Genomic DNA, 115,343 nt, shown 5'->3' with positions numbered 1-115,343 from the left:
GTTGGTAAAGACTAAACCTTGCGGCGCATGCTGGGCATAAAATGCGCGCGTTTCATCATTCCATGCAATATTCGTGATGGCATGGGTACGCAAACACGGCACACCGTCGTTCATCGTCACCTCGCCGATGAAGCCATATTCGCTGGCTGTGAGCTGCAGTAAATCACTCAATACGGCTTCAAAAACAGCCCGAGGGTCCGCATCCACATCAAACCCAGTCTGAGCGCTCAGAATAGCCTCGATCAGTTCTCTATGCATTTTGCCTTCATATCTTCACCTAGTCAGGGGCAGCAAATGAATATCTACAGCGTAGCGCAGGCAGCGACTGCCTGCTCTGCCATGAGGTGTTCCTGTGGTTCTGTCGCATTCACTTCGCGATGGCGCACTTGGCCTGAGCCGAACCGCTACCGTTTTTAAACTAGACGCAACTTTCCCGTCAGTAAATAAGAACTGACTTTGTGCGGATAAAATCATCCGTTCTTTGCGGATCATATGCACTCGTTCAATGTCGGCGAACACACTCATCGCTGGATTAAAATTGAGAGCAGAGTCATGACTATCTCGGCACAATCCATCATTGCATTGCGTCAATGCCAATTGGACGACACGCGCGAGTAAATTTTCACAGTTGAACTCAGTATTTCTGATGTGCTATCAGAATTGCCTTAGCGCTTAATTATGGAAAATAGCCTTGAAAAAACATCTCATTGCTTGTGCTCTACTGCTTGCCGCATCTGGTTTCGCATTGGCTGCAACGAAAACCGAAAAACAAGTATCAAATATTGTTAATGACCTTATTGTTCCATTAATGAAAGAACAGACCATTCCGGGCATGGCGGTAGCGGTAATTTATCAGGGCCAACCTTACTACTTCGTCTGGGGGCTAGCCGATGTCGCAGGCAAACAGCCCGTCACTCAACAAACCTTATTCGAGCTAGGTTCGGTTAGTAAAACGTTCACCGGGGTACTGAGTGGCGATGCGATTGCCCGTCGAGAAATCAAGCTGAGCGAACCCGTGAGTAAATACGGGCCAGGACTATCGGGTCCGCAATGGGAAGGGATTAGTTTGCTACATCTGGCCACCTATACCGCCGGTGGCTTACCGCTACAGGTGCCAGAACATGTTACCGATGAAGCGTTGCTGCAGAATTTTTATCAAACTTGGCAGCCTCAGTGGGAACCAGGAACAAAGCGTCTCTATTCGAATGCCAGTATTGGTCTATTTGGCTCATTAGCGGTCAAACCGTCAGGAATGAGCTTTGAACAGGCGATGAACAAACGCGTGATCAGTCCATTGAAGTTAACCAATACTTGGATAAACGTACCGCAGCAAAAAGGAAAGCACTATGCTTGGGGTTATCGCGACGGTAAAGCGGTCCGTGTTTCTCCGGGAATGCTGGATGCTGAAGCCTATGGCGTGAAATCATCGATAGTGGATATGGCAAGGTGGGTACAGGTCAATATGACGCCTGCCGAAGTAAAAGATGAAACGCTGAGAATGGGAGTTATGCTTGCCCAGTCTCGTTACTGGCGGGTGGGTGACATGTATCAGGGTTTGGGCTGGGAGATGCTGAACTGGCCGGTGAATGCAAAAATGGTGGTCGAAGGTAGCGATAATAAAGTCGCACTCGCAGCGCTGAGTGTTTTTAAAGTTAGTCCCCCAGCGACACCCGTTAAAGCTTCATGGGTGCATAAAACCGGCTCAACGGGTGGGTTTGGTAGCTACGCAGCCTTTATTCCTGAAAAGAATCTAGGCATTGTGATGCTAGCGAATAAAAATTACCCTAATCCAGCCCGTGTGGAAACCGCGTATCGAATTCTTGAAGCGTTGCAATAAATACTTGCAGCTGCTTCAGGGGGCTTCAAATGGACTGTTCTGACAACTAGAACTCTCTAGGTTTTTATGGATGGCTAATTTGGGTAGGGTGCTGCCTCTCAGTGCTCGGCCAGCCTTACTCGACTTAAAAACCCTTGGGTGTCTGTACCCGACCCACTGCCGACACTCAATCATAGGCACCATGAGTGGCTGGTAATGGATGTGACGCTGCCACGTCTCGGCCAATCCGATTGAATGCCTTGTTAGGCGCTTTTGCAGACCTTATGGCACATAGACCATTTCAATATCAACTATGTAGCCATTTTTGCTTTCTGAAATCCGTGCACCAAGCACTAAATCACTACGCCCTTCACCGGCTGTCCATAAATCAATAAGTACGTCCCAGTGACCGCTCATACAAATGCATATTGAAGATTCCCATGTTTCATTAGGGAGCTGAATTAACTCTTCCCCGTAATCTTCGATGTACTCTTTAATGTGGTTGGCCGTCTCTTTAGAAACTGAAGCAACACCATCGATTTCACATGAAAGGGAATAGTCTTTTTTCACAAAGGCATCGACAATGCTGACAAAAATTGGACGCCAAACGGTAGGGATTGGAAGTTGATTTTCCTCATCTTTCTCTACAAAAATCTCAATTTCAGTCATGGTATTTTCTAACCTGTAATGCCGGCTAACGATTAAATTAACCTGATGGCCGCCGAACAACGTCCCAAGTGAGATGCCGCGTCTCGGCCAGTCCGGTTGAATGCCTTGTTAGGGTTTGGTGGTAAGAACTCGCATTGCCCATCCGATGTGAATGACTGGCTAGAGTTCATTTTCTTCCCAAATCTCTGGGTCGCTAGACCAGCCGAGTAGCATCTCTGCCCTTGAAGCTAGCATGGGAACCAACTCTTCATCACTTTCACCACTCCCAATGACAAAACTTGGATGCCTTTCCCCACGCGCCACGTATTGGGCTGCTTCTTTCCATAGTGAAGCAATGGCATGCATCGCTTCTCTTGGGTTTTTGGCATTGCTTGCTGAGATGTAGTCGTTTGGTAGGTCGAATAGCCCACCACCCGACTGAGTTAGGGGTTTTTAGGCTTTCAATAGCCCAAATAGAAACATACGGTGCAATATGCCAAGCAGGCTTCTCTCCAATTGTGCCGTGTACAATGCCTTCAAGATTTAAATAGTCCGCAACTTCATCGCGGCGTTCGGCAAGCCACTGTGCTTCAACTTCTGGTTCGTCGTAATCTGTCATTGAATGAACCCTAACGAATAAAATGGAGTTTTCCGTCCTGAGGCTACGGATAAAAATTTTGCACGAATAGGCGAAGAATTACTTCCGCTTCTGGCCGACTACCGTCAGCTGACAGGGTATTGTCGGCTGATGCCGTAGCTGACGCAAAAGTAAGTTGATCTATGTGGATGTAGAAGCATATCTGTGACCGCTAAGGCCGAACAGTCCTGGCACAAATCAAAAATAATGAAGGCCGCAACCTGATGGTTTGCGGCCTTCATTATGCCTAAGAGTCGAAATTGCAGGACTGATTTTGCGATCAGACTTTTCGGCAACGACATATAGTAGTAGTATAACAAGAACGAACGTTCTACAAGGCTAAGCCCTATGCATACAATTGAAGATGTCCAGTTTCGTCGGCTAGCTTTAGCTCGGCAAGGTCTTCAATCTAACGCAATATTCGGACAGGGCCTCAATGCGACACTCGCAGCTATTGAGCATCTTGGATATATCCAGATTGATACGATTTCTATGATCGAGCGAGCACATCATCATGTATTGTGGACTCGTGTTGCTGATTATCAGCCCATTTTTCTGAATCAGCTGGTTGAAAATCGCCAGATTTTTGAATATTGGTTTCATGCTGCAGCCTATTTGCCGATGCGGGATTACCGTTTTGCACTGCATCGAATGGCGGCAGTCAGAGACAGTACTTGGGCCTATTACCGTGATATCGACCACAAGATAATGAGTGAAATACTACTCAGGGTGCGCAATGAAGGACCATTGCGAATACGTGATTTAGAAAATACCAAAGGAAAAAGCGGCAGTTGGTGGAACTGGGGACCTGCCAAACGGGCAATGGAAAAATTGTTTCTACAGGGCGATTTGATGGTCTGCCAACGTATTGGAATGGAAAAAGTATATGATTTATCCGAGCGACAGTTGCCTTCTGGCTTAGATATGCGCCAACCTGATGTTGTTGATTACGCGGGTTATCTACTAAATAGCTACCTGCGCGCGCATAGCATCGTGACATTCGAGCAACTCACTCATCTGCACACAAATCCAGCGCTAAAAAAAACCATGCGCGAACTGGTAGCGAGCAAAATCGTGACCAATGAGATCCAGTCGCTTAATAACTCAGCAATTCCCAACGCTTATGTAGAAACGGACGCATTAACGCAAGCGCTACCTGCCGTTACTTGCGTACATCTTCTTTCTCCATTTGATAACGCGATCATCCACCGCAAACGCTTAAATCAGCTTTTTGGCTACGACTATAAATTAGAGTGCTATGTACCTGCGGGCAAACGAAAATATGGCTACTTTTGCCTTCCGATCCTGTATGGGGAGCAATTTGTCGGTCGCATGGATTGCAAAGCACACCGACAGCAACAGAGACTAGAAGTTATCAGTATACATCTTGAAGGTAAAATTGAAGATTGGGAAAATTTTGTAGCAACACTCCTAAAAAAACTTCAGCAATTTGCGCTATTTAATGGCTGTGTAAATCTCGACATATTTAATGTGAAAGGCGTTTTAGTTGCTCAACCCAGATAGTAACATGGCAGCTTAGGCCGAGGAACGGAAGCTCGAACTTGGTCCATGAGCGGCAGCTTTGGATGATGTTGCGCTGCATTTGGTACTGGCTGATGGTCGTGAAGTATTCTCGCCGTTGGTTTGGTTTCCAACATTACAAAATGCAAATCGTGCAGAGCGGGAAAATTGGCGCTTAATTGGCCGTGGTGTTGGGGTGCATTGACCAGACTTAGGCGAAGATATTTCTGTCCGCGATATTTTGAGGGCTTGATCTATTTTTTGTTTTGCCTTCTACCTCATTTTCAACTCGCACGTAAATTGTCATCCAAAGACATCCAAACAATTCCTAAGAAAGCGAACAAGTTTGTATGTACGTGGTGTATGTACTTGGTGAGAAAATAACGTAAAAACAAAAAATGGGTTACAGCCTTTAAGCTGTAACCCATTGATTTTATTGGTCGGAATAGCGGGATTCGAACTCGCGACCCCTTGCACCCCATGCAAGTGCGCTACCAGGCTGCGCCATATTCCGAGAGGCCGTATTTTAACTCAAACAAACTTACTGTTCAAGCCATGCCAGCAAATCCTCTAACTCATGGCGAACTTCGATCAAACTGACTTCACCACAACCAAAGTCGCCAACTTCAGCCATTGATACGCCCAATTGATTACGCGCTCCACTAATGGTAAATCCTTGCTCATAAAGCAAAGATCGAATTCGTCGAACTAGCAGCACCTCATGGTGCTGATAGTAGCGTCGATTACCACGCCGTTTCACCGGTTTAAGTTGCGTAAACTCTTGCTCCCAATACCGCAAAACATGTGGTTTTACACCACATAATTCGCTAACTTCACCAATGGTGAAGTAGCGTTTTGCTGGAATTGATGGCAGATCACTGGTTGGAATAACGCTGCTGGAGCTTTGCATAGTGGATTTCGACCATTCCCTTCAGCTTTTGACTTGCATGAAATGTAACCACGCGCCGCGCAGAAATTGGGATTTCCTCGCCGGTTTTAGGGTTACGTCCTGGACGTTGCGGTTTATCACGGAGTTGAAAATTGCCAAAGCCAGATAATTTAACAGTATCCCCTTCTGATAATGAAGCACGAACTTCATCAAAAAAAGATTCCACCATATCTTTGGCTTCGCGTTTATTCAAACCCACCTTGTCGAATAACATATCGGCAAGATCTGCTTTTGTCAGTGTTAATGTGCTTGTTTCGTACTGCATTATGCTCTCAAGATCGCGCCGCATTCCTCTGCCTTCTGGAGTAATTTTGCTACTGCTATATCGATTTCTTCGTCGGTTAAAGTTTTTAAAGTATCTTGCAGCATGATTTTGAATGCAAGACTCTTTTTGCCATCAGGCAACCCTTTACCGCGATAAACATCGAAAACTTCTACTGATGAAATAATAGGTAATTTTAAACTTTCAAATGCTAACAGCAAGGTACCTACTGCAAGGGACTCGTCCATTAACAAGGCCAAATCTCGACGTACGATTTGAAATTTAGCAATTGGTTCCGCTTGCAACTTCGCTACTTGCGTCAATGCTGCTACTGAAAGCTCAAAAACAACCGGCGCAAAGGCTAAGCCATACGACTGTACCCATTGCGGGTGCACTTCACCTAACACCCCAATGACTTCGCCATCCAACACCACTTCAGCTGAGCGGCCAGGGTGAAGCGCAGGATGATTCACTCGACGATATTGAGCAACCCGTGGTGCAAGTAGTGCTTCCACATCGGCTTTTATATCATAGAAATCAACACGTTCTTTCGCTACACCCCATTGCTCGGCAAAACGATGGCCCCATGCTAACGCAGCAATTCGTTCTGGTTGTTGATGTGCCGCAACGCCTTGAAAGACACGAGCAACTTCAAACAAACGAACTCGGTCTTGTTTTCGATTTAAATTGTGTTGCAAGCCTGCGACTAAACCACCAATCAGGGTTGAGCGCATCACGCTCATTTGGCTGGCAATAGGATTCATCAAGCGAATGGGTGCGCTATTTGCTGCAAAATCTGTTTCCCATTTTTCTTCCACAAAAGCGTAAGAAATGGTTTCTTGATAATTACGCGAAGCTAAAATCGATTTTAGAACATTCTTGCTACGGCGATCACCCGCTTGCGGCAACATGCTCATCCGCGCTAGCGATGGACTCACTGGAATATTGTCATACCCAAAAACACGCGCTACTTCTTCGATCAGATCTTCTTCGATTTCAATATCAAAGCGATACGATGGCGGCGTTACAGTAATCACGTCTGCAGACAATTCACATGCTAAACCAAGGCCTTGTAACATCGCCATAATTTCAGCAGCAGGCAAGCTAATGCCAAGCACTTTAGCCACACGGCTCACGCGCAATGCAACGGGTAGACGAGCTGGTAGCGTGGTTAATTGTTCCGTCACAGGGCCAACTTGACCGCCACAAATCTCGACAACCAATTGCGTAGCACGCTCCAGCGCTTCGCGTACATTGCCAAAATCAATACCACGTTCAAAACGGTGACTCGAATCCGAAGAAAAGCCAAAGCGACGGGCTTTACCTGCAATAACCTCAGGCGCAAAAAAAGCCGACTCTAAGAAAATATCTTGGGTGCTTTCCGTCACGCTCGATGCCAATCCGCCCATGATGCCGGCCAGAGCCAACACTTCATGATCATCGGCAATAACGAGCAAGTCGTCAGTCAGCATCAATTCTTTTTCATTTAGCAAGGTGATGGACTCACCCGCTTTAGCAAAACGCACTTGTACGCCACCTGACAACTTAGCCGCGTCAAACGCGTGCATTGGCTGACCAAGCTCTAGCAAAACGTAATTTGTAATATCCACAATCGCCGAGATCGAACGAATACCCGAACGCTCCAACCGTTGCTTCATCCAATCGGGTGTTGTCGCAGCCTGGTTGATACCTTGAATAAGACGGCCCGCATAACGAGGGCAAGCCGCTTCTGCGTTCAATGCAACAGCAATTGCAGCATCTGTACTCATCGCTGCCGTTTCAATTACAACAGGGCTTAAGCTTGACTTGGTTAATGCTGCGACTTCACGTGCAATACCACGAATCGATAAGCAATCTGTACGATTAGGGGTGAGCTTTAAGGTCAGCAAACGATCATCAAGCGCCAAATATTCACGAATCGACATACCCACTGGGGCATCGCTTGGCAGAACATATAAACCATCAATGTCCGAAGCAATACCCATCTCATCACCCGAGCACAGCATGCCCGATGACTCAATGCCGCGAACTTTGGCTTTTTTAATTTTAAAGTTGCCCGGCAATACCGCACCGATACGGGCACATGGCACTGTCAAACCAGCAGCGACATTGGGTGCGCCACAAACGATTTGCAGTGGCTCTGCTTCACCCACATTGACGCTACATACATTTAAACGATCGGCATCAGGATGCTTGGTTACACTCAGTACTTCAGCGACAAAAACATCGGAAAATGCCGGTGCTGCTGCTTCATTTTCTTCGACTTCCAAACCTGCCATCGTCAATAAATGCGCAAGTTCATCTGAATTGAGCGCTGGATTAACCCAGCTACGCAGCCATTGTTCTGAAAATTGCATGATTGATGCTCCGCTTATTTGAATTGGGACAAGAAAGACACGTCGTTTTCAAAAAACAACCGCAAATCATTCACGCCGTAGTACAGCATCGCAAATCGATCCAAACCAATGCCGAAAGCAAAACCGGTATATTTTTCGGAATCAATATTCACACTTTTTAAAACATTCGGATGCACCATGCCGCAACCGCCCACTTCCATCCAACCTTTCGACCATTTCACGTCGATTTCAGCTGATGGCTCTGTAAATGGAAAGAACGACGGACGGAAACGAACTTCCAGGTCATCACGCTCGAAAAAGCGACGTAAGAAGTCAACGATAACACTCTTTAAATCAGCAAATGAGACGCCCTCTTCCACCCACAAACCTTCCATTTGATGGAACATCGGCGAATGGGTTGCATCAGAGTCCACACGATAAACGCGGCCTGGCGCAATAATCTTAATCGGCGGCTCATTATCTAACATGTAGCGAACTTGAATCGGGCTCGTATGCGTGCGCAATACCAAAGGCTCGCCTTCACTTTCAATATAAAAAGTGTCCTGCATCGCGCGTGCAGGATGATTTTTTGGAATATTGAGTGCTTCGAAATTATGAAAATCATTTTCAATTTCGGGGCCATCTGCGACAGCAAAACCCATGCTACCGAACAAGGCCTCAATACGTTGCTGTACTAACGTGACTGGATGCAAGCCACCTTTAGCATGCCCACGACCGGGCAACGAGACATCCAAAGCTTCGGCTGCGAGTTGTGCTGCCAATTTTTCTGCAGCAATACCATCACGCTTCGTGTTCAAAGCGGCTTCAAAAGCTTGCTTGGTTTGATTGACTTGAGCGCCAAATGTTTTTTTTTCATCAGCAGGCATTGCGGCCAGCAGTTTCATCAAGGCGGTGATCTGACCTTGTTTTCCGATGTAATGCGCTTTGACAATTTCGAGTTCAACTGGATCATTTGTCGCATCAAGTGCGGCCAAACCAGCGTCAAGCAAGGCTTGCATATTTGCAACCATGTTTTAGGCCCGATAAGTAGTGAGGAGAGAAAAAGCTAAATTAAATAAGCGATGCAGCCCATTAAATTTAATTTTTTCACGAAAAAACAAGTGAATAAAAAAGGGAGGCTGAAAGCCTCCCTCATTACCGGCAGTACCGATTAAGCAGTCAGGCTTGCTTTAGCTTGTTCAACAAACGCAGCAAAAGCTGGCTTGTCAAAGATTGCCATGTCGGCCAAAACTTTACGGTCAACTTCAATACCGGCTTTTTTCAAGCCATTCATGAAGCGGCTGTATGCCAGACCACACTCACGGGAAGCAGCGTTGATACGTGCAATCCAGAGTTGACGGAACTGACGTTTTTTCTGACGACGGTCACGGTATGCATATTGACCTGCCTTCATTACCGCTTGTTTAGCGATACGATAGACATTTTTACGACGACCACGATAGCCTTTAGCCAGGGCTAAGACTTTCTTATGACGAGCTCGAGCGGTGACACCACGTTTAACGCGAGGCATATTTTATCTCCTAGGGTTAAGCGTAAGGCATCATTGCACGAACGGACTTCATATTGGTTGCATCAACCATAGAAGTGCCGCGCAATTGGCGCTTAGTTTTAGTCGTTTTCTTGGTCAAGATGTGGCGTTTGAAAGCGTGACTACGCTTAACACCACCACCGCCAAGTACTTTGAAGCGCTTTTTAGCACTACTCTTGGTTTTCATTTTAGGCATTACTTACTCCAACTAGCCTTAGCTCAAATGAGCTTATTAGATTAGGCAAAAGGGCGTCTACTGTTGCCAATAGAACTTAATACCCGTCACCCCACCGCGACTACCAGCCAATAACTACATTGGCTTTAACAGGTGTAGTCGCCAACCCGTTATACTTTTTTCTTAGGTCCAAGCATCATCACCATCTGGCGACCTTCTAGCTTAGGATATTGCTCAACTACCGCCAATTCAGCCAAGTCAGCTTCAACTCGTTTAAGTTGAGCCATACCAATTTCTTGGTGAGCCATTTCACGACCACGGAACCGTAAAGTAAATTTGCACTTATCGCCTTCATTTAAGAAGCGAATTGCACCACGCAATTTAACTTGGTAATCGTTTTCATCCGTGCTCGGGCGCAGTTTAATTTCTTTAACCTGTACCTGCTTTTGCTTGAGCTTGGCAGCGTGCTTTTTCTTAGCCTCTTCGTACCGGAATTTACCGTAATCCATTAATCGGCAAACCGGTGGCTGAGCATTTGGCGCGATCTCTACCAGATCTACCTCTGCCTCTTCAGCCAGTTGAAGGGCTTGATTCAGGGAGACGATACCAAGTTGTTCGCCTTCCACACCTTGCAAACGAATTTCACGCGCGGTGATTTCACCATTAATACGCGGGCCTTTATCTTGAGCAGCTATTGTTATTACTCCAAGTCATTCAAAAACAAAACCGTGCACCTGCAAGTGTTAAACCTTAGGCAAATCAGCTTTTACCAGCGCAACCAGCGCTTCCACTGTCATTTGCCCTAAGTCTTCACCACTGCGGTTACGCACGGCCACCAAACCTGCATCACGCTCCTTATCCCCTACGATGAGCTGATAAGGAAGACGTTGCAAGCTATGTTCGCGGATTTTATAGGTAATCTTCTCATTTCTCAAGTCCACTGATGCACGAAGTCCACTTTGATTCAATAAATCAGCAGTTTTTTGCGCATATTCACGTTGCGACTCAGAAATATTCATCACCACCAGCTGAACTGGGGCCAACCAAGCCGGAAATGCGCCCGCGTGGTTTTCAATCAAGATACCAATAAAACGCTCTAAAGAACCAAGTACTGCACGATGCAACATAATCGGGCGATGCTTAGCATTATCTTCGCCGACATATTCAGCGCCCAAACGCTCAGGTAAATTTGGGTCGATTTGCAAAGTACCACATTGCCACAATCGGCCCAAGCAATCCTTTAATGTAAATTCAATTTTAGGACCGTAAAATGCACCTTCACCAGGCAGATACTCAAAGGCCAAGCCTTTTGAGTCTAACGCTGCAGCCAAAGCCGCTTCTGCACGATCCCAAGATGCTTCAGTACCAATTCGTTTTTCAGGGCGAGTTGAAAGCTTGACCAAAATATCATCAAAGCCAAAGTCTGCATAAACTTCTTTGAGCAAATCAATAAATGCGGCCGCCTCTTGCTGAACCTGATCTTCAGTACAGAAGATATGTGCATCATCTTGCACAAAACCACGCACCCGCATAATGCCATGCAAAGAGCCTGAGGGTTCATTACGATGACAAGAACCAAACTCCGCGTAACGCAACGGCAAATCACGATACGAGCGTAAACCTTGATTAAAGACTTGTACGTGCCCTGGGCAATTCATCGGCTTAATCGCGTAGTCGCGCTTTTCAGACTCGGTAGTAAACATCCCGTCGTGATAGTTTTCCCAGTGCCCTGATTTTTCCCACAACGTGCGATCCATCACCATCGGCGTACGGATCTCCTGATAGCCATGGCGATTTAATTTGGCACGCATATATTGCTCAATAATCTGCCAAAGTGTCCAACCCTTAGGGTGCCAAAACACCATACCTGGCGCTTCATCTTGCATATGAAACAAATCAAGCAACTTACCTAACTTACGATGATCACGCTTCTCTGCCTCTTCGAGCATGTGGAGGTATTGCGCCAGATCTTCCTTCTTAGCAAAGGCGGTGCCATATACCCGTGTTAGCATTTCATTCTTACTATCGCCGCGCCAATAAGCACCGGCCACCTTCATTAGCTTAAATACTTTCAACTTGCCGGTTGACGGTACGTGAGGACCACGGCAAAGATCAGTAAAGTCGCCTTCACGATATAAGCTTAAAACTTGATCCGCAGGGATTGACTCAATAATTTCAGCTTTGTAATTTTCGCCAATGCCTTTGAAATAAGTAATCGCATCATCGCGACTTAACTCATAACGCTCAACTTGAATGTCTTTTTTGACCAACTCGGTCATTTTCTTTTCGATTGCAGCCAAATCATCCAATGTAAATGGACGTTCATAAGCAAAATCATAATAAAAACCGTTTTCAATCACCGGACCAATTGTGACCTGTGCGGTCGGATAGAGCTGCTTCACGGCGTAGGCCAACAAATGCGCAGTCGAGTGACGAATCACCTCCAGCCCTTCTGCATCTTTGTCCGTAATGATATGTAGTGATGCATCTTGCTCCATCACATAACGCGTATCAACCAACTGGCCATCCACCTTGCCAGCCAATGCTGCACGAGCCAAACCTGGGGAAATGCTATGTGCTACGTCATATACAGATACTGCCGCATCATATTGACGCACTGAACCATCGGGAAGTGTAATCGCTGGCATATTCATCGCCTAAATCAGTTGCTCGGTAAGCCGAGACAATATTTATTCAAAAAAAACCAAAAAAAAAGTGCGGCCTAGCCGCACTTTTATATCCAATCTACGTACGGCTACCCAATTATAAAACAGGGCGTCGTGGTAACGAATTGCATAGATTTGATCTCGAATTATTGGTAGGCACGATTGGATTCGAACCAACTACCTCTTCCATGTCAAGGAAGCGCTCTAACCAGATGAGCTACGCGCCTAAAGAAGCGACATAATAAATAGCATTTACCGTTTTGGCAAGCAAAGAACCATATTATTTATGACTAAATACCTGGTTTTCGCCAAAAATAACGCCAAACAAAACCCGGCCAAGCAAAAACCACAAACAGCGAAAAGGTACTCACATAAAACTGCCAATTTTGTGAGTGAACCGAGCTGATACGTGATTCTAAAAGATAAGCGACCCCAGCCAATAAGACATAAAAAACGCCAAGCTCTAATAGACGCCAGCCAAAGGATTTAGCCTCAGCCTTAATTTTCCAAAAAAAGAACAATTTTTCAGAGAAAAAAGGCAGGTTAGCTGCCAAAGCAGCCAACCCAACAATTAACAAAAAGTTTTGCATTACATTAGTATGGTAGCGAAGTAAATGATTGTGACACGGCATCTGAAAGTAAGTTCATCAGGCGATCAGGCATAAACCCAAGCACAAGAAGCAACAAACAATTGATCGATAACACAAGCTTTGCGTCACTACCTGCAACCAATGGCGACTGATCAACCGCATCATCAAAGTACATTACTTTAACAATACGCAGATAATAAAACGCACCAATCAGCGAAAACACTACCGCAATGACTGCCAATGGCACCAAGCCCATATTCACAACTACATTCAAGATGGCTAACTTAGCAAAGAAGCCCAAGAAAATAGGAATACCGGCCATAGAGAACATGGTAAACAACATCATTGCCGCAAACCATGGACTGCGCTGGTTTAAGCCTTTCAAGTCTTCGATCTGATCCGCTTCAAAGCCTTGTCGAGACAACAGCATAATGATACCAAACGCTGCAGCACTCATTAACACATAAGAAACAACATAGAAAAACGATGCTGAATAACCTGCAGGACTAGCCACCAACAGACCAAGCAAGACAAAGCCCATATGTGAAATAGTCGAATAGCCAAGCATTCGCTTGATATTGGTTTGAGAAATTGCCGTGATATTACCTAAGCCCATCGACAATACCGCCAACACCATCAACATGCCACGCCAATCTGGAGCAAAGCCTTCTAAAGCCTGCGCCAAAATACGCAAAGTAAACACAAACACGGCGGCTTTAGGTGCCGATGCAATCAGTTGAGTAATCGGCGTTGGCGCGCCCTGATAGACATCAGGAACCCACATATGAAATGGTACAGCACCAAATTTAAAGCCCAAGCCTGTAACAATAAATACGATACCAAAAACCGCCAACAAATTATTTGCTTGACCCGTCTGGATCGCATGCGACACAGCAAAAATATCGAGTGAACCGGTAGAACCATATAACATCGATACACCATACAACAGCATACCCGAAGCCAAAGCACCCAAAACGAAGTACTTCATCGCGGCTTCTGTCGAAGCAAATGATTCACGATTTAAAGCAACCAAGGCATACACCGACAAAGACATTAATTCCAGGCCAACATACAGAGCCAAGAAATTAACCGATGATGCCATCACCATCATTCCCAATAATGAGAACAAGGTGAGGGTAAATAATTCACCGCGAAACAAGCCACGCGCCATTGCATAGCTACGACCATAGATCAGCACTAAAGCTACACCTACAATCATTGCCAACTTTGCAAAATCTGCAATTGGATCAACTAAATACAAGCCATTAAATGCGAGACGCGAATGCGGCTCGTGCCCCATCAGCACCAAGGCAAAAGTAATCGCCAAAGTAGCCAAGGTCATTACATAAGTCAGATGCCGTTTGGCATCACTAATAAAAAGGTCAAGCAAAAGAATGGCGCACGTTGCACACAGAAGGAAAATTTCTGGTGCCGCCACCCATGCATTAAGACTGGTCCAGGTCATGGTTCTAGCCTATTTCTTATAATAAGGATTAATTAAGCTTGGTCTGTGAAGCTTGCCAAATCAGATCATTCACTGATTGGTGCATCACCTCGGTAAACGGCGCTGGATATAAACCCATTCCTAAAACGGCGATGGCTAACACCGCTAGAATTAAAAATTCACGTTTATTGACATCCTTAAGCTCAGCTACATTTTGATTTGCAACTTCGCCAAAAATCACGCGCTTATACATCCAAAGTGTGTAGGCCGCACCAAAAATCAGCGTGGTTGCACCTGCCAAGGCGTACCAGAAATTAACCTGAACAGCACCCAACACCACCATAAACTCGCCAACAAAGCCCGATGTTGCCGGCAAGCCAGAATTGGCCATTGCAAACAACATCATAAATGAGGCGAAAATTGGCATTTTATTAGCAACACCACCGTAATCGGCAATTTTTCGGCTATGTACGCGGTCGTACATCACACCAATACAGAAGAACATCGCCGCAGAAACAAAGCCGTGTGAAATCATCTGAACTAAAGCGCCTTCAACTGCCCAAGAGTTCAATTCACGACCAGTTAGTCCGCCAAACATAAAGAAGCCGAGCGTTACAAAACCCATATGAGAGATCGATGAGTAAGCAACCAACTTCTTCATATCAGTCTGAACCAAAGCCACCATACCGATGTATACGACTGCAACCAGTGATAGCGCAATCATTAGCCACGCATACTCACGCGAAGCATCAGGCAGAATCGGCAAGACAAATCGCAAGAAACCGTAAGCACCCAGTTTCAAAGTAATTGCGGCCAACACCATCGAACCGCCTGTTGGCGCCTCAACGTGAGCGTCTGGCAACCAAGTATGCACTGGCCACATTGGTACTTTCACCGCAAAGGCAAAAAAGAATGCGATCAACAGCATGGTTTGCGCGCCCATTGTCAACGGCAAGCGTTGGAATGCTGCAATCTCAAAACTACCGCCACTTTGATAGTACAGATAAATAAACGCAACCAAAGTCAACAAAGAGCCAAGCAAGGTATACAAGAAGAACTTAACCGACGCATACACACGACGAGCACCACCCCATACACCAATAATCAGGTACATCGGGATGAGCATGGCTTCAAAGAAGGCATAAAACAAAATGGCATCCATGGCCGCAAATGCGCCATTGATCAAACCAGACATGATCAAAAATGCAGCCATGTATTGCGCTACACGCTTTTGAATCACTTGCCAGCCAGCCAATACCACCAATAAAGTGGTAAAACTATTCAAAATCACAAACAGCATAGACAAACCATCTACGCCGAGGTGATAGTTAATATTCAAGCTTTCAACCCACGGCTTCATTTCCGTGAATTGCATACCGCCGTGAAACGTATCAAAGCCAGTGTAAAGCGGAATCGTAACCAAAAAAGAAACCAAAGCGCCCATCAGCGCCAGCCAGCGCGCTGCGGGAGCATTTTTATCGCTACCCGTAGCAAGCACAATCAAACCTGCCACAATGGGCAGCCAGATTGCAAGGCTGAGGAGATTACCCGTCATATTTAACCTACTTGTTATGTATTAAATCTGTCGTCATCAAAAAAGCGAAACAACACCAATCACTGCAAAGTGAGTACGCCACCCAACCACCAAGTCATCAGCAGCAAGGCGCCAATAATCATTGCAAAAGCGTAATGGTAAATGTATCCAGTTTGCAGGCGACGAATAAGACCTGAGAACACGCCAACAAGCTTAGCGGCCCCGTTCACCAACAGACCATCAATCAACAATGTATCACCCACTTTCCAGAGCACCGTACCCAGCGCGCGAGCACCTGCGGTAAACACATTGATGTACAAATGATCCATGTAATACTTTTCTTCAAGCAGTTTTCTAACGCCAATTGCAGTAAAGAATCGATCACATGCAGCAGGAAGTTGCGGTGCCTTCAAATAGAACAGCCAAGCAGTTGCAACACCAGCAAAAGCCAACCAAAATGGCAATGTGACAAACGCGTGAGTCGCCATACCCATCGCATCGTGCGCATGGTGAACCACCGCCTCCATGGCTGGGTGAGCCTCAAGATTAACCGTCAGCACATCTTTAAAGAAATCACCGGCTAACATCGGGCTAATTGCGATATATCCAACGATTACTGAAGGAATCGCGAGCAAAATCAACGGCAAGGTAACAACCCAAGGCGACTCGTGCGGCTTTTCATTCGGTCCCAAACCATGATGATGATCGTGATCATCGTGGGCATGATGTGCATCTTTCTTTTGCATCCACTGCTCTTTGCCGTGGAACACCAAAAAATACATCCGGAACGAATAAAATGCCGTAACAAACACGCCAGCAACGACAGCAAAATACGCAAATCCAGCACCAGGCAATTTAGAAGCTTCAACCGCAAGGATAATTGAGTCTTTTGAATAGAAGCCCGAGAAAAATGGCGTACCAATCAAAGCTAATGAGCCAATCAACGACGTGATCCAAGTGATCGGCATATATTTACGCAAGCCACCCATATTGCGGATATCTTGATCATGGTGCATACCCATAATCACTGAGCCCGCAGCAAGGAATAGCAAAGCCTTAAAGAAGGCGTGCGTCATTAAGTGCATTAACGCCACTGAGTACGCTGAAACACCCAAGGCCACCGTCATGTAACCCAACTGCGACAAAGTCGAATAAGCAACAACTCGCTTAATGTCGTTCTGGATAATCCCAAGGAAACCCATAAATAGCGCGGTAATTGCACCAATCACTAAAACGAAATTGAGTGCGGTATCTGACATCTCGAACAACGGAGACATCCGTGAAACCATAAAGATACCCGCAGTAACCATCGTTGCGGCATGGATCAGCGCTGAAATTGGTGTCGGGCCTTCCATTGAATCTGGCAACCAAACATGCAGCGGAAACTGCGCCGATTTACCCATTGCACCAATGAACAGCAAGATGCAAGTCACTGTCATCAATGACCATGGCGTACCAGCAAACAAACTAATCGTCGCATCTTTAAGCTCAGGCGCTTTTGCAAACACTTCGGCGTAATCCAGAGTCCCAAAATGAGCCAATACCAACCCGATCCCGAGCAAGAAACCTAAGTCACCCACACGATTAACCAAAAAGGCTTTCAAGTTTGCAAATGTTGCTGTTGGGCGTTTAAACCAAAAACCGATCAACAGATACGACACTAAGCCCACTGCTTCCCAGCCAAAAAACAGCTGCACAAAGTTATTACTCATTACGAGCATCAACATCGAGAAAGTAAACAATGAGATATAACTAAAAAAGCGCTGATAACCAGGGTCATCTTGCATATAGCCAATCGTGTAGATATGCACCATCAGCGACACAAAGGTAACTACACACATCATCATCGCGGTGAGATTATCAACTAAAAAGCCGATATTCAAATCCACGCCATTGACTGAAAGCCATGTGTAGAGATTGCCATTAAACGACTCGCCGCCATTGAGCAAATAATTTAAGGTGTACGCCGACAAAGCAAACGATGTTGCAACGCCTGCAATCGTTGCAATATGTGCCGCTCGACGGCCAATCGCCCAGCCAAAAAGACCAGCGATTAGCGAGCCCAATAATGGCGCTAGCGGTATAAGCAGATAAATCGATTTCATATCCATTGGTATTATTGTCCGATTCTATGTTGTCCGGTTTAACCCTTCAGGCTATCCAAATCTTCGACGTTAATCGACCGTAAATTACGGAAGAGCACCACCAAGATAGCGAGGCCAATAGCCGATTCGGCTGCAGCAACGGTTAGGATAAAGAAGACGAAAATCTGGCCACCGGTATCGCCTAAAAACTGCGAAAACGCGATGAAATTCATATTCACGGACAACAACATCAATTCGATTGCCATGAGCAATACGATTAGATTTTTGCGGTTCATGAAAATGCCAAACACGCTGATCGCAAACATAATTGCGCCCAGCACAAGGTAATGAGTCAGTGTAAGCACATATCCTCCCTAAACTCTTATCTAGGCCAATTAGGCTGCAGGTTGATCGGTAGACTGGGCATCACTTGCCGAATCTTTTGGCTCAGACGCCATTTTTACAATCCGTAAGCGATCGTCACGTTTTACACGAACTTGCTCACCCGGATTGATATACTTGGTGTTCTTACGCTTGCGTAATGTCAGAGCAATCGCTGCAATCATCCCAACCAACAACAACACTGCCGACAACTGGAACGGTAAGAAATACTGGGTATAAATTAACATGCCCAATGTTTCAGCTGATGCGGTGTTAAAGCTTGGTTCAAGCAAACGAGATTCATCAATTTGTGCTGCACGATGCGACAAAATCAGCACCATTTCAATCAACATAATGATTGCAACGGTACCTGCCACCGGTAGAAACTTCCAAAAGCTCTTGCGTAACGCTTCGAAGTTAATATCCAGCATCATCACCACAAACAAGAACAACACCATTACCGCACCGACATAAATCACAATCAGTGAAACAGCCAAAAACTCAGCTTTAATCAGCATCCACAATACGGCGCTATTAAAGAATGACAATACCAAATACAGCACGGCATGGACTGGATTCTTAGCTGTAATCACCCGAAATGCGGCAAAAATCAGCACTGCAGCAAAGATATAAAAAAGCGCTAAAGTCATATTTTATTCCTAGCGATACTTAGCATCAGCAGCTTTGCGTTCAGCGATTTCAGCTTCGTATTTATCACCGACTGCCAACAACATTGGCTTGGTGTAATACAAATCGCCACGTTTTTCACCGTGATATTCATAAATATGCGTTTCTACAATCGCATCAACCGGACAGGCTTCTTCACAAAAACCGCAAAAAATACACTTAGTCAGGTCAATATCATAACGGCTGGTACGACGAGTTTTATCGTCAGGACGCGCCTCTGATTCAATCGTAATCGCCATAGCCGGGCAAACCGCTTCACACAATTTGCAAGCAATACAACGCTCTTCGCCATTGGCGTAGCGGCGCTGGGCATGTAAGCCACGAAAACGCGGGCTATACGGTGTTTTTTCCTCAGGAAATTGCACTGTAATCTTCCGCTGGAAAAAGTGACGACCCGTTAATAACAAGCCCTTCACCAATTCAACCAGCAAGAAGGTTTTAAAGAAATATAAAATTTTATCCATGGCGTAAGTCCTTTTCCATTACCAGATCGACCAAGGGGTCTGCATCCAAGCACCCACCAAGACAATCCAAACCAAAGTTACTGGAATAAAGATCTTCCAACCTAGGCGCATTAATTGATCGTAACGATAGCGCGGAAATGTTGCGCGGAACCACAAGAAGCAGAACAGCAAGAATGCAACTTTCAACACCCACCACAGCGGGCTAGCCGCGCCAAGAACAGGAATTGACGCAGGGAATGGTGACAACCAACCACCCAAGAACATCACCGAAGCCATCGCTGAAATCAAAATCATATTGGCGTATTCAGCCAAGAAGAACAGCGCAAAACCCATGCCCGAATACTCAACCATGTGTCCAGCAACAATTTCAGACTCACCTTCAGTCACGTCAAATGGTGCACGGTTAGTTTCGGCAACACCGGCGATGAAGTACACAACAAACAGCGGTAACAGCGGGATCAAATTCCAAGACAAGATCGAGCCACCAGCCATACCTTGACCTTGCTGCTCAACAATTGCGGTGAGGTTCAAACTACCTGAAACCATAATCACGCCAACCAGCGCAAAACCCATTGCCAACTCGTAAGAGATCACTTGAGCAGCTGCACGCATACCACCCAAGAAAGCATATTTCGAATTAGACGCCCATCCTGCCAAGATCACACCGTAAACACCCATTGATGTAATGGCCATCACGTAGAGTAACCCCACGTTCACATCAGCCAATACATACCCAGGGTAAAACGGTACAACCGCCCATGCGCCTAGCGCAGGAACCAATACCATGATGGGTGCCAAGAAGAACAGCTTTTTATCCGCGGCACTTGGCGCAATAATTTCTTTTAACAATAGCTTAACGCCATCGGCAACCGGCTGTAGCAAACCGAAAGGACCAACCCGATTAGGGCCAATCCGAATTTGCATAAAACCAATTACTTTACGTTCTGCCAGCGTTAAATAAGCCACCGCCCCCATAATGGGCGCCACAATCAAAATAATCTTGAGTAGTGTCCAAACGACAAAAGCAATGTCATAACCCAAATAACTTTGTAGAAATTCCATGTTCTGCCCCCCTTAAGCCTTCAGCACTTCAACAGCGCCAACCATATCACCCAAATTACGAGTTAATGGATGCGAAGCAGCAACGCGAATTACATCGTCAAGTAAGCCATCATCGAGCGCCACCAACAATGTGGCACTACCCTGCTCTTGCTGAACAATGGCTTGACCATCAACAACCAAGCCCAATTTAGCCAGTGTCGTAGCATTAGCACGTAAAGTGCTGGCGAGCAAAGCGTCTTGAGTTGCTTGTAAACTTGGCGAACGACGAACGATGGAATCAACCTGATACAAAGGCACTTCGCCTAAGCGAACTAAACCCTGTGCAGATTGTGTACGCACAGCATGTGTACTCACAACGGCATTACTTAAACGTGGCGCAATTTCACCAGCCAAGGCTTCATCACGAATTTCTTCTGATGAGTTGTATTCAAAACCAGAGAATCCAAATAGATTGCCTAGCACTCGGAATACTTTCCACGCTGGACGCGTCTCGCCCAATGGCCGCACTACACCATTAAAGCTTTGTGCTTTACCTTCCATATTCACGAACGTACCTGATGTTTCGCTAAATGGAGAGATCGGCAAAATCACATCGGCATAATCCATTGCACAGCTTTGGAATGGTGACATTACAACCACCATCTCGGCATTTTTTGCTGCGGCCAAAGCATGAGCGCCGTTGTGTGCATCATATTCAGGCTCAACACCTAAAAATACATACGCTTTTTTCGCGTTTGCCAATGAACCAGCACCAAAAATATCCGCTCCGAGATCCGCACCCACTAATTGCGCACCAACACTGTTGGCAGCCATGGCCGGCACACCCAATGTCGCGCCAGTCAACACTGCTAACGCAGTGGCAGCAGCGTAAATTTCAGCATAACGCGCATTCGTTTGGGCGACATTACCCAATAAAATAGCGGTTTTGGCTTTACCATCAAAACTCAAAGCAATCGCACGTGCCGCATCAGAAACCAGCACATTCGACAAATCAACGCCATTCGGTACCGGCACTGATTTCAACTCAACAAATGCTTGAATAACTTGTAACAAGCCTTCCACCAGCTGGTCTGGACGCACAACAACTTCGCCAACTAGCTTGGTCAACATTTCATCTGAGTGTGGATTTACAGCGGATAGCTGCAAACCTTTTTTCACTGATTGACGTAAACGCTGAGCCAGTAATGGCTGCTCTTTACGCAATGTGGAGCCCACTAACAAAATGGCTTCATTTTGTGACAGCTCAAGCAATGACTGACCCAACCATTGAGCGCCTTGCGTTTTAAGCGAGAAATCAGCACTACGAGCAAATGCCTGTACCGACTCCACACCTAAACCTGCCATCACTTTACGCAGCGCAAATAACTCTTCAACCGTAGAGTTTGGCGACGCAACAGCGGCAACACTGTCTTTACCATGCTCAGCAATCACTTGCTTTAAACCATTCGCAACGTATTCAAGTGCAGTTTGCCAATCGGTTTCTTGCCAAACACCGCCTTGCTTGAGCATCGGCTTAGTGAGTCGCTCTTCAGAATTCAAAGCTTCGTATGAATAGCGATCGCGATCTGATAACCAGCATTCATTGATTGCTTCATTTTCCAACGGCAACACACGCATTACTTTGTTGTTCTTAACTTGTACGACCAAGTTAGAACCCAAACCATCGTGTGCACTCACCGATTTACGACGAGACAATTCCCACGTGCGCGCAGTGTAACGGAACGGCTTGCTTGTTAAAGCGCCAACCGGACACAAATCGATCACGTTGCCAGAAATCTCTGAATTCACCGTTTTGCCAATAAATGGCATTACTTCGGTAAATTCTCCGCGATTGGCCATGCCTAATTCTTGGAAGCCGGCGATTTCTTCAGTAAAGCGAACGCAACGGCTGCAATGAATACAGCGTGTCATATCCGTTGAAATCAAAGGTCCAAGATCTTTATTGGCAACGACACGCTTTTCTTCTGCGTATTCAGAACCAGTTTGGCCATAGCCAACAGCCAGATCTTGCAACTGACATTCGCCACCTTGATCACAAATTGGACAATCCAATGGGTGATTAATCAGCAAAAATTCCATTACCCCTTTCTGTGCGGTAACCGCTTGATCAGAATGGGTCCAAACTTTCATGCCATCAGTAACAGGTGTTGCACAGGCCGGCAAAGGCTTAGGTGCTTTTTCAACCTGAACTAGACACATACGGCAGCTTGCGGCAATTGAGAGTTTCTTGTGATAGCAAAAATGTGGAATGTGCACACCAATCGAATTGGCTGCGTCCATCACAGTGCTACCACCAGGGACTGTCAATTTTTTACCGTCGATTTCGATTTCCAACATGCTCGACTCGATTCAAAGGCAATAATTCAAAAGAAAACTCGACTAATTACAGACGACCCAATTACAAAGGCTTGGATGACTGAGATTGATTAATCAAATCCTCGAATTCATGGCGGAAGTGTTTCAACATTCCACGCACAGGGAAAACTGCAGCATCACCTAGCGCACAAATTGTGCGGCCAGCGATGTTATCACCAACACGCGATAGCAAATCGAGGTCTTCCATACGACCTTCGCCATGCGCGATACGATGCACCACACGATACAACCAGCCTGTACCTTCACGGCAAGGTGTGCATTGACCACATGATTCTTCGTGATAGAAGTAAGACAAGCGCTCTAATGCACTCACCATACTCACTGTTTCATCCATCACGATTACGGCGCCAGAACCCAACATTGAGCCGGCCTTAGCGATAGAATCGTAATCCATCGTACATTGCATCATGATGTCAGCAGGCAATACTGGCGCAGAAGAGCCACCAGGAATCACCGCTTTCAATTTTTTGCCATCACGCATGCCGCCACACATTTCTAATAATTCAGAAAATGGCGTGCCAAGTGGAATCTCATAATTACCCGGGCGGTTTACATGACCAGAAACCGAGAATAATTTAGTGCCACCGTTATTTGGTTTACCTAGCTCAAGGAATTTCTGGCCGCCTTCGCGGATAATGTACGGTACCGAGGCAAATGTTTCGGTGTTATTAATTGTTGTTGGCTTGCCATATAAACCATAAGAAGCAGGAAACGGTGGCTTAAAGCGCGGCTGTCCTTTTTTACCTTCCAATGATTCAAGCAATGCAGTTTCTTCACCACAGATATAGGCGCCATAACCATGATGCGCATGCAGCTGGAAACTAAAGTCAGAGCCTAAAATGTTATCGCCTAAAAAGCCTGCAGCACGTGCTTGCTCAAGTGCGACTTCAAAACGCTCATAGGCTTCAAAGATTTCGCCATGGATATAGTTATACCCAACAGAAATACCCATAGCGTAAGCACCAATAATCATGCCTTCAATCAGAGCATGTGGGTTATACACTTGAATATCGAGATCTTTAAAGGTACCAGGCTCACCTTCATCGGTATTGCATACCAAATATTTTTGTCCTGGAAAACTGCGCGGCATGAAAGACCACTTCAACCCAGTAGGGAAACCTGCACCGCCACGGCCGCGCAAGCCTGAAGTTTTCATTTCAGCAATGACTTCATCTTGAGTGATTTTGTCATTAATGATTTTTTTCAACGCCGCATAACCGCCACGCTTAACATATTCGTCAAGGTGCCAGCAATTTGGATCTTCAAATTCGACGCCCTCGAACACGACGCCTTTTACATAGACGGTCATTATTCGAGCTCCGCCAGTTTTTTATCAATGGCTTCTGGCGTCATGTGATTACACATGCTGTGGTTATTCACCAACATTACAGGTGCATAACCACAGGCCCCCATGCATTCACCTTCTTTTAAAGTGAACTTACCATCGGCAGTTGTTTCATTAAAACCAATACCCAACTTTTGTTTCAAATATTCAGCTGTGGTATAGCCACCCGACAAAGCACAGGGTAAATTTGTACAAACCGTAAGCTTGTACTTACCAACCGGCTTCATGTCGTACATATTATAAAAAGTCGCTACTTCATAAGCGGCAAGCGGTGCAATATTTAAATAAATCGCAATCGCTTCAACCAACTCATTCGATAAAGAGCGCTTTTCAACCTGAGCAATTCGTAAAGCGCCCATCACCGCAGAACGCGATTGTTCTGCTGGGTATTTAGCAACTTCACGATCAATTTGCTTAATTGAATCTACGGAAAGAAGATTGTGTAAAGACATTAGCGATCAATCTCCCCAAATACGATATCTTGTGTACCAATAATTGCCACCACGTCAGAGATCATATGTCCTCGTGACATTTCGTCTAAACCAGACAAATGTACATAACCAGGCGCTCTGATTTTCATTCGATATGGTTTATTTGCACCATCGGAAACCATGTAAATACCAAACTCACCTTTTGGATGCTCAATTGCGGCATACGCCTCACCTTCAGGCACATGCATACCTTCAGTGAACAATTTAAAGTGGTGAATCAAGTCTTCCATATTCGACTTCATTCCCTCGCGAGAAGGCGGTGCTACTTTATGGTTAGTGGTGATGACCGGACCTGGATTTTCTTTTAGCCACTGCACGCATTGCTTAATGATACGGTTTGATTGACGCATTTCTTCAACGCGAACCAAATAACGATCATAGCAATCACCGTTTTTGCCGACTGGAATATCAAAATCCATCTTGTCGTACACTTCATACGGTTGCTTCTTACGCAAATCCCACTCAACGCCAGAACCGCGCAACATCGCACCGGTAAAGCCCAACGCCAATGCACGCTCAGGCGAAACAACACCGATACCTACCGTACGTTGCTTCCAAATACGATTGTCTGTTAACAGAGTTTCGTACTCATCAACATATTTCGGGAATCGATTAGTAAAGTCTTCGATAAAATCAAGCAAGCTACCTTCGCGATTTGAATTCATACGCTTGATTGCTGCAGCATTGCGAATTTTAGACGCTTGATATTTTGGCATTTCATCTGGCAAGTCGCGATACACGCCACCTGGTCGATAATATGCTGCATGCATCCGAGCACCAGATACGGCCTCGTAGCAGTCCATCAAATCTTCACGCTCACGGAAAGCGTAAAGGAAAATAGTCATTGCGCCACAGTCAATACCATGCGCACCAATCCACAACAAATGATTCAAAATCCGCGTAATTTCGTCAAACATAACGCGAATATATTGAGCTCGAATTGGCACGTCTAAATTGAGTAGCTTCTCAATAGCCATACAGTAAGCATGCTCATTAGACATCATTGACACATAGTCAAGACGATCCATATAAGGCAATGACTGGATGTAAGTTTTACTTTCAGCTAATTTCTCAGTACCACGATGCAAGAGACCAATGTGCGGATCAGCACGCTCAACCACTTCACCATCTAACTCCAGCACCAAACGCAATACACCATGCGCTGCTGGATGTTGTGGACCAAAATTTAATGTGTAATTACGGATTTCAGCAGCCACCGTAGTTCTCCTCGCGGATAATGCGCGGTGTTATTTCACGCGGCTCGATGGTTACAGCTTGATAGATCACACGTGCCTGCTCTGCGTCATAACGCATTTCAACAAAGCCAGACAATGGGAAATCTTTTCGGAAGGGGTGTCCTACAAAGCCATAATCCGTCAACAAGCGTCGCAGATCTGGGTGGCCTTGATAAATGATTCCGTACAAGTCGAATGATTCGCGCTCAAACCAATTGATCGCAGGCCAAACATCCACCACGGAATTCACCATTGGAAAGGCATCATCAGTACAAAAAACTCTTACGCGTAAGCGCACATTGTATTTGTACGACAGCAAATGGTAAACCGTCGCAAAGCGAGCGCCCTCCCATACCCCATCTTTGTAGGTACTATAATCAATACCACAGGCATCAATTAATTGCTCAAATTGCAGTTGTGGATCATCACGCAGCAATAAAGCTACTTCAGACCACAAACTTGCTGGCACTTCTAGCGTCACTTCATCCAGCGCGGTTTTCAGCGAAGCAATTTTTGCCTCACCCAAAACAGCACGCAGACTACCCATGAGCGTTTCTAACTTATTCGCCACAGTTCACCTCACGAGCGCGCAATGGTATTGGTACGCTTAATCTTGTTTTGCAGCTGAATAATGCCGTACAAGAGCGCTTCAGCTGTCGGAGGACAGCCAGGAACATAAACATCAACCGGCACAATGCGATCACAACCACGCACAACAGAATATGAGTAGTGATAATAACCACCCCCATTGGCGCAGGACCCCATTGAAATAACCCAGCGCGGCTCTGGCATCTGATCGTAAACTTTACGTAAAGCAGGTGCCATTTTGTTGCATAAGGTTCCTGCCACAATCATTAAGTCCGATTGCCGTGGCGAAGGACGAAACACAACACCAAAGCGATCCAAGTCATAACGTGCAGCGCCCGCATGCATCATTTCAACAGCACAGCAGGCCAAACCAAATGTCATTGGCCACAACGAGCCCGTACGAGCACTATTGATGACCATATCCACCGTCGTGGTAACAAACCCTTTTTCTTGCGATTCCATTTGTCTCACTCCCACTCTAGAGCGCCCTTCATCCATTCGTAGACGAAGCCGACCACCAGAATGGCCAAGAAAATCATCATCGACAAAAAGCCGAACATTCCTAATTCTTTAAGCACAACGGCCCAAGGAACTAAAAATGCAACTTCCAAATCAAACAAGATAAACAAAATGGCCACCAAGTAATAACGCACATCAAACTGCATGCGCGCATCTTCGAATGCTTCAAAACCACATTCGTAAGGTGAGTTTTTTGCTGTATCTGGCCGAGCCGTTCCCAAAACCTTACTCACCCCGTAGCCCAGCACTAGTGGAACAACACCCACCAGTAAACCAACCAACAGAAAAAGCAGGATGGGGAAATAGTTTTGCAGCATGAAAATCCCCAGTTCAGAGTATTACAAAAAGACTAGACAGCTTATTGTTATTTTTATTACATAGAAACGCTGGGATTTCCCAGCGTATTTGAAGCACTAAGTCAGCAAACTCACAACATCAAAGTTGCCAAACTTAGTATATACCGACAAAACCACATGCAATGGCATGGATTTAGTCAGGAATTTTTTGCCCTTCAACTTGAGATGCGACTGCAGCAGGCTGAACTGTAGACATAATTGAGGCAGTTTGTTTTGGTGCGGTCAATAAAACCAAGGCCATCGACGTAACAAAAAAAACTGTTGCACAAATGCCAGTACTGCGGCTTAAAAAGTTAGCTGAGCCACTCGAACCAAACACACTACCGGCCGATCCGCTACCAAATGCAGCCCCCATATCAGCACCTTTGCCATGCTGCATCAATACCAACACAATGACAGCGATAGCAGAAATCACATTTACGGTAAGCACTAAACTGGTAATAAAGTCCATTATTTTCTCATTTCAAGAGCGACGTGAATTGTACCATCAGCGCGCCGCTTTGCAAATCTCTACAAATTCGAAGGCGGAGAGTGCTGCACCCCCCACCAACACCCCATCGACATGCTGCACAGCCAAAATTGACTCTGCATTATTCGACTTCACACTACCGCCATAGAGAACTTTAACTCGTTCATCTAATTGATTTTTAATCAATGCATGCATCGGTGAAATCTGCTCACTGGAGGCAACCATGCCACTACCTACAGCCCAAGATGGCTCGTATGCCACAGCATACAATCCAACTGGTAAATTTTGTAATACCTGTAACTGAGCCGCAACAACTTCTTCTGCGCGACCTTCACGTCGCTGCTCTGCGGACTCACCCACACAGTAAATCCCAAACAAGCCGGCATCTAGAGCAGCGCGCATTTTAACACCAGCTTGCTCTGTCGTCTCACCAAATAATCGCCGACGCTCAGAATGACCAACAATCACCATCTCACACCCGATATCAGCCAGCATACCCGACGACACCTCACCCGTATATGCCCCGATGTGATACTGGCTAACGTCCTGAGCGCCACACTGCACATGGGTATTGTGAAGAATCTGCCTTGCCAACATCACATACGGATATGGGACACAGACCCCCACATTGGCCTGTAGCTTAGCTTGGGCAATCTCCCCCAAAACCGACTTAACCTGACCAATACTGCCATGCAGCTTCCAATTACCCACCACCAGTTGCTTTGCCATATTTACTTTATCCCTATCAACAGTAGAAATGGTAACGTTCCCAACCAATCAACGTCAAACGCTAAAGCCTAAACCCGCCCACGTCATCAACCCCTTCCGCAGGCAAATCCTCCACCTTATCCATAAACTTTATTCGCCCATCCCCCGCATATGCTCAGCTTCGCAACAAAAACCAACGCTTTAAATAATAAAATCCTTCACAACACATCAGACATCGATTTTTGTAATAATTCGGAAACATTAAACGATTAGGATGCGACTTGTTCAATACATACACACTCAGACAAACCCAAGGGATTTAACTGATTATGACTTTAGTTCACAAAATGCTCGTTACCGCAGGTTTGACTGCCGGTCTTTTTAGCCAAGTAATTGCAGCAGACATTACTGGTGCAGGTGCAACCTTTCCGTACCCGCTCTATGCAAAATGGGCTGAGATGTACAAAGCAAAAACCGGCAACGGCATGAACTACCAATCTATCGGCTCAGGCGGTGGCATCAAACAAATTCAAGCAAAGACGGTTGATTTTGGCGCGACAGACATGCCACTCAAACCATCCGACCTAGATAAAGACGGTTTACTTCAATTCCCGACCGTACTGGGTGGCGTTGTTCCTGTTGTGAACATTCCGGGCATTACTCCTGGTCAATTAAAACTATCGGCAGCCTTGCTAAGTGATATTTACCTCGGCAAAGTAAAAAAATGGAATGATCCAGCTGTAGTCGCACTCAATCCTGGCGTTGCCCTGCCAGCACAAAACATTACAGTTGTACGCCGCTCCGACGGTTCTGGCACCACTTTCCTCTTCACGAACTATCTATCGCAAGTTTCACCAGAGTGGAAAGAAAAAGTTGGCTCAAATAGTTCAGTGCAATGGCCAGCAGGTGTGGGCGGCAAAGGGAATGAAGGCGTAGCCAACTACGTACAACGTATTAAAGGCGCTATCGGTTACGTTGAGTTTGTTTACGCCAAGCAAAACAAACTGTCACACACACAACTATCTAATAGCTCTGGTGCATTTGTTCAGCCTTCAGAACAGTCATTTAAAGCTGCCGCGGCCAGCGCCGACTGGAAAAACGCAACGGGCATGTTCCTTGTAACAACCAATGCACCAGGCAAAGATGCATGGCCTATTGCTAGCCCAACATTCATTTTGATGCACAAAAAACAAGACAAACCAACCCAAGGCGTAGAAGTACTTAAATTCTTCGACTGGGCTTATGGCGCGGACGCAGACAAAGTCGCGCTTGAACTGGACTACATTCCAATGCCAGACAATGTCGTTGCAATGATCAAGTCAAACTGGAAAACACAATTGAACGACGGAAAAAATCCAATCTGGAAATAATTTCCCCGATTGAATTGCGCAGAGATACAATTCGCGCGCAGAAAACAAGCACACTCCATAAGTAGTGTGCTTGTTAGTTTCTAAGTTTTGGAGGACCGGAGAATTACTGATGTCTAATATGTCGCAACGGATGAAAATACAACGACTGCAAGATGCATTCTTTGTTAATAGCACCCGTTTTTTTGCTTTCTTTGTGCTTGCTCTATTGAGCGGCATTATTATTTCTTTGCTCTATGGCGCCCTACCTAGCATCAAAGCCTTTGGTCTTGGCTTTATCTCTTCAAGCGACTGGAACCCTGTAACCGACCAATTTGGCGCCTGGCCTTCGATTCGAGGCACATTAATCTCCTCAGCAATTGCCTTGGTTGTTGCTGTACCGATCAGTTTTGGTATTGCCATTTTTCTAACCGAATTGTCTCCAGTATGGTTGCGTCGACCACTGGGCATTTGTATTGAATTACTCGCAGGTGTGCCATCAATTATTTACGGTATGTGGGGTCTTTTTGTATTTGCACCGCTATTTGCCGACCATGTCCAACCTTGGATTACCGAAGTCACCACCGGCGTACCGATTTTAGGTCCTTTGTTTGATGGCCCTCCAATGGGTATTGGCATGTTTACTGGCGGCTTAATCTTATCCATTATGGTCATCCCCTTTGTTACCTCGGTAATGCGTGATGTCTTTGAAGTCGTGCCACCGCTACTCAAAGAATCAGCATATGGCCTTGGCGGCACCACTTGGGAAGTCGTGTGGAATATCGTTGTGCCCTACACCAAAACCGGCATTATTGGCGGCATTATGCTTGGCCTCGGCCGCGCACTTGGCGAAACTATGGCAATTACGTTTGTGATTGGTAACTCAATGAATGATATGAATTCATTGTTCGACCCTGCCACGACCATTTCAGCCACGCTGGCCAATGAATTCACCGAAGCACATGGTGAGCTTTACACCTCGTCATTGATTGAACTGGGCCTATTACTGTTCTTCATTACCTTTGTCGTTTTGGTCCTTTCTAAACTGCTCCTCTTGCGCCTAAATCGCAATGAAGGCTCACATTCTTAAGGATCGGTCATGAATAATTTAAATCCTAACCTTTACCTACGTCGTCGCCTCGTTAACAACGTCAGCCTGATCCTCTCAATGATTGCCATGGCCTTTGGCTTGTTTTGGCTATTTTGGATTATGTATACCCTGTTTTCTAACGGGATTGCAGGCCTGACATTGCAAACATTTACCCAAACAACCCCTGCCCCAGGCAGCCAAGGTGGTTTAGCAAATGCGATTTTGGGTAGCTTGCAGATGTCCGCAGTGGGCGTATTGATTGGTACGCCAATCGGTATCTTGGCTGGCACCTATCTGGCCGAATTTGGTAACAAAGGCTGGTTAGCACCAACAACTCGTTTCATCAACGACATCTTGCTGTCTGCGCCATCGATTGTTATTGGCCTATTTGTATTTGAAATTTACGTCACGCAAGTGGGGCACTTTTCAGGCTGGGCTGGCTCATTTGCCTTGGCCATCTTGGTTATTCCAGTGGTACTTAGAACCACAGAAAACATGCTACTTTTAGTGCCTACCGCCATGCGCGAAGCGGCTTACGCCCTTGGTGCACCACAATGGAAAATGGTGTTGTTTGTTACATTAAAAGCCGCAAAATCAGGTGTGGCGACAGGCATTTTGCTGGCCATTGCTCGCATTTTGGGCGAAACCGCACCGCTGTTATTTACCGCACTGAACAACCAGTTCTACTCAAACATGAATCAACCCATGGCGAACTTACCCGTGGTTATTTTCCAATTTGCGATGAGTCCTTACGCAGAATGGCATCAATTAGCTTGGGCTGGCGCACTGTTAATTGGCCTGTTTGTTCTCGGCATGAATATTATTGCCCGCGTCATTCTTCGCCAACCGAAACAACACTAATTTAGACTTTGAACGGACAATCATTCATGAGCACTCAACATAAAGCTGGCTTGACAGTCAAAAATTTGAATTTTTACTACGGCAACTTTCACGCACTTAAAAACATCAATTTGGAAATTTTAGCCGGCAAAGTTACCGCATTTATTGGCCCCTCTGGCTGCGGCAAGTCGACCTTATTACGCACTTTCAATCGGATGTATGACCTGTATCCAAAATTGCGTGCCGAAGGTGAAATCATTCTCAATGGGCAAAATATTTTAGAATCTAGCGTTGACTTGAATATGCTGCGCGCCAAAGTCGGCATGGTTTTTCAAAAACCAACTCCATTTCCGATGTCGATTTATGACAACGTTGCATTCGGCGTTAAGCTCTATGAAACACTCAGCAAATCAGAAATGGATGATCGCATTGAATGGGCGCTCACTAAAGCCGCGCTGTGGAACGAAGTTAAAGACAAGCTTAAGCAATCAGGCCTTGGTCTTTCTGGCGGTCAGCAGCAACGTCTTTGCATCGCCCGTGCCGTTGCCGTAAAACCCGAGATTCTGTTGCTCGACGAACCGACTTCGGCACTGGACCCAATCTCAACTGCACACGTTGAAGAACTCATTCATGAGCTCAAAAAAGACTACACCATCGCCATTGTGACGCACAATATGCAGCAAGCTGCACGTATTTCTGATTACACGGCGTATATGTACTTGGGTGAAATGATCGAAATGGACGAAACCGATACGATCTTTACCGCACCAAAAGTAAAAGCGACTGAAGACTACATTACAGGTAAGTTTGGTTAAGTCATCATCCGTCATCAAAAAGGCCGCTTATGCGGCCTTTTTTGTTGGGTATATGGATACAGCGCTTTATAGACGAGGCCTATATGCAAATACCCATGTACTAAGCATGTATTTGTCATTTTAGTGTAACAGCAGCGACTTATGCTACGGACCCTCACGCCAGAACACCGAAGCCCGTTACATGAAGATTGCCACACAGCTTAAATACGTTAGCACTATCACCTTGGCCGCACTCATCACTGCGGCGCTCATCTGCAGTTGGAAGCTACACACCCTTAGATTGCATTTTTTAGAAAACCAACAAAAACAAACCAGTATTGCTCAACTCGCACAAATGAAATCAAGCATGCTCACACTGTCACGGCTCGACGTCATGGCGCCTGATGCTGAGCCACAATTACAGCAAGCCGAACAGCAAATCCACAGCCTACAACAAGCATTAACACCTACCCTCACACCGATTCAACAGCAATCTTTGCAGCAAGCACTCAAGCAAAATTGGCAGCGCTATCTAACTCAATTTCGCAGCGCAATTAAAATTGCTGAAACCAGCCCCGAAGATGCCATCACAATACCAGAACAATTGTATCGAAATGATTTGTCGCCATTGCTTGAACAGATCAGCCAATTAATAGGGCAAATTGTGAGTGACGCACAGCACAGCGAAACCACCATCCAGCAAGATATTCAGCAACTTATCTGGGGCGTACTCATTCCAATTGGCGGCGCAGGGTTGATTATCATTATTTCTCAGCTGGGCTTTGCCAAGCGCTTGCAAAGTACTTTACACAAAATGGGATTAATCGCTCAACGACTGCACGAAGGTGAAATCACATTGCGCATGCCTGAAAGTCGTGACGAACTTGGCCAATTGAGCCTCGCCATCAACCAATTTCTACAGCAACTTCAGCAAGTTCTTACGCAAGCGAGTATTGCGGCCACAGCAACTCGAGCTGACACCCACCGAATTAGCGATTTATCGAATGCAGTTAGCCAAAATACGCACGATCAATCACTGCAATTAGATGATATTCGGCACGCCAGCACCACGCTCAGCAGTGCAATTGCGCATGTTGGCACATTGGCTGCGCAAGCTGCAAATACCGCGCAATCTTCATTCGCCGCAACGAGCAATGCGGATCAAGCGGGGCAAATTACACTCAACAACCTCTCGGCTTTATCATCGCATTTTGTACAAGTCGAGACTGAAATGCAGACACTGGCGCGTTCATTTAGTGAAATAGTGACTGCCAGCGCCACAATCAAAGATATTGCCGATCAGACTAATTTATTGGCTCTGAATGCCGCCATTGAAGCAGCACGTGCTGGTGAATCTGGTCGAGGATTTGCTGTGGTTGCCGATGAAGTTCGTAAATTGGCGCAACACACCACGGCTTCCACTCGCAACATCCAAGACATCCTCAAAAAAACACAAACCAATACCAGTGTAACGAGTCATGCCATCAGTGCGGCGAGTTTATGCCTGGGGCAATTTAGCGAACACGGTCAGACGGTGTCACGCTCCCTATCGCAAATTCGCAACGAAAGTGAAGGCGTAGCCAATATGATGGAGTCGATCGCCGTCGCCGTTGATCAGCAAACGGCAGCAGCGCAGGCCATTGCTGAGCAAGTTAGTGCGATCAGCATCGGGCTTAATCACACGCACAGTGACAGTCAGGCAATCAAACAGGAAATGGCAGAATTGGCAGATGTGGCCAATAAACTTGAAAGATCAATGGCCACATTCCGAACGTCGACGTAATTACTCTTGTGCTTCAGCCTGAACGACTGCAGCGATTTTATCCGCCCACTCGCGCGCGATAACGGGGTCGACATGCTCAACCATCACACGCACCACTGGCTCTGTGCCTGACGGGCGCAGCAATACGCGCCCATCATTACCCATCGCCGCTTCAGCAACAGCAACGGCCTCAGCAATGCTCTCAGAAGCGTGACAATCAAAACCTTTTGCAATGCGAACATTTTTCAGCACTTGCTTAGATAGCGACAAATCTTTGCAAAAACCCGCCAAGGTTTGATCGCTTTCTTGTAGCGCCTGCAAAATTTGCAAGGCAGAAACAATCCCGTCACCCGTTGAATGCTTATCTAAACACAATAAATGCCCAGAGCCTTCACCACCGACCAGCCAGTTATTCAACTTCAATTGTTCCATCACATAACGATCACCGACTTTCGCTCGGACAAAGCCAATCCCTTTGGCTTTCAGCGCATTTTCAACGCCCAAATTCGTCATCAAAGTACCCACAACGCCAGCACCTAAAGTACCTTTTTGCTGACGATGGCTCGCTAACACATAGAGCAATTGATCGCCATCGACGATGGTACCATCGCGATCAACCATAATCAGCCGATCACCGTCACCATCGAGTGCGATACCAAAATGCGCACCTTCAGACAATACTTTAAGCCGCAATGTTTCTGGATGTGTTGCACCGACTTCATCATTGATATTGAAACCATCTGGTTTCACACCAATGCTAATCACTTCAGCGCCCAGCTCATGAAATACATGCGGCGCAATGTGATACGTAGCGCCATGTGCGCAATCAACCACCAATTTCAAACCCCGTAAATCGAGCTCATTGGGAAAGGTTGATTTACAAAATTCGATATAACGACCAGCAGCATCGTCAATCCGTTTAGATTTACCAATTTGCTTTGATTGCACGCAGTGCTGGATTTCTTCAATCGCAGCTTCAATCGCGAGCTCAACGTCATCAGGCAGCTTCTCACCTGATGCGCTGAAAAATTTAATCCCATTATCGTGATAAGGATTATGTGACGCGGAAATAACCACCCCTGCCGACAAACGCAGCGCACGGGTCAAATAAGCGATACCCGGTGTTGGCAAAGGGCCAGTTAAGTACACATCAACGCCGGCGGCATTAAAGCCAGCTTGCAATGCAGCTTCAAGCATATAGCCAGAAACGCGCGTATCTTTTCCGATCAATACGGCGGCATGCTCACCATTTTTACGTGTGCTATTTGCGGCAAATACCTTCCCAGCAGCAAACCCAAGTTTCATCGCAAAATCAGGCGTAATCGGATACTCACCCACTAAGCCCCGCACCCCATCTGTACCAAAAAATTTACGCGCCATAATGCCCTACCTATTTTGTAATAAGATTATTTTAATGCTTTCCACAATTTTAAAGCATCCACCGTTTCCCTTACGTCATGCACACGCACAATGGCAGCACCTTTCTGCACCGCAAGCAATGCCGCAACGACACTTGCCTGTACACGACCAGAAACGGCATAGCCGGTAATTTCACCCAGCATTTTCTTTCGCGAAACCCCCACCAGCAAAGGCAGTGATAATTGCGTGCACAATAAATCTAGCGACTGAAATAGCGCCACATTATGCGCCAAGCTTTTGCCAAAGCCAAAACCAGGATCAAATACGATACGCTCAGCAGCAATACCTGCACTCATCGCCAATGCAATTCGCTGCTGCAAGTAAAGCCCCACCTCGGCAACAACGTCTTCATACACCGGCGAATCTTGCATGGTCTGCGGCTCACCTTGCTTATGCATCAAACAAACACCAACCTGGCTTGCTGCCAGTACATCCATCGCGCCACTACCCTCTAGAGCACTAATATCATTCACCAAATCTACGCCAGCATCAATTGCAGCCCGCATCACTTCAGGTTTACGGGTGTCAATTGACAACGGAACATTTAAGCTACTCAGCGCCTGCAGCACTGGAATCACCCGGCGAATTTCTTCTTCAACAGGGACCAAAGCTGCACCTGGGCGCGTTGACTCGCCACCAATATCTAATATATCAGCACCGTCTTTCAATAAGCGCTCAGCATGCGCCACTGCATGGACCAAGGTATCGTATTGCCCGCCATCGACAAATGAATCAGGGGTCACATTCACAATACCCATCACCCAAGGACGATCCAAGGCCAACTTAAACCGGCCACAGGAAAAATATTTCATCGGCACTCCCAATCAACAAAAAAAGGCGGCCAAGGCCGCCTTTTAAAATCAGACAATAAATCTATGCAGCATTAAGCTTCAGTTGCTGGCGTAGTCGTTACTTCTTGACCACCTTGGGTAGCATCGCCACCCGTTACTGCGACAGTTACGCGTGGTGGTGGCAAGCTTTTCGGCGGACGCGGTTCACGACCAGCCATAATATCCAACACTTGCTCACGATCAATCGTTTCCCACTCCATCAAAGCATTGGTCATCGCTTCAACTTTATCGCGGTTTTCTTCAAGAATTTTCTCTGCAACGGCATACTGCTCATCAATAATTCGGCGAATCTCTGCATCAACCTGCTGCATCGTAGCTTCTGACATATTTTTATGTGTCGTCACTGAACGACCTAAAAACACCTCGCCTTCATTATCGCCATAAACCATTGGGCCTAATTTCTCAGTCATCCCGTAGCGAGTCACCATATCACGCGCCATACCGGTGGCACGCTCAAAGTCATTCGACGCACCAGTCGAAATACGATGAATAAATAAGTCTTCCGCAACACGACCACCAAACAAAATCGCCAAACGATTTAGCATTTGATCTTTATACAGAGAAAAACTATCACGCTCAGGCAATTGCCAAGTCAAACCTAAAGCTCGACCGCGTGGCATGATGGTCACTTTATGCACCGGATCAGTACCCGGCAGCATTTCAGCAACGACCGCATGACCTGATTCGTGATACGCCGTTGCACGACGATCTTCTTCAGTCATAACCATGCTACGACGCTCTGGACCCATGTAAATTTTGTCTTTTGCTGACTCAAAGTCGGCCATATCAACCAAGCGCTTCGCGCGTCGTGCTGCAAACAGCGCGGCTTCATTGACCAAGTTAGCCAAATCAGCACCCGACATGCCTGGTGTACCGCGAGCAATAATCGATGCATCAACATCATTCGCGATCGGCACTTTACGCATATGAACCGCCAGAATCTGCTCACGGCCACGAATATCCGGCAAAGACACGGTAACTTGTCGGTCAAAACGACCTGGACGCAACAAAGCAGGATCAAGTACATCGGGACGATTGGTTGCGGCGATAACGATAATGCCTGAATTGCCTTCAAAGCCGTCCATTTCAACCAGCATTTGGTTTAATGTTTGCTCGCGCTCATCATTGCCGCCGCCCATACCCGCACCGCGCTGACGACCTACCGCATCAATTTCATCAATAAAGATGATACACGGCGCATTTTTCTTGGCGTTTTCAAACATGTCGCGAACGCGTGCGGCACCAACACCGACAAACATTTCAACAAAATCAGAACCCGAAATCGAGAAAAATGGCACTTTTGCTTCACCAGCAATCGCTTTCGCCAGCAAGGTTTTACCAGTACCTGGAGAACCTACCAGCAAGATCCCGCAAGGCATGCGGCCACCTAAACTTTGATACTTGCTAGGGTCACGCAAATAATCAACGATTTCAGAGACTTCTTCTTTGGCTTCGTCGCAACCGGCAACATCCGCAAAAGTCACCGAATTATTGTTTTCATCCAGCATTTTGGCTTTTGATTTACCAAAGCTAAAAGCACCGCCTTTACCGCCGCCTTGCATCTTATTCATAAAGAAGATCCAAACGCCGATCAGCAACAACATTGGCGCCCAATTGACAAGCAAACTCATCAATAGACCTTGCTCTTCTTCGGCCTTGGCAGAAAACTTCACATTATATTTAATTAGCGTATCAACCAAACGGTAATCAAATGGCGCCAAGGTGGAATAACCTGCCCCATCGGCTTTTTTACCGCGAATCAATTGACCACGTAAAGGATTACCTTCGATTTCAGCACTAGCAATACGGCCTTGCTCAACATCCGTCATAAACTGCGAATACGGGATTTGAGTCGAGCCATCTTGATGCTTAGAAAATTGATTAAATACCGTCATCAGCACTAAGCCAACGACGAGCCAAATGGCGATATTCTTGCCGAGATTATTCAAGGCTTTGCTCCTGAGTTTCCCAAAACGAGGGATGATGAAAACATTTTACCTGTTTAGGACTTTTTTTGTTTACCCAATAAATAGACTTCGGGACTACGATCACGTGAAGCCTTTGGTTTTCGAGTCACAACCGACGCAAAAGTTTCACGCATCGCGCTCATATACTCGGTAAATCCATAACCTTGAAACACTTTAACCAATAAATGACCGCCGGGCTTCAATTGTTCACGTGCAAATTCCAAAGCCAGCTCGCACAAATACATACTACGAGCCTGATCCGTATCGGCATTACCCGTTATATTGGGGGCAATATCACAAATGACAAGGTCTAACTGGCGGCCATTTAGCAAAGCGCTAAACTCAGCCAAGACTTCATCCTCACGAAAATCGCCTTGTACAAATTCAACGCCACGAATCGGGTCCATTTCTAAAATATCTAGCGCAAACACACGCCCATGCGGCCCTACTTTTTTAGCCGCAACTTGACACCAACTGCCTGGCGCAGCACCCAAGTCGGCCACCCAAATACCGGGCTTAAGTAATTTATCTTTCTCATCAATTTCGATGAGCTTATAAGCAGCACGTGCACGATAGCCATCTTTTTTGGCCATCTGTACATAGTGGTCATTAACATGCTCTTGTAGCCATACATTACTGGAATTAGAACGAGCCATCAGGTAAACTATCCGGTTATTTCAAGGTTTTTAAGGTTAATCTCATGCTACAACTCACTGCAGATCAATGCCGACATTTGCGTAGCTTAGCGCACCATCTCAATCCGGTCGTGATGATTGGTAGCTCAGGCTTGACCGACGCTGTGATGCGCGAAATTGCGGTCAATTTAGATGCGCACGAGCTAATTAAGGTTCGCGTATTGGGCGACGATCGCGAAGCGCGGGTTCAGTTTATGGAAAAAATCTGTGCTGATCTTGGTGCTTGCCCAGTGCAACACTTAGGCAAACTGCTGCTTATTTTCCGCCCAAGCAATACTGACAAACCGAAAATCTTACTGCCTAAGCCAAAAAAGGTAGCAAAATAAAACAGGGGCGGCTTAGCCGCCCTTTTTAATGCTCGCTAGACCATATATACACTAGGCCAAAAATGCTCTGCATTAAATAAATCAAACTTGAAATGGTATGCCACTGCGCCAAACCACCACCAAACATACCCTCTGCGGCATTACTTACCACGGGCTTTAATTCGGCGATCAACGGAAAAATCGCAAACTGATTAATCAGTGTACACAGCAACATACTCAAAATCAGCCACAACCGCAGACTTTTAAATGCGCTAAGGCCATTAAACCAAATCTGCCAGATTGCCAAAAATACCCCAGCGACAATCCCGATCCAGCCAATCACATAAAACAACTTCCCCGCCACCATCCCGGCAACGGCTTTATCTAAACTAGTGAATAAGGCGGGCGCAACGACCATGCCGATAATCCACATCCCACCAATCCAAAGGGTGGTCAGTACATTCTTTAGTCCATTAGCCATGACGTATATGAATGGCGCATCGGTGTGCAATAAGCCTCACACATATACCCACCCTATCTCCGCGTAGTTTAGATGTATTTTACTGCCAAAATTTCATACTCACGAATGCCACCCGGCGCCATCACTTCCGCCACATCTTCGGCATATTTACCAATCAAAGCACGCGCAATCGGGCTTGATACGGAGATTTTACCGGCTTTAATATCCGCCTCATCATCACCAACAATTTGGTAAGTCACTTCAGCTTCACTTTCCAAATCTTGCAGCAAAATCGTTGCGCCAAACACAATGCGACCTTCGGCGGTTTCTTCCAAATCTTTTGGATTAATAATTTGTCCATTGGACAACTTCGCTTCCAACTCAGCAATACGCCCTTCAACAAAGCCTTGCTTTTCTTTGGCCGCATCATACTCGGCATTTTCTGACAAATCGCCATGCGAGCGCGCTTCGGCGATCGCAGCAATCACAGTCGGACGCTCTACACTTTTTAAGTGCGCCAACTCAACTTTAAGCCTTTCAGCACCAACCACTGTGAGTGGGACCTTAACCATACTTTTTCTCCACTTAGTAATGACATCGCCACCACCAATAAAAACAAGAGCCGCCATCCCAATCTGGAACGGCGGCTTCACTTGAAGTGCAATACGTTATCAGTTATTTAACTGCAGATGCAAGTCTTGTAAACTATAAACGTTCAATTCTTTCATATCACGAATCCCCACGCAGGCCGCTTTTGCACCAGCAATGGTCGTGAACACCGGCAACTTGGCCTTCAACGCTTCATGACGAATCGAGTAACTATCTTGAATCGCTTGGCGACGCTCATCGACAGTATTAAAGATCATACCAACCTGACCATTAACGATCATATCAACGACATGCGGACGACCTTCAGTCACCTTATTCACTGCAGTTACCGCAACACCCGCAGCGGCAATCACAGCAGCAGTACCCTTAGTTGCCAACACCTTAAAGCCAAGTTTGGCCAAAATGGTGGCGCATTCAATCGCTGCAGGTTTATCACCTTCGCGCACCGAAATAAACACACTACCTTGTGTCGGCAATACCACACCTGCTGCCAATTGTGATTTCACAAACGCTTCAGCAAAAGTCGTACCCACGCCCATGACTTCGCCGGTTGACTTCATTTCTGGACCCAAAATTGAATCCACACCAGGGAATTTTGCGAATGGGAATACCGCTTCTTTCACCGAGTAGTACGGTGGAATCACTTCAACCGTCACGCCTTGCGACACCAAAGACTGGCCCACCATACAACGCGCAGCCACTTTTGCTAACGCCACGCTGGTGGCTTTGGATACGTATGGCACGGTACGTGAAGCACGTGGATTCACTTCCAGCACAAACACCTTGGCTTCATCACCCTTACCTTGAATCGCAAATTGCACATTCATCAAACCAACAACGTTCAAGCCTTTGGCCATCAACACGGTTTGACGACGCAATTCGTCTTGCAATTCTTTCGAGAGCGAATACGGTGGCAATGAGCATGCAGAGTCACCGGAGTGAACACCAGCTTGTTCGATATGCTCCATAATGCCGCCGATGATGACATCAGTACCATCAGAAATGGCATCCACATCCACTTCAATCGCGTCGTTCAAGAAGCGATCAAGCAGCACAGGAGAATCATTCGATACTTTCACCGCTTCGCGCATATAGCGCTCAAGATCTTTATCTGAATGCACGATTTCCATCGCGCGGCCACCCAATACATACGATGGACGAACCACCAATGGATAACCCAACTCACGTGCCAAATGCAAGGCATCTTGCTCAGTACGTGCTGTCGCGTTAGGCGGTTGACGCAATTGCAAGTCTTGCAATAGTTTTTGGAAACGCTCGCGATCTTCCGCTGCGTCGATCATGTCTGGGCTGGTACCGACAATTGGCACACCGTTCGCTTCTAAAGCGCGCGCCAATTTCAATGGCGTTTGACCACCGTACTGCACAATCACGCCAAATGGTTTTTCAACCGCAACGATTTCGAGCACGTCTTCCAGCGTTAATGGCTCGAAATACAAACGATCAGACGTATCGTAATCGGTTGAAACGGTTTCTGGATTGCAATTGACCATAATGGTTTCGTAACCATCTTCGCGCAAAGCCAGAGCAGCATGCACGCAGCAATAATCAAACTCAATACCTTGACCAATGCGGTTCGGGCCACCGCCCAAAATCATTACTTTCTTTTTGTTGGTCGGCGCAGCTTCGCATTCTTCTTCGTAAGTCGAATACATATACGCAGTATCGCTCGCAAACTCAGCAGCACAAGTATCTACACGCTTATACACTGGGCGAACACCAAATGCGTGACGCGCTTTACGCACGGCATTTTGATCGCAACCGAGCAAAGTACCCAAACGGCGATCCGAGAAACCTTTGCGTTTTAATTTGCGGAATTCGGCTTTAGTCAGGCTATCTACTGAACGACCGCGCAAGGCCGCTTCATCCTTGAGCAAATCTTCGATTTGCACCAAGAACCACGGGTCAATTTTTGAAATTTCATGAATTTCAGCCATCGACAAACCAACGCGGAAGGCATCCGCCACATACCACAGACGCTCTGGACCTGGCGTTGCGATTTCTGATTCGATTTTCATACGATCAGTGCAAATTTCGTCAAAACCTGACATGCCAGTTTCAAGACCACGCAATGCTTTTTGCAATGATTCTTGTTGGGTACGGCCAATAGCCATCACCTCACCCACCGACTTCATTTGTGTCGTTAGGCGATCATTAGCTTGCGGGAATTTCTCGAACGCGAAACGTGGGATTTTAGTCACCACGTAATCGATTGAAGGCTCAAACGACGCTGGAGTTTTGCCACCCGTAATTTCGTTTTTAAGCTCATCCAGCGTATAACCCACAGCCAATTTGGCGGCGACTTTCGCAATCGGGAAGCCGGTTGCTTTTGACGCCAACGCGCTTGAACGCGAAACACGGGGGTTCATTTCGATCACAATCAAACGGCCATCAGCAGGATTAACCGAGAACTGCACGTTCGAGCCGCCGGTATCCACGCCGATTTCACGCAATACCGCAATCGATGCATTACGCATGATTTGGTATTCTTTGTCCGTCAGCGTTTGCGCTGGCGCAACCGTGATTGAGTCACCGGTATGCACGCCCATTGGGTCTAAGTTTTCAATCGAGCAGATAATGATGCAGTTGTCGTTCTTATCACGAACCACTTCCATCTCATATTCTTTCCAGCCCAAGAGCGATTCTTCAATCAACAATTCTTTGGTTGGCGAGAGGTCAAGACCGCGGGTACAGATCTCGATAAATTCTTGCATATTGTAGGCAATACCACCGCCCGAGCCACCCATCGTGAACGATGGACGAATAATCGTCGGAAAGCCCACTTGCGCTTGCACCGCCAATGATTCTTCTAAGCTATGCGCAATCCCTGAACGCGCCGAACCCAGACCAATCTTATCCATCGCCACTTTAAATTTTTGACGATCTTCAGCCTTGTCGATGGCTTCTGGCGTTGCGCCAATTAATTCAACGTTGTATTTGTCGAGTACGCCGTGGTGCCACAAATCGAGTGCACAGTTCAGCGCGGTTTGGCCACCCATCGTCGGCAAGATCGCATCTGGGCGCTCTTTCTCGATGATTTTTTCTACCACTTGCCACGTAATTGGCTCGATGTAAGTCACATCGGCCATATTCGGGTCGGTCATGATGGTGGCAGGATTGCTATTCACCAAAATGACTTTGTAACCCTCTTCGCGCAGCGCTTTACAAGCTTGCGCGCCAGAGTAGTCAAATTCACACGCTTGGCCGATCACAATCGGGCCAGCGCCAATAATCAATATGCTTTTAAGGTCGGTACGTTTTGGCATTGTGCTGTCAGGTTTGCGCGTTAAAAGGTGGTTTTCACCTCAACTTTTAATCGCGCAACACCTAGCTCCTTTATTAACTACGTGGATTAATCAGTTTGATTGAGCAGGCTTACTCGGCAACGCCACTTAAGCCTTACGCTCTGCCATTTGCGCAATAAACTTATCAAACAAGTACGCCACATCGTGTGGACCTGGGCTGGCTTCTGGGTGGCCTTGGAATGAAAATGCCGGCGTATCGGTCAATTCAATCCCTTGCACCGTGCCATCAAACAACGAGCGATGCGTTACGCGAACGTTAGCCGGCAAGCTGGTTTCATCCACTTGAAAGCCATGATTCTGACTGGTAATCATCACATGCTTGCTATCCAAATCTTGCACTGGATGGTTGGCACCGTGGTGACCAAATTTCATTTTGCTGGTTTTACCGCCAGCAGCCAAACCGAGTAACTGATGGCCCAAGCAAATACCAAAAATTGGCAGCTTTTTGGTCAACAAGGTTTGAATCGCGCTGATGGCGTAATCACATGGCTCAGGATCGCCAGGGCCGTTCGACAAGAACACGCCGTCTGGATTGAGCGCCAACACGTCAGCCGCAGGCGTTTGCGCTGGTACCACAGTCAGTTTGCAACCACGTTCAGCCAACATACGCAGGATATTGTGTTTCACACCGTAGTCATAAGCGACCACGTGAAAACGTGGATTCGATTGCACGGTATAACCAACGCCTAATTTCCATTCGGCAGTTGACCATTCAAAGGCTTTATCGCACGTCACCACTTTGGCTAAGTCTTGGCCGGCCATTGAGCCAAACGATTTGGCTTTAGCGACTGCCGCAGCTTCATCGATATTTTCGCCAGTCACGATGCAACCTGGCTGAGCGCCTTTCTCACGCAAAATACGGGTTAATTTACGGGTATCGATATCAGCAATAGCCACGACGTTGTTTTGCTTGAGATACTCCCCCAAGCTCATTGTCGAGCGAAAGTTAGAATGCAGCAGAGGTAGATCGCGAATAATCAAGCCTTCAGCAAAAACTGCGCGGCTTTCAGCGTCTTCTGGGTTAACACCGTAATTACCAATATGCGGGTAAGTCAGCGTAACAATCTGCTTGGTATAAGAAGGGTCGGTTAAGATTTCTTGATAACCCGTCATTGAGGTATTAAATACCACCTCACCAAGGGTTTCACCATCAGAACCAATAGAAATTCCATGAAAAATAGTGCCATCGGCAAGGGCCAAAATGGCAGGGCTAGCGGCTGGCGTGGGAACTGTCGTAGACACGGGGCGGCTCCAGGGCATTGCGCCCAATAAGTCAAAATCGGTGGCGTAGGCGTAGAAAAACGGGATAAGGTTGCCCCACCCCGTTTCACACATACAAAATTGGCCGAATTCTACCCTAAAAGCCCTTTCCCATCAATGCCAATCAATTCGCCGCACGCTTATTTACCAAGCAAGCTTTCAACTTGCGCCACCAAAGCGCTGACTTTTTGATGCGGCGCAAATCGCCCCACCACGCGCCCTTCGCGATCGACTAAAAACTTGGTGAAATTCCAATGAATCCGACCTAAACGCAAAAACCCCGCTTGTTGCTGCTTTAAGTAAGTAAACAAGGGTTCAGCCCGAGGGCCATTGACTTCAATCTTGGCAAACATCGGAAAATCAGCCGCAAAGCGCAATTGGCAAAACTGGGCAATCTCAGTGGCACTACCGGGCTCTTGCCCGCCAAACTGATTACACGGGAAGCCCAGCACCAGCAAACCGCGCTCACGATACTGCTGATAGAGCTGCTGCAAATCGGCATATTGCGGCGTAAACCCACAGGCACTGGCCACATTCACAATCAGCAACACTTGCCCACGAAAATCCGCCATCGGCTGCACTTGACCTGACAACGTTGTGACAGAAAAATCATAAATACTTTGCATCGCTTACTCGTTTATTCTTATTGCGTGTATTGTCGCTGGACTTAAACTCAGCCCCAGCTCATATCGCCACCAAGGACCACCTATGCACATTGCCAGTGGCTACGCTCACGGCCCACGGCCTACGCCGCAAGTGGCGATTGCCGCAGTCAGCGCGGCCATGGCACGCGGCGGACTCAGCCAAGCGGGCTCAATTTATTTGTTTTTATCGATGCACTTTCAGCACGATATCAGCAATTGCTTACGAGCGGTCACGCAAGTGACTGGCAGCTTTGACATTTTTGGCGCCAGTGCCGCGGGCGTATTTAGTGATCAAGATTGGTCGCTCGACGCCCCCGCTGCTGCCGCGCTGGTGCTACCCGCGCAAATGCAGCGCCCAAGCAGTAGCGATTATTTTTCATTGGCCGCACCGAACACCATCAATTCGCACTGGCTCAATCAAGGCGGTCGGCGCTTTGGCGGCATTGCTGGGGATGCCACCGGCCAAGGTGCTTACGCCATCTGGCAACAAGGCCGCCCGCACACTGGATTTATCCAAACCCCGCTCACCCCACGCGACATCATCGTCTCGCAAGGCTTTCAAGCACTCAGCCCGTTTTATACCATCACCGCCAGCAACGGGCTGATGCTCGACAGCCTTGAGCATCAGCCCGCTTATCTCACCCTCAAACCTTGGCTAAACCTACACCCCTTACACCACCTAATGGCGGGCCTGAACGACGGCACTCACACCACATGGATTCCGGTGATTGGGGTAGATGAGCGCAAACAATCGGTCATGCTCGCGCATGCCGCACCACCAGCGATGCAATTGTGTTGGGGGCACTTTGACAGCCAATCGGCCAGCCATGACCTAGGGCTCCAATTGATGCGGCGCCTTGCCGGAAAACGACAACCCAAATGGGCTTTAGTCATTTCAGGGCACCGCCGGGTGATTGCCGGCAATGGTTTACACGAACCGGATTGGTCGGCGATTCGCTGCGCCTTACCGGGCGTGCCCTTTGCTGGATTTTACGGCAATGGCCAGATTGTACCGCTCGCCAAAAGCAACCAAGTAGTTGACAATAGCGTGGTCATTGCACTTTTTGACTAAACCAACCCAGCAAAAACCAACCCACAATGCAAAGCAAAATTGGCCCAAGCCGATTGACTGCGAGCAACTACAGCCAGCTAAGCCGTGTTGCTACGCCGGCTTTGCAATTGCAAACTAAAGACCCTGATCGACGCTATGTTATTTAATCCCAGCCGCGACGAAGCGCGCCGTTTTTTTATTCAAACCTGGCAAAAACACCTACAAAACCAAGCGCTCGCTGACTTAGAAGCGGTACTGGTTGATGTTTTGATGGCGCACCCGGAATACCACAACTATTTAAGCATTGATTATCTTGATCACGATTGGCCGCCCGAGCATGGCGACACCAATCCTTTCTTGCATCTGAGCTTGCATCTGGCGCTGGCCGAGCAACTCTCAATCGATCAACCCGCTGGCGTGCGGCAACTGTACCAACAACTGCATCAGCAACAAGGCGACGCGCATAAAGCGCTGCACATCATGCTCGATTGCCTCGCTGAAATGATCTGGCAAGCGCAGCGCAACCAAACGCAGCCCGATCCTGCGATTTACCTTGCCGGCATTCGCCGTCACCTTGGCCTATTCCAATAAGCAGGTATATGTCTGCAAATTAATCCCATCAAAAATCGCAGACATATACCCACTCACCTCACATTGATTCCACATTAATTCAGTCAGCACCGTACAAGGACTTCATGCTCAACTCCCCTCTTGTGGTTTTAGACTTTGAAACCACCGGCCTATCGCCTGCGATGGGCGCACGCATTACCGAAGTCGCCGCACTGCGCGTGATCAACGGCAAGGTGGTGGATAAATTGGTAACGCTAGTCAATTGCGGCGTGCGTATACCGCGCGAGATTACACAAATCACCGGCATCACGCAGGCCATGGTCAATACCGCCCCGCAAGCCCGCGAGGTCGTACCAGCGCTGATTGACTTTATCGGCAACGATGCGCTGGCGGCACATAACGCCAGCTTCGATCAAAAGTTCCTACTGGCTGAAAGCCAACACCTTGGCCTGACGCCGCGCCATTCACAACTGGTTTGCTCGTTATTGCTATCGCGCCGAGTATTGCCACAGATGCACAGCCACAAACTGGGTGAGTTGGCCAAAGCGCTCAATATTCGCTTTAACGGCAACGCCCACCGCGCCGAAGCCGACGCCGAAGTCACCGTTGCGCTCATCACGCACCTATTAAAAACCCTACGCCAGCAACATGGCTGCCAGCAGATTGACACTGAGCTGCTAGTGCAAATCAACAAACAAGTCGCCGCCAAAGTGCCGCAATTTTTAAAAACCCGCGCATCCAACACCAACCATTAAGCACCAACACACGCATCGCGCACAAAAAAAAGCGGCCTACTGGCCGCTTTTTAAATACCTCTTAATCTTTAAGCGCCATCACGGCTTTGCCGCATAATGGCATTCACCGCCGCAAAACCCGCACGCATTTCTGCCGAAACCGGCTGGCCTAGTTTACTCACCAAGATCACCGCAAAAGTAGACAACACAAAGCCCGGAACAATTTCATACAAACCGAACCATGCATATTGCTTCCAAATCAACACCGTGAGCGCGCCAACAATAATCCCAGCCAAAGCGCCATTACGCGTCATGCCTTGCCACAATAACGACAAAATAATCACTGGCCCAAATGCCGCGCCAAAACCAGCCCAAGCATAACTCACCATTTTTAACACTTGGCTATTTGGATTAGACGCCAAAATAATCGCCACCAACGAAATCAGCAGCACCATGGCGCGACCAAACCACACCAATTCATTTTGCGAAGCTTGTTTACGTAAAAAGCTCTTATAAATATCTTCGGTCAGGGCACTCGAACACACCAATAGTTGGCACGACAACGTACTCATCACCGCCGCCAATATCGACGCTAAAAACAAACCCGCCAACCATGGATTAAATAATTGCTTGGCCAATTCGATAAACACCGTTTCAGGCTGAGCATTCACCCCCAGCGCCATCGTTGGATGTTGTGCAAAATAAGCAAAACCAAAAAAACCCACGCCAACCGCACCCAATAAACACAAAAACATCCACGTCATACTGATACGGCGCGCTTGTGGAATCACGTCCACCGATTCCGCGGCCATAAATCGCACCAAAATATGCGGTTGGCCAAAGTAACCCAAACCCCAAGCCAGCAAAGAAATCAGCGCCACCGCATCCAAAGAACCCCAAATATCCAAATGCTTAGGACTCACCATCGCAATATGCGCCACACCAACCGAAAAACCACCGCTGGAAAAAATCACCATCATTGGCACTAAAATCAAGGCCGTAATCATCAATGACGCTTGAATCGTATCGGTCCAACTCACCGCCAAAAACCCACCAATTAACACATAAGAAATCGTCGCCGCAGCTCCGACCCACAACGCCGTTTCATATGACAATCCAAACATATTTTCAAACAATCGCGCACCGGCCACGACGCCTGAAGCGCAATACAGCGTAAAGAACACCAAAATCACCACCGCCGTCACAATCCGCAACATATGGCTTTTGTCTTCAAAGCGATTGCTCAGATAGTCAGGCAAAGTCAATGCATTACCGCATTGCTCGGTATAGGCTCGCAACCGAGCTGCAACAAAGCGCCAATTCAAATACGCCCCAACCAGCAAACCAATTGCAATCCAAGCCTCAGACAAACCCACCAAAAAAATAGCCCCTGGCAAGCCCATTAACAGCCAGCCACTCATGTCAGACGCCCCTGCCGACAGCGCCGTGACAAAGCTACCTAAACTTCGTCCACCTAAAATGTAATCAGATAAATTATTGGTTGCACGATATCCCAACCAACCAATCGCCAGCATGCCCACCAAATAAACCGTAAACGTCACCAAGGTTGGTGTATTTGCAATAATCAAAACGAACTCCCCTTTATGCATGTACAAAAAAAATCAGACTAATCCACCACTTCACATAGCCGCCCCCGACCATTAAAGTGCCGTCGTAAAACGGGCATTAGCCCTACTGCTGCGGCTTTTACATCCGCATTAAAACCAATGCGCCACACTCGAGATCATGATCTCACTCAAGCCGACGAGGTTAATCAACATACTCAAGCAAAACATCACTCGAAAAATGCCTTTTTGGGTTTTGTGCCGATACACTTGCTGCGCGGCCCATGCGCCCGGCCAGCCACCCAGTGTTGCAATAAAATGCAATACGGCCTCAGGAATACGCCAAGCACCACGCGCTGCCTGCTTTTTATCCAAGGCATACAGCGCAAAACTCGCTGCGCTCATCACCACAAATAGCGACAACAACACCCAGCGCAGCGGCGACCAGACCAGCAACAGCAGTGTGATCGGCAACAATCCCATCGCCAAATAGTCCACCCAATCAAAACGCGACGCCTTAGCTTCAACCGCCTTAGCCTCACGCCGCGCTTGGTTTTTCGCCAACTGCTCAGCACTGCTGGCCGCCATTTGCGCGCGCGAGCGGCCTTGCTTATCTTTACCTACGGTAAAAAATATCGTGTCGCCAATACGCGGCTGATGAATGCCACCGCGCTTAAGGGTACTGATATGCACAAAATATCGCTCACCATTGGCGATCTCGATAAAGCCAAAGTCTTTCTTCCATTGTCGCAACTTACCGTTTTGCATCCTTCATCCCTTTGCTGTTTTTGGCGTTAACGCCATTTTAATTGTATGCCGCTACCTAACTTGAACATGCTTAGGGCTTACTGACAACGCTCAACGCGCTCTAGCGCACTGATTTCGAACTTGAGCGTCGTAAAAAAACGTCACTTACCGCGCAACTGCCAAGGCGGCACCTGCCCTTTATCTGCCCAATATTGCTCCAAACGCTGCCAGATCGGTTCTTTCTCCGCCTCGCTGAGCATCACCCAATGCGCCACTTCCAGCATGGTTCGCTGACAACCTTGGCAAACATCATCGCCCATTCCCGTTGAGCATACGGCGACACACGGGGTATCGGGGCGCTCTTTTGCCTCATTCATTACAGTCTCTTTCTTGAAAATTAATTAAAAAATAAAAACAAGCGCAATACATGAAAATAAAACGTCTTATTAGCTTCATTTTACCGTCGCACTATTGTCATATTTGATCCGCATGATGGCTCACGAACCCTCAGCGGAGTGCATACCGATGGCATCTGAACTGCGTTTTCGTAGCATCTGGATTTCCGACCTGCATTTGGGCACCGCCGGCTGCCAAGCCGATTATCTCTTAGATTTCTTAAAGCACACCGAATCGGAGCAATTATATCTAGTCGGCGACATTATCGACGGCTGGGCGATGCAGCGCAGCTGGTATTGGCAACAAAGCCACAACGATGTAATTCAAAAAATCCTGCGCAAAGCGCGTAAAGGCACACAAGTCACCTACATTCCCGGCAACCACGATGCGGGGGCGCGGCAATTTATCGGCCTGCTCTTTGGCGACATCCGCATCGAAAACGAAGTCATTCACACCATGGCCAACGGCAAACGCTTTTTGGTGATTCATGGCGATCAATTTGATGGCGTGATTCAATGCGCGCGCTGGCTGGCCATGGTGGGTGACCATGCCTATGAAATCACCCTCAAGCTCAATCGCTGGTTCAATCATTTGCGGGCGCGCTTGGGTTTGAGCTATTGGTCCTTATCGCAATACCTCAAACACAAAGTCAAAAAAGCAGTGCATTTTGTCGATGATTTTGAGCATGCGCTGGCCAACGAAGCCAAAAAACGCAGCCTCGACGGCGTGATTTGTGGGCATATCCATCACGCCGAAATTCGCACTATCGACGGCATTGAATACTGCAACGATGGCGACTGGGTCGAGAGCCTAAGCGCCTTAGTCGAAATGCCCAATGGCGAACTCAAGATTATTCGCTGGCAAAAAAAATATGCTGAGGCCCACGCCGAAATCAGCAAATTATACCAAAGCAATACCGCCCTCTCGCCGATCACGGCGCGCACCAACACCAATCAAACCACGCCCCACTAATCACCCTTTACTCAATAAGGAATCAAAGCATGAAGATTTTAATCGTCACCGATGCTTGGGAACCGCAAGTTAATGGCGTGGTTCGCACGCTCAAACAAACCACGGCTGAGCTCAAAAAAATGGGGCATACCGTTGAGCTACTCACGCCGCTGGAATTTAAAACCATTCCTTGCCCGACTTATCCCGACATTCGCCTATCGATTTTACCCGGCCGCAAAGTCAATCAGCGCATTCGCGATTTTGCCCCCGATGCAATTCATATCGCCACCGAAGGCCCGCTGGGCATGGCTGCTCGCGCCTATAGCCTAAAGCATCAGCTACCTTACACCACGGCGTATCACTCGCGCTTTCCGGAGTACGTGCAACTGCGTTTTGGCATTCCATTGAGCGTCACCTACGCTTGGCTACGCCGTTTTCATAATACCGCCCAAGCCGTGATGGCCCCAACGCAAGTGGTGGTGAAAGACCTCACCGAGCGCGGCATCAAAAACGTCGTGATGTGGTCGCGCGGCGTGGATTTAGAGGTATTCAAACCCGGTCGTCGCGATAAACTGCATTCGCGCACGCCGATTTTTGTTTACGTTGGCCGCGTTGCCGTAGAGAAAAATGTCGAAGCCTTTTTAGAATTAGACTTGCCCGGCAGCAAATGGGTGGTCGGCGATGGCCCAGCCGCTGCGGGGCTCAAATCCAAATTTGGCGAACAAAAAAACATCCATTGGTTAGGCGTACTCAATCAAGCGGAATTGGCCGAAGTGTATAGCAGCGCCGATGTGTTTGTATTCCCCAGCAAAACCGACACTTTTGGCCTGGTATTGCTCGAAGCCATGGCCTGCGGTTGCCCTGTAGCGGCATACCCCGTAACAGGACCAATTGACGTAATTGGCAGCGATGGCCCGGGCGCTTTAAACGAAAACCTACACGAAGCCTGTATTGCGGCACTGCGGATTGATCGCAATGAAGTACGCCGCTTCGCCGAGCGCTATTCATGGGCGGCGGCCAGTCGGCAGTTTTTATCGCACCTGCATCCATTTACGCCAACAGCGCAAGAAGAGCTGCGCCTGATTGAACAAGGGGCGATTGGCGAATAAACCGCCAGCACAGCACGCAAAAAGCCCTCGTTCATTACGAGGGCTTTTTTAAACGCCCATTGAACCGCGCCACCATCTTGACGCTTATTTTTCTTCGATTGTGGCCAAATAAATCGACCGTGGTCTGAAAGTGGGTCGGCAGACTCGAGGTGGCTACGCCGCAGCCAACTGACAAAAGTAGTGCATTTAAGCTGGTGTACTCGGACAAACTCGGCTTGAGTTAAACCGCTAGCCTGCCAACGTTGTAGCGCCGGTTTTCGAGCCAAAGCGGAATGTTTTGTAGGTTGGTGCTGAGCTTGCGAAGCCCAACAATCGCGCGGTAAACGTTGGACTGCATTTCATTTAGCCCAACCCACCCTGCTAATCTCTGCAGATAAGCACAACATCAAATCAATAAAGCGCAAATAAACTTACTATTTTGTTATTTGGCGCGACCATTTACGTTATATTGCTGTCCAACCTTGTAAAACCCTGCGGACAAACCGCTGACCATCGGACACCGCGGTACGGCGTAGGGCGTAATCGCCGCAGGCATTACGCCGCATGGGTTACACATCATTCGGCGCAATTCGCTTCGCTCATTGACGCCCTACAATATTGATGTATTTAATTGCAGCCTTTTACCTGCAAGGGCTGCGTGGCAATACATCAATGATGTATTTGATCTTTTGACTGGAGCTTAAAGCCAACGACATTCAACCGATGCGTTCGCTACACCCACCAACAAAAAGCCCTCGTTGATTACGAGGGCTTTTTTAAGCGGAATTTCAAAAATTTGCGGGTAAATTAAAACTTACCGTAAGGCTTTAAGCTGCCGTCTTTACCAATGATTTCTACCGCAATGGTGCCGACTTTATAGTCGCCCATGCCCGGTGATGTGGCGGGCATGCCCGACACTGTAATGCCTTTGGCGTTGGGTTTTTCTTTGAGCAATTTACGAATCGCATTGGCTGGCACATGGCCTTCAATGGCATAGCCTTGCATCACAATCGTATGGCAGCTTTGGGCAATATCGGTGCCGTATTGCTGCTTCACGCTTTGCATGTCTTGACGCACTACTTCTTTGATATCAAAGCCAGCGTTCCGCAAATATTTCGCGTGTTCACCGCAGCAGCCGCAATACGGGTCTTTATACATGGTGCCGGCTGGCAAAGCGGCTAGCGCCAAGGTGGGAGCAAATAAAACTGCACTCAAAATTGCTTTTAAAGACATGGTATTTCCTTTGTTCTTTTACGGTTCACCGCCTTGGCGCCAGCTCTGGCTACGCGCCAAGACGATGAATTAATCTATTAATCTAAGTCACTGGGCAACCGTTTTCGCGCAAGGCGAAGCAACGCTGCACCAGAACTTTTGCCTGCCTACTGATTGAATTATTTAATCAGCACCTGCGCCATCATGCCCTGACCTTCATGCTCCAAAATATGGCAGTGGAACATGCGCAGGCCTTTATCATGCTGCACCATTTTGAGCCGAACTTTTTCATACGGCCGTAAATTAATGGTGTCTTGCAAAGCGCGATACGGCGCATCTTGGCGCTTACCATTGAGCTCGCTATCGAGCAGCATAAATTGCGTGCCATGAATATGAAACGGATGATCCATGTGCGAGTTATTAAATACTTCCCACACTTCAACGTCGTTCACTTTGCTGACTAAATCATTGCGATTCATATCGTAGCTTTTACCGTTGACCAAAAACGCCATGCTATGCACGCCGTTTTCCATGCTCATGGTTTCGCTAAACTCGACTTTTTTCATCGCCACGGCGCGGCCAAAATCAGCGATTTTTCGCAATGTTGCTGGCACTTTGGGTGTTGGCCCAGCAGTCAATTGCAGCGTGGCCAAAACGCGCTCAACTTCTGGCGCGACATTGCCCATTTTTTCGCGGTTATATACCAAGGCTTTGAGCGTGGTTTTGGCACTGCTACCGTCACCGACAATTAATTCTGCGCGCTGGCCGGGCACCAACAGCAATTCTTCCACCACGCGTGGTTTTTCTAGCAAACCACCGTCGCTACCGACCACGGTGATTTTTTGCCCCGGAATGGCCAAGCGCAAATAGCGCGCGCTGCAGGCATTCCACACCCGCACCCGCTGACGGCCAGCAATTGTCACCACCGGCTCACGCTGACCATTAACCAGCGCAAACTGCCCTTCGCGGCCATTCATCCAATCGTTGGCGGTGTTATCCGGAATCGAGGCATCGGCCGCCAATTTAAGGTCAGAAATCACCCAATGCTGCTCGGTAAATCCCGCCAAAGGATCGGTTTTACTGCGCACAATAAATAAACCCGCCAAACCGCGATACACCTGCTCAGGCGTGTCGCCATGCGGATGCGGGTGATACCAATACGTACCAGCGCAGTTTTTTGGCAATTTAAAGCGATACACATGCTCACCACCCGCTGGCACCGCGTCATGCGGATTGCCGTCTTGCTCTGGCGGCACCGGCATGCCGTGCCAATGAATCGTTGACGCTTGCGCCAGTTGATTCACAAAGCGAATTTCCACTTCGTCGCCTTCAAACGCTTCAATCAAGGGGCCAGGCACTTGGCCGTTATACAACCACATGGTGGTTTTTTTACCGGGCACTAACTCCACTTCATGCGCGGCAGCGGTCAACGTGGCGGCCATTTTATTGGCGCTACTGCTGTTTAAAACTTTTAATGCCTGTAATGGCTGGCCCGCTGGCAAGGCCGACTCGGGCAACAAGGGCATCTCGGCCACGGTTTTTAACGGCTGCGGCATGGCGGCAGCGCTGCCATGCGTACCATGACCATGATGCGCGGAGTGATCCATTGCCGGATCCATTGCGGGATCCATGCCGGCCCAAGCGGTTGGCAAGCACAACAAAGCACCGCTGGCGGTAGAGCTAAATAAAAACTGACGTCGATTCATAAACCACCTCTAAAACACAGACTGAGCAAACAGCGGCTCAATTCACAATAGACTGGGGTATTGCCATGCAATTAATTATTTATAAAGCATTGATAGCAATACGTATTGAATTAACTGACGTTAAATGGACTGTTGCTGCCGCGCGGCGGCATTCAACCGAATCACGCCCGCCAAACATGCGCGGCGCTAGCGGCAAAACTCAAAGCCATTTAAATCAGTAAACACGAATGACAACTGCAGCGATACCCAGCTTTATTCAGAGCAATAAAGCGAGGGCAGCGCCTAAGTCGCGCCTAAGCGCGCAGTAGAGGAGGAGGTAATAACGGCGGCCGATTTAAACCGACCTGCATAATGGCATCATGACTATTTTGAATGGTTCCGGCCAATGCCAACTGCGCTTGCGGCAGCAACATCGGCAATGCCGCAGCACAGGCGCCGCAATGACTCATTTTGGCATTACTCGCCGCGTGATCATGCTGCCCTTGCTGGCATTCTGTTTTTGCGAGCGTCTCAATCACCGCGTTATGGCACAGCACGGCGCCAGCCGACGGCAACTGCTTGGCCGCCGCCACATTCAGTGACAGCACCAGCGAAATCAATAGCAAAAAGAAGCAGCGGAACTTAAGCATTTTTGGATCTTACACTGCGCTTTGATTTGACGGCAAGGCGCAGACCGACAAATCAAGGCGAACTCACAACTATTACCGCCTGCTGCAAATACTACGCCGTGCGCCGTGTTGCATCGTGCAATCGCCGCGCCGCGTCTTGCGGGCTCATATTGCTGTTTTTCCAGAACGCATCCACCGCATCAAACAAGGCGCCACGTACACTGTCTTGCACCGCCATATTGTGCGCCCATGACGGCAGCAACACTTGCTTACTCGCCGCACTGGCAAACTCACGCGCCGACTGTTTGGCGTAATCGTCAAAGCGGCTCATATTCACATCGATGCGGGCGGGGATATTGCCTTTATACAAATTAAATACTTCCTGCCCTTCGCTACTCATCAACAACGACACAAAATCTTGCTGCGCAGCAGCCAAACGCGGATCGTTTTGTTTGAACATCAATAAAGTATCGGCCGCAAAACTATACTCGCCGTTTTGCGTTGGCGCTGGTAGGCATAGATAGTCAATGCCTTGCACTTTACCGGCTTGGGCAAATTCGCCCTTGGCCCAATCGCCCATTAATTGCATTGCCGCCCGGCCATTAATCACGTCCGCCGTGGCCAAATTCCACTCGCGCCCGGCCGCATCGGGCGTGCAATACGGTTTTAATTTACGCAAAGCCTCAAGACAGCGAATCATCACCGGCCCGGTCAAAGCCGCTGAATCGAGCTGGCAAAATGCCGAATGGTAAAACGATGCGCCCCCCAAACCGCAAGTAATCGCCTCAAACAAGGTGGCGATTTGCCAAGCCTGCTCACCGACAGCCAGCATCGGCGTACCCAGTTGGCGCAGCTTTTCGGCCAGCACAAAAAATTCATCCCAGGTTTTGGGTGGCTGCGCGCCAGCGCGCTTGAGCACACTGGCATTCATCCACATCACATTCACCCGCGCTACCCCCAAGGGCACCGCCACATATTGGCCATTGGCCTGCATCATTTTATCCAGCACCGCCGGTAAAATTCGACGCCAATCTTGTTGCGTAGCAACGGCATTGAGATCGGCCAAACCACCGTCTTTGGCCCAGTTTTGAATTTTCACCCCACCAATGGCAGCCGCGGTTGGCGGATTGCCGATCGTGATACGCGATCTAATCATCGCCGCAGAATGATCCCCCGCCACATCGGCCCAATGATGGCCTTGCTGATTAAGTAGCGCCTTGATTTCCGATACCGCGCGCGCTTCGCTCGATGCGGCCCAGCTATGAAACACTTCAATATCGGCCAGTTTAAATTGCCCGACTGACTTCAATAAACGCTTAGCGCGCTCATCCAAATGCTTCAAGGTATTACTGGCTTGCTGCAAAGCAGAATCAGTGGCTTGCGTCATGACATCCAGCCGTTCGGCCGAGCTGGCTAAGGTATGCGTAGCGGAAGATTGCTCTTGCGTTGATTCGGCAATTTGCCGCACCGCCGTCACTACGCTGCCCATGTGCTCACGAATCCCCAACATATGCCCGCGTGCGTCTTCGGCCATGGTGACACTGTGCGCCACGCGATTGGCAGTCAGCGCCATATTGCCCACGGCACTTTGGGTTTCGCGGCCCACCGATTCGATTTTATGCGCGATTTCTACCGTGGCATTGCTGGTGCGCTCGGCCAATTTACGCACTTCATCGGCCACCACAGCAAAGCCACGCCCCATATCACCGGCGCGCGCAGCTTCAATCGCGGCGTTCAGCGCCAATAAATTGGTTTGATCGGCAATGTCTTTAATCACACCAACAATGCCGCTAATTTCTTGCGAGCTGGCCCCCAAGCCATCCATCGTCTGCGTTAGCGCGACCACCGCCTCAGACACTTTGCCAACTTCTTCCGAAACGCGCAGCACCGAATCGGCACTATCGCTGGATAAGCGCTGCGTTTGCTCTACCACATGATCCATATCGCGGGCATGATCGGCGATATGGTTAATGCTGACGGTGATTTGCTCCACCGTCGCCGCCGATGAGGCGGCATGATCAGACTGCGTGCGGGTGTCTTTACCCATTTGCGCCGTTACGGCAGTCAACTCGGATAAACCCAAAGCCAGCCCTTCCATTTCGCGCTGCACATCGCGTAGTGTGCGCTGCACTTTATCGGTGGAAGCGTTATACGCTTTGGCCAATTGCGCCACTTCAGCGTCACCCTCTTCAGGTAAGCGCGCACTTAAATCACCGCTATCACTGGCATGCTGGCGCATTAAATCGAGTATTTGCCCCAAGGGCAAAAACAAGCGCTGCAGGCCAAAAAACAATACCGCTAGCAAAGCGACCCCACCCAACAGCAGGATTAAGGACATAGAAAAAAACAGTGCATTAACCGCAGCATCTTTACTTTGCCCGACTAGCCACAACAAACTCAACATCACTAAGCCGTAAACCATAGCAACAGCGGCAATGACATGATTGCGATTTAACATCGTGCAAACTCCCCTAAAACATGGCTTATATCAAGCTACTTCGGCACATTGGATCGTGCTCCGTAGTGGATTTGTCAGCAAATCTCATTAGTTGTTGATAATACAAGCACTTTTCTTACACACACAGTAGTCATTTATGACTGTTGCATTTCAATTAACACCAGTAACCACGACAAATTAGGCTGCGCAACTTGAATTGCGCGGTGCGAGACCCATTTGTTGATGACGATCTAAGGAAAATCATGCTCAACTACTTTCGTCGCAAACGCCGTGACCATTGGCTCGCCCAGCACCCGATTGACGATGCTTTGTGGTTGCCTGCCACCACGATGCCGGTGCTAAAAAACCTCAGCGTGAGTGAATTAGCGCGTTTGCGTGAACTCGCCGCGTGGTTTTTACACACCAAATCGATCCAAGCCAGCGCGGGTATTGAATTTTCTGACCCGATGCGGGTGATTTTGGCGGCGCAAGCGGTGCTGCCGATTTTAAATCTGGGTTTTGAAGCCTATGACGATTGGCAGGAGATCATTATTTACCCGCGCCCGTTTTACGCCAGCCATCGCCACACTGACGCCATCGGTGTTGTTCACGAAGGCGAGCAATTGCTCGCTGGCCAAGCGCGCGGCGATGGTCCGGTACTGTTTTCGTGGAACGACGTGATGGATGGGCCGCATTTAGACGGCTGGAATGTGGTGATTCATGAATTAGCGCATAAGCTCGACATGAAAAACGGCGGCAACGCCAATGGTTATCCAGCGCTGCACGCCGGAATGAGCGAAGCGGCGTGGCAAAGCGCATTTACTGCCGCCTTTGCCGATTTAAGCACCAAAGCCGACGCTGGCGAGCACTCAGACATTGATCTGTATGCCGCCACCAATCCGGCGGAGTGCTTTGCGGTACTGAGCGAAGTATTTTTTGAAGCGCCGCAAATCCTCCAAGCGCACTACCCCGATGTTTACACCCAAATGGTGCTGTTTTATAAACAAGACACCGCCCAAAGGCTGAGCCCCAGCCCTTACCGCCCAATCTCCCAATACAGTGAACCCAGCGCATGATCGGCCTACGCCACACCGCCCCAATCGACATCATCCACCAAGCACAACAACTGGGTATTGCCCTGTGGGACACTATCCCTGAAGACGCGACGCATATACTGCAATGGAACACCGACCGGCTCGAGCTGCTTTCTATTCATGATAAAGCCATTGTTTGCGTTGACTTTGTTAAAGGCGCGGCAGCGCATCGTCGCCAATTTGGCGGTGGCCGTGGACAACCCGTTGCCAAAGCCGTCGGCATCAAGGGCGAATATATTCCGCGTATTTTGGACGCCACCGCTGGCCTTGGCGGCGACGCCTATGTGCTAGCGAGTTTAGGCTGCAGCATGACGCTGATCGAGCGCACGCCGATTGCGTATTTACTGCTCAGTGACGGCCTAAAGCGCGCCGCAGCGGATGCCCAAACCGCCGAAATCGCCGCCAGAATGACGCTGCATTTTGGCGATGGCCGTGAATGGCTAACTGAGCGCGCACAAGGCTTAGGGCCGCTGGCCGAGCAAGACTTTGACGTGGTGTATCTAGACCCGATGTTTCCAGAACCGGGCAAACGCGCCAAATCCAAAAAAAGCATGGCCGCTTTTCAAACGTTGATCGGTGGCGACGAAGACGCCGATACACTCTTAGCGCCAGCGCGCCTAATCGCAAAAAAACGCATCATCGTCAAACGCCCCCGCCTCGCCCCACTGATGGCCGGCGCTCGGCCCGATTTTGTTTTTGACGGCGAAAGCACACGGTTTGATGGCTACCTGCCAACGGGTGGCATTAAAAAAGAAAATAACTGATGTATTGCCCGCCAAGCCTTTACTAGAAATACTCACCCGCCAATACATCAACAAAAAATGTAGGGCGTATTCGCCGCGCAGCGGCAATACGCCAAAAAACGCCCCTCATTCAGCGTAATGCCGTTGGCGATGATGCCCTACTTGCTCGCCAATACGCTGTCCGCAAGCATTTTTCCAACAAGCCAGCATCTAAACTTCACCAACGATCACCACGCCAACTAAGATATCTTCCCCATCCGACTTTGGTGATCCATATGCCGCGTGCGCAATTGCAATCTTCTACTCACTTGCCGCAAGGCCTATGGCCATAATGCCTAACAAACCAGCGCCAAAACCTAAGTTAACTAGAAAAATAAAACCACTAGACGACCGGTCTAGTTTTGTGTAGGATGCGCCCATGACTTCTGAACACATCGACGTACGTCAGCATATTTTGGATACCGCCAAGCCGATTATTCTCGGCAAGGGGTTTTCGGCTGTCGGTTTGACTGAGATTTTAACCGCTGCCGCCGTACCCAAAGGCTCGTTTTACCATTACTTCAAATCCAAAGAAGCATTTGGCGAAGCTTTGCTTGAGGATTATTTTGCCAATTACTGCCAGCGCTTAGATGAAATTTTTAACACCCAAGGCTCAAACGCTGGCGAGCGGATGTTGGCGTACTGGGGCAGTTGGCTAGAAACCCAAAGCTGCGACGACCGCGATGGGCAATGCCTCACCGTAAAATTGGCCGCCGAAGTCTCGGATTTATCTGAAAGCATGCGCGGCTGTTTAGTGCGTGGCACTCAGCAATTATTAGCCCGTATTGCTCAGTGCTTAAGCGAGGGCGAGCAAGATGCCTCAATACCCCACTTTGCCAGCACCGAGCAAACGGCACTGCATTTATACGAAATTTGGTTGGGCGCGACTTTACTCACCAAAATTCGCCGCGATCGCAGCGCGCTCGAGGGCGCAATGCAAAGCACTCGGGATATTTTAAGCTTGCGTTAATCGCACACTGTTTTCACCCGCGCGGCAGCCGATGTGGTTTTGCCGCTGGGTATTTTATTGATCGCCCGACTTTAAGATAAATCGCCGCTGCGATTTATTTTTTAATTACCAACTAGACGACTGGTCTAATAAAGGTTTTACCATGACTAATTTTGAATTTTTCAATCCAACTAAAATCGTATTTGGCACCAACACCATTGCGCAACTCGATCAACTCGTTCCGGCCAACGCCCGCGTAATGGTGTTGCTCGGCGGCGAAAGCGCCCGCAAAAACGGCACCTTGGCCGAAGTCAAAGCCGCGCTTGGCGCTCGTGAAGTGCACGAATTTAACGGCATTGAGCCTAATCCGTCGTATGAAACACTGATGCAAGCGGTAGAGATGATTCGTGCCGAAAAACTCGATTTTCTACTGGCAGTGGGCGGCGGCTCAGTGATTGACGGCACTAAATTTATCGCCGCAGCAGTACCTTTTGTTGGCGAACCTTGGGATATTTTGACCCACTTTGGCGGCAACATTCAAAGCGCCTTGCCATTTGGCACCGTGTTAACACTACCGGCAACCGGCTCAGAAATGAATCATGGCGCGGTGATTACGCAAAAAGCCACGCAAACCAAATTGCCATTTATGAATCCTTTGGTATTCCCACAGTTTTCGATTCTAGATCCAAGCAAAACCTTCACCTTGCCAGAGCGCCAAATCGCCAATGGCGTGGTCGATGCTTTTGTTCACACCATTGAGCAATACCTCACTTACCCAGCCAATGGCATGGTGCAAGATCGCTACGCCGAAGGCCTATTACAAACCTTGATCGAGATTGGCCCTAAAGTATTGGCCAAGCCACAAGACTACGATTTACGCGCCAATTTAATGTGGGCCGCCACCCAAGCACTCAATGGCTTAATCGGCGCCGGCGTGCCGCAAGACTGGTCAACGCATATGATCGGCCACGAACTCACAGCCCTTTTTGATATTGATCACGCCCGCACATTGGCAGTGGTCTTGCCGGCCAGCTTGATGCTACGCAGCGAAAGCAAACGCGAAAAACTGTTGCAATACGCCGACCGCGTTTGGCATCTACACCACGGCAGTGAAGACGAGCGCATCGCCGCCGCGATTGAAAAAACCCGTGATTTCTTTGAAGCCATGGGTATTAAAACCAAATTATCCGATTACGATTTAGGCCCTGCGGCCATCGACGCGGTGATTGCGCAACTGGCTGCCCACGGCATGACGCAATTGGGTGAACGCCAAGATGTAACGCTTGAAATCAGTCGCGACATTTTAACTGCCGCACTATAAACAAAGCCTTCGCCCCGGGCCACGTTGCCACCGACTGGCCCGTTTTAACCTTCAAGGAAGCCCAATGAGCATGAATCGCCAAATCGTTTTAAATTCTCGCCCTGTGGGCGCGCCAACGCCAGCCGACTTTCGCTTAATCGAATCGGCGATACCAACGCCAGCGGCGGGTGAAATCCTGCTTCGCACCACGTATCTGTCGCTAGACCCGTATATGCGTGGCCGCATGAGCGATGCCCCCTCTTACGCGCCACCGGTTGCGCTCAATGACGTGATGGTCGGCGGCACCATTGCCCGCGTTGCAGCTTCTAACAACCCGCAATTTAAAGTCGGTGACTTAGTGCTCAGCTATAGCGGCTGGCAAGACTACGCCATTTCCAACGGTGAGGGCGTCAATATCTTACCGGCCGATATGGCGCAGCCTTCGATGGCGCTTGGCGTTTTGGGCATGCCTGGCTTTACCGCCTATATGGGCTTACTCGATATTGGTCAACCGAAAGCAGGCGACACCGTGGTGGTGGCGGCGGCGAGTGGTGCAGTAGGCGCGATTGTTGGCCAAATTGCGAAGCTAAAAGGCTGCCGCGTGATCGGCATTGCCGGTGGTAAAGACAAATGTGACTACGTCACCAATGAGCTAGGTTTTGATCTTTGCATCGATCGCAAAGACCCCGATTTTGCCGCGCAATTGGCCGCAGCCTGCCCAACTGGCATTGATGTGTATTTTGAAAGTGTCGGCGGCGCGGTGTTTGACGCTGTCTTGCCGCTACTGAATGTCGGCGCGCGAATTCCAGTTTGCGGTTTAATTGCGCATTACAACGACCAACAATTACCCGCAGGGCCAGATCGACTCGGTTTATTGATGGGTACGCTATTAAAAAAACGCATCAAGATGCAAGGCTTTATTATTTTTGATGATTACGGCCATCGTTACGGCGAATTTTTTAGCGCCATGAGTCAATGGCTAAGCGAAGGAAAAATCAAATTTAAAGAAGACCTGGTGCAAGGCCTAGAAAACGCCCCCGAAGCCTTTATGGGCTTACTTGAAGGCAAAAACTTCGGCAAACTCATCGTTCGCGTCGAACAATAATCCGTCCAAAGCCAGCGATGGCTGCGGCAATAAAAACCCGCCCGACTGCGCTAAGCACATCGGGCGGGTTTTTATTTGGCTGTAGGTATATCCCTCTGCCCTTTATCGCCATTGCACTACAAAGCTATACCTTAAATTGCTCGACGCGACCATTGAGCTCCAGCACCAGCGCTTTGAGCTGGCGTACCGAATTGGCGGCGCTGCCGACTTCGCGCACATTGTTTTCTGCCATGCTCGAAATATCCTCCACATTACGCGCAATATGCTGAGTGGCACGGCTTTGCTCTTGCGTTGCGGTGGAGATTTCGCCCACCAATGGCCCCACTTGCGCCGAATGTTGATCTAATTGCTCAACCAACTGATCGGCTTGTTGTGCCAATTGCGCACCCTGCCTAGCGCGCAGGCTAACGCCTTCGATATTACCCACCACACTTTGCGTTTCTTGCTGAATAATGTGAATGGTTTCGGTAATTTGCTGTGTCGATTGCCCTGTTCGCTCGGCCAGTTTACGTACTTCATCGGCAACGACGGCAAAGCCACGCCCAGATTCCCCAGCGCGGGCAGCTTCAATGGCGGCATTCAGTGCCAATAAATTAGTTTGATCGGCGATTTCGCGAATCACGCCAACGATTTCGGAAATCTGCAAAGAGCGTTGCCCCATGCTGTGCACTGCACCTGCCGAAGAATCAATTTCATTGGCAATTTGATGCATTTCTTCGGCGGCTGCTTTCACCGCTTGCCGCCCGTGCCCTGCCAACTCGCGCAATTCTCGCGTTACATCAGCAGTGCCACACACATTGGCCGCAACTTGATCAATGCTGGTACTAATTTGCTCAATGGCCACCGTCGCCGAGGCTGCTGCGCGATGTTGCGCCACCGAGCCTTGCTCAACGGCTTGCGAAGAATTCACTAGCTGATCGGTAGTTTGCGACACTTGCTGGGTGGCGCTAGAAACACGCATTAATAACTGCTGCAAACTGGCAATTAAAGCGTTAAAGGTATCGGCAATTTCAGCCAAATCACGATTGCCGCTGATTTTTACCCGCCGCGTTAGATCACCACTGGCGGCAATCTGCTGCATCGCTACGCGTAAAGCATCTAATGGCGCGGTAATACTATGGGCAATCCACAACGAGGCCAGCAATAATACGCCAGCCACCAGCACTAAAGCCCCGCCCAAAAATAAAGCGCGTTGCTTAAAAATCGCATCCAAATCGTCAATATAAATCCCCGAAGAAATAATCCAGCCCCAAGGCTGAAAAAGTTTGGCGGTGGAGATTTTAGCCACAGGGGTGTCCTGCCCGGGCTTGGGCCATAGATAACGCACAAATTGCGCATTGCCACTTTGCGCCGCTTTCACTAATTCGACGACGATCGGCACGCCATTTTTGTCTTTTAGTCCAGATAAATCCTTGCCGGTGAGCTCAGGCTTAATCGGATGCTGCACCATATGATATTGCGGATCATAAATACTGAAATAATTGTCTTGGTCATACCGCAGGTTTTTTAACGCCGCTTTGGCTTGTGCTTGCGCAGCTTCTTTTGACAGGCTGCCATTTTTTTCAAGTTGTCCATAATGCTCGATCACGCTATGACCGAGTTCAATCAAACTTAAAGTCTTGGCCTCTCGGTCTTCGAGCATCGATTGCCGGCTTGACAGCAGCATCGCCAACCCAATACCCAGTAAGCCCAGCAGCGCCAAACCCGTTAGCAGCCATAATTTATGTTTAATTCTTAAAGCGACGCCCATTGAATTCACTCCATCACATCAGACCAGCTTCACCATAGCTGACTTGATATGAAATTTTCGTGAATTTTATTGGTCTAAACAGCTATTCGGTTAGTTAACTATTCGCCCTGCAGACGTTTGCCAGCGCCACCATTGAGAGGTCCTAGCTGGCCCATTTATTTTTGTAGTGGCGTTGGAACTTCGCTCATTGCGCCAGCTCTACTTGATGCGAACAACATAAATGGAGTTTTCAATGAGCACCGCTGAAATTGTATTGTTTGGAATGGGCGCAGCCTGCTCGATTTCGTTTTGCCAAATGCTGCTAGCGCGGCAAGATCGGATGGAGTTGATTTTTATGGGCACCTGCAGCGGATTGTTGCTAGTTGGTGGCATCGCTGTTTAATACACGGCTTTATCGCTGAGTCCACACCACAGAGATAAAGCCAGCCCTCTCATTGACGCCCCGCCAAGCTGCAATCGCAGCGCTATCACTACATATCCTCAGCCGAATCAAATCGCGCTACATTCTGTCCTGTTTTGTCCCCCATCTTGTCGTTTCTTGCGCTCACTTTAGCCAACGCCTTGTTTTACACTGATTCTGTCGCTTTCAAAATCAGCCAGCAAATCGCTAAAGGGTAAAAAATGTCCAGCTCCGCACTGCTTGTCATTGATGTTCAGCAATCCTTTTTACAAGCCCCATACTTTAACGCCAGCGATATGCCGCTGTATCAAGCCAAGCAGATCGAGCTCATTACGGCTTGTCAGCGCCAACACATTCCGGTTATTCAAATTTTTCACGTTGAAAAAACCGGTCATTTTTCAAAAGCATCCGGCTGGGTCAAACCGATGGATTTCTTACCACCTCACCACGGTCTGGTGTTTGAAAAAACCGTGCATAACGCGCTGCTTGGCTCGGGACTACACGAATACCTACAGCAGCAAGGTATCGAGCATTTAATCATTAGCGGCATCCGCACCGAGCAATGTTGCGAAACAACGGCACGCGTGGGATCTGATTTAGGCTACCAAATTGATTTTGTCACCGAGGCCACACTGACCTTTGCCATGCAGCACGCCAATGGGCAAAGCTTTAGCGCCAACGAGATTAAAACGCATACCGAGCTGGTGTTAAGTGGCCGATTTGCCCGAATTTGCAGCATTGATCAGCTTGTCGCCAGCTGGCCGGCGCTCGCTCTCGCCTAAAACCCAACGCCGATGGTGCACCAAAAAACCCAAAAAATGGGGGTATAGCCTGCTGAGATTGGGATAATTTACGCTACAGCGCAATACATCAAAATCGGCTTTAGATTTAAACTATTGCGCTCACCACGCTTAAGCACACTGCAATCAGTGTGCTCTACAAGGAAACCCAGCATGCCGGCTCGTGATCTCCTGCTCGCTCTCGTCGTTGTTTTAACGTGGGGCTTTAATTTTGTCATTATCAAATGGGGCTTGGTGGGTTTACCTCCGCTCCTATTGGCCAGCTTGCGTTTTGCGGCAACGGTATTTCCGGCGGTATTTTTCTTACGTCGTCCCAATCTACCGTGGCGCTATTTAATTGTTTACGGCCTGACTTGGGGCTTGTGTCAGCTGGGGTTTTTATTCTCGGCCATGGCCAACGGTATGCCAGCGGGCTTGGCATCAGTGGTGTTGCAATCACAAGCTTTTTTTACACTGATTTTTGCCGCCGTATTCTTAAAAGAATCCTTCAAGCACAGCCAACTCATTGGCCTATTGATCGCTGGCATTGGCTTGTGGCTGATTGGCAGCAGTCACGGCCAAAGCATGACTTTGCTTGGGTTTATCATGACACTGCTAGGCGCTGCAGGTTGGGCCATGGGCAATGTGATTTTGAAGCAATGCACACAAAAAGGCCTGCAATTTGATGTATTAGCCTTTATGGTTTGGGCCTCGATTGCGCCGTTGATTGCTTTTATTGGTTTGAGTTTATGGCTAGAAGGCCCACAAGAAATCATGACTGCCTTGCAGCATTTCTCAATGCAATCGTTGCTGGCGGTACTGTATCAAGCGATTTTTGCTGCCCTACTCGGGATGAGTTTGTGGAATTTATTGCTTAAACGCCACCCAACCAATCTGGTTGCGCCCTTTAGTTTACTGGTGCCTTGGGTAGGCTTAAGCGCAGCCGCTCTGCTACTGAACGAGCAACTATTACCGCAGCAATGGTGGGGTGCATTGCTGTTAATGAGCGGCTTGGTGATCAATATTTTTGGCGGACAAATTCGCCAACTGTGGCAAGCACGCAAACTGGCGACTCAAAGCTAACGCCGCCTTTGACGCTACGGTGCTGCTGCGCAGCATGCTCAGCAACGTCGCGTCAACACCCAATCAGCGAGTCAATCCAGCGTCATCTGCACCTTGCCCCAACTTAATTCATGCATAATTTATGTCTGCGTCTGCACTTTAGTCCTAAACCACAAGGCCTTGCATGCTCGATTTATATTTTGTGTTGACCCCGCAATTTATGCTGCTGGATTTGGCTGGCCCCGCTGAAGCGTTTCAAATCGCGGCGCTGCATGGCGCGCAGTACCGGCTCAATCTGGTGTCGCCCTTAACTGAACTCACTTCCTCAGTGGGGCTAAAACAGCACCAGCTCGCCCCCTTGCCAACACCGATTCCAGCCGGAGCAACGGTGATTTTAATTGGCGCGCAAAATTCGCTGGTCAATCTCAAAAACGCCGAGTCCAAACAAGTGGTCACTTGGCTACGTCAGCATTTTGATGCTCAACAACATCAGCTGGCCTGCGTTTGCTCCGGCACCATGCTCGCGGCAGAAGCGGGTTTACTCGATGGTCGGCAATGCACCACCCACCATGAAATCATTGATCGCTTACGGCAAACCGCCCCTTTAGCCCACGTTCACGATGATCGTTTATTCGTGCAAGACGGCCCCGTTGCCACCAGCGCGGGAATTTGCTCAGGAATTGATTTGGCGCTGCATTTAATTGAGCAAGACGCTGGCCCCTTGATCGCCCAAAGTGTTGCCCGCGAAATGGTGGTTTGGCTGCGCCGTAGCGGCCAAGACCCGCAACTCTCGCCTTGGCTAGCGCATCGCAATCATTTGCACCCGATGGTGCATAAAGCGCAAGACTTAATCAGCCGCCAAGTCTCTGAGCGCCTAACACTGGCGCAAATTGCCGAGCACGTGCACACCAGTAGCCGCAATTTAGCGCGTTTATTTTTGCAGCACTGCGGTATTACGCCGCATCAATATCAACTCGATATTCGCCTTGCCACCGCTCGGCAATTATTGCTGCAACCCCAGCTTTCGATTGAGCGTATTGCCGAACAAGCCGGCTTTGCCTCGACCCGCGATTTTCGCCGTGTTTGGCAACAACAAACCGGCAAACTACCCAGCGAAAGCCGCTAAGCAAAAATGACCAGCCTGTTACTGCATGCTCAGACAACTACCTCTTTGTTGATATGCCAACGCAGCAAACGCCAGCCGTCACGCCTGCGCCTACACCGCCACTAAATCTCGATACTCAATGCCAAACAGCTTATCTAAAAAATCAGCAGTATTTCTATCAAGCCATTGATAATCAACACATCAATGGCAATACCCCTATAGAAAATTCGAAAAATCCACGATGTATTTGCTCACAAAATGAATGTTAATAATTCACAAAACCGTGCCAGCTATTGTTTTACAGGGGCAAAATAAGCAATGCTCGCGACAATTGCTTAGGAGAAAGAATTGTTATCACAAAAAAAATCATGGCCGATGTGGCTAAAAATTATGCTGGCGCTAGTCCTTGGTGTTATCGCGGGTTTGATCGGTGGTGAGTGGATTAAGCAACTTAAACCGATTGGCGACATCTTTTTAGCCTTGCTGAAAATGACCGTGGTGCCAGTTATTTTTGTGTCTTTAGTTTGCGGTATTACTGCGCTGAAAGACTTAAGCAAGATGGGTCGTGTTGCGGCAAAAACCCTGGTGATTTACGCCGTAACCATGGGCATTGCGGCAGCCATTGCGATGCTGTTGTCGATGACCTTTGGTATTGGCTCAGGCATGAGCGCCATGCTGCATGGTGTGACGGCGCCAGAAATGCAAAAAACCACTTTGCTCGACACCATGATGGGGATTTTTCCTGACAATCCATTTAAAGCTTTTGCCGAAGGGCAAGTGCTACCGATTATTGTGTTTGCCATCTTTTTTGGTATTGCGATCAATAAAGCCGGTACTGCGGGTGAGCCGGTGCAGCGCTTATTTGTTTCACTCAATGAAGTGGTGTTTAAACTGATTTTGATGGTGCTCTCTTTTGCGCCGTATGGTGTATTTGCACTGATCGCTTATGTGACCGCCGACAATGGCTTTCGCGTCTTAGGCGAATTAGCCTCACTGGTTGGCGTGATTTACCTATCGTGTACGTTAATGCTGGTGGTGGTTTTTCCGCTGTTATTGCGTTTGTTTGTACTGCCCGCTTGGCCGTTTCTTCGCAAAATGTTACCGGTGCAGCTGTTTGCTTATTCCACCGCATCCAGCAATGCTACCTTGCCGCTCAATATGGAAACGTGTGAGCATCAATTGGGCGTGCATAACTCGATTGCCTCATTCGTGCTGCCTTTAGGTGCCACGGTGAATATGAATGGCTTGGCAACGTATTTGGGCGCAGTGGCGATTTTTGCTGCCAACGCCGTCGGTATTGAGTTGACCTTACTGCAAATGGTCACCGTGATTGTCACCACCGTATTGGCGGCGATTGGCGCGGCAGGCGTACCCGGCACTGGCTTGATCGTAATGAGTTTGGTGCTAACTTCGGTCGGTCTGCCACTCGAAGTGGTCGCCGCGATTGCCGCAGTGGATCGTATTATCGACATGATGAATACCGCGACCAACGTCTCTGGTGACTCGCTGGCGGCCGTATTGGTGGCGCGCGCGGAAGGTGAGTTGGATCTCGCGACGTATCGTAATTTAGCGAACGACACCGAATAATCATTCAATCTGCGCCCTTGCTTGGGCCGCAGCCCCATCAAGTCCAATCGGATTTGATGGGGACAACCCCCGCAGCACACCACGCCTTAAGCTTTAGTTACACACAGCACCACCCAATCCGCCAAAAAACTTACACAAAATATCAAGCAAAGCAAATATGTGTAAAATCATGCCTTCACCGCGCTGATTTTGGACTACGACATTCATGCTGGCTTTTCATTTTGTTTCTCGCTGGCTCACGCAAACCATGCCCGGCATCAACTTGCTGCGCCATTACCCCAAAGCATGGTGGTCGCATGATTGGCGCGCAGGGATTTCTGTTGCCGCAGTGGCCATCCCGGTTGGCGTGGCTTATGCCCAATTAGCCGGAATGAGCCCCGTGGCAGGTTTATACGCCAGCATTTTACCGCTGCTCGCGTATGCGCTATTTGGTTCATCCCGCCAACTGATCGTGGGACCAGACGCCGCAACTTGCGCGATGATTTTTTCTACCCTCGCGCCCATTGCCGCAGGGGACGCTACGCTCTATGTGTCTTTATCAGTGAGTTTGGCCTTACTCACCGGCTTGTTTTGCCTGATTGCCAGTCGTTTTCGCTTGGGGTTTTTAGCTGATTTTTTATCGCCCCCCATTTTGGCGGGCTTTTTAAATGGCGTTGCCATCAGCATTGTGGTTGGCCAGCTGGGTAAAGTATTTGGCTTTGATTTTAACGACAACGGCTTAATTGAGCGGCTGCTTGAATTACCCAGCAAAATTTTTGAATCGCACCCCATCACCAGCGCAATCGGCCTTGGCACCTTGCTAATACAGCAAGTGGCGCGCCGCATGTTACCGGGCTTGCCATCGGCCTTGGTGGCCATGGTGGCAGCGGGTTTAATCGTTTTTGTTTTCCGTTTGGATCAACACGGCGTCAGTGTGATCGGCGCTTTACCCGCCGGCTTACCCAAAGTGCATTGGCCGGTGCTACCCTACTCACAACTTGGCGAGTTACTCGGCGCGGCCGCCGGTTTGGCTTTAATTAGCTTTAGCAGCGCCATGCTCACCGCACGCAGCTTTGCCGCTAAAAACCGGTATGACATCGACGCCGATCGTGAATTTACCGCGCTAGGCATGGCCAATATTGCCGCAGGTTTTTCGCAAGGCTTTGCCATTAGCGGCGCGGACTCCAGAACCGCAGTCAATGACGCCATGGGTGGCAAAAGCCAAATGGTCAGCATTGTTGCCGCGCTGACGATTGCGATTGCGATGCTGCTCCTCACGCCCGCTTTGTACTTTGTACCGATTGCGGCGCTGGGCGCGGTGCTGATTACAGCGTCTTTAGGGCTGATGAATTTTGCTAGCATTCAACAGTTTCGCTTACTTGGGCGCGGCGAATGGCTGATTGCGATTGTGACCTTAATCGGCGTAGCCTGCGTTGGCGTAATGCAAGGCATGCTATTTGCCGTTTTATTATCCACATTACGGCTGTTAATTCATCTTGCCCGCCCGCACGAAGCGCGGCTGGGGGTGTATCCCACAGGACAATCGTTTCATGATTTAAAGCATCACCCCGACGCGCAAGAAATTGAAGGTTTGTTGGTCTATCGATTTGAGTCGCCGCTGAATTTTTTTAATGCTAATTTTTTCCGTCAGCGCGTCTTGTCCTTAGTCGACGGCAACCCAAGCCCGCTGAAATGGGTGGTGATTGATGTAACAACGATTTCGCAAATTGATGCCGCGGGAGAGCAAGCCATGTGGCAATTGCAGCAAGCACTGGCTGAGCGGGAAATCCGCTTGGCTTTAGCCGGACGCAAGCGCCAAATAGAACGCCGTGCCCAAATGCAAGGCCAGCTTGAACGCGTTAAGCGAGATTTTTTATTGTTTTCTACACTCAAGCGAGCGCGTATTGCTTATGAAAACGACTTGCAAGCGCAACATGATTTAAATCATCGCCCCGAGGGAGCCGCACCATGAGTAAAAAAAATCCAAGTCCTAACACGCAAACCGCTGATGACGTAGTCAGCCACAAACCAGCATTATCAGAAAAAACCTATCAGACTGAACTGCGCAAACTGCATATTGAGCTGGTCAAGATGCAACGCTGGGTACAAGAGCATGGGCTCAAAGTGTGCATCATTTTTGAAGGGCGCGATGGTGCGGGCAAAGGCGGCACGATTAAAGCGCTGACTGAGCGCGTGAGCCCACGCACCTTTCGTGTCGTGGCGCTACCGGCGCCCACCGACCGCGAAAAAACCCAAATGTATTTACAGCGCTACGTGGCGCATTTACCTGCCGCTGGCGAAGTGGTTATTTTCGATCGCAGCTGGTATAACCGTGCCGGTGTTGAACGGGTAATGGGCTTTTGTACCCCAGAGCAATCTGAGGCATTTTTGCATGGCGCACCGCAGTTTGAAAAAGCCATCATCGACTCAGGGATTATCTTGCTCAAATACTGGCTGGAAGTCACCCCCGAAGAGCAAGAACGGCGCTTACGCGATCGCATCGACGACGGCCGAAAAACATGGAAGCTCTCGCCCATGGATATTTTGTCGTTTAACCGTTGGGACGACTACACCACCGCCCGCGACGACATGTTTAAATACACCGACACCGAATTTTCGCCGTGGTTTATCGCCCATTCCGAGGATAAAAAACGCGTGCGACTCAATGTGCTCAGTCATATTCTGGCGCATGTGCCGTATGAGGACTTGCCACAAGAAAAAGTAAAACTGCCAAAAAGAAAAATCAAAGTCCGCAGCAATACCGAGCATCCACTACGCATCGTGCCGGAAAAATTCTAATCCAATAAAAAACACCCCGTATTGAGTCGCCCTATCGGCGGTTCAATACGGGGTGCTGATTTCAGTCTGCTGATTTTAATCACTATCGGCGAAAGCCAAATACTAGGTATCACCGACCAATCGCGATTAGGTTTTTTTGCGCTTGAGTTTTTCTAGCTCGGCCTTGGCAATATGCCGCTCTGCTGCCGCTTGCCGCTCTTTAAGCGCCTTGGCTTTTTTCCACGCATTTAAAGCTAAAATCCGCTCGGCCTCGGTATTGTCATCTTCAATATGCCCCGCCGCCTGATGATCTTGCTTTAAACGTTTGGCCTCTTGTTTGGCTTGATTGATTCCCATTTGCCACTCCAATGAAAGTACAGCGGTATCTGAATGCAGGCTGTTATGGGTATAGCCCACATCTAAATACCCAACAAGATAAGGCAATGTTCAGATTTGATGTTGATGGTTTGTATCACACGTGCTTGAGCAGATCGACTTCAACCCCTTCCCCCTCGACGGGGGAAGGTTGGGATGGGGGTGTTGAGCTTAAAATATACTCCGCAGTATCACCCTCACCCTAACCCTCTCCCATCAAGGGAGAGGGAATGCCGCGAAGCTTTAATCACCATCAACACGTAATCTGAACATTGCCCACGATAAGGCCGCAACAGATGACAGTGAATACGATGCCGTGCGCGTTGGGTAGGGGCTTAAAACCATCAATCAAGCGTTATTTCGCTACTGCGGCCCCTAGGCTGGACAATTCCCCTTGCCGATTAAAGCTAATGCCACCGGGCACTAAGGGAACAAATAACTGCCCAGAAACCGTATACGCCAGCGTTTTACTTTGGATGGCTTTAATTTGCTTCCAAATATTGCTCAGATTGGTGGTTACATTCACTTTAACCACCGTCTCACCCAAGCGCGGCAAAGTCACTTTTTGATTTGAAACCCCTGTCGCAAATGGCTGACCATTCACATCAAGCTTCATCTTCAAACCATCAATCGGCAAAGCCATATCGTTCGGATTGGTCACGCGCAAGGACACCACAAATTTTTGCTCCAACAAGCCCAAATCTAGCACTTCTAAACCGGCTAGATTCACTTGTGGTTTTTCAAAATTAACGATGCCGCTACACGCACTCAGCAAACTCAAGACCAAAACAGCAACTACTCGCTGCAACCACGTCATACCAATTCACTCGTTGCTAATAAAACCTGATTAAAACGCTCAAACAACTCGCCTTCGATCAACAGCGCGCCTCTTTGCTCTGGGTGAATGACTGCAAAGCTAATATCAGCCTCGGCCACCACTTTGCCATTGTCTTTACGCACAATGCGCTGATGAATTTTGCCTTCGCGTGGCAATAATTCGGCCAAGCGCGTTTCAATCAGCAACTGATCGCCCATCGTGGCGGCGCGGATATAACGAATATCGACGCGGCTCACCACGAGGGCCATTTTTTGCGCCATAAACCAAGACAAATCGCCGTACTCTTCCATCAAGCCCCAGCGCGCTTCTTCCAAAAATTCTAAATAACGCGCGTTATTGACGTGCCCATACAAATCCAAATGAAACCCATGCACTTTGATGGGGGTGAGATGCGCCATAACTGAGTACTCCTTGATTGATTCCGAATGCTTTCATTAGTAAAAAATAACGCCCCAAGCAAATCCAGAGCGAATCTAGCTATTTTGCACGCTATTGCACTAAAAAACAGTCACCCAGAACACGCTGTGTATTATTATTTTTGCCGCAATGCTTTTGTTTGCCGCAGTTCTTGTGGATAATCGCCCAATCTTCGTTTTACTCCTTCATTTGACGACATGGATTGGCGCCATTCTCGCTCTTTGCGAATCAGTTTTTTGCTCGTCCTTACACTTACGGCCTTGCTGGGCATTTTGCCGTACTTTTTATCGTCAGACCTCGTTCGCGATCAATTGGTATCAGCAGTACAGCGAGATACCGAGCGTAAGCTCGACATTCGTGGCAGCGCCCATATGGTGCTGCTACCGCGTCCGGCTGTGCTGATTAAAAACGCCACACTCACCGAACCAAAGTCAGATACGGTTTTTGCGCATGCCGACGCCATTAAAGTGGTGTTTCGCCTATGGCCTTTAATTAGCGAAGGCAAAGCCGTCGTCAATAGTATTGAAGTTGAAAAGCCCGAGTTGACGATTATTCGCCACGATGACGGCACGTATAATTTTGAAGATTTGCTGCAAAGCAAAGGCAAGCAAATTCATTTAGCCTTAGATCGGTTTAGTTTTTCGGATGCGCAACTGGCTTGGCAAGATGATTTAGTCAATGAAACACTGCATTTAAGTCAGCTCAATCTTGAACTGGACAATCTGACCGACCCCAAAAAAGGCGATTTAAACCTAGACGGGCAAATTTACCTCAATGACAACGGCGAAGCAGCGCGTTGGCGCGGCAAAGTACAAGGCTCGGCGGCGATGCGCTATGTTGAGCAAGAGCGGCGATTGCATATTGCCGACATTAAAGTCGCACTCACGCAAGAAGGCGCCAGCGATGCGGGGCTTAAAGTTAGCAATACCCAGCTACAAATTACCGGCAATTTAAATTACGGCTGGGATCCATTGCGCCTGACTGGCGGTGATTTAAAGCTCACCGGCTCGGCCAATCGTGCTGGGCAGCAATGGAAAACCACGCTGGACGTGCCGGAGATTCAACTGACCGACAACGCTTTAGCACTCAATCGCCTGCAATTTGATATTGAGATGCAAGACAAAGACGCTAAATTTAGCGCTTCAGCCACCGTGCCAACCCTTAGCGGTGCACAAAGACATTTTTTACAAAGTAATACCGCCAAAATCAGCGTTAAATTTAATAGCCCAGAACAAAATCTAGATGTCGTATTTAGTACCCCACTGGCCATTGAGCGCGGTAATTTAACGCGGCTGTCTAACTACCGACTCACCGGCAGCTATACCAACCGCAGCTTGCCACGTGGCGCGATTCGCTTGGATTTAACCGGTAAAGGCGATATTGATTTACACAATGAATTGATCAATCTCGACAGTAATGGCACGCTAGATTACGAGCCATTGCACGCGCAAATAGGTATGGAAAGTTTTGTTGATCCGCAATTTCGGATCAATATGAATCTAGCCAAATTTGATTTAACGCCTTATTTACCCGCAGTAGCGGCGGGCGCCAAAAAAAGCGCGCAAAACAATAAATTTGATTTGTGGTGGCTAGAAAAATTTAATGCTATTGGCTCAATCAAAATTGGTGAGCTGGTACTGAATAATTTGCACGTTGACGACTTAGACGTCACCTTAATTGCGCGCAAAAATCGTCTGGTGCTCGATCCTTTATCGGCCACGCTCTACGAAGGCCAATTGGCTGGCCGCGTTGAAATCAATTCAACGCAAGCGGTGCCGTTTTTCCGCGTTGAGCAAACCTTATCCAATATGAATATCAACACCTTGCTCACCGATACCTTAGACACCAGTCGTTTTGAGGGCCGTAGCAATCTCACCATTGATGTGACCGCCAAAGGGCAAAATTTGGCTGACTTACGAAAATCAGCCAATGGCAAAATCAAAGCCAGTCTCAAAGAAGGCGCGATTCGCGGCATCGACATTAGCGGTTTACTGAGCTCGGCCAGCCAGCAAATTAAATTAATGAATGGCGAAGTCAGCAAGACCGACCATAGCAATGGCAAAACCAATTTTTCTGAACTCAATGCCACTTTGCATCTTAAAAATGGCATCGCCGAAAACCATGATCTGAGTGTGAGCGCCGATGTATTAAAACTCAGTGGTGGCGGGATGCTCAATTTGGCCGCTGGCACGCTCGACTATAAAATGCAGGCCAGCGCCAACCCTAAAGTGCCAGAATTAGCGGGCTTAATTGGCTTAACCCTGCCTATTACCTTGAGCGGCCCGATTCAAAACCCGGTGTATAAAGCCGATACGGCTAACTTAAAAGAACAAATCATTGCTCGGCAAAAAGCCGAGGCACAGGCAAAAATAGATCGCGCCGCGGCAGCACAAAAAGCCCGCGAAGAAAAAATTGCCGCACAAAAAGCCGCCGCCTTAGCGGAAAAGAAAAAAGCCGAGCTCGCCGCCAAAAAGAAAGCGCGTAGCGCGCCGCGCAAAACCACTAAAGTAAGCAAACCTTAATGTCTGATTTTTCTCTACGTTTGCGCCAATGGCAGCAGCAATCTGGCCGTCATCATTTACCGTGGCAAGTGAACGATGCTTACTGCGTTTGGCTGTCTGAAATCATGCTGCAGCAAACGCAAGTGAGCACCGTACTCGACTACTACCCGCGATTTTTACAGCGTTTCCCAACGCTGGCTGATTTAGCTGCCGCCCCGCTCGATGATGTGTTGGCGTTGTGGAGTGGACTGGGTTACTACACCCGAGCCAGAAACTTGCATGCTTGCGCCCAAGCGGTGGTGCGTGATTTTGCCGGGCAATTTCCTAACGACCCTACATTAATTACCACCTTGCCCGGCATCGGGCGCAGTACTGCAGCAGCCATTGCGGCTTTTTCCTATGGCTATCGTGCGGCGATTTTAGACGGTAATGTTAAACGCGTTTTAACCCGTTGGGCAGGGATTGAAGGCTATCCGGGGGTGAAAGCCATCGAAAACCAGCTGTGGCAATTGGCTGAATCCTTACTCCCTGCTCGTTGCAGTGATAGCCAGCAAGCGGCCAGCGAAATCAAAGCCCATACGCAAGGACTGATGGATTTGGGTGCCACCATTTGCACCCCAAAAAATCCAAGCTGCTTGCTATGCCCGTTAGCCAGTGATTGCCAAGCTCGGCAGAGCGATCGGCAAGCGGTCTTGCCAACAAGAAAACCCAAAAAAACCATCCCAGAAAAAGCCACCGTAATGATCTTTTTGCGCAATGCGCAGGGTGATCTATTGCTCGAAAAACGCCCGCCAACCGGTATTTGGGGCGGTTTATGGAGCTTACCTGAAGTCGCGTTACATACCGATCCAGTCGCCCATATTGCCGATCATTTGGGTTTAAACATTGCGCTGAGCACCACTCTGCCTGAGTTTGTGCATGTATTTACCCATTACCGTCTCACCATTACCCCGCAATTGGCGCAGCTGGTGGGCAGTGATTGCGCCAAAGAAAGCGCCAATACCGCGTGGTTTAGCCCAGCCGCTGCGCTGGCGGCAGGCATTCCAACGCCATTACGCAAAATCATTCATTCGATCTAATCTGGTTTACTAACTCGAAATAAAACGTGCCGCGGGCATTAACACCCGCTTTAACGCTGGCTTTTGCGATTCGGGCATTGACTGCAATCTTTCACTTCGCCAATTTTTTCTAAGGATTGGCTCAAAGCACACACCGAGCGGCGGCAAGCAACAAAGCGCACTTGCTCATCATTGGCCAATTCTCGATACGCCTTCATCACGTTGTGACTTAAAAAATCAGTAAACAAAATCAATAAATCGGCCCCGTTTAAACTCGCAGGCTTGCGCTGATGCGACACATTGCGCCCGCTCACATGCTTTTGCACACTAATACCGTGCTCAGCCAATAGCTGCGGGATATTGCCCAAGGCATCGGCGCCAACCAGATAGGCCTTCATTGCTGTTCCTTCGTTCGAGTAGTCGGTGAAGCGATTATTGTACAAATGAGAATAATTATCAATAGCGATTAATCGTTTTTTTCATTCGATGAAATTATCGCGTCAACAACACCTTGCCTAGGGTTTTTACCTAAGTTGCTTTGCATCAAACTGTAACAAGCGCAGATCAGGCTAAATACCTCATCATTCACCGCGCACAGGGAATAAAGCCAAGATGTTGATTGTGATCCCAAAAGAAAACCAACACGGCGAGACCCGTGTCGCCGCCTCGCCTGAAACGGTTAAAAAACTCGTCAAACAAGGGCATCAAGTACGCGTTCAAGCGAATGCCGGCCTAGCGGCAACATGGCAAGATAGCGATTACTTAACGGCTGGCGCGAGTATTAGCGAAGACATAACCAGCCTGTATAGTGGTGCAGCCCTTATTTTAAAAGTGCAAGCGCCCAATACCCAAGAAATTGCCCTTTATCCCGAGCACGCAGCGCTGGTGAGTCTGTTTGATATCCATCGCTATCCGCATCTCGGCTTACTCGCCGCCAAACAAATCGATGCTTACGCGCTGGAATTGATTCCACGGATTACCCGTGGGCAAAGCATGGACGTATTGTCGAGCCAAGCCAATATTGCCGGTTATCGCGCAGTGCTGTTGGCAACGCATTACTTCCCGCGCTTTATGCCGATGTTGATGACCGCCGCCGGCTCAGTGAAACCCGCGCGCGTGTTAATTTTGGGTGCTGGCGTGGCCGGCTTACAAGCGATTGCCACCGCCAAGCGTTTAGGCGCCGTCGTTGAAGTATTTGATGTACGCCCAGCCACGCGCGAACAAGTTGAATCACTGGGCGCAAAATTTGTCGAAGTTGAACTCTCCAGCGAAGAGCAAGCGGCATTGGCCCACACCGGCGGCTACGCCAAAGAAATGTCCGACGATTATCGGCAACGACAAAGCGAGCTGATTGCGCAACAAGCCGCGCAAGCCGACATCATCATTAGTACCGCCCTTATTCCAGGCAAAGCCGCGCCGATTTTGCTGACCGCAGCCACCGTGGCGCGGATGAAAGCCGGTAGCGTGATCATCGATATGGCCGTCAGCCATGGCGGCAATTGCCCGCTGTCGCAAACCGATCAAGTGGTGATGAGTGACAACGGCGTCAGCATTGTTGGGCAAAGTAATTTAGCCGCCTTAATGCCAACCGATGCCTCGAGTATGTTTGCGCGCAATGTACTGACGTTTTTAGCATTGTTGAGCGATAAAGAGGCCCATTACGCACCGCAGCAAGACGATGAAATCATCCAAGCCACTCGAGTTTGCCACGCCGGTAGCATTTATTTTGCCAGCGCCTCGGCCACCCCAGCTACTCAAGCCAGCGCCACTCAGTCAAGCCAAGCGAGCGCGGTGCCGGCCACTGCTGATGCTATTACTGCTTAAGGAAAACCCATGTCTACTCTTGCCCTAGCAGCTTCTACAACGGCTGCAGCCCCCATCGCCCATGCAGCAACGAGCGATCCATTTATGGCCAGTTTAACGATTTTTGTGTTGGCGATTTTTGTCGGCTACCACGTGGTGTGGAATGTCACACCAGCGCTACATACGCCGCTAATGGCGGTCACCAATGCCATTTCGGGGATTATCGTCGTTGGCGCCATGCTGCAAGTGGTGGATATCAACGCCCAGCAAATTACGCTCACTAGCGTTCTTGGCGCGGTAGCGATTTTCCTCGCCAGCATTAATATTTTTGGCGGCTTTTTGGTCACTCAGCGCATGCTCGATATGTTCAAATCGAAAAAAGGAGCGAAATAATGGCGAACTTAACGGCCCTGCTCTATCTGGTTGCTGCGGTACTGTTTATTTTATCGCTACGCGGACTCTCCTCACCACACACCGCTTTGCGCGGCAATTTATACGGCATGGTCGGCATGACCATCGCCGTGGCGACAACGTTCTTTGTCGCCAACAGCCCAGTGGTATGGCTGATTGTCGCCGCAATGGCCGCTGGCGCCTTGGTTGGCGCGTATAAAGCGCGCACCGTGGCCATGACGGCGATGCCAGAACTGGTGGCCGCGATGCATTCTTTGGTCGGTTTGTCGGCGGTACTGATCGCCATTGCCGCCGTGTTCCATACCGGAATGAGCCACACTGGCGCGCAGCAAATCGAGCTATTTTTAGGCGCATTCATCGGCGCGATTACCTTTACCGCTTCGGTCGTCGCCTACGGCAAATTGTCGGGCAAATTCGGCGCACGCGCGATCAACTTTAAAGGCCAGCATTTAATCAATCTGCTACTGGCGCTCAGCATGGTTGGCCTTGGGATCGCGTTTTACGCCACCGGCAGCCAAGCGGCATTTTTGGCGATGGTAGCGATTGCCTTGACGCTCGGGGTGCTGCTGATTATTCCAATTGGTGGTGCCGATATGCCAGTGGTGGTATCGATGCTCAATTCGTATTCGGGCTGGGCGGCGGCCGGCATTGGCTTTACGCTGGATAATCCGGTACTGATTATCGCTGGCGCTTGCGTTGGCGCATCCGGTGCGATTTTGTCGTACATCATGTGTAAAGCGATGAACCGCTCGATTGTGTCGGTGCTGCTCGGTGGCTTTGGTGCCGAAGTGGCTGCAGCGGGTCCAGCCGGCAGTGCGCAAAAAAACTACCGCTCGGGCTCGGCGGACGATGCGGCATTTTTAATGGAAAACGCCGAACGCGTGATTATCATCCCCGGCTACGGCTTAGCCGTGTCGCGCGCGCAGCATGCGCTGCAAGAGCTGACTGATTTACTCACTGAGCGCGGTGTCGATGTGCGCTATGCCATTCACCCAGTAGCAGGACGTATGCCTGGCCACATGAATGTGCTATTGGCCGAGGCCGAAGTACCCTATGAGCGCGTGATCGAAATGGATGAAATCAATAGCGACTTTGCCAGCACCGACGTGGTACTGGTCATCGGCGCCAATGACGTGGTGAATCCTGCGGCCAAGAACGACCCGAGCAGCAGCATTTATGGCATGCCGATTTTGGACGCGTATAAAGCGCGCACCGTCATGGTGGTCAAACGCTCGATGAGCGCCGGTTATGCCGGGCTCGATAATGAATTGTTTTATATGGATAAAACCATGATGGTATTTGGCGACGCGAAAAAAGTAGTCGAAGGCATGCTGCAAGCGGTGCATTAAACGCCCTTATCGCCACGAATGTTTCCCCATTCGTGGCGGCGGCACCGCGTAGCAAAAGCCTGCAGCCATTCCAAAAATATTGAACTGTGCGCCATTGATTGACGTTCACTAAGCGACAGCAGCAAGGATTGACGCCAGAAATCACCGCCGCTACTGCGGCCTTTGGTCATGGCCTTTTGCAATTTCTACGAGTCAAAAAACCAAGAACAAGGTAAGCTTACGTTTTACTGCAGAAAGACCTCCATGATCACCACCTCCAGCACCGACCAAACCGGTCGCCCAACGCCAAAACCCTGTCCAAAATGCGGCGCCATCGCCGAGCAACACAAAGCCGGATCCAATCGCTTTTGGGTGCAATGCAGCAAGCTAGGCAAAAACGGCAACTGCAGCGCCATCGGCCAGCAAGGCAGCAATAAAAAAGAAGCCATCGCCAACTGGAATTCGCTGCGCTAAAACAGCAAGGGTATTTACCTCTAGCGCTGTTGCAGCATCGCCAATGAAGCCATACCCTGTGTTAGGTTTCGGCAACAACTTCGATCAACACTAAGCGATGCTTTTGACGCGCCCGATTACATCGGCATATGCTGTTTGCTTATGCCATCCTTTACTTGATATTCCCGTGCCTAATTAATTAGCCCCCACCGCCGATCATCCACTTGCAAGCCAAGTTGGGGTTTTGATCGTCCGCTACTTTCTGACTATCCACTAGCCGCCTTACGCAAGGCGCGGATGGTCACGGCTAATTTTAGGAATATCAGTATGCAAACCTCGCTCTCTACTGCGCGCCTCGTGCTGCGCACTTTCACCGGCAACGACTTTACCGCGCTACGCGCCCTCACCCAGCAAGCTGAAATTATCGACATCCTGCCCGACTGGGCGATGAGCGACGCACAATTGCGCGACTATCTAGCGGCATGGCAACAATTCTATTTGACCGAGCATGAACCGATCAGCGAATGGCTATACGCCATTACGCTCGCCAAAAGCAATGAACTCATCGGCTGGGTTGGCATTTGGCCCAAAGACGGGCTGCAATCGAGCTTCCCCGAAGTGGCATACGCCATCAGCCGCGAGTACCGTCAATGCGGATTGACCACGGAAGCCGTAGCCGCAGCAACGCAGGCGTTTTTTGCGTGCAGCAACACCGCCGCCTTGGTGGCGATTGTTAAAGACTGGAATATCGGCTCGCGCCGCGTGGTCGAAAAAGTGGGGTTTTTGCCACGAGGCAAAACTACCGTGCCACGAGGTAACACAATCGTGCCGCACGACAAAACCACCGTACCGGACGAGGGCGAGTTTGATTTTTTCATCCTACCGCGCCCAAATCTAGCCAGCACTGCAGCTATTCAACTACGCGCCGCGACCACAGACGATGCCGAGCAATTGGCCGCCATACAGCGGGCAGCGTATTTAGCCCATGCCCGCCGTTGCGGGCCGTGGAGCTCGGACAGTGATAGCGCAGGATCTGGCGGCTATGATTGCCCGCACAAAATGGCGTATGCGATTGCAACGTCGCACTACTTTGCCATTGAAGTCGCTGGTGTGTGCGTTGGCGGTATTGCTTATTTGGGCCCCATCGCTGGGCAAGCGTATGTTGAATATTTGCACGTTGACCCTGCATTTGGCCGCCAAGGCATTGCCACTCAAGCTTTGGCGCAACTTGAAGGATTAGTCCCCCAAGCCAATAGTTGGTCGCTCAGCACCAGCGCGCACAGCAAGGATAATGAGCGCTTTTATGTCCAATGCGGCTACCAAGTGGCTGATCGCGACGACAACTGCGTCACCTTTATTCGCCATTTACGCCACAACCCAAGCAAGCCGCAACACCATATCGGCCTGAATTTAAACGCCAACGATTGGAATGACTGCGCCATCGCCGATGCCACATTTTTTAGTAGCAATTTAAATGGCAGTCGTTTTATTGATACCTGCATGCAAGACGCGCAACTGCACAATGTGAACCTGACACGGCTTTCCATTGGCGACGCGAGATTAGGCGGCGTTAAAATCGGCCACGCCTCGTGGGGCGGCGCGCATTTACATGATTTAGCGCGCGGCTGGCATGGCGATAACGAGCCAGTAACAATAGAGCGCTGCGATTTGGCGGGCGCGCAAATTCGCGATTGTGACCTACGCCAAGCGCAAATTCATAGCAAGCAACTCGAAGGCCTACAGATCAACGGCGTAGCCTACGCCGAGCTTCTTGCGGCGTGGCAGAGGAGTCAAAAAACTTAAATCAAAAAGGTATTTACCACCAAGCCTTGGCAATGTTCAGACTTGGTGCTGATGCTGTGCCGCGCTCGTCGGTCTGGGGCTTAAAAACCCGTTTAAGCGCACCGAGTGAGGAGAGAGACAAACAGTTTTATCGTTTGGCTCACGACAATCGAGGGCACAGCGGAGCTGGGCGCGCTCGGGGCGCCTTTCTTTCCCCCTCTTTCTTTGGCGAGTCAAAGAAAGAGGGGGCCGCCACTGACTGCGACTACAAACCGCCGTGCCGCAGGCACTTAAAACCATCAACACGCAATCTGAACATTGTCTAATCATTAAGCATCGGCAATAGCGGCAAATCGGTGACACCGACATCAATCCCCTGTTGCATCAGCAAGGTACTCACTTGCCCACGATGATGCGTTTGGTGATTGAAAAAATGCTGTACCTGTACCCAGCGTGGAATGGTTTGGGTAAAGCCATACACCTTGCTGGTCCACGTCACTGGCTCGTTTAGCCACGCGGCATCCAAGCCATTGGCCCACGCCATGATCCGCGCATCCAGCGCCATCCGCGCGGCGTGTAACTCGGCAAAATCAGCATAAACATCCACCCCCGGTGGCGAGCTAATTAGCGTTTCGCCGGTAAAGCGCGACAACCACATCAAATCGCCCCAAACAAGATGATTGAGGGTGCTATGAATCGACTTAAAAAACGCCCCACGATCCGCCTTGCGCTCAGCATCACTTAAGGTGGCAGCGGCAGCGTACATTTGCTGGTTTTGCCATTGGTTATACGCTGCCATCAGTTGTGGCATATTGCCTTGAAACATAAACCCTCTCTTATGCAATCGACTCGGTAAGCAGCACCACTTTGCCGCAATTGCGACTGGCGGCGACATAGCCATGCGCGGCTTGCGCGTCTTTGAGTGCAAACGTGCGATCGAGCGTAATGCGATATTCGCCACTGGCAAGGCGCGGCAACACTGTATCGCGTAGCGCCGTGGCCAATTTGGCTTTTTCGGCTAGCGCTTGGCTGCGTAGCGCCGAGCCTTGAATTTTTTGCCGTTTCACCAGCAGCAAGCCCAAATTAATCTCGCAACTCAAGCCTTTGAGTAAGCCAATCACAATAATGCTGCCGTCGCGATTAAGGCACAGCTGATTGGCGGCGACATAATCACCGCCCACCGTATCCAAAATTAAATCCACGCCGCCCGCCGCTTTAAGCGTGGTCGCAAAATCTTGGCTGCGATAATCAATGACTAAATCAGCGCCCATGTCGCGGCAAAACGCCTGCTTTTCGACTGAGCTAGTCGTCACCGCCACCCAAGCACCAACTGATTTGGCCAACTGAATCGCCGCCGCGCCAACACCGCTGGCCCCAGCGTGAATCAACACCCGCTGCCCCGCTTTAAGCTGGCCAATGTCGATTAAATTCAACCACGCCGTCATCCATACCTCGGGCAAACTGGCCGCCGCGGCAAAATCGAGGGTATCGGGCTTTAAGCAGCAAAGCGATTGATCGAGCAAGCAATACTCGGCATAAGCACCACCACCGACCAAACCCAACACCGCGTCGCCGACCGCAAAATCGCTCACACCATCGCCCAACGCCACCACCACGCCCGCCACCTCCAAACCGATGGTCAGCGACTCACCAGCCGGCGGCGGATATTTGCCCTGCGCCTGCATCAAATCCGCCCGGTTCACCCCCGCCGCCATCACCTTAATCAATAACTGCCCCGCAGCCGGCTCAGGGGTCGGATGATCAGTCAAAACCAATTGTTGATTCAGCGTCGTAATCGCCAACATAAGCCACCTCGATAAAGGGAAAGAAAAGAGTTGAGTGACCGGAAAACAGTGTTAATTCGATCTTCATAACAGGGGGATTTTTCGCTAATGCTTTAAATCAACGTGATTGCTATTGCCACGGTTTTTCCATAAGAAAAGAGCGCCATGTTGTAGGGTCGCCTTCAGGCGACCAAGTCAGCTAAAGCCGACCCTAACTGAAAGAATCTTGTGACCACCAACTGAATCCGTCTAAACCATGCGGGTGAAGCATCACAAAAACATCATGGGTATTGACGTGAACACCTTTAAAATCAAAGACTAAAATAAAATACATCTAATTTAGGCTGTAATCAGCGCCAGCGCAGCCCAGCAATCGCGCGGTCAACGTTGGGCTATCGAGCCCAAGCTACTGGACTGACACTTTAAATAAGCGTGATTGATGTTGTCACGGTTTTTCCACAAGAGAATAGCGCTATGTTGTAGGGTCGCCTTCAGGCGACCAAGTCGGCTAAAGCCGACCCTAACTGAAAGAATCTTGTGACCACCAACTGAATCCGTCTAAACCATGCGGGTGAAGCTTCACAAACATTGTACATTCGGCGCACTACGCTGCGCTTTGAGTGCGCCCTACGCGGCGGTGCCCTACACCGCTTAGAATTTGTAAGTTGGGCTAAGCGCCAGCGCAGCCCAACAATCGCGCGGTCAACGTTGGGCTATCGAGCCCAAGCTACCAGACTAAATTAAATCAATGATTCGCAGTGTTGGCTTCAACAAGAAACAAAATTGAAGTAGCCGTTAAATTTAACGTGTATCGAACCAAATACTCTGGCACCGCAATGACTTCCGTTCCTTGCCCATGACCGCCATTTTTATTTCTAACCGTTGGCACTCCACTCTCTAGCTGAGATCGAACAGAAGCAAACTGGGATTCAAGATATGAAGGCAAAAGACCTTGAGCAAAACAAATTGTAATCAGATTTTTTGCTGTATCGCTTGCTTTATATTCCCAACCACGACTATCACAAATAGCCTTCATTGTACTTTCAAATGATTTTAAGCAATCAACAAGACATTCTTTATGACGCCCATGTCGATAATGTTCGTGTGCTTGCAAAAACTCTTCATTTGCACCTTTGAATTGATCGCCTCGCAGAATAGCTAAGACGGGCTTTACCACTTCGGAATGCACAAACTCAGAATCAACTCGAATCAACTCATTTGATTCAAACTGATATCCTATTCCATGCTCTTTAAAACGGCTATTAAGTTCATCAATAGCATCTATATTATTAATCTTACGCTTAGTTTCGTATTGATAATCAAGATCCACAGAAATATGCAAATTGATGAATCTGAAGCAGATTTCAATCACATCAAGAGCTCTTTCAAAATTTCCTTCTTTCAAAAAGAAATTTAATACTGAGTTTGAATTTGATTCTGAATTTTTGACCAGCTCGAATACTCCATACTCTCTACAAAGAGCATCATTTACAGATTCATAAGCCGACTCCACTGTTCCACGACCGTAATAACCATCGACACCAAATGCATCTCGTATGATATGTACAATTTGTACTCTTAAAGTTTGCGGAAGAGCATCATAAACATACACGTCAGGAACTTCACCACGTGCGCGCTGTTGTCTTTTAGAAAATAAATCAAAAACGCCCATAATTAATTCCGCCAAATTTAAAATTCATTAATTTTTTAATATAAATCCACTCAAGTCTCCACCACCCCCGCCGTTTGTTGCTCTAGCGTTTGGTGCGCGAGGGCGAGGTATTCTTTGGATTGCATTTCCGAGAGGCGGCTGGCGGTACGGAAGAATTCGGATGCTTGCAAGCCAGCGACATAGACCTCTTCCACCGGCACATCGGCGGCGATGATGAGTTTGACGCGGTTGTCGTAAAACACGTCGACCAGCCATGTAAAGCGGCGCGCGAGATTGCTTTGTTCGGCGGTGAGTTTGGGCAAACCGGATAAAAACACCGTGTGATATTCCTGCGACAAGGCCAAGTAATCGGCTTGCCCACGGCCATCGCCACACAGCACGGCAAAATCAAACCAAATTGCACCACCAGCGCGGCGCCGTGCTTTCAGTTGGCGGCCTTCGATTTGAATATCGGTTTTTTCATCATGCGCGGTGGCCATTTTGCCAAATAGCTCGGTCAGTTCTTGCTCATTCTCGGCATTATTCGGGTACAAATAGGTGCGCGCAGCAGTGAGGGTGCGCAGGCGAAAATCTTGGCCACCATCAACGTTCAGCACATCGAGCTTGGCTTTGAGAAGTTCAATGGTCGGTAAAAAGCTCGCCCGATGTAGCCCATTGGGGTACAAGCCATCGGGTGGATAGTTCGAGGTCGTGACCAAGATCACGCCGCGACTAAATAATTGCTCCATTAAGCGCCCCAATATCATAGCGTCGGCAATGTCGGACACATGAAATTCGTCAAAACACAGCACGCGGCAAGATTTGGCCCATTGCTCGGCGACTTTGCCCAGCGGATCGTTTTGCCCTTGCTGGGCGCGTAAATCTTTATGAATTTGCTGCATAAAATGATGAAAATGCAGCCGCTTTTTGCGCTTAAACGGCAAACCAGCGTAAAACGCATCCATCAAAAAGCTTTTGCCACGCCCCACGCCGCCCCAAAAATACAGGCCACGCGGTAGCTCTGGCATCGGCAATAAACTTTTGCCAAACAGGCGATTGCGCTTTTGCTTAAACACCACCAAGGCTTGCCAAAGCGTTTCGAGGCGATCAATCGCGGCGGCTTGCGATTGGTCGCTAATAAACCCCTCTTGGCTGGCCAGTGATTGATACCAAGTGAGTGGACTAATGCCAACGGCGGGCGGCGCAATAACATGTTGTGACATACAAAAATCTCGTGGTGAAGCCAATCAATGCCAAAAACCAATCTAAAAAAAAACCCTGCAGCAAGTCGCAGGGCTTTTCGGTTTTTAATGCCTAATGAATTACAGTGCAGCAGCGTTGTTCGCAAGGTAATCGGCAACGCCATCGGCCGATGCCGTCATGCCTTTTTTGCCTTTGTTCCAGCCTGCTGGGCAAACTTCGCCGTGTTCTTCAGTAAATTGCAAGGCATCCACCACGCGCAACATTTCGTCGATGTCACGACCCAATGGCAGGTTATTGATCACTTGGTGCTGAACCACGCCGGCTTTGTCGATCAAGAATGAACCGCGCAAGGCCACGCCCGCATCAGCCAATTCAACGTCGTAGGCTTTGCAAATTTCGTGTTTTACGTCAGCCACCAAGGTGTAACCCACTGGGCCAATACCGCCTTTATTTACTGGGGTATTGCGCCATGCAGAATGCGAGAATTGGCTGTCGATTGAAATACCAATTACTTCTACATTGCGTGCTTTAAATTCAGCCAAACGATGGTCAAAAGCGATTAATTCTGACGGGCATACGAAGGTGAAATCCAGTGGATAAAAGAAAATCACTGCATACTTGCCAGCAGTGGCTGCTTTCAAATTGTAGTTTTCAACGATTTCGCCCGAGCCCAACACAGCGGCGGCGGTAAAATCAGGGGCTTGCTTCGCAACGAGTACAGACATGTAATGCTCCTAGCGGAATTAAATCGTAAGGGTTGAACAGCTAGCTTAAATATCGGGGCATGCCGAGTCAATTCAAGGCTAGTGGTGTGAATTTTACTGATTATTTCGTATTCCTGCCCAACACCCAGCAAGGCGCAGGCTTTGCTTGCCAATTTTCTTACAGCTTGCCATCATAGGCAAACTGACACATTCATCATAAAGGCTTGCAATGATCGGCTTAAAACTCACTCATATTGCGACTGGCTTTTTACTCTTTGCCGCAAGTTTATCAGGGTTTGCCAATGAGAAAACCATTACGATTCTGACACAACAAGATGTGTTTAATGACTACCAACATTTTATTGCCGGCCGTGACCCGATTTCACTCACTCAGTATGGTGGCTCAGGCTCGCGCCGTGATGTCGTCGAGCTAGTCTTAGTGCAGCAGGCACTAAAAGCCGGTGGCAATACTTATCCGGTTAAAATCGTGAAGGTCGACAATACCAGCGATTCATATAGCCGCTTTATTAAAGAAATCACCTCAGGCACGGCGACCATGGGCGGCAATAGCGCTTGGTTTATCGACTTAAAACAAATTAACGACAAAGTGTTTATTAGCGAGCCCAGCATTCGCCAAGGCGAATTTGAGGCCGGGCTTTATACCACCGCCGACAATGCCGATGCGCGTCTCTCGAAAACGCTACCACAAATTCAAGCGCTCACCGCCGTCGTCGCCGAAAGCTGGTTGCCCGATGTCGCAACGCTTGAGGGCATTAAATTTAAGCATGTATTAAAGACCCAAAGCTGGGATTCAATGGTCGGCATGCTGGGCAAAAAACGCGCCGATGTATTACTTGCACCGTTTCAACCAACGGCCGATTTTTCAATGGAAGCCGGTGGGCGTAAATTAGTACCGATTGCCAATGTGAAGGTAGGCCTACAAGGCAGCCGACATTTCTTTGTGAGCAAAGCCTCACCGATTGGCAAAGAGGTCGCTCAATCGCTCAATCTAGGCTTAGCTAAACTCAGAGAGCAAGGCACGATCGAAAAAGTGTATCGTGACTCTGGTTTTTTCAACCCAGCCACTCGCAATTGGAATCGACTCAATTAAAACGACGGCTTAACACCCAATATGCGGAATCTTATTCAATTTATCCCCACAAACTCATCGAACGTCGCCAACCAGCTTAGCAATTTAGCCACAGTCAAACTTGGATCGCAGCTCACTTTAATTGACGGGTTTAAACTAGGCGACAGGCCGCAGTCGGCCAATTGCGGACATTTAAGTTTTTTCCAATGCTGAGCATGACCTAATTTTGACGCTATGAATGTCTTGAGGAGGTAGCCCTTAGATTTAGAATAGGTGTAGTAATACGATGTCTCTTGTAAATGTTAGAAATGCGAAAATAACTGATGCCAACGCTATTCAAGTCCTTTATCAAGAACTGGTAAACAACCCCGCAGTATCGGTATTACCTGAGCGTATTGCCGAAATAGAAAAAAATGTGAATTCGTCGCTTTTTGTTGGTGAAAAAGATGGTGAAGTAGTCGGAACCGTTCTTGTATCTTTATGCTTAGATGTTATGTTCGGATATCAGCCATTTGCTGTTGTAGAAAACATCATAGTTACTGCTAGTTGCCGTGGCTTAGGGGTAGGCACTGAATTAATGCGTGCGGTTGAGCAATATTCCAACTCTGCACATTGTTCAAAGATTATGCTTCTTAGTTCAGCAGAAAGAGTGGAAGCCCATGATTTTTTTGAGAATGTTGGGTTTATTGGCTCATCAAAGAAAGGATTCGTTAAATACCGTAGGCACTTCACCGTTTGAAAAATAATTGCCTTGAGGTCTGCAATGGGTCGGGTGCAGTAGCTCAAGTCGGCCAGTAACGGACTGTTATTTTGTTCGTATCGCCTTAGAAAGTATCCTTAATTCAAACGATTACGTGCCAAATTATGAAAAAGTTGCTATGTAAATTTTTAGTTGGCTCTGCAAAAATACTTTTAGCGGTTGCTGTGCTTGCACTTGCATATCTATTTTTTTTGAATAGGGACATCAGGAGAGTTGATGGTTTTTGCAGTGAAATGAAAGCAGGACTGGATGTAAATAAAGTGCATGTAATTGCTGAAAAATATGACGTTGGTTTTTCTAGTGTTCGTGACCCCGATTCAGTAAAAACCCAAAGTTTAGGGGTTAAGCTTGATGACCGAGAAAATACATGGTTTTTTGCTGTTGCAGCGCCCATGACAATGGGTGAGCATGCGTGCGGCATTTACCACAACAATCAAGTAGTGCTATCAGTCAGCCCATCGCGTAGATAGCCTTTATTCTCAAATAGCTTCTGAGAGGCAGCATTGGGTCGGGTGCAGCCGCTCAACCCACTGGATCAATGCGTGAGCGTGGGTGGCGGCATCAAATAGGAACGAGTGGATCAATTAATAAGAATCCGCACAATAGACCTCGCACCGTCATCGTCCGTGCCCAACACAAGCGATGATGCGCTAGTTGCCAGCAAACCGAAGAACACCCTCAGTTCAATGATTCAGGCTTTGCTGCCATCCGCCATCAGCACCTATCTATATAGGTATTGCCTTGCGCCCATTTAAATAAATAGCGCAGCGAGCAATACCCATTAGCCACCGTTGTTACACCAAGGGCGCGGGTTCACCAAAGTAATAGCCCTGCGCAAAATCGACGCCAATCGTTGCCAATTGCGCCAAAATCTCTTCGGTTTCGACAAATTCGGCGATGGTTTTACAGCCCAAACTATGCGCAATATCATTAACGGCAATCACCATTTGCCGGCACACCCGATCATCCACAATATCGGTCACTAAACTGCCATCGATTTTTAAGTAATCCACGGGCAAAGTTTTGAGGTAATTAAACGATGAAAAACCACTACCAAAATCATCTAAGGCAAACATACAGCCACGCGCACGCAAGGTTTCAATAAACTGCGTCGATTCTTTTAAATTCGAAATCGCCGCCGTTTCGGTAATTTCAAAACAAACAAACGTTGGCGACACACCGGTTAAATCCAGTTGCTGCAAAATAAATGCCAAGGTTTTTTTATTTAATGATTTGCCGGATAAATTAATCGCCAACTGCGGTGATGCGCGCCCATCCAATTTGCACTGCGCCAAGTATTTCAAGCTGTGCTCCACCACCCAGCAATCAATTAACGCCATCATATCGTAGCGCTCGGCAGCGGGAATAAAAGCCCCCGGCGGAATAATTCGGCCATTGGCATCGACTAAACGCAATAAAATTTCATAATGCGGCAGCTGATGCAATTCTCGATCAAATGGCTCAATTTTTTGGTAATACAATTGAAAGCGATTTTGCTCGATCGCTTCTTTTAAGGTGGCGAGTAATTGCAATTCATTATGCCGCTCTTGCAATTCAGTATCATCCTGACTGTACCAACTTAAGCGATTGCGGCCGGCGTCTTTCGCGGCAAAACAGGCGATATCGGCTTGGCTCATCGCTTCTTGTGCACTCACGCAATGCGCGTCAATCATCACCAAACCAATACTGACCGTCACGCCGTGGGGCCGTCCTTGCCAGACAAAGCGAAATTGCGCCAAGGCATGCAAAATACGCTCAGCCAAACTTTGCGCCTGTGGGATTTGGTCGCCAGAAATCAAAATCCCGAATTCATCCCCGCCCAAGCGCCCCAACAAGCTGTTTTCCACGCTCATTAAGCTTTGCAATAAATTAGTCACCAAGCGCAATAATTCATCGCCTGCCAAATGCCCACAGGTGTCGTTGACTAATTTAAATTGATCCAAATCGAGCAGCATTAATATGTGTTGCTGATTCGATTCGGTCGCTAGCTGATGCGCCGCGATCAAGGCCCGTTCAAAACCACGTCGATTGGTGAGGCCCGTCAGGTAATCATGGTCGGCTTGATAGGCGAGCTTGGCGGTCAGCGCTTGCGATTCAGTCACATCGTGCAGCACCAGCACCATGCCTTCAACCTGACCATCCGGATCATTAATTGGTGCTACCGCATATTCAACAACAAATCGCTCGCCACGACGATTGGCCAAGGCCACCGTTTGCCGCGCAATGGCTTTATTGCGCTCGCGGGCATGCAACAACACGGCAAAAAAATCATCTACTTTTAAATCCCCGCCCTGACAAACAACGTGGCTCACACACAGATCTCGCGCCTCGATTTGCGACCAAGCGAGCAGGCGTTCTGCGGCAGGATTCAGTAATTTAACTTTAAAATCTGGCGTGGTGGTTAAAATGGCATCGGTAATAGAAATCAGCGTCACATCGGCCAATTCTTTTTCTACATATAAAGCGCGCTGCGCTTCTTCTCTTTGCTTGACGCCATGCTGCAGATTGATCCGCATTTGATTAAACGCGTGGACTAATGATTGCAGCTCATCATTTTCTGCGCGGCGCGCCAACTGGAGCGGCGCAGCCAATAAATTGTAATTTAACTGACCAGTGTATTGCGCAATATGGCTTAAGTGGCGGGCAATTAAGCGATGATACAAAATCAAAAAGCATAGACCGGCCGCGCCCATGCCAAAACCTTCGAGCAGCAGTAAACGCAAAAATTGATCAAGCAACTGGGTTTTAAACCCTTTCAGCGAGACAGTTAGGCTCAATTGCCCCAGATTGACGTGCTGATTGGTCAGCGGATGCAAATAGGCAATTGGAAAGGTTTCGGTGAGCGTGTTTTCTGCGCCTTGAATGTCAACGCCAGAGGCATAAATTTGCCCGTCATTTTCAACCAATTGCACATAGTCAATCACTCGAGTTTGCCGCAGTGAATTGAGCTGACTGTGCACTGCCTCGGTATTAACTAGCCATAAATTACTCGCCAATTGCGAGACGGCGCTATGCCCTAAAGTTCGCAAATCAGCCCGAGCTTTTAATAGCCCACGGTTGTATTCAACCTGCAGTAAAACCAAGGTGAGCGAGACGGTCACGACCAAGCCAGCAGCAAACACCGACCATGCCAAACGCCATGCCAAACGATTGCCTGCGTACCAAGCGGTTAAACGGGAAAACAAAGAGGGCTTCACACCGAGGATTTCCAAATCACAAGCGCTCGAGGATAAACGCGTAGTCGTTTAGAAACAACAAAAACCGCAAGGAATATTAGGAAATGCTACGATTGACTAGAAATCAACAAGCTGATTAGCTGGCTGTAAAAATTGCGCAAGAAAAACGGGGGAAATAAGTAGAAATGGTGCGCCCGGAGCGATTCGAACGCCCGACCCTCTGGTTCGTAGCCAGATACTCTATCCAACTGAGCTACGGGCGCACTGGCATAAATCAAAGGCTGATTCATGCAAAGAGGCGTGATAATACAGCCCCTATTTGTGATCGTCAAGCCCATTTCGCCAATTAATCGGCTTATAATGCGCCAGTCAAATCCACTACAGAGACGGCCAACATGCAATTTGAACATCTCATCCAAATTAATGACCTAACACAAATGCTCACGCCACTACTCACTCGGCAACAACTGTGGCAAGGGCTGGTCTATCGTGCGGAATCGCCAATGGCGTTTATGGATCACGTCGATGAAGTCACTCTGCTTGAGCGCGGCCCAGACTGGGTGCAACGTAAAATGGTGATGGGCAAACTCACTGTGACCGATAAAATTCAATACGAGCGAGAAACTCGGGTGCATTATCACACCGAAGCCAGCGCTGAGCATGGTGGCGGACAGATGATCATGAAAATTGAAGAGCCTAGCCCAGAAGCGCTATTTGTTCGCTTTACCTATATCACGCCACACCCAGATTCTCCCGATCCTGAAACGGCGCATTATCTTGAGTTTCTTAAATCAGCATGGCGCGAAACCGATATTGATACCGTTCGCAAAATCCGTGAGCTCGCCGCATCAGGTCAATTGGGCTAAATCACCTAACACCGAGTAGCCAAAAAGATTACACTCAAAGGCTTTCTTCGCTTTTTGGCACTCGGCATGCAACTCGGCATTATTTACACCCTGCTGGCCTTTTTGATTTGGGGTTTATTTCCGCTTTATTTTAAAGCGCTGCATGGCATCGCTCCAGAAGAGATCGTATTGCACCGCTTTATTTGGTCGCTGGTCTTTTTAAGCGCAGTACTGCTCATCAAGCAACGCTGGGCATGGCTCAAGCCAGCACTCAAACAACCCAAACTCATTGGCGTTTTTGTCTTAAGCGCCGTCTTACTCGCTAGCAACTGGTATACCTATATCTGGGCCGTCAATACTGGGCGCGTGGTTGATGCCAGCCTAGGGTATTTTATTAATCCTTTGATTAATGTGTTGCTTGGTGTGATTTTTTTGCACGAACGACTGCGCCCTGCCCAATGGCTGGCCATTGCCATTGCCGCTACAGGCGTCGCTTGGCTTACGTGGCAAGCCGGTCATTTGCCGTGGATTGCGCTGATCTTAGCGTGCACCTTCGCCCTATATGGTTTACTGCGCAAAACAGCCCAACTTGGCGCACTTGAGGGCTTGTCGCTAGAAACCTTGGTGTTATTTCCCATCGCGCTGGCCGCCATGCTGTATTTACTCTCTACCGGGCAAAGTGATTTCGTTCATGCCCCCATCTCGACACAAGCGCTGGTGTTGTTGGCCGGCCCGATTACCGCCATTCCACTACTCTTGTTTGCCGCAGGCGCCAGAAAGATCCCACTGTCTTTGGTCGGGATTTTGCAATACACCGGTCCAACGCTACAGCTCTTAATCGGCGTGTTTGTTTTTCATGAAGCGTTTGGCGCGGCTCGAGCAATCGGCTTTGGCTTAATTTGGCTGGCCTTAGCGGTGTATGCCATGGATGGCTGGCGCAGTTATCGCGCAAATAGTAAATAATTATACCAATCAGCTATTTATTGATACGTTACAAATCCTATATCATTGCGCCCCTGTATAAAGCAGCTCTAATTGACAATTTATAGGAATATGCAAGATGACGGCCCCAACACTATTTGCCGAGAAAGACCTTACTGCCAACCCTGCGCCATTGGGCCTTATGGGTTTTGGCATGACGACTGTGCTACTGAACCTGCACAATCTGGGCTTGTTTGGCAATAGCGCCATGATTTTAGCCATGGGCATTTTTTATGGCGGCCTAGCGCAATTGATCGCCGGCGTCTTGGAATGGAAAAAAGGCAATACTTTCGGCACCACCGCATTTACTTCATACGGCTGCTTCTGGCTGTCTTTAGTTGGTTTGTTGGTACTGCCTGAAATGGGCCTAGCCGAAGCGGCGACCAGCTCTGCCATGGGTGCTTATTTATTAATGTGGGGTATTTTCACTGCATTCTTGTTTATCGGCACGCTCAAAATGGACAAAGCGTCTCAATTCATTTTTGGCTCTCTAACCCTTTTATTTGCTTTACTCGCAATCAGCGATTTCAGCGAATCAGCAACGATTAAACAAATCGCCGGTTTTGTTGGTTTACTGTGCGGCGCATCGGCTATTTACACAGCCATGGCACAAGTACTCAACGAAGTGTACGGCAAAACGATTTTCTGCCTTGGCGGCAAAAGCCACTAATCAGGCTTAAATAAAGACCTGATAAATAAAAAGCCATTCAGCGATTGAATGGCTTTTTTATTCGCTCATCGTTATTGAGCATGCTTTTTGTGTGAATTTGTTCAAAGCCAAAAGTAATCTAGTGCATTGTCGCTCAATGCATAAGCATGAAACACTCACGCCTATTGACCACTTGGAGTTGACGACATGTCTTTCAGAACCAAAGCCCTACTCTCCTTATTGTTGCTGGTAGCGACTTCAGCTTGGGCAGCTAGCCCATGGCGCGAAGGTCGCCATTACCACCAAGGTGAGATTGTTCGCTATCAAGGCCAAACCTATGAAGCGCGCCAAGGCCATAAAGCTGAGCGCGGCGCCAATTGGAATCCGGAAGCCGCGGCCTCACTGTGGGCGCCGCTTGAACGACGTAACAACAGTCGTTTTGGCTGGCAAGAAGGCAAGTACTACAGCAAAGGCCAGATCGTTAATTATCAAGGTCGCAGCTATCGTGTTCGCCAAGGCCACCAATCAGAGCGCGGTGCAAACTGGAACCCAGCTGCCGCCCCGTCGCTGTGGGAAGCATTAGATGGCAATGTGAATTGGCGCTAATTAATTGATGCTAATTTCGCCTCGCAATAAAAAAGCGCATCAATCGATGCGCTTTTTTTATTTACTCAACAATACGCAGCTTAATGCAGTTTTAATGACGGGCGTGCAACTCGGCGCAACTTATCCCCGACCCACAATAAACCGGTCAACACCCAGCCATGCACCGCCGCTTGGTGCATCCGGTACAGCGAAGCGTAAATCAATTTTGCGCCACGGCCTTCCACATAATAATTGCGCTTCGGCCCAACAATCGACGCCAAACTGCCCACTGCCGTATGTTTACCCAAAGACACCATCATGCCTTGCGGTTTAAATACAAACGGCAATACCTCACGCCCCGTCAACTGCTGCCAAATCGCCTCAGCCAACCATTCTGCCTGCTGATGCGCTACCTGCGCCGTCGCCGGCAAAATCACACCATCATCATTAGGCGAGCATGACGCGCAATCCCCAATGGCGTAGATGTGCTTATCCGTTAGTGTTTGCAAAGTCGCAGTCACTTCAATTTGATTTAAACGATTGGTTTTTAATCCCAAAGTCGTCAACCAGTCTGCGCCTTTCACGCCAGCAACCCAAACTCGAATATCGCTGTCAATTTTGCGGCCATCAGCCAAGACAAAACCTTGCTCGGTCACTTCGACCACGCGGCTATTATTGGCCACTAAAATGCCGCGTTCCGCCAAAGATTCGGTCGCGTATTCTGAAAGAGACTCCGGCGCACCCGCCAAAATCCGATTCATGCCTTCGATAATGGTGATTTCTAGCTGTGCTGGGCTCAATTCTGCGCCGTAAATATGCATTTCACGGATGGTATGATCGATTTCCGCCGCCAACTCAACACCTGTCGGCCCGCCACCCACAATCCCGATATTGAGTTTACGTACTGAATTTCCTGAAATCCCGACAGCAAAAGAGAGATCGAGGATTTTTTTACGCAGTTGTTCGGCTTCAACGGGGTTATTCAAAAACATGCAGTGTTCTTTCGCGCCCGGCGTGGCAAAATCATTGGCAATCGCCCCAAGCGCCAACACCAAAGTGTCGTAGGCAATTTCACGCGGCGCGGCGATTTCTTTTCCATCTTGATCCAAGACAGCGGCCACTTGAATCACTTTACGCTCACGATCAACACCGGCCATCCAGCCAAATTCAAATTGATAATGATTACGCCATGCATGACCAAAATAATTGACTTCGTCTTCACCGGTATTGAGTGCACCAGTCGCCACTTCGTGCAATAACGGTTTCCAGATATGCGTTGCTGAGCCATCAACCAACACCACTTTAGCGCGTTTGGCCGAGCCCAAAGTGCGTCCTAATTTAGTGGCTAACTCTAAACCACCGGCTCCGCCGCCAACAACGACGATACGATGCAACTTTGTGCTCATAAAAGGCTCTCCAAATGACGTGCCGCAAGGCGAATTAATTTGTCTTGAGTATACCTTGAGCTTGAAATAGATTGTAATTTTAATACGTAATAATAGCCAATATGAACAACAAAAAATTACATCGTCATTTTACTGGGGAGTGTAAATAACGAGGTCTAGCCAGCCAATTCATATCAATAAACACGCAGCAGCTAATTAAAATAAATCTAAAGTAATTCAGCACGCGGGGCCAATACCCGCTCCAACAATGATTTCACCATCGCCGGCTCAAAAGGCTTATCACAAATCCCCGACACGCCAGCCTGTTCAACCGCGGCTAAACGGCCATAATCGGTTTCAGAAGAGACCATTAAAATCGGCAATTGGCTTTGCCAACTCTGAGTACGCACATACTCAATTAATGCCTGACCATCCATTTCGGGCATATTGAAATCAGTGATTAACAAATCAAAAGCACTGTCTTCTAGTAAGATTTTGCCCTCCCTGCCGTTCTCTGCTTCAGTAATATTACGAATACCCAGATTTTCTAATACTTTTCGCATGTAATTTCGCGCCGCGCGTGAATCATCCACCAATAACACGCGAATATATTCCAACTCAATTTCATGCTCTTCAAGCGAATGATCAATCGTTAAATAATCCAATGTCATCATTAACGCGTTATTTAAATGCTCATTACTAAATGGCTTAGGCAATATTGCACAAGCGCCCAGCTGTCGCACCGGCTCGAGCACCTGAGGCCGCATTTCACTTGAAATCAAAATAAACGCAAGATCTTGCGTTTCAGCCCGATCTCGCAAATGCGTCAGCAATTGAACACCGGTCATATCCGACAAATACAAAGCACTTAAAATCAAATTAGGTGAATGTGTCGTCATCGGCTGTAGCAATTCAAGGGCTGCGCTGGCGGTTTCAACCCAACGCACATTGACGATGCCCAACTCGAGTAAGCGCGCCTCCATGACCTTACCTTGAACCGCCGACGGCTCAATGACTAAAGCACGCAAATCACTAGGTACATAGAAAGAACTCATTTGGGCCACCCAATTAAGATATTCTTTCTTTATAGCGAATTTTTTACAATCTCAGCAAGAAATACAGCGCCAATTCAAAGTAGTTTATGTAAGCGCAACTCTATTTTTAGATAGGCATACAACACCGCAGCCATCACCAAACCCGCCACACCAAACATCGCCTCCATCAGCAGCATCGCCAATAATAATTCCCATGCCTTGGCACGAATTTGAGTGCCAATAATTTGTGCATTTAAAAAGTATTCACTTTTATGAATCAAAACCAAAAAAACCAGCGAGGCAATCGCGATCGACAACGATTGCGAAAAACTAACCGTTACAATAATCGCATTAGAGAATAAATTCCCCACAATAGGCAGCAAACCCAATATAAAGGTCAACACCAACATCGTTTTAACAAATGGCAAATGGGCACCAACGGCAGGCAAAATCAGCAGCAAATACACACTCGCCAACGCTGTATTAATTAACGAAATTTTTAATTGCGCCAACATCACCGCACGAAATGCGGCGGTAAACCCTTGTACTCGAATCAGCAGTGCTTGGCTCAACACGCCTAATCGATCACACCGATTGACCTCGCTCAACGCCACAATACCGCCAATCACCGCTCCCACGATAAGATGCGCCAACAACAAACCCAGCTCTTTGCCCGTTGCTTGCAGTTGCGCAATGTGATGCTGCAATAAACTCACTACTGCGGCCTGAATACCCGTTGGACTACTTGGCCAGTCATAGCTCAACCATAAAGGTAAAACACCTTTTGCCTCGCCAATGATTTGCGCCATTTCATCGAGTAATGCAAGCAAGCCATGCTCAGACTTCATGATGGACAAGATCGCCAATACCAAAACAAATAGCGCCAAAACCACCCAGCTCGACATCAACACCAACACCAGCCAACGGCTCCACACCTTTGATAGCATGCTAAAAGTCAGCCGAGTTAAAGATTGGATGAGTAAAAAAACCAGCATCCCAGCCAATAATGCCGGCACAAGGTGCAAGAAAAAAACCAATAGCAGTAAACTCGCCACAATACCCAGCGACGCTAAATTTACGCCAGAACGAGGATGAGGCCACTGGGTCGGCGTTGTCGGAGACGGTTTTACGCGAAATAAAGACATCAGAACCACCTTACAATAAAGCGGGGTATTGCTATCCAAGCATTATATTTATTAACCCAGATAGCAATACCCAATTAATCCGAGCAAAGCGCTCACCGTTTCGGCAAACTGAATCCAACCAAGCCAAGCATGCCGTTCAATTTAACTGAATAACTTACTCAAGTCTTTTTGCTTTTCAATAAAACTTCACTCGACTACGATGCATAAAGACCAATCCAGCAGGAATACCGCAGAATGCCAACAACCAAAGTACTCGCCCTTAGTGGTAGCTTACGCGCCAAATCGAGCAATAAAGGCTTACTCCGCTACGCACAGGCCAATGCGCCACAAGGCATGCAAATTGAAATCGCCGATTTAACTGACATCCCTTTTTATAATGCCGACATCACCGAGCAACCTGCTGCGGTTAAAACACTACTCGCGCAATTTGCCACGGCAGATGCTTTTTTGTTTGCCGGCCCTGAATACAATTATTCAATTTCTCCGGCACTAAAAAACGCCATCGACTGGGCTTCACGCGCGCCAGACAACGCACTACTTGGTGGCAAAGCAGCCGCCGTCATGGGCTCTGGTGGCGGCATGGGTACTTCACGTGCCCAATATCATTTACGCCAAGTCTTTGTCTTTACCGACATCCACCCCATTAACAAACCCGAAGTGTTTGCCAACGCGTTTGCTGGGCAATTTGACGCCGATGGCAATTTAACCGACGAACGAATTCAAGATGGCGTAAAACAGTTATTAGCCGCACTCGCAACTTGGTCGCTACAACTACGAAAATAGCATTGAGCGCCAAAGCGACCAAGATCCAAACATCAGCAATAAAATAGTCGCCATAAAAAAACACCCTCGATTTCTCGAGGGTGTTTGCTTTTATACGGACCACCAATCAATCTTATTTATCGGTTAAAGCATCAACGCCTGGTAGCGCCTTGCCTTCCAAGAATTCAAGTGATGCGCCACCACCAGTTGAAACATGGCTAACTTGATCTTCAAGACCGGCTTTTTCAACCGCAGCCACTGAATCACCACCGCCGACAATGGTAATTGCGCCATTGGCTGTTGCTTCAACTAAAGCATGTGCAATCGCGAATGTACCGACAGCCGAAGCATCGATCTCAAACACACCCATCGGGCCATTCCACAATACCGTTTTAGCTGATTTAATAATTTCAGCATATTGTGCGCAAGAAGCCGAACCGATATCCACGCCTTCTTGATCAGCAGGAATCGCAGTCGATGCCACTTCAACCAAACCATCTAAAGTACGTGCATCAAAATTTAACGCGCGTGTCACCATGGTGTCGCTTGGCAATACCAACTTATCACCTGCTTGGGCGATTAAATCACGCGCCAAATCAACTTTGTCGTTCTCACACAATGATTTACCAATCTCGTAGCCTTGCGCTTTCAAGAAGGTAAACGCCATACCGCCGCCAATGATCAATTTATCTACTTTTGGCAACAAGGCTTGAATCACGTCGATTTTGCCGGAGATTTTCGAACCACCAATAATCGCCACCAAAGGACGAACTGGCTTGTTGACCGCTTCACCCAAGAAATCGAGTTCTTTTTTCAGCAAGTAGCCTGCAGCACGTGGCAGATCAACACCCACCATTGAAGAGTGCGCGCGGTGAGCGGTACCAAATGCGTCATTCACAAACACATCGCCCAATTTAGTCAAGCTAGCGCGAAATGCTGCCACTTGCGCAGGATCAGCCTTAACTGAATTGCCATCAGCGTCTTTAGCCTTGCCTTCTTCTTCGATATGGAAACGTACATTTTCCAGCAAGATCACTTGACCTGGCTGAACCGCAGCACAAGCTGCTTCCACTTCTGCGCCGACACAATCGTTCAAAAATTGTACTGGGCTACCGAGCAATTCAGTTAAACGCGCAGCAACGGGTGCCAAGCTGTATTTTTCTACTTTCTGTCCATTTGGGCGACCCAAATGCGACATCAAAATCACTGAAGCACCTTGCGCTAAGGCATAACGAATCGTTGGCAATGCGGCACGAATGCGTTTGTCACTTTCAACCACACCATTTTTAACTGGCACGTTAAAGTCAACACGGATCAGAACACGTTTGCCTGCAAGATCGAGGTCTTCAATAAATAACTTAGCCATACACAGTTCTCCAATTAAGAGCGGGTGAATTATATCAAGTGCCGATTGTAGCAAGAACCAGCGCCAAAAACGTTGTCGATTCTCAGTTTATCTGCATACAACATGGGAAATACTACGTATTAATACTAGATTTTCTCTACCAGCAAAAGCAAACCGACCCAAATAACTTACTTTTTAGCGCCACCGAACTGCCATTCGAGCAAATTGTAAGCGACGGGCAGCGCCCAAAGCCTTAGAATAGCGACGCTTACAAAGGAACTATCATGACAATGAAGAAATTTGAATTAGAAAAACGCAAAGCTGAAAAGCTACATAATGATCTAGGCGCAGCCAATGCGCCGGCTCGTTTTGGCCAAGCAGCTGCAACAGTGCTCGACAAGAAAGAGCAGCGCAAACAAGATCAAGCCAAAGGTTTGGTACCGTTTGCCTGCAAACTCAATAAAGATCTCGTACAAGAGCTACACACCCGTTGCTCAGAACGTGAAATGACGCTTAATGATTTGGTGGCTGAGTTGATTCAAACCGGCCTCGCTAAATAATGCAACGCACCATTTTTGATACGCCCATCATTCGTGATGTTATGCCAAGGCTATCAAAATGGTTGCTCAAACGATTAGGGTGGCGCCTAAAAGGTGACTTTCCTGCGCTGGATAAATACGTACTGATCGCGGCACCTCATACCAGCAACTGGGATTTCCCCATCGGGCTGGCGTTGTGCTTTATTGCACGGCAAAAAGTCTACTGGATGGGCAAACATACTTTGTTTGTCGGTCCACTCGGGCCTTTAGCGCGTTGGTTAGGTGGTATTTCTGTAGATCGACGCAAGTCCAATTCTTTAGTTGAACAAATTGCCGATGTTTACCAACGCAGTGAACGCCTTATTATTGCGATTCCGCCGGAAGGAACACGGCAAAAGGTCAATCGCTGGAAAACCGGATTTTACTATATTGCACTGAAGGCCAACGTACCCATCGTACTGGGGTATATTGACTTCAAAGAAAAAACCGGTGGGTGTGGCATGGTTTTTTATCCAACAGGTGATATTGACGCCGATATGCAGGTGATTCAGCATTTTTATCAAGGCATCAGTGGAAAAAACCCGCAATACCAATAAGATGTAGACGTAAAAAAACCCAGCAAGCTGGGTTTTTTTCTACATCAACAAACCAAGTAATTAAACTGGTTGAATGTTAGATGCTTGCTTGCCTTTAGGACCAGTAGTAACGTCAAACGAAACTTTTTGGCCTTCAGCTAAAGTTTTGAAACCTTTAGAGTTGATTTGTGAGAAGTGAGCAAACAAATCTTCGCCGCCTTCATCAGGAGTGATGAAACCGAAGCCTTTAGAATCGTTGAACCACTTAACTGTACCTTGAGCCATTTTGTATTTCCCTAAAAATAAAATAAATATAAAGCACGAAAATCAAGGGAAATGAAGCACTGCGGTACGGCAAGGCCACTACATCACACACATCCACTACTTGAAGATCCTGCAGCTCGTATCTTCGCTGAGCGCGCCGCTGCTGGCAAGCATTATTTGAAGTTTTCCGATAAAAAGGCTGGTTTAAGTCAATATTTACTGAAAATCCTAATGCAATTAGGCGCGCGCACCTTGATTTTCCTGCATATCTACTAGCATTGCCTTTAATTTCTCAAGCTCTAGCTCCAAATTAGCCACTCGTGCCACAAGATCTAATTGCGGCACATCCGCCTGTACCAAAGACGGCGCCCCTGCCAATAAATGACACCAACGACACTCCCTCGCCCCTGCTTGTTTTGGCATTTGCAACACCAATGCAGCAGATGGCCGCGAAGCTAACTCTTCTAAAAAGCCTTCAACCGCAGAAATATCAGCAAACCGATGCAAGCGCTCACAATTAAGACGCAATTCACCCGCGGTTTGCGGCCCGCGTAGCATAAGCACAGCCAATAGCGCGACCGATTGACTCGGAATACGCAATACCTTAGCCAAGGCCTGCTCATAGCGCAGCACACGCCCCCCACTCACCTCTGCAACCCAACCATGCTCGCGCAACTGATCAAGCGCCACAAGCAGCTCAGCTTCTGTCGCTTCAATCACCGGATCACGACTCGATTTTTGATTACATGCCGCGAGCAAGGCATTCAAAGTTAAAGGATATGAATCCGGTACTGTATGTTGTTTTTCAATTAAAGCGCCCAGTATCCGTATTTCTAACTGATTTAATTCATTGACTTCAGCCATCAAACGAGCTCCTTGCGAAATAAACACATTATCTTCGCTTCATGCTCAAATCAAAACTATAAATACAGCATGATTTATAAAATAAGCACAAAATCAGTACCAACAGCTCAATCTAATTAGATGTTTATCTTTCATAAGCGAGATCGCGCGCAGATATCATTTATGCCCGCACAGCGCTAATTGGAAAAACACCTCAATCTCATCGCACTGATTTCAACAAAGGCAAGGTCACGCAATGGAAATCCAAGGGCTACAAAATCCACAAGTTATCGATTGGAATGCATTTGTCGATTTTCGTGATGGGCTAATCGACTCTGCACCGCAAATCGAAAGCTTACTCGCCGAACTCAAGAAAACCCCGGACGACCTAAGTCGTATTACGCAGTTATTTCGTTTATTTCATAATATCAAAGGCGATGCAGGACTCTGTCGTCTGCCGTTTGTTATTCCCTTGATTCATGGCGTTGAAACCATTTTGTCGCGGATGCGCAGCAATGAATTGGCCTTTAGCGATTTACTGGCCGAGGTCATCTTACTGACCCTAGATCGACTAGAACAAACCATTGAACTACTTGGAGACCATGAATCTGCTGCGGCATTAGCGCTACCAACATTAGCGCTAGGCCTAGAGGGTTTATCTCAGCAAGGCGCAGACAGCATTGATGCTAGCGCTATACGTCTGATTGAAACCGTTACGGGCTTTCGACCGGGATTAAGCAAGCTGCCACAAAGAGACGCCAGCAATGCCGCACGGAATAATGCAGAACGCCACGAAGACCTAAATTTCTTTCATCAACTCGCGCTGCAATTAGAAACGCGCTCACCTTTGTTTACCGGGCGTACTGCAAGAAATCTTGAGTTGGCGCTTGAAACCAACCGTGCGGCAGGATGCCGAGTTAACCCCATACAATTAGAGGCCGCCATTTATTTACACGACATTGGCATGATGTTTTTGCCAGAAAACTACTGGTTAAAAATTGAATCACTTGACGAGTCTGCACGCCAAAAAATCAATTTACATCCAGCGTGGGGAGCTGGGCTAACCGCCAGAATGGTCGGCTGGCAAGACGCTGCGCAAATGATTATTCAACACCATGAAAAACCCAATGGCAGCGGCTACCCCAACCAACTGATGCACTCTGAAATATGTGACGGCGCTAAAATTCTAGCCATTGTTGATGCGTTTGATGCCATTTTGTTGCGCCACAGCCATCGCGGCCAACAACGCTCAATCTTGCGAGCGATCGCTGAAATCAACGCTTCTGATCGACAATTTTCTGCCGAATGGATTGCGCCTTTTAATCAGGTCATACGCCAAATGCTGGAAAACAAATAACATTTGGCGTCAGCGCAGCCTGCAAAAAAACTAGCGCATTTCATCCGCCAGACAAAATTGACGGTTTAAAATCGCTCATTACTTTGCAAAAAGCGCCACTGCCCTTCTGGCAAACTAGCCAAACCAATGCGGCCAATCCGAATCCGCTTGCATGAGCGCATTTGAATGCCAACCGATTCACATAAGGCAGGCAAGAAATCCGGTATCGCGGCCCGTAAAACAATACGTAATTGCTGATCGCTTTGTCGCGTGATTTTATAAGGCTTTAAAACCGCGCCATCAAACTTAGTTCGACTATTCATGAGTTTTAACGACTCAGCGCTAAGCTCACCATCAAACCACAATAAATATTCTTGCTCTAACTCAGTCGCCAAAGAGCGTTGCAGTCGCGTATCTTGCGTCAGCACCAGCAATCCTTGCGCGGCCGAATCTAAACCGCATGGCACTTGCAAATGAGGTAGCGCCTTCTTTAACAACACAAAGCCAGTTCGATCGCTCACATCACGATGCTCAGTATTCAATAGCGTCTGCCACGCCTCACCTTCCGCTTCTGGCCAAGCGGCATAAGCCACCGGCTTATTCAGCAACAACGTCACTCGATCAGGTTGTTTGTGCAACTGCATCTTCACCGCTTGCACGGCCACTTTTTGCGTCAGCGTAACACGGCTACCCAGCTGATCAACCACTTGACCATCCACGGTCACGCGCCCCAGTTCAATCAACTCATCGGCCTCACGACGCGAGCACAAGCCAAGTTCGACCATGCGTTTGGAAAGACGAATCAGTTCTTGCGTCATGGAGGGTTCCTCATTTAAAAATTCATTATTGGGCACATTGCGCGGGACTTCATCATCGCCAACCATCTGCCGCTTAAAAAAACAAAAAACCGGCCATAAGGCCGGTTTGTGTCAGCAAAGCACGAATTAACGCGTGCCGCTACCCACTTGTACGATACGCATGGTGTTCGCACCAGAACCAACGCCTGATTTATGCACACCCAAGGTAACAACTAATTTATCACCAGGAATCACCACACCCGCACGCAACAATTCAAGCTGAGCGTATGCCAATTGTTCTTCACGATCAGCACCCACTTTAGCATCCATCATGATAGGACGAACGTGGCGGAACAACGCCAATTTGCGGTAGGTATTCAATTCTTGTGTAAACACATAAATTGGTACACCGGTATTGTAACGTGATAACCACAATGCAGATGCACCTGAATGTGAAATACATACAATCGCTTTGATTGGCAATTTGCTAGCAGCATACAAAGCCGACATCGCAACCGCTTCATCAATGCGAGAGAAGTCACTCACATTATCAAATTCAGCTTCAACCTTGCACTCGCCAGAGCGTTCTGCTTCAAAGCAAGTACGCGCCATAGCTTGTACCGCTTCAAGCGGGTATTTACCGGCAGCAGATTCAGCCGACAACATCACCGCATCAGTACCATCGAGCACCGCATTGGCGCAATCGGAAACTTCAGCGCGTGTTGGCACTGGGCTTTCGATCATTGATTCCATCATTTGCGTCGCAGTAATGCTCAATTTGTGCATCTTACGCGCCATCTTGATCATGCGCTTTTGCAATGCAGGCACAGTGGCATCACCCACTTCAACTGCCAAATCGCCACGAGCAACCATAATACCGTCAGATGCCGCGAGGATTTCTTCCAAATTAGCAATGGCTTCAGTACGTTCGATCTTAGCGATCAAACCACCGTGACCACCGGCTGCGCGCAATAAAGTGCGTGCCATATACATGTCGGCTGCCGATTTCGGGAATGAAACCGCAATATAATCTGCCTGCAAAGCAGCGGCAGTTTTGATGTCTTCCATGTCTTTGGCGGTCAATGCTGGCGCAGTTAAACCACCGCCTTTGCGGTTAATCCCTTTATTGTTCGAGAGCAAACCACCCACTGTTACCGTGGTAAATACTTTGGCGCCAACCACAGAATCAACGATCAATTGAATTTTGCCATCGTCAAGCAACAACTCAACGCCCGCTTCCACGTCATTTGGCAATTCTTTGTAATCCAAACCTACGGTGTCTTGGTTACCCAATTCACACTCAGCATCCAAAATAAATTTGGCGCCTTTTTTTAACTCAATTTTATTTTTTTCAAACTTACCAACACGGATTTTTGGGCCTTGCAAGTCAGCCAAAACAGCAACCGACTTACCCAATTTAGCCGCAATCGAGCGAACCATTGCCGCGCGATCAGTATGGTCTTGGGCTGTACCATGAGAGAAATTCAAACGTACGGTATTTACACCCGCAACGATGAGGCTTTCCAGCACTGCTGGATCATTCGACGCAGGGCCGAGGGTGGCAACAATCTTAGTACCGCATTGCATACTTTTAAATCTCCAATGAATAGCCGAAAAACACGTGCCAACAATACGCGACTTCAGCGCGTAAAAATATGATAAAAAACAGGAAAACTGTAGATGACGATTTTAAATAAAGCCGCTCCGGCATTGATGCTCGAGCGAATATCCGTCAAAGAAAACACATATCGAATGTATTAACACGGGCGCATTACAACATTTAGTCTGTAATGATATACCCCAATAGGGTTTCAAACCACTATTGGGTATTTTTGCCAACAACATGGCTGGCTTTTTTGGCCTTGGTCTTTTCTGCCGACTGATAAGCAAGATAATAGCGATTGACGGCAGATACATAATCGACCATCCCTTTACTGACTTGACTCATCGCCGTTTTTTCTACATTCCCCAACCAAACATTCGGATCTAATCCTTGCGCTTTCGTTCGGTTTCTAATTTGCGCCAAACGCCCCTCACCGGCGTTGTATGCCGCAATCATAAAATACAGCTGATTGTCTTCTGAGATACCTTGCTGACTAAACATTTTACGCAAGTAAGCCAAATATTTTGCTGCTGCGGTAATATTGCCCTCATTGCCATGCGGGTCACTCACGCCCATCGCTCTAGCGGTAGATGGGTTAACTTGCATTACCCCCGTCGGGCCGTTTTTACGCACCACTGGATTTAATTTACTTTCTTTTTGCCCAATCGCCGCCAGCAGCATCCAATCTAAATTATTTGCCGCCGCAATGGTCTGAAACATCGGCATAAAAAAGCCCAATTTATCCAGTGGTGAAATCGCCTCAGACCGCGCCGCTTTTGCATCCACCGGTAAAAAGCGCTGGGTAACGCGAATCGCGGCATCCATCGATACTTTTTTGCTCGCGATATAGCGATTCAACGACGCCAGTAATGCGCTATCCGCAGGCCGCGTCGCCCACGCCAAATCAACGGTTTCTGCCAAGCAACTTCCGACTTGAACGGCTTTAAAGCGCTCACCCCACAACTTTAAAATCGCCCGACTCATGATGGTATAGGTCGCTTTACCGGCATTGATTTCCGCCAGTAATGACTCAACAGACTGTCCAATTGGCGGCTCGTCAAGCGTGACGCCACTCAATTCGGCTTGCCCAGCCAACAAACGGCGCCCCAAACTACTTGAGCTCAACACCAGTGGCGTATCCCCCAAGGCCTCAAAACGTGGCACATCGCTCGATTTAGGCCCCAGCAAGCACCATTCATCCTGAGCATAAGGCGTAGAAAATGAAACCAAGGAACGAGCGCCCTCAGTCATTGGAATCAACCCCGCCGCAATATCGCCCTTACCCGCTAACAAAGCCGGAATAAGCTCGCCACTGTCCATTGGGATAAATTGAATCCGTATCGGTGGTAGACCTTTGGCGCGATTGCGATTGAGTTCAGCCTCAAAGCCATTCAGCAAGGCATACTCTAAGCCATGAGGGCGACCATCTTTTAAAAAGTACGTCGAAGCCCCCAGCCCCACCAACACGCGGATCCGATCTGGTGGATTATTCACATCAAACTCGCCAGCTTTGGCTAAAGCGCTTTTCGCTTTGAGTGCTGGATGAGTGCTTTTTACACTAGCAACCTCTGATTTAGCCTTGCCTGCCTTAGGCTGAGTAGCCCAAGCAATACTCGCCAAACAGAGTAATACGAGACACAGAGCGAGTCGTTTCATCCCTCTACTCCACAATGAGATTGAGCACGATTCTAATCGTTAACGTGCCGAAGACCCAACACACCCGTATAATCGCGGCTTAAATTGCAAATTAAAGAGTCTGTTATGCCCTTGTTACTGGTTGAAAATGCCCACCTTGCCTTTGGTCACTGGCCACTATTGGATGGCGCAGGCCTTGTGTTAGAGCCTGGAGAGCGGGTTGGTTTAATTGGCCGCAATGGTGCAGGCAAGTCGTCATTATTAAAAGCCATCGCTGGCGTACAAAAACTCGACGAAGGCACGATTCGTTTAGTTGATAACGCCAAAATGGCCTTTGTTCCGCAAGAGCCCATGCTCAACCCTGAGCACACTGTATTTGAAGCGGTCGCCGAAGGCTTGGGTAATATTCGCCAAGTTTTGCTCGATTACCATGCGGCGCTCGATCACTTAGACGATAGCCAAGAAAGCTTAGATCGTCTGACCGAAATTCAACACGAGCTCGAAAGCCAAGATGGCTGGCGCTTAGATTCGCTCATTTCGACCACCATGTCGCAACTGAGTCTACCGCCCGAAACCTTGATTTCAGAGCTCTCAGGTGGTTGGAAAAAACGCGTCGCCATTGCCCGCGCTTTGGTCACCGAGCCACAAGTTTTACTACTTGACGAGCCAACCAACCATTTAGACGTTAGCGCGATTGAATGGCTAGAAACCATGCTCAAAGGCTTTGGTGGCAGCGTATTATTTATTACCCATGATCGCCGCTTTTTGGACAATGTCAGCAACCGTATTATTGAGCTCGATCGCGGCAACATTGTGAGCTTCCCAGGCAATTTTGCTGCCTACGAAGCCAAAAAAGAAGAACTCATCGCGCAAGAAGAAGTTAACAATAAAAAGTTTGATAAAGACCTGGCTGCTGAAGAAGTTTGGATTCGCCAAGGGGTCAAAGCACGTCGCACCCGCAACGAAGGTCGCGTTCGTCGCTTGGAACAATTACGTCGCGAACGCTCTGAGCGCCGTGAACGCTTGGGTAAAGTTGAATTTCAAGTTGAAGCTGGCGATCGCAGCGGCAAAATTGTCGCGGAACTGGAAAACGTCAGCAAAGCCTATGGCGATAAAGTACTCATCAAAGACTTTAGCACCCGCATCTTGCGCGGCGACAAAATCGGTCTAATCGGCCCGAACGGTGCAGGTAAAACCACCTTACTTAAAATGATTCTCGGCGAGCTCGAACCCGATACCGGTTCAGTAAAGGCCGGCACCAAGATCCAAGTTGCTTATTTCGATCAGTTCCGCGAACAACTTGACGAAGAAAAATCAGTCGCCGACTCCGTCAGCCAAGGTGATGATTTCGTAGAAATCGGCGGTCAGCGTAAACACATCATGGGTTATTTGGAACAATTCTTATTCCCCGCCGAGCGCGCGCGCAGCCCGGTAAAATCACTCTCAGGTGGTGAGCGCAATCGCTTATTGTTAGCGCGTTTGTTTACTCGTCCAGCAAACGTTTTGGTGCTCGATGAACCGACCAATGATTTGGACATTGAAACGCTAGAGCTACTTGAGCAATTACTCGATGAATATCCAGGCACCGTGTTCTTAGTCAGCCATGATCGTGCCTTTCTCGATAATGTCGTTACGCAAACTATCGTCTTTGAACCTAACGGCCAAATTATTGAAAACGTGGGTGGCTATCAAGATTGGATTGATGCGAAAGCACGCATGCTCGCTAGTCGTGAATCAAATAGCAAAACCACAATCACTAAAGAAAGCAAACCGGTTGAACGCACTAAAACAGCAAGAACCAAATTAAGCTTTAATGAAGCCCGCGAATTAGAAAACCTACCCAAGGAAATCGCATTACTCGAGCAAGAACAGACAGAATTACAACAATCTTTGCTTGATCCGGCAATTTATCGCGATTCTCCTGCAAAAGCGAAAGCAATGCAGGCTAGAATCGATGAGATTGATGCAATCACCATTGAAAAAATGGAACGCTGGGAAGCTTTAGAGGCCAAATAAAAGCATGATAAGGTCACGCCAAAACAATTTATCAACCGAACCGAATACGCATAAAACACTTCGTGTATTGCGAATTGGCTTGTTGACTTTTTATGGCGTGACCGTCTTTGTGGTTTTACTGACTTTAACGTGGATTACGATCCGTGATTATCAACAAACAATGCGAGAAGCGGAAAACTATAATTTATCGCTAGCTCGGGCATTAGATGAAAATGCCACGCGGGCTTATGTTTCTGTTGAACAAGCCATGCAAAATGTGGCAGAAGATTTAGATCGACAAGGCGGTGTCGACAAAGCTGACGAATACGTCATGCATTTACTACTCAAAGATAAAGTCCGTTTAACGCCACAAATACGCGGCATTATCACCATCGGTCCGACCGGTATATTGCATAGTCATGGTCTAGAATATCCAGCGCGAAAAATATCACTGGCCGACCGTGTTTATTTTAATTACCACCGTGACTTTGATTCAATTCGCCCCTATATCAGCGAGCCTATTTTATCGAGAACGGATGGCAAATGGTTACTCCCCTTAACTCGTCGCGTTAATTTACCCAATGGTGAATTTGGTGGTGTACTCCTGTCGGGAATGGAGCCGGCTTACTTCCTTAAATTTTATGATTCTTTGCAACTCCCCAAAGGAATGCAAATCCAATTATTGCGTAGCGATGGCGTCGTTTTAATTAATTATCCATTTGATGAAAGCGCCTTAAATAAAAATATTCGCAACGACGACCCGCTACTTTTTGAGCAATTACGTCTTAAGCGCAGCAGTACTTATATCAAAGATGACAATGGTGAAAAACTGATCACCTTTATTGTCAATCAAAGCGACAATCCACTCATCATTCGCCTGTCTTTTAATGTTGATCTTATTTTAGCTCACTTTAAAACCCAAACTTATATCCGCACGGCGTTGGCCGCCTTATTGATGCTGGTCATTTCTATTTTGACTTACATTTTAATGCGACAAATCAAACGGGCAGAACAAATTGAAGCTCGCCTGTATTTAACGCAATTTACGGTTGATGAATCACCGGACATGACTTTTTGGTGTAATGAATCGGGTCGAATTTACTACGCCAATAAAAGCCTCACCAAACATTCCGCTTATCGCAGTGATGAACTCAGCTCACTCAATTTTAACGATTTGTTTACCGAAATTTCCGAAGCGGATTGGCGACAATTTTTATCGCAACTACACGACAACAACACGATTAACTTTGAAGGCCTGCTTAAAAATTCATTGGGCAAAATCACCCCAATGGAAATTACTTTATCGCTCATTCAATTTCAAAAACAATCGTATATCTGCTGCAACGCACGTGATATTTCTGCACGACGCGAAGCCGAGCAAGAATTACGCCGCCACCGCGATCATTTGCAAGAAATGGTCATGGAGCGCACGGCAGAAATCCGCACCGTACTCGACGCCAGCCCGCTCGCCATCATGCTATCCATGCGCGGTACCATTCGCTTGGTCAACCCCGCTTTTGAGCTCCTGTTTGCCTATGCCGCCAGTGATATTATTGGGTCACCGACCCACAATATTTTTTCATCTACCGAACAATTTAGCGAAGCCAATCAACTGATTTGGAGCAAAATTGCCAGTGGTGGCGTATTTCGCGGAGAAACTGAGCTGTATCGCCGTGACCATACGCCATTTTGGGCGATG

At 48.2% G+C, this 115,343-nt stretch carries 111 protein-coding genes, 3 tRNA genes and 1 pseudogene (2 of these 115 only partly in view); 47 read left to right on the top strand and 68 right to left on the bottom strand.

The window, feature by feature from the left end; translation table 11 throughout:
- A protein-coding gene (locus tag HQN60_RS11560; RefSeq protein ID WP_173533789.1) for a response regulator crosses the window boundary here: on the bottom strand, positions 1–258 show its start. 3,552 nt of this gene lie to the left of the window's left edge; 258 of the gene's 3,810 nt are visible here — the first part of the coding sequence; it begins with the start codon at positions 256–258; its stop codon lies off the left edge, out of view.
- A 433-nt stretch (positions 259–691) separates the two neighbouring features.
- Between HQN60_RS11560 and ampC the strand changes: the two genes are divergently transcribed.
- Positions 692–1,837: a CMY2/MIR/ACT/EC family class C beta-lactamase gene (gene ampC / locus HQN60_RS11555; RefSeq protein WP_173533788.1), complete on the top strand. Its 1,146-nt coding sequence runs from the start codon at positions 692–694 to the stop codon at positions 1,835–1,837.
- Positions 1,838–2,098: 261 nt separating this feature from the next.
- Here ampC and HQN60_RS11550 read toward each other — a convergent pair whose 3' ends face one another.
- Together HQN60_RS11550 and HQN60_RS11545 are read right to left on the bottom strand one after the other, a co-directional pair.
- Positions 2,099–2,485, bottom strand: a complete 387-nt coding sequence (locus HQN60_RS11550) for a DUF7668 domain-containing protein (protein WP_173533787.1) — start codon at positions 2,483–2,485, stop codon at positions 2,099–2,101.
- A gap of 159 nt (positions 2,486–2,644) precedes the next feature.
- Positions 2,645–3,083 (bottom strand): annotated as a pseudogene (locus tag HQN60_RS11545) (DUF4826 family protein).
- Positions 3,084–3,449: 366 nt separating this feature from the next.
- On the opposite strand from HQN60_RS11545, the gene HQN60_RS11540 reads away from it, so the two are divergent.
- Both HQN60_RS11540 and HQN60_RS11535 read left to right on the top strand, forming a co-directional pair.
- Positions 3,450–4,625 carry a winged helix-turn-helix domain-containing protein gene (locus HQN60_RS11540; RefSeq protein ID WP_173533785.1) on the top strand — a complete coding sequence of 392 codons (1,176 nt, stop codon included), beginning with the start codon at positions 3,450–3,452 and terminating at the stop codon, positions 4,623–4,625.
- Between the two features lie 58 nt (positions 4,626–4,683).
- A complete protein-coding gene (locus HQN60_RS11535; protein WP_173533784.1) occupies positions 4,684–4,827 on the top strand; it encodes a DUF2442 domain-containing protein in 144 nt (47 codons plus the stop codon).
- 232 nt (positions 4,828–5,059) lie between these two features.
- On the opposite strand, the gene HQN60_RS11530 is transcribed toward HQN60_RS11535, so the two are convergent.
- The 27 genes from HQN60_RS11530 to tpiA form a co-directional block, all read right to left on the bottom strand.
- A tRNA-Pro gene (locus HQN60_RS11530) sits at positions 5,060–5,136 on the bottom strand.
- A gap of 27 nt (positions 5,137–5,163) precedes the next feature.
- The gene (locus HQN60_RS11525) at positions 5,164–5,532 is read right to left on the bottom strand and encodes a MerR family transcriptional regulator (protein WP_173533783.1); all 369 of its coding nucleotides are present in this window, start codon (positions 5,530–5,532) and stop codon (positions 5,164–5,166) included.
- Positions 5,498–5,836, bottom strand: coding sequence for an integration host factor subunit alpha (locus HQN60_RS11520; RefSeq protein ID WP_182075091.1), 339 nt, complete (start codon positions 5,834–5,836; stop codon positions 5,498–5,500). Before HQN60_RS11520 ends, HQN60_RS11525 begins: the two co-directional genes overlap by 35 nt.
- Complete coding sequence (pheT, locus tag HQN60_RS11515; RefSeq protein ID WP_173533781.1) at positions 5,836–8,190, bottom strand: phenylalanine--tRNA ligase subunit beta; 2,355 nt, start codon at positions 8,188–8,190, stop codon at positions 5,836–5,838. The genes HQN60_RS11520 and pheT overlap by 1 nt, the downstream gene beginning before the upstream one ends.
- 14 nt (positions 8,191–8,204) lie before the next feature.
- A complete protein-coding gene (pheS, locus tag HQN60_RS11510; protein ID WP_173533780.1) occupies positions 8,205–9,200 on the bottom strand; it encodes a phenylalanine--tRNA ligase subunit alpha in 996 nt (331 codons plus the stop codon).
- Positions 9,201–9,340: 140 nt separating this feature from the next.
- A complete protein-coding gene (rplT, locus tag HQN60_RS11505; protein ID WP_173533779.1) occupies positions 9,341–9,700 on the bottom strand; it encodes a 50S ribosomal protein L20 in 360 nt (119 codons plus the stop codon).
- A 16-nt stretch (positions 9,701–9,716) separates the two neighbouring features.
- Positions 9,717–9,914: a 50S ribosomal protein L35 gene (gene rpmI / locus HQN60_RS11500; RefSeq protein WP_173533778.1), complete on the bottom strand. Its 198-nt coding sequence runs from the start codon at positions 9,912–9,914 to the stop codon at positions 9,717–9,719.
- Positions 9,915–10,063: 149 nt separating this feature from the next.
- Positions 10,064–10,519, bottom strand: a complete 456-nt coding sequence (infC, locus tag HQN60_RS11495) for a translation initiation factor IF-3 (RefSeq protein WP_444542347.1) — start codon at positions 10,517–10,519, stop codon at positions 10,064–10,066.
- A gap of 117 nt (positions 10,520–10,636) precedes the next feature.
- Positions 10,637–12,541 carry a threonine--tRNA ligase gene (thrS, locus tag HQN60_RS11490; RefSeq protein WP_173533777.1) on the bottom strand — a complete coding sequence of 635 codons (1,905 nt, stop codon included), beginning with the start codon at positions 12,539–12,541 and terminating at the stop codon, positions 10,637–10,639.
- A gap of 168 nt (positions 12,542–12,709) precedes the next feature.
- A tRNA-Val gene (locus HQN60_RS11485) sits at positions 12,710–12,786 on the bottom strand.
- Positions 12,787–12,849: 63 nt separating this feature from the next.
- Positions 12,850–13,149: a DUF2818 family protein gene (locus HQN60_RS11480; RefSeq protein ID WP_173533776.1), complete on the bottom strand. Its 300-nt coding sequence runs from the start codon at positions 13,147–13,149 to the stop codon at positions 12,850–12,852.
- 4 nt (positions 13,150–13,153) lie between these two features.
- Positions 13,154–14,614: an NADH-quinone oxidoreductase subunit NuoN gene (gene nuoN / locus HQN60_RS11475; RefSeq protein WP_173533775.1), complete on the bottom strand. Its 1,461-nt coding sequence runs from the start codon at positions 14,612–14,614 to the stop codon at positions 13,154–13,156.
- A gap of 28 nt (positions 14,615–14,642) precedes the next feature.
- Positions 14,643–16,148, bottom strand: a complete 1,506-nt coding sequence (locus HQN60_RS11470; RefSeq protein ID WP_173533774.1) for an NADH-quinone oxidoreductase subunit M — start codon at positions 16,146–16,148, stop codon at positions 14,643–14,645.
- 59 nt (positions 16,149–16,207) lie between these two features.
- Positions 16,208–18,238, bottom strand: coding sequence for an NADH-quinone oxidoreductase subunit L (gene nuoL / locus HQN60_RS11465; protein WP_173533773.1), 2,031 nt, complete (start codon positions 18,236–18,238; stop codon positions 16,208–16,210).
- A gap of 32 nt (positions 18,239–18,270) precedes the next feature.
- On the bottom strand, positions 18,271–18,576 hold the full coding sequence (nuoK, locus tag HQN60_RS11460; RefSeq protein ID WP_173533772.1) for an NADH-quinone oxidoreductase subunit NuoK: 306 nt from the start codon (positions 18,574–18,576) through the stop codon (positions 18,271–18,273).
- Between the two features lie 30 nt (positions 18,577–18,606).
- Entirely contained in the window at positions 18,607–19,242 is a 636-nt protein-coding gene (locus HQN60_RS11455) for an NADH-quinone oxidoreductase subunit J (protein ID WP_173533771.1), read from the bottom strand.
- A 9-nt stretch (positions 19,243–19,251) separates the two neighbouring features.
- On the bottom strand, positions 19,252–19,743 hold the full coding sequence (gene nuoI, locus HQN60_RS11450) for an NADH-quinone oxidoreductase subunit NuoI (protein WP_173533770.1): 492 nt from the start codon (positions 19,741–19,743) through the stop codon (positions 19,252–19,254).
- Between the two features lie 18 nt (positions 19,744–19,761).
- Positions 19,762–20,805 carry an NADH-quinone oxidoreductase subunit NuoH gene (gene nuoH / locus HQN60_RS11445; protein WP_173533769.1) on the bottom strand — a complete coding sequence of 348 codons (1,044 nt, stop codon included), beginning with the start codon at positions 20,803–20,805 and terminating at the stop codon, positions 19,762–19,764.
- A 12-nt stretch (positions 20,806–20,817) separates the two neighbouring features.
- Positions 20,818–23,142, bottom strand: a complete 2,325-nt coding sequence (nuoG, locus tag HQN60_RS11440; protein WP_173533768.1) for an NADH-quinone oxidoreductase subunit NuoG — start codon at positions 23,140–23,142, stop codon at positions 20,818–20,820.
- A 61-nt stretch (positions 23,143–23,203) separates the two neighbouring features.
- On the bottom strand, positions 23,204–24,490 hold the full coding sequence (gene nuoF, locus HQN60_RS11435; protein ID WP_173533767.1) for an NADH-quinone oxidoreductase subunit NuoF: 1,287 nt from the start codon (positions 24,488–24,490) through the stop codon (positions 23,204–23,206).
- A complete protein-coding gene (nuoE, locus tag HQN60_RS11430) occupies positions 24,490–24,978 on the bottom strand; it encodes an NADH-quinone oxidoreductase subunit NuoE (RefSeq protein ID WP_173533766.1) in 489 nt (162 codons plus the stop codon). The genes nuoF and nuoE overlap by 1 nt, the downstream gene beginning before the upstream one ends.
- A complete protein-coding gene (locus tag HQN60_RS11425; protein WP_173533765.1) occupies positions 24,978–26,234 on the bottom strand; it encodes an NADH-quinone oxidoreductase subunit D in 1,257 nt (418 codons plus the stop codon). The genes nuoE and HQN60_RS11425 overlap by 1 nt, the downstream gene beginning before the upstream one ends.
- On the bottom strand, positions 26,224–26,799 hold the full coding sequence (locus HQN60_RS11420; RefSeq protein WP_254456720.1) for an NADH-quinone oxidoreductase subunit C: 576 nt from the start codon (positions 26,797–26,799) through the stop codon (positions 26,224–26,226). The genes HQN60_RS11425 and HQN60_RS11420 overlap by 11 nt, the downstream gene beginning before the upstream one ends.
- A gap of 32 nt (positions 26,800–26,831) precedes the next feature.
- Positions 26,832–27,302 carry a NuoB/complex I 20 kDa subunit family protein gene (locus HQN60_RS11415; protein WP_173533763.1) on the bottom strand — a complete coding sequence of 157 codons (471 nt, stop codon included), beginning with the start codon at positions 27,300–27,302 and terminating at the stop codon, positions 26,832–26,834.
- A 5-nt stretch (positions 27,303–27,307) separates the two neighbouring features.
- Entirely contained in the window at positions 27,308–27,676 is a 369-nt protein-coding gene (gene ndhC / locus HQN60_RS11410) for an NADH-quinone oxidoreductase subunit A (protein ID WP_173533762.1), read from the bottom strand.
- 172 nt (positions 27,677–27,848) lie between these two features.
- On the bottom strand, positions 27,849–28,166 hold the full coding sequence (secG, locus tag HQN60_RS11405; protein WP_173533761.1) for a preprotein translocase subunit SecG: 318 nt from the start codon (positions 28,164–28,166) through the stop codon (positions 27,849–27,851).
- Between the two features lie 36 nt (positions 28,167–28,202).
- Positions 28,203–28,913: a triose-phosphate isomerase gene (gene tpiA / locus HQN60_RS11400; RefSeq protein ID WP_173533760.1), complete on the bottom strand. Its 711-nt coding sequence runs from the start codon at positions 28,911–28,913 to the stop codon at positions 28,203–28,205.
- Between the two features lie 308 nt (positions 28,914–29,221).
- Here tpiA and pstS point away from each other — a divergent pair, with 308 nt between their 5' ends.
- The 5 genes from pstS to HQN60_RS11375 all read left to right on the top strand — a co-directional run bounded on the left by pstS (position 29,222) and on the right by HQN60_RS11375 (position 34,745).
- Positions 29,222–30,262, top strand: a complete 1,041-nt coding sequence (pstS, locus tag HQN60_RS11395; protein ID WP_173533759.1) for a phosphate ABC transporter substrate-binding protein PstS — start codon at positions 29,222–29,224, stop codon at positions 30,260–30,262.
- Positions 30,263–30,371: 109 nt separating this feature from the next.
- Positions 30,372–31,328: a phosphate ABC transporter permease subunit PstC gene (gene pstC / locus HQN60_RS11390; protein ID WP_173533758.1), complete on the top strand. Its 957-nt coding sequence runs from the start codon at positions 30,372–30,374 to the stop codon at positions 31,326–31,328.
- A 9-nt stretch (positions 31,329–31,337) separates the two neighbouring features.
- Complete coding sequence (pstA, locus tag HQN60_RS11385; protein ID WP_173533757.1) at positions 31,338–32,189, top strand: phosphate ABC transporter permease PstA; 852 nt, start codon at positions 31,338–31,340, stop codon at positions 32,187–32,189.
- 26 nt (positions 32,190–32,215) lie between these two features.
- A complete protein-coding gene (gene pstB / locus HQN60_RS11380; protein WP_173533756.1) occupies positions 32,216–32,983 on the top strand; it encodes a phosphate ABC transporter ATP-binding protein PstB in 768 nt (255 codons plus the stop codon).
- A gap of 181 nt (positions 32,984–33,164) precedes the next feature.
- Positions 33,165–34,745, top strand: coding sequence for a methyl-accepting chemotaxis protein (locus HQN60_RS11375; RefSeq protein WP_173533755.1), 1,581 nt, complete (start codon positions 33,165–33,167; stop codon positions 34,743–34,745).
- On the opposite strand, the gene glmM is transcribed toward HQN60_RS11375, so the two are convergent.
- From glmM to HQN60_RS11355, 4 genes are all read right to left on the bottom strand, one after another.
- Entirely contained in the window at positions 34,746–36,104 is a 1,359-nt protein-coding gene (gene glmM, locus HQN60_RS11370) for a phosphoglucosamine mutase (protein WP_173533754.1), read from the bottom strand.
- A gap of 26 nt (positions 36,105–36,130) precedes the next feature.
- Positions 36,131–36,955, bottom strand: a complete 825-nt coding sequence (folP, locus tag HQN60_RS11365) for a dihydropteroate synthase (RefSeq protein ID WP_173533753.1) — start codon at positions 36,953–36,955, stop codon at positions 36,131–36,133.
- Positions 36,956–37,026: 71 nt separating this feature from the next.
- On the bottom strand, positions 37,027–38,943 hold the full coding sequence (gene ftsH / locus HQN60_RS11360) for an ATP-dependent zinc metalloprotease FtsH (RefSeq protein ID WP_173533752.1): 1,917 nt from the start codon (positions 38,941–38,943) through the stop codon (positions 37,027–37,029).
- Positions 38,944–38,996: 53 nt separating this feature from the next.
- Positions 38,997–39,620 carry an RlmE family RNA methyltransferase gene (locus tag HQN60_RS11355; protein ID WP_173534696.1) on the bottom strand — a complete coding sequence of 208 codons (624 nt, stop codon included), beginning with the start codon at positions 39,618–39,620 and terminating at the stop codon, positions 38,997–38,999.
- A gap of 41 nt (positions 39,621–39,661) precedes the next feature.
- On the opposite strand from HQN60_RS11355, the gene yhbY reads away from it, so the two are divergent.
- The gene (yhbY, locus tag HQN60_RS11350; protein WP_173533751.1) at positions 39,662–39,982 is read left to right on the top strand and encodes a ribosome assembly RNA-binding protein YhbY; all 321 of its coding nucleotides are present in this window, start codon (positions 39,662–39,664) and stop codon (positions 39,980–39,982) included.
- A gap of 25 nt (positions 39,983–40,007) precedes the next feature.
- Here the strand turns inward: yhbY and HQN60_RS11345 are convergent, their stop codons facing one another.
- The 5 genes from HQN60_RS11345 to HQN60_RS11325 form a co-directional block, all read right to left on the bottom strand.
- A complete protein-coding gene (locus tag HQN60_RS11345) occupies positions 40,008–40,442 on the bottom strand; it encodes a DUF4149 domain-containing protein (protein WP_173533750.1) in 435 nt (144 codons plus the stop codon).
- A gap of 68 nt (positions 40,443–40,510) precedes the next feature.
- Positions 40,511–40,993, bottom strand: a complete 483-nt coding sequence (gene greA / locus HQN60_RS11340) for a transcription elongation factor GreA (protein ID WP_173533749.1) — start codon at positions 40,991–40,993, stop codon at positions 40,511–40,513.
- Positions 40,994–41,092: 99 nt separating this feature from the next.
- Positions 41,093–44,314 (bottom strand): carbamoyl-phosphate synthase large subunit, encoded by a 3,222-nt coding sequence (gene carB / locus HQN60_RS11335; protein WP_173533748.1) that lies wholly within the window; start codon positions 44,312–44,314, stop codon positions 41,093–41,095.
- Positions 44,315–44,440: 126 nt separating this feature from the next.
- Positions 44,441–45,595 carry a glutamine-hydrolyzing carbamoyl-phosphate synthase small subunit gene (carA, locus tag HQN60_RS11330; RefSeq protein ID WP_254456620.1) on the bottom strand — a complete coding sequence of 385 codons (1,155 nt, stop codon included), beginning with the start codon at positions 45,593–45,595 and terminating at the stop codon, positions 44,441–44,443.
- Between the two features lie 158 nt (positions 45,596–45,753).
- The gene (locus HQN60_RS11325; RefSeq protein ID WP_173533747.1) at positions 45,754–46,239 is read right to left on the bottom strand and encodes a glutathione peroxidase; all 486 of its coding nucleotides are present in this window, start codon (positions 46,237–46,239) and stop codon (positions 45,754–45,756) included.
- A gap of 82 nt (positions 46,240–46,321) precedes the next feature.
- Between HQN60_RS11325 and HQN60_RS11320 the strand changes: the two genes are divergently transcribed.
- From HQN60_RS11320 to HQN60_RS11310, 3 genes are all read left to right on the top strand, one after another.
- Positions 46,322–47,329, top strand: a complete 1,008-nt coding sequence (locus HQN60_RS11320) for an FIST N-terminal domain-containing protein (RefSeq protein ID WP_173533746.1) — start codon at positions 46,322–46,324, stop codon at positions 47,327–47,329.
- Between the two features lie 135 nt (positions 47,330–47,464).
- Positions 47,465–47,899 (top strand): DUF1841 family protein, encoded by a 435-nt coding sequence (locus HQN60_RS11315; protein ID WP_173533745.1) that lies wholly within the window; start codon positions 47,465–47,467, stop codon positions 47,897–47,899.
- 104 nt (positions 47,900–48,003) lie between these two features.
- Positions 48,004–48,633, top strand: coding sequence for a 3'-5' exonuclease (locus tag HQN60_RS11310; protein WP_173533744.1), 630 nt, complete (start codon positions 48,004–48,006; stop codon positions 48,631–48,633).
- Between the two features lie 68 nt (positions 48,634–48,701).
- Here HQN60_RS11310 and putP read toward each other — a convergent pair whose 3' ends face one another.
- The 3 genes from putP to HQN60_RS11295 form a co-directional block, all read right to left on the bottom strand.
- Positions 48,702–50,147, bottom strand: coding sequence for a sodium/proline symporter PutP (gene putP / locus HQN60_RS11305; RefSeq protein ID WP_254456719.1), 1,446 nt, complete (start codon positions 50,145–50,147; stop codon positions 48,702–48,704).
- Between the two features lie 183 nt (positions 50,148–50,330).
- Entirely contained in the window at positions 50,331–50,945 is a 615-nt protein-coding gene (locus HQN60_RS11300) for a DUF1294 domain-containing protein (protein WP_173533743.1), read from the bottom strand.
- Positions 50,946–51,085: 140 nt separating this feature from the next.
- Positions 51,086–51,301, bottom strand: coding sequence for a DUF1289 domain-containing protein (locus tag HQN60_RS11295; protein WP_173533742.1), 216 nt, complete (start codon positions 51,299–51,301; stop codon positions 51,086–51,088).
- Between the two features lie 148 nt (positions 51,302–51,449).
- On the opposite strand from HQN60_RS11295, the gene HQN60_RS11290 reads away from it, so the two are divergent.
- The gene (locus HQN60_RS11290; protein WP_217390116.1) at positions 51,450–52,292 is read left to right on the top strand and encodes a UDP-2,3-diacylglucosamine diphosphatase; all 843 of its coding nucleotides are present in this window, start codon (positions 51,450–51,452) and stop codon (positions 52,290–52,292) included.
- A 29-nt stretch (positions 52,293–52,321) separates the two neighbouring features.
- Positions 52,322–53,380, top strand: a complete 1,059-nt coding sequence (locus HQN60_RS11285; RefSeq protein WP_173533740.1) for a glycosyltransferase family 4 protein — start codon at positions 52,322–52,324, stop codon at positions 53,378–53,380.
- Here the strand turns inward: HQN60_RS11285 and tnpA are convergent.
- The 3 genes from tnpA to HQN60_RS11275 form a co-directional block, all read right to left on the bottom strand.
- Positions 53,272–53,646: an IS66 family insertion sequence element accessory protein TnpA gene (gene tnpA, locus HQN60_RS16515; RefSeq protein WP_444542346.1), complete on the bottom strand. Its 375-nt coding sequence runs from the start codon at positions 53,644–53,646 to the stop codon at positions 53,272–53,274. The two genes, HQN60_RS11285 and tnpA, sit on opposite strands and share 109 nt — an antisense overlap.
- Positions 53,647–54,166: 520 nt before the next feature.
- Entirely contained in the window at positions 54,167–54,592 is a 426-nt protein-coding gene (locus HQN60_RS11280) for a DUF411 domain-containing protein (RefSeq protein WP_173533739.1), read from the bottom strand.
- 158 nt (positions 54,593–54,750) lie between these two features.
- A complete protein-coding gene (locus tag HQN60_RS11275) occupies positions 54,751–56,277 on the bottom strand; it encodes a multicopper oxidase family protein (protein ID WP_173533738.1) in 1,527 nt (508 codons plus the stop codon).
- 65 nt (positions 56,278–56,342) lie between these two features.
- Between HQN60_RS11275 and HQN60_RS11270 the strand changes: the two genes are divergently transcribed.
- Positions 56,343–56,498, top strand: a complete 156-nt coding sequence (locus HQN60_RS11270; RefSeq protein WP_173533737.1) for a hypothetical protein — start codon at positions 56,343–56,345, stop codon at positions 56,496–56,498.
- A 72-nt stretch (positions 56,499–56,570) separates the two neighbouring features.
- Here the strand turns inward: HQN60_RS11270 and HQN60_RS11265 are convergent, their stop codons facing one another.
- Positions 56,571–56,906, bottom strand: a complete 336-nt coding sequence (locus HQN60_RS11265; RefSeq protein WP_173533736.1) for a hypothetical protein — start codon at positions 56,904–56,906, stop codon at positions 56,571–56,573.
- Positions 56,907–56,997: 91 nt separating this feature from the next.
- Positions 56,998–59,343 (bottom strand): extracellular solute-binding protein, encoded by a 2,346-nt coding sequence (locus tag HQN60_RS11260; RefSeq protein ID WP_173533735.1) that lies wholly within the window; start codon positions 59,341–59,343, stop codon positions 56,998–57,000.
- A gap of 242 nt (positions 59,344–59,585) precedes the next feature.
- Here HQN60_RS11260 and HQN60_RS11255 point away from each other — a divergent pair, with 242 nt between their 5' ends.
- The 5 genes from HQN60_RS11255 to curA all read left to right on the top strand — a co-directional run bounded on the left by HQN60_RS11255 (position 59,586) and on the right by curA (position 64,552).
- Positions 59,586–60,398, top strand: coding sequence for a M90 family metallopeptidase (locus HQN60_RS11255; RefSeq protein ID WP_173533734.1), 813 nt, complete (start codon positions 59,586–59,588; stop codon positions 60,396–60,398).
- Positions 60,395–61,180, top strand: coding sequence for a class I SAM-dependent methyltransferase (locus tag HQN60_RS11250; RefSeq protein ID WP_173533733.1), 786 nt, complete (start codon positions 60,395–60,397; stop codon positions 61,178–61,180). The genes HQN60_RS11255 and HQN60_RS11250 overlap by 4 nt, the downstream gene beginning before the upstream one ends.
- Positions 61,181–61,577: 397 nt before the next feature.
- The gene (locus HQN60_RS11245) at positions 61,578–62,168 is read left to right on the top strand and encodes a TetR/AcrR family transcriptional regulator (RefSeq protein ID WP_173533732.1); all 591 of its coding nucleotides are present in this window, start codon (positions 61,578–61,580) and stop codon (positions 62,166–62,168) included.
- A 142-nt stretch (positions 62,169–62,310) separates the two neighbouring features.
- Entirely contained in the window at positions 62,311–63,468 is a 1,158-nt protein-coding gene (locus HQN60_RS11240; protein WP_173533731.1) for an iron-containing alcohol dehydrogenase, read from the top strand.
- A 64-nt stretch (positions 63,469–63,532) separates the two neighbouring features.
- Positions 63,533–64,552 (top strand): NADPH-dependent curcumin/dihydrocurcumin reductase, encoded by a 1,020-nt coding sequence (curA, locus tag HQN60_RS11235; RefSeq protein WP_173533730.1) that lies wholly within the window; start codon positions 63,533–63,535, stop codon positions 64,550–64,552.
- Between the two features lie 124 nt (positions 64,553–64,676).
- Here curA and HQN60_RS11230 read toward each other — a convergent pair whose 3' ends face one another.
- The gene (locus tag HQN60_RS11230) at positions 64,677–66,302 is read right to left on the bottom strand and encodes a methyl-accepting chemotaxis protein (protein WP_173533729.1); all 1,626 of its coding nucleotides are present in this window, start codon (positions 66,300–66,302) and stop codon (positions 64,677–64,679) included.
- A 232-nt stretch (positions 66,303–66,534) separates the two neighbouring features.
- Between HQN60_RS11230 and HQN60_RS11225 the strand changes: the two genes are divergently transcribed.
- The 7 genes from HQN60_RS11225 to ppk2 all read left to right on the top strand — a co-directional run bounded on the left by HQN60_RS11225 (position 66,535) and on the right by ppk2 (position 74,013).
- Complete coding sequence (locus HQN60_RS11225) at positions 66,535–66,684, top strand: hypothetical protein (protein WP_173533728.1); 150 nt, start codon at positions 66,535–66,537, stop codon at positions 66,682–66,684.
- 239 nt (positions 66,685–66,923) lie between these two features.
- A complete protein-coding gene (locus HQN60_RS11220; protein ID WP_173533727.1) occupies positions 66,924–67,484 on the top strand; it encodes an isochorismatase family protein in 561 nt (186 codons plus the stop codon).
- A 171-nt stretch (positions 67,485–67,655) separates the two neighbouring features.
- Positions 67,656–68,564: an EamA family transporter gene (locus HQN60_RS11215; protein WP_173533726.1), complete on the top strand. Its 909-nt coding sequence runs from the start codon at positions 67,656–67,658 to the stop codon at positions 68,562–68,564.
- A 163-nt stretch (positions 68,565–68,727) separates the two neighbouring features.
- On the top strand, positions 68,728–69,669 hold the full coding sequence (locus HQN60_RS11210) for a GlxA family transcriptional regulator (protein WP_173533725.1): 942 nt from the start codon (positions 68,728–68,730) through the stop codon (positions 69,667–69,669).
- Between the two features lie 327 nt (positions 69,670–69,996).
- Positions 69,997–71,235: a dicarboxylate/amino acid:cation symporter gene (locus HQN60_RS11205; protein WP_254456619.1), complete on the top strand. Its 1,239-nt coding sequence runs from the start codon at positions 69,997–69,999 to the stop codon at positions 71,233–71,235.
- A gap of 205 nt (positions 71,236–71,440) precedes the next feature.
- Positions 71,441–73,186, top strand: a complete 1,746-nt coding sequence (locus HQN60_RS11200) for a SulP family inorganic anion transporter (RefSeq protein ID WP_217390114.1) — start codon at positions 71,441–71,443, stop codon at positions 73,184–73,186.
- Positions 73,183–74,013 carry a polyphosphate kinase 2 gene (gene ppk2 / locus HQN60_RS11195; RefSeq protein WP_173533724.1) on the top strand — a complete coding sequence of 277 codons (831 nt, stop codon included), beginning with the start codon at positions 73,183–73,185 and terminating at the stop codon, positions 74,011–74,013. The genes HQN60_RS11200 and ppk2 overlap by 4 nt, the downstream gene beginning before the upstream one ends.
- A gap of 126 nt (positions 74,014–74,139) precedes the next feature.
- Here ppk2 and HQN60_RS11190 read toward each other — a convergent pair whose 3' ends face one another.
- The 3 genes from HQN60_RS11190 to HQN60_RS11180 all read right to left on the bottom strand — a co-directional run bounded on the left by HQN60_RS11190 (position 74,140) and on the right by HQN60_RS11180 (position 75,603).
- Positions 74,140–74,349, bottom strand: a complete 210-nt coding sequence (locus HQN60_RS11190; RefSeq protein ID WP_173533723.1) for a hypothetical protein — start codon at positions 74,347–74,349, stop codon at positions 74,140–74,142.
- Between the two features lie 373 nt (positions 74,350–74,722).
- Positions 74,723–75,184: an LEA/WHy family protein gene (locus HQN60_RS11185; RefSeq protein WP_173533722.1), complete on the bottom strand. Its 462-nt coding sequence runs from the start codon at positions 75,182–75,184 to the stop codon at positions 74,723–74,725.
- Positions 75,181–75,603, bottom strand: coding sequence for an acyl-CoA thioesterase (locus HQN60_RS11180; protein WP_173533721.1), 423 nt, complete (start codon positions 75,601–75,603; stop codon positions 75,181–75,183). The genes HQN60_RS11185 and HQN60_RS11180 overlap by 4 nt, the downstream gene beginning before the upstream one ends.
- A gap of 216 nt (positions 75,604–75,819) precedes the next feature.
- Here HQN60_RS11180 and HQN60_RS11175 point away from each other — a divergent pair, with 216 nt between their 5' ends.
- Both HQN60_RS11175 and mutY read left to right on the top strand, forming a co-directional pair.
- Positions 75,820–78,144: an AsmA family protein gene (locus HQN60_RS11175; protein ID WP_173533720.1), complete on the top strand. Its 2,325-nt coding sequence runs from the start codon at positions 75,820–75,822 to the stop codon at positions 78,142–78,144.
- A complete protein-coding gene (gene mutY, locus HQN60_RS11170; protein ID WP_173533719.1) occupies positions 78,144–79,202 on the top strand; it encodes an A/G-specific adenine glycosylase in 1,059 nt (352 codons plus the stop codon). The genes HQN60_RS11175 and mutY overlap by 1 nt, the downstream gene beginning before the upstream one ends.
- A 50-nt stretch (positions 79,203–79,252) precedes the next feature.
- Here mutY and HQN60_RS11165 read toward each other — a convergent pair whose 3' ends face one another.
- Positions 79,253–79,579, bottom strand: coding sequence for a DUF2325 domain-containing protein (locus HQN60_RS11165; protein WP_173533718.1), 327 nt, complete (start codon positions 79,577–79,579; stop codon positions 79,253–79,255).
- A gap of 214 nt (positions 79,580–79,793) precedes the next feature.
- On the opposite strand from HQN60_RS11165, the gene HQN60_RS11160 reads away from it, so the two are divergent.
- The 5 genes from HQN60_RS11160 to HQN60_RS11140 all read left to right on the top strand — a co-directional run bounded on the left by HQN60_RS11160 (position 79,794) and on the right by HQN60_RS11140 (position 84,979).
- Positions 79,794–81,005 (top strand): Re/Si-specific NAD(P)(+) transhydrogenase subunit alpha, encoded by a 1,212-nt coding sequence (locus HQN60_RS11160; RefSeq protein ID WP_173533717.1) that lies wholly within the window; start codon positions 79,794–79,796, stop codon positions 81,003–81,005.
- Positions 81,006–81,089: 84 nt separating this feature from the next.
- A complete protein-coding gene (locus tag HQN60_RS11155; protein WP_173534691.1) occupies positions 81,090–81,377 on the top strand; it encodes a proton-translocating transhydrogenase family protein in 288 nt (95 codons plus the stop codon).
- Positions 81,377–82,744, top strand: a complete 1,368-nt coding sequence (locus HQN60_RS11150) for an NAD(P)(+) transhydrogenase (Re/Si-specific) subunit beta (protein WP_173533716.1) — start codon at positions 81,377–81,379, stop codon at positions 82,742–82,744. Before HQN60_RS11155 ends, HQN60_RS11150 begins: the two co-directional genes overlap by 1 nt.
- 243 nt (positions 82,745–82,987) lie before the next feature.
- Positions 82,988–83,197 carry a Lar family restriction alleviation protein gene (locus HQN60_RS11145; RefSeq protein WP_173533715.1) on the top strand — a complete coding sequence of 70 codons (210 nt, stop codon included), beginning with the start codon at positions 82,988–82,990 and terminating at the stop codon, positions 83,195–83,197.
- A 306-nt stretch (positions 83,198–83,503) separates the two neighbouring features.
- The gene (locus HQN60_RS11140) at positions 83,504–84,979 is read left to right on the top strand and encodes a GNAT family N-acetyltransferase (protein ID WP_173533714.1); all 1,476 of its coding nucleotides are present in this window, start codon (positions 83,504–83,506) and stop codon (positions 84,977–84,979) included.
- A 301-nt stretch (positions 84,980–85,280) separates the two neighbouring features.
- Here HQN60_RS11140 and HQN60_RS11135 read toward each other — a convergent pair whose 3' ends face one another.
- The 5 genes from HQN60_RS11135 to HQN60_RS11115 all read right to left on the bottom strand — a co-directional run bounded on the left by HQN60_RS11135 (position 85,281) and on the right by HQN60_RS11115 (position 90,321).
- The gene (locus HQN60_RS11135; protein ID WP_173533713.1) at positions 85,281–85,784 is read right to left on the bottom strand and encodes a DinB family protein; all 504 of its coding nucleotides are present in this window, start codon (positions 85,782–85,784) and stop codon (positions 85,281–85,283) included.
- A gap of 10 nt (positions 85,785–85,794) precedes the next feature.
- Positions 85,795–86,763 carry an NAD(P)H-quinone oxidoreductase gene (locus tag HQN60_RS11130; RefSeq protein ID WP_173533712.1) on the bottom strand — a complete coding sequence of 323 codons (969 nt, stop codon included), beginning with the start codon at positions 86,761–86,763 and terminating at the stop codon, positions 85,795–85,797.
- Positions 86,764–87,487: 724 nt separating this feature from the next.
- The gene (locus HQN60_RS11125) at positions 87,488–88,429 is read right to left on the bottom strand and encodes an abortive infection family protein (protein ID WP_217390113.1); all 942 of its coding nucleotides are present in this window, start codon (positions 88,427–88,429) and stop codon (positions 87,488–87,490) included.
- 35 nt (positions 88,430–88,464) lie between these two features.
- Positions 88,465–89,616 carry a cell division protein ZapE gene (gene zapE / locus HQN60_RS11120; protein WP_173533711.1) on the bottom strand — a complete coding sequence of 384 codons (1,152 nt, stop codon included), beginning with the start codon at positions 89,614–89,616 and terminating at the stop codon, positions 88,465–88,467.
- A 99-nt stretch (positions 89,617–89,715) separates the two neighbouring features.
- Positions 89,716–90,321, bottom strand: a complete 606-nt coding sequence (locus tag HQN60_RS11115; protein ID WP_173533710.1) for a peroxiredoxin — start codon at positions 90,319–90,321, stop codon at positions 89,716–89,718.
- Positions 90,322–90,529: 208 nt separating this feature from the next.
- On the opposite strand from HQN60_RS11115, the gene HQN60_RS11110 reads away from it, so the two are divergent.
- The 3 genes from HQN60_RS11110 to HQN60_RS11100 all read left to right on the top strand — a co-directional run bounded on the left by HQN60_RS11110 (position 90,530) and on the right by HQN60_RS11100 (position 92,620).
- Positions 90,530–91,411 (top strand): type 2 periplasmic-binding domain-containing protein, encoded by an 882-nt coding sequence (locus HQN60_RS11110; protein WP_173533709.1) that lies wholly within the window; start codon positions 90,530–90,532, stop codon positions 91,409–91,411.
- Positions 91,412–91,676: 265 nt separating this feature from the next.
- A complete protein-coding gene (locus HQN60_RS11105) occupies positions 91,677–92,129 on the top strand; it encodes a GNAT family N-acetyltransferase (RefSeq protein ID WP_173533708.1) in 453 nt (150 codons plus the stop codon).
- 125 nt (positions 92,130–92,254) lie between these two features.
- On the top strand, positions 92,255–92,620 hold the full coding sequence (locus HQN60_RS11100; RefSeq protein WP_173533707.1) for a hypothetical protein: 366 nt from the start codon (positions 92,255–92,257) through the stop codon (positions 92,618–92,620).
- A 324-nt stretch (positions 92,621–92,944) separates the two neighbouring features.
- Here the strand turns inward: HQN60_RS11100 and HQN60_RS11095 are convergent, their stop codons facing one another.
- Together HQN60_RS11095 and HQN60_RS11090 are read right to left on the bottom strand one after the other, a co-directional pair.
- Positions 92,945–95,347 carry an EAL domain-containing protein gene (locus tag HQN60_RS11095; RefSeq protein WP_173533706.1) on the bottom strand — a complete coding sequence of 801 codons (2,403 nt, stop codon included), beginning with the start codon at positions 95,345–95,347 and terminating at the stop codon, positions 92,945–92,947.
- Between the two features lie 165 nt (positions 95,348–95,512).
- Positions 95,513–95,589 (bottom strand) — tRNA-Arg (locus HQN60_RS11090).
- Positions 95,590–95,721: 132 nt separating this feature from the next.
- Between HQN60_RS11090 and HQN60_RS11085 the strand changes: the two genes are divergently transcribed.
- The 4 genes from HQN60_RS11085 (at position 95,722) to HQN60_RS11070 (ending at position 98,407) form a co-directional block, all read left to right on the top strand.
- Positions 95,722–96,192: an SRPBCC family protein gene (locus tag HQN60_RS11085; protein ID WP_173533705.1), complete on the top strand. Its 471-nt coding sequence runs from the start codon at positions 95,722–95,724 to the stop codon at positions 96,190–96,192.
- Positions 96,193–96,258: 66 nt separating this feature from the next.
- A complete protein-coding gene (gene rarD, locus HQN60_RS11080; RefSeq protein ID WP_173533704.1) occupies positions 96,259–97,134 on the top strand; it encodes an EamA family transporter RarD in 876 nt (291 codons plus the stop codon).
- A gap of 97 nt (positions 97,135–97,231) precedes the next feature.
- Entirely contained in the window at positions 97,232–97,822 is a 591-nt protein-coding gene (locus tag HQN60_RS11075; protein ID WP_173533703.1) for an acetate uptake transporter, read from the top strand.
- Between the two features lie 186 nt (positions 97,823–98,008).
- Entirely contained in the window at positions 98,009–98,407 is a 399-nt protein-coding gene (locus tag HQN60_RS11070; protein WP_173533702.1) for a carbohydrate-binding protein, read from the top strand.
- 80 nt (positions 98,408–98,487) lie between these two features.
- On the opposite strand, the gene HQN60_RS11065 is transcribed toward HQN60_RS11070, so the two are convergent.
- From HQN60_RS11065 to HQN60_RS11055, 3 genes are all read right to left on the bottom strand, one after another.
- Entirely contained in the window at positions 98,488–99,792 is a 1,305-nt protein-coding gene (locus tag HQN60_RS11065; RefSeq protein WP_173533701.1) for an NAD(P)/FAD-dependent oxidoreductase, read from the bottom strand.
- 206 nt (positions 99,793–99,998) lie between these two features.
- Complete coding sequence (locus HQN60_RS11060) at positions 99,999–100,826, bottom strand: response regulator (protein WP_173533700.1); 828 nt, start codon at positions 100,824–100,826, stop codon at positions 99,999–100,001.
- A 74-nt stretch (positions 100,827–100,900) separates the two neighbouring features.
- Positions 100,901–101,950, bottom strand: coding sequence for an AI-2E family transporter (locus tag HQN60_RS11055; RefSeq protein WP_173533699.1), 1,050 nt, complete (start codon positions 101,948–101,950; stop codon positions 100,901–100,903).
- Positions 101,951–102,184: 234 nt separating this feature from the next.
- Between HQN60_RS11055 and HQN60_RS11050 the strand changes: the two genes are divergently transcribed.
- Positions 102,185–102,733: an NADPH-dependent FMN reductase gene (locus HQN60_RS11050; RefSeq protein WP_173533698.1), complete on the top strand. Its 549-nt coding sequence runs from the start codon at positions 102,185–102,187 to the stop codon at positions 102,731–102,733.
- Positions 102,734–102,845: 112 nt separating this feature from the next.
- Here HQN60_RS11050 and HQN60_RS11045 read toward each other — a convergent pair whose 3' ends face one another.
- A complete protein-coding gene (locus tag HQN60_RS11045; RefSeq protein ID WP_173533697.1) occupies positions 102,846–104,078 on the bottom strand; it encodes a phosphoglycerate kinase in 1,233 nt (410 codons plus the stop codon).
- Positions 104,079–104,341: 263 nt separating this feature from the next.
- On the opposite strand from HQN60_RS11045, the gene HQN60_RS11040 reads away from it, so the two are divergent.
- Together HQN60_RS11040 and HQN60_RS11035 are read left to right on the top strand one after the other, a co-directional pair.
- Positions 104,342–104,617, top strand: coding sequence for a hypothetical protein (locus tag HQN60_RS11040; RefSeq protein WP_173533696.1), 276 nt, complete (start codon positions 104,342–104,344; stop codon positions 104,615–104,617).
- Positions 104,617–105,192: a lysophospholipid acyltransferase family protein gene (locus HQN60_RS11035; protein ID WP_173533695.1), complete on the top strand. Its 576-nt coding sequence runs from the start codon at positions 104,617–104,619 to the stop codon at positions 105,190–105,192. The genes HQN60_RS11040 and HQN60_RS11035 overlap by 1 nt, the downstream gene beginning before the upstream one ends.
- A 60-nt stretch (positions 105,193–105,252) precedes the next feature.
- On the opposite strand, the gene HQN60_RS11030 is transcribed toward HQN60_RS11035, so the two are convergent.
- Both HQN60_RS11030 and HQN60_RS11025 read right to left on the bottom strand, forming a co-directional pair.
- Positions 105,253–105,456 carry a cold-shock protein gene (locus HQN60_RS11030; protein WP_173533694.1) on the bottom strand — a complete coding sequence of 68 codons (204 nt, stop codon included), beginning with the start codon at positions 105,454–105,456 and terminating at the stop codon, positions 105,253–105,255.
- Between the two features lie 216 nt (positions 105,457–105,672).
- The gene (locus HQN60_RS11025) at positions 105,673–106,299 is read right to left on the bottom strand and encodes a YceH family protein (protein ID WP_173533693.1); all 627 of its coding nucleotides are present in this window, start codon (positions 106,297–106,299) and stop codon (positions 105,673–105,675) included.
- Positions 106,300–106,534: 235 nt separating this feature from the next.
- On the opposite strand from HQN60_RS11025, the gene HQN60_RS11020 reads away from it, so the two are divergent.
- A complete protein-coding gene (locus tag HQN60_RS11020) occupies positions 106,535–107,635 on the top strand; it encodes an HD domain-containing phosphohydrolase (RefSeq protein WP_173533692.1) in 1,101 nt (366 codons plus the stop codon).
- 65 nt (positions 107,636–107,700) lie between these two features.
- On the opposite strand, the gene HQN60_RS11015 is transcribed toward HQN60_RS11020, so the two are convergent.
- The 3 genes from HQN60_RS11015 to HQN60_RS11005 form a co-directional block, all read right to left on the bottom strand.
- A complete protein-coding gene (locus HQN60_RS11015) occupies positions 107,701–108,432 on the bottom strand; it encodes a pseudouridine synthase (protein WP_173533691.1) in 732 nt (243 codons plus the stop codon).
- 126 nt (positions 108,433–108,558) lie between these two features.
- Positions 108,559–109,998 carry a pyruvate kinase gene (gene pyk / locus HQN60_RS11010; protein WP_173533690.1) on the bottom strand — a complete coding sequence of 480 codons (1,440 nt, stop codon included), beginning with the start codon at positions 109,996–109,998 and terminating at the stop codon, positions 108,559–108,561.
- A gap of 232 nt (positions 109,999–110,230) precedes the next feature.
- Complete coding sequence (locus HQN60_RS11005) at positions 110,231–111,670, bottom strand: MltF family protein (protein WP_173533689.1); 1,440 nt, start codon at positions 111,668–111,670, stop codon at positions 110,231–110,233.
- A gap of 105 nt (positions 111,671–111,775) precedes the next feature.
- Between HQN60_RS11005 and HQN60_RS11000 the strand changes: the two genes are divergently transcribed.
- Positions 111,776–113,665, top strand: a complete 1,890-nt coding sequence (locus HQN60_RS11000) for an ATP-binding cassette domain-containing protein (RefSeq protein ID WP_173533688.1) — start codon at positions 111,776–111,778, stop codon at positions 113,663–113,665.
- Between the two features lie 4 nt (positions 113,666–113,669).
- Positions 113,670–115,343 carry the 5' portion of a PAS domain S-box protein gene (locus HQN60_RS10995; protein ID WP_173533687.1) on the top strand. The gene runs 1,215 nt beyond the window's last position, so the window shows 1,674 of its 2,889 coding nt (coding positions 1–1,674); it begins with the start codon at positions 113,670–113,672; its stop codon lies beyond the right edge, outside the window.

It is taken from the genome of Deefgea piscis (genome assembly GCF_013284055.1).
GTDB classification, from domain to species: Bacteria; Pseudomonadota; Gammaproteobacteria; order Burkholderiales; family Chitinibacteraceae; genus Deefgea; species Deefgea piscis.
This window is presented reverse-complemented; position numbering and strand designations above follow the sequence as displayed.

Bases quoted from the DNA above. Each gene is read 5' to 3' on its own strand.
- pheS (WP_173533780.1), bottom strand. From the start codon at position 9,200: ATGGTTGCAAATATGCAAGCCTTGCTTGACGCTGGTTTGGCCGCACTT.
- thrS (WP_173533777.1), bottom strand. From the start codon at position 12,541: ATGCCAGCGATTACACTTCCCGATGGTTCAGTGCGTCAATATGATGCG.
- HQN60_RS11260 (WP_173533735.1), bottom strand. From the start codon at position 59,343: ATGTTAAATCGCAATCATGTCATTGCCGCTGTTGCTATGGTTTACGGC.
- HQN60_RS11055 (WP_173533699.1), bottom strand. From the start codon at position 101,950: ATGTCTTTATTTCGCGTAAAACCGTCTCCGACAACGCCGACCCAGTGG.
- HQN60_RS11190 (WP_173533723.1), bottom strand. From the start codon at position 74,349: ATGGGAATCAATCAAGCCAAACAAGAGGCCAAACGTTTAAAGCAAGAT.
- nuoI (WP_173533770.1), bottom strand. From the start codon at position 19,743: ATGGATAAAATTTTATATTTCTTTAAAACCTTCTTGCTGGTTGAATTG.
- HQN60_RS11215 (WP_173533726.1), top strand. From the start codon at position 67,656: ATGCCGGCTCGTGATCTCCTGCTCGCTCTCGTCGTTGTTTTAACGTGG.
- pyk (WP_173533690.1), bottom strand. From the start codon at position 109,998: ATGCAATGCGGTACTAAGATTGTTGCCACCCTCGGCCCTGCGTCGAAT.
- greA (WP_173533749.1), bottom strand. From the start codon at position 40,993: ATGGTTAAGGTCCCACTCACAGTGGTTGGTGCTGAAAGGCTTAAAGTT.
- HQN60_RS11000 (WP_173533688.1), top strand. From the start codon at position 111,776: ATGCCCTTGTTACTGGTTGAAAATGCCCACCTTGCCTTTGGTCACTGG.
- HQN60_RS11185 (WP_173533722.1), bottom strand. From the start codon at position 75,184: ATGACGTGGTTGCAGCGAGTAGTTGCTGTTTTGGTCTTGAGTTTGCTG.
- HQN60_RS11275 (WP_173533738.1), bottom strand. From the start codon at position 56,277: ATGAATCGACGTCAGTTTTTATTTAGCTCTACCGCCAGCGGTGCTTTG.
- HQN60_RS11115 (WP_173533710.1), bottom strand. From the start codon at position 90,321: ATGTCTGTACTCGTTGCGAAGCAAGCCCCTGATTTTACCGCCGCCGCT.
- ndhC (WP_173533762.1), bottom strand. From the start codon at position 27,676: ATGCTGCAAAACTATTTCCCCATCCTGCTTTTTCTGTTGGTTGGTTTA.
- rarD (WP_173533704.1), top strand. From the start codon at position 96,259: ATGCAACTCGGCATTATTTACACCCTGCTGGCCTTTTTGATTTGGGGT.
- rplT (WP_173533779.1), bottom strand. From the start codon at position 9,700: ATGCCTCGCGTTAAACGTGGTGTCACCGCTCGAGCTCGTCATAAGAAA.
- HQN60_RS11325 (WP_173533747.1), bottom strand. From the start codon at position 46,239: ATGCAAAGTATTTATGATTTTTCTGTCACAACGTTGTCAGGTCAAGTG.
- HQN60_RS11015 (WP_173533691.1), bottom strand. From the start codon at position 108,432: ATGACGCAAGAACTGATTCGTCTTTCCAAACGCATGGTCGAACTTGGC.
- HQN60_RS11220 (WP_173533727.1), top strand. From the start codon at position 66,924: ATGTCCAGCTCCGCACTGCTTGTCATTGATGTTCAGCAATCCTTTTTA.
- HQN60_RS11020 (WP_173533692.1), top strand. From the start codon at position 106,535: ATGGAAATCCAAGGGCTACAAAATCCACAAGTTATCGATTGGAATGCA.
- HQN60_RS11300 (WP_173533743.1), bottom strand. From the start codon at position 50,945: ATGCAAAACGGTAAGTTGCGACAATGGAAGAAAGACTTTGGCTTTATC.
- HQN60_RS11250 (WP_173533733.1), top strand. From the start codon at position 60,395: ATGATCGGCCTACGCCACACCGCCCCAATCGACATCATCCACCAAGCA.
- HQN60_RS11200 (WP_217390114.1), top strand. From the start codon at position 71,441: ATGCTGGCTTTTCATTTTGTTTCTCGCTGGCTCACGCAAACCATGCCC.
- HQN60_RS11245 (WP_173533732.1), top strand. From the start codon at position 61,578: ATGACTTCTGAACACATCGACGTACGTCAGCATATTTTGGATACCGCC.
- HQN60_RS11240 (WP_173533731.1), top strand. From the start codon at position 62,311: ATGACTAATTTTGAATTTTTCAATCCAACTAAAATCGTATTTGGCACC.
- pstC (WP_173533758.1), top strand. From the start codon at position 30,372: ATGTCTAATATGTCGCAACGGATGAAAATACAACGACTGCAAGATGCA.
- pstB (WP_173533756.1), top strand. From the start codon at position 32,216: ATGAGCACTCAACATAAAGCTGGCTTGACAGTCAAAAATTTGAATTTT.
- HQN60_RS11105 (WP_173533708.1), top strand. From the start codon at position 91,677: ATGTCTCTTGTAAATGTTAGAAATGCGAAAATAACTGATGCCAACGCT.
- tpiA (WP_173533760.1), bottom strand. From the start codon at position 28,913: ATGGCAAAGCAACTGGTGGTGGGTAATTGGAAGCTGCATGGCAGTATT.
- yhbY (WP_173533751.1), top strand. From the start codon at position 39,662: ATGCTACAACTCACTGCAGATCAATGCCGACATTTGCGTAGCTTAGCG.
- mutY (WP_173533719.1), top strand. From the start codon at position 78,144: ATGTCTGATTTTTCTCTACGTTTGCGCCAATGGCAGCAGCAATCTGGC.
- HQN60_RS11135 (WP_173533713.1), bottom strand. From the start codon at position 85,784: ATGTTTCAAGGCAATATGCCACAACTGATGGCAGCGTATAACCAATGG.
- HQN60_RS11290 (WP_217390116.1), top strand. From the start codon at position 51,450: ATGGCATCTGAACTGCGTTTTCGTAGCATCTGGATTTCCGACCTGCAT.
- HQN60_RS11025 (WP_173533693.1), bottom strand. From the start codon at position 106,299: ATGGCTGAAGTCAATGAATTAAATCAGTTAGAAATACGGATACTGGGC.
- HQN60_RS11035 (WP_173533695.1), top strand. From the start codon at position 104,617: ATGCAACGCACCATTTTTGATACGCCCATCATTCGTGATGTTATGCCA.
- HQN60_RS11285 (WP_173533740.1), top strand. From the start codon at position 52,322: ATGAAGATTTTAATCGTCACCGATGCTTGGGAACCGCAAGTTAATGGC.
- HQN60_RS11155 (WP_173534691.1), top strand. From the start codon at position 81,090: ATGGCCAGTTTAACGATTTTTGTGTTGGCGATTTTTGTCGGCTACCAC.
- nuoL (WP_173533773.1), bottom strand. From the start codon at position 18,238: ATGGATATGAAATCGATTTATCTGCTTATACCGCTAGCGCCATTATTG.
- HQN60_RS11455 (WP_173533771.1), bottom strand. From the start codon at position 19,242: ATGACTTTAGCGCTTTTTTATATCTTTGCTGCAGTGCTGATTTTTGCC.
- HQN60_RS11230 (WP_173533729.1), bottom strand. From the start codon at position 66,302: ATGGGCGTCGCTTTAAGAATTAAACATAAATTATGGCTGCTAACGGGT.
- secG (WP_173533761.1), bottom strand. From the start codon at position 28,166: ATGGACTTTATTACCAGTTTAGTGCTTACCGTAAATGTGATTTCTGCT.
- HQN60_RS11030 (WP_173533694.1), bottom strand. From the start codon at position 105,456: ATGGCTCAAGGTACAGTTAAGTGGTTCAACGATTCTAAAGGCTTCGGT.
- nuoE (WP_173533766.1), bottom strand. From the start codon at position 24,978: ATGTCTTTACACAATCTTCTTTCCGTAGATTCAATTAAGCAAATTGAT.
- pstA (WP_173533757.1), top strand. From the start codon at position 31,338: ATGAATAATTTAAATCCTAACCTTTACCTACGTCGTCGCCTCGTTAAC.
- HQN60_RS11520 (WP_182075091.1), bottom strand. From the start codon at position 5,836: ATGCAGTACGAAACAAGCACATTAACACTGACAAAAGCAGATCTTGCC.
- HQN60_RS11180 (WP_173533721.1), bottom strand. From the start codon at position 75,603: ATGGCGCATCTCACCCCCATCAAAGTGCATGGGTTTCATTTGGATTTG.
- HQN60_RS11145 (WP_173533715.1), top strand. From the start codon at position 82,988: ATGATCACCACCTCCAGCACCGACCAAACCGGTCGCCCAACGCCAAAA.
- HQN60_RS11315 (WP_173533745.1), top strand. From the start codon at position 47,465: ATGTTATTTAATCCCAGCCGCGACGAAGCGCGCCGTTTTTTTATTCAA.
- HQN60_RS11070 (WP_173533702.1), top strand. From the start codon at position 98,009: ATGTCTTTCAGAACCAAAGCCCTACTCTCCTTATTGTTGCTGGTAGCG.
- HQN60_RS11065 (WP_173533701.1), bottom strand. From the start codon at position 99,792: ATGAGCACAAAGTTGCATCGTATCGTCGTTGTTGGCGGCGGAGCCGGT.
- nuoG (WP_173533768.1), bottom strand. From the start codon at position 23,142: ATGTTGGAAATCGAAATCGACGGTAAAAAATTGACAGTCCCTGGTGGT.
- HQN60_RS11075 (WP_173533703.1), top strand. From the start codon at position 97,232: ATGACGGCCCCAACACTATTTGCCGAGAAAGACCTTACTGCCAACCCT.
- putP (WP_254456719.1), bottom strand. From the start codon at position 50,147: ATGCTGGCGATTGGTTGGTTGGGATATCGTGCAACCAATAATTTATCT.
- pheT (WP_173533781.1), bottom strand. From the start codon at position 8,190: ATGCAATTTTCAGAACAATGGCTGCGTAGCTGGGTTAATCCAGCGCTC.
- ppk2 (WP_173533724.1), top strand. From the start codon at position 73,183: ATGAGTAAAAAAAATCCAAGTCCTAACACGCAAACCGCTGATGACGTA.
- HQN60_RS11550 (WP_173533787.1), bottom strand. From the start codon at position 2,485: ATGACTGAAATTGAGATTTTTGTAGAGAAAGATGAGGAAAATCAACTT.
- HQN60_RS11005 (WP_173533689.1), bottom strand. From the start codon at position 111,670: ATGAAACGACTCGCTCTGTGTCTCGTATTACTCTGTTTGGCGAGTATT.
- HQN60_RS11540 (WP_173533785.1), top strand. From the start codon at position 3,450: ATGCATACAATTGAAGATGTCCAGTTTCGTCGGCTAGCTTTAGCTCGG.
- HQN60_RS11225 (WP_173533728.1), top strand. From the start codon at position 66,535: ATGAGCACCGCTGAAATTGTATTGTTTGGAATGGGCGCAGCCTGCTCG.
- HQN60_RS11110 (WP_173533709.1), top strand. From the start codon at position 90,530: ATGATCGGCTTAAAACTCACTCATATTGCGACTGGCTTTTTACTCTTT.
- HQN60_RS11415 (WP_173533763.1), bottom strand. From the start codon at position 27,302: ATGGAATCGCAAGAAAAAGGGTTTGTTACCACGACGGTGGATATGGTC.
- HQN60_RS11040 (WP_173533696.1), top strand. From the start codon at position 104,342: ATGACAATGAAGAAATTTGAATTAGAAAAACGCAAAGCTGAAAAGCTA.
- curA (WP_173533730.1), top strand. From the start codon at position 63,533: ATGAGCATGAATCGCCAAATCGTTTTAAATTCTCGCCCTGTGGGCGCG.
- zapE (WP_173533711.1), bottom strand. From the start codon at position 89,616: ATGTCACAACATGTTATTGCGCCGCCCGCCGTTGGCATTAGTCCACTC.
- nuoH (WP_173533769.1), bottom strand. From the start codon at position 20,805: ATGGAATTTCTACAAAGTTATTTGGGTTATGACATTGCTTTTGTCGTT.
- HQN60_RS11100 (WP_173533707.1), top strand. From the start codon at position 92,255: ATGAAAAAGTTGCTATGTAAATTTTTAGTTGGCTCTGCAAAAATACTT.
- HQN60_RS11420 (WP_254456720.1), bottom strand. From the start codon at position 26,799: ATGGGTAGTCTGCGTGCTGTTTTGGGTGAGGCAAAAATTGCTTCGCTG.
- HQN60_RS11150 (WP_173533716.1), top strand. From the start codon at position 81,377: ATGGCGAACTTAACGGCCCTGCTCTATCTGGTTGCTGCGGTACTGTTT.
- HQN60_RS11280 (WP_173533739.1), bottom strand. From the start codon at position 54,592: ATGTCTTTAAAAGCAATTTTGAGTGCAGTTTTATTTGCTCCCACCTTG.
- HQN60_RS11085 (WP_173533705.1), top strand. From the start codon at position 95,722: ATGCAATTTGAACATCTCATCCAAATTAATGACCTAACACAAATGCTC.
- HQN60_RS11375 (WP_173533755.1), top strand. From the start codon at position 33,165: ATGAAGATTGCCACACAGCTTAAATACGTTAGCACTATCACCTTGGCC.
- HQN60_RS11140 (WP_173533714.1), top strand. From the start codon at position 83,504: ATGCAAACCTCGCTCTCTACTGCGCGCCTCGTGCTGCGCACTTTCACC.
- HQN60_RS11045 (WP_173533697.1), bottom strand. From the start codon at position 104,078: ATGGCTAAGTTATTTATTGAAGACCTCGATCTTGCAGGCAAACGTGTT.
- folP (WP_173533753.1), bottom strand. From the start codon at position 36,955: ATGAAATATTTTTCCTGTGGCCGGTTTAAGTTGGCCTTGGATCGTCCT.
- HQN60_RS11345 (WP_173533750.1), bottom strand. From the start codon at position 40,442: ATGGCTAATGGACTAAAGAATGTACTGACCACCCTTTGGATTGGTGGG.
- HQN60_RS11480 (WP_173533776.1), bottom strand. From the start codon at position 13,149: ATGCAAAACTTTTTGTTAATTGTTGGGTTGGCTGCTTTGGCAGCTAAC.
- nuoN (WP_173533775.1), bottom strand. From the start codon at position 14,614: ATGACCTGGACCAGTCTTAATGCATGGGTGGCGGCACCAGAAATTTTC.
- HQN60_RS11175 (WP_173533720.1), top strand. From the start codon at position 75,820: ATGGATTGGCGCCATTCTCGCTCTTTGCGAATCAGTTTTTTGCTCGTC.
- carB (WP_173533748.1), bottom strand. From the start codon at position 44,314: ATGCCAAAACGTACCGACCTTAAAAGCATATTGATTATTGGCGCTGGC.
- HQN60_RS11050 (WP_173533698.1), top strand. From the start codon at position 102,185: ATGCCAACAACCAAAGTACTCGCCCTTAGTGGTAGCTTACGCGCCAAA.
- HQN60_RS11210 (WP_173533725.1), top strand. From the start codon at position 68,728: ATGCTCGATTTATATTTTGTGTTGACCCCGCAATTTATGCTGCTGGAT.
- HQN60_RS11525 (WP_173533783.1), bottom strand. From the start codon at position 5,532: ATGCAAAGCTCCAGCAGCGTTATTCCAACCAGTGATCTGCCATCAATT.
- HQN60_RS11160 (WP_173533717.1), top strand. From the start codon at position 79,794: ATGTTGATTGTGATCCCAAAAGAAAACCAACACGGCGAGACCCGTGTC.
- HQN60_RS11270 (WP_173533737.1), top strand. From the start codon at position 56,343: ATGCAATTAATTATTTATAAAGCATTGATAGCAATACGTATTGAATTA.
- HQN60_RS11310 (WP_173533744.1), top strand. From the start codon at position 48,004: ATGCTCAACTCCCCTCTTGTGGTTTTAGACTTTGAAACCACCGGCCTA.
- HQN60_RS11165 (WP_173533718.1), bottom strand. From the start codon at position 79,579: ATGAAGGCCTATCTGGTTGGCGCCGATGCCTTGGGCAATATCCCGCAG.
- rpmI (WP_173533778.1), bottom strand. From the start codon at position 9,914: ATGCCTAAAATGAAAACCAAGAGTAGTGCTAAAAAGCGCTTCAAAGTA.
- HQN60_RS11060 (WP_173533700.1), bottom strand. From the start codon at position 100,826: ATGAGTTCTTTCTATGTACCTAGTGATTTGCGTGCTTTAGTCATTGAG.
- glmM (WP_173533754.1), bottom strand. From the start codon at position 36,104: ATGGCGCGTAAATTTTTTGGTACAGATGGGGTGCGGGGCTTAGTGGGT.
- HQN60_RS11320 (WP_173533746.1), top strand. From the start codon at position 46,322: ATGCACATTGCCAGTGGCTACGCTCACGGCCCACGGCCTACGCCGCAA.
- HQN60_RS11255 (WP_173533734.1), top strand. From the start codon at position 59,586: ATGCTCAACTACTTTCGTCGCAAACGCCGTGACCATTGGCTCGCCCAG.
- pstS (WP_173533759.1), top strand. From the start codon at position 29,222: ATGACTTTAGTTCACAAAATGCTCGTTACCGCAGGTTTGACTGCCGGT.
- HQN60_RS11470 (WP_173533774.1), bottom strand. From the start codon at position 16,148: ATGACGGGTAATCTCCTCAGCCTTGCAATCTGGCTGCCCATTGTGGCA.
- nuoF (WP_173533767.1), bottom strand. From the start codon at position 24,490: ATGACCGTCTATGTAAAAGGCGTCGTGTTCGAGGGCGTCGAATTTGAA.
- HQN60_RS11130 (WP_173533712.1), bottom strand. From the start codon at position 86,763: ATGTTGGCGATTACGACGCTGAATCAACAATTGGTTTTGACTGATCAT.
- HQN60_RS11265 (WP_173533736.1), bottom strand. From the start codon at position 56,906: ATGCTTAAGTTCCGCTGCTTCTTTTTGCTATTGATTTCGCTGGTGCTG.
- HQN60_RS11295 (WP_173533742.1), bottom strand. From the start codon at position 51,301: ATGAATGAGGCAAAAGAGCGCCCCGATACCCCGTGTGTCGCCGTATGC.